Here is a 115,343-nt window from a genome sequence, read left to right as displayed (position 1 = left end):
CTACCAGCGGTAATGAGCAAACGCTTTGTTAGCTTCCGCCATTTTGTGCATATCTTCACGTTTCTTCACAGAAGCACCTGTGTTGTTAGAAGCGTCAAGAATTTCATTAGCTAAACGCTCTTCCATTGTTTTCTCCCCACGAAGACGAGAATAGTTCACTAAGTAGCGAAGACCTAATGTAGAACGACGTTCTGGACGAACTTCGATTGGCACCTGATAGTTAGAACCACCAACACGGCGAGCTTTAACTTCAAGTACTGGCATAATGTTTGCAAGAGCAGCTTCAAATACTTCTAAAGAATCTTTACCTGAACGTTCTTGAACAAGTTCAAAAGCTCCATAAAGAATTTTTTGAGAAGTACCTCTTTTACCATCCACCATTAATTTGTTGACTAAACGAGTTACTAATTTTGAATTGTATATTGGATCTGGTAACACGTCACGTTTGGAAACAGGACCTTTACGAGGCATGTGTTTTCCTCCTTTCGAAAAAATCTATGATTTTATTTTGTGTTAACTTTTATTAGCTTTTTTTAACTTTAGGGCGTTTAGTTCCGTATAATGAACGGCTTTGCATACGGCCAGTAACACCAGCTGTATCAAGAGCACCACGTACGATATGGTAACGTACACCCGCTAAATCTTTTACTCGTCCTCCACGGATTAGAACAACACTGTGTTCTTGAAGGTTATGACCTTCACCCGGGATGTACGCAGTAACCTCTAATAGGTTAGTTAAACGTACACGCGCGTATTTACGAAGCGCTGAGTTTGGCTTTCTTGGTGTCATTGTACCAACACGTGTACAAACCCCACGTTTTTGCGGTGAATTAACGTTTGTTAACGTTTTTTTAGAGCTGTTATACCCTTTATTCAAAGCAGGTGAGTTTGATTTTACAGTCTTGGATTTACGAGGCTTACGTACCAATTGGTTAATTGTAGGCATCGATTATTCCTCCCTTCTTCTGATCGTTGTAATACCACACATCCAGGTGGTTCATTTTTGGGTAAAAAACAAAGTCTTTGTGTTCATACACAAAAACTGTTACACAGTAATTGCAACAACTGCTGCACCTACTTGAAGTCCGCAGGCTTTACCAAGTTCTATTCTAGACTCAACATAGTCAATCTTCACACCGTTTTCTTGTGCTGTCTGAATAGCTGATTGGGTGATTCGACTGTCTGCATCTCGAGCCACTAAAATTTCTGTTACATGGCCACCATGGATTGCTTTTACTGTTTGCTTAGTACCGATGACGGTTTTCTTCGCCTGATTAACTTTTTCATAAGACATTTTGCATATCCTCCAAAGACCCAGACCTTCAACTATCAACCTTAAACATGGTATCATTCATAATTTTATCTGTCAACCAGTTTTTTGTTGAAAAGTAGTTAGACCGACTCCGACATTAGAACAATGAATGTTCGATCTGGTCTGTGAAGCTAGAAATAAATACCGGGGGGTTATGTATTAACCCCACCGGATTGTTATTAATTTATTCAGCGCTCACTGCTACTTCAGTTTCATTTTTATTTACATCAACTATCTTGATTTGACGGTAACGTTGCATACCAGTACCCGCTGGAACGAGTTTACCAATAATAACATTTTCTTTCAAGCCAAGTAATTCATCACGTTTCCCTTTAATTGCCGCGTCTGTTAATACACGCGTAGTTTCTTGGAATGACGCTGCTGATAAGAACGATTCTGTTTCAAGTGAAGCTTTTGTAATACCGAGAATAACTGGGCGACATGTTGCAGGAATTTTTCCGCTTAACACTGCATCTTTATTCGCTTCTGCAAATTGGTGAATGTCGAGTAATGAACCAGGTAATAGTTCAGTTTCACCAGCCTCGATTACACGCACTTTGCGGAGCATTTGGCGAACCATTACTTCGATATGTTTGTCACCAATTTCTACACCCTGCATACGGTATACTTTTTGAACTTCTTTTAGCAAGTAAACTTGTACTGTAGAAACATCTTTAACTTTTAACAATTCTTTTGGATCGATTGAACCTTCTGTTAATACTTCACCACGTTTAATTTGGTCATCTAATTGAACTTTCAAGCGACCATTATACGGAGAAAGATATTTACGTGTTTCAACGTCACCTTGAACTGTGATTTCTTTTTGACCTTCACGAATTTCTTCAATTGCAGAGATAACCCCTGTAATTTCAGAAATAACCGCTTGACCTTTAGGGTTACGAGATTCGAAAATCTCTTGGATACGTGGAAGACCTTGAGTAATATCGTCTCCAGCAACACCGCCCGTATGGAACGTACGCATTGTTAACTGAGTACCTGGTTCACCGATTGATTGGGCAGCAATAATACCAACTGCTTCACCAACTTCAACGTCTTCTCCAGTTGCTAAGTTAGTACCGTAACATTTTTTACATACGCCATGTTTCGTGTTACATGTAAATGCCGAACGGATTGTAAGTTCTTCAATTCCAGCATCTAAAATAACGCGAGCTACGTCTTCTGTAATTAAACCATCTTTATCCAAAATAACTTTTTTCGTTTCTGGATGGTAAATTGTTTTACGTGTATGACGACCAACAATACGCTCGTCAAAGCCTTCAATTACTTCTGTGCCATCCATTAATGCGCCAATCAATAAGCCACGGTCCGTTCCGCATTCATCTTCACGAACAATAACGTCTTGAGCAACGTCTACTAAACGACGTGTTAGGTAACCTGAATCGGCTGTTTTAAGTGCTGTATCCGCAAGACCTTTACGAGCACCATGCGTCGAGATGAAGTATTCAAGAACCGTTAAACCTTCACGGAATGATGATTTAATAGGTAGTTCGATAATACGACCGGCTGGATTGGCCATTAAACCACGCATACCTGCAAGTTGAGTAAAGTTGGATGCGTTACCACGCGCTCCAGAGTCACTCATCATGAAGATTGGGTTTAAATTGTCTAAAGATTTCATTAGTTTTTCTTGAATAACATCTTTAGCTGCACTCCAATAAGAAATAACACGATCATAACGTTCTTCTTCTGTAATCAAACCACGACGGAATTGCTTCAGAACTTTATCTACTTTATCTTGAGCTTCTTCTAATACTTCACCTTTGTCTGGTAGTACCACGATATCGGAAATACCGATTGTAATACCGGCTCTAGTCGAGTATTTGAAACCAAGGTTTTTCATACGGTCAAGCATTCTAGACGTTTCAGTAATATGGAAACGTTTAAATACTTCAGCAATGATGTTTCCAAGAATTTTCTTCTTGAACGGTGATACGAGTTCCTCTTCGGCGATATGCTTGCGAACATCTGTCGTTGTAGGAACAAAATATTTAGACGGCGTTTCAACTTGAAGGTTGAAGTCCGTAGGTTCATTAATGTACGGGAAAGTTTCAGGTAAAATTTCATTGAAAATCACTTTACCTACAGTTGTTAATAACAACATTTTGTTTTGTTCTTCAGAGAATGTTTGGTTTTTCAATGAACCTGCTGCAATTGCAATACGTGTATGCAAATGTGCATGTCCATTTTGGTATGCAAGCAATACTTCATTTGGTCCGTAGAATGTAGAACCTTCTCCTGTTGCACCTTTACGCTCAAGTGTTAAGTAATAGTTACCTAAAACCATATCTTGAGATGGTGTAACAACTGGTTTTCCATCTTTCGGATTCAAAATGTTTTGTGCAGCTAACATTAGCAAACGAGCTTCTGCTTGCGCTTCTGCTGATAAAGGAACGTGAACTGCCATTTGGTCACCATCGAAGTCAGCGTTGTAAGCTGTACATACCAGTGGGTGAAGACGAATCGCACGGCCTTCTACTAATGTAGGTTCGAAAGCTTGAATACCTAATCGGTGAAGAGTAGGTGCGCGGTTTAATAAAACCGGATGCTCCTTAATTACGTCTTCCAATACATCCCAAACTTCAGAATGCATACGTTCGATTTTACGTTTTGCACTCTTAATGTTGTGAGCTAAGCCACGTTCAACAAGTTCTTTCATAACAAATGGTTTGAATAATTCAATTGCCATTTCTTTTGGAAGTCCACATTGATACATTTTCAAGTTTGGACCTACAACGATAACCGAACGACCAGAGTAGTCAACACGTTTACCTAGTAAGTTTTGACGGAAACGACCTTGTTTCCCTTTTAACATATGTGAAAGTGATTTCAATGGACGGTTACCCGGTCCAGTAACTGGACGGCCACGACGACCATTATCAATCAATGCATCAACAGCTTCTTGTAACATACGTTTTTCGTTTTGAACAATGATACCTGGCGCGCCAAGATCAAGTAAACGTTTTAAACGGTTATTACGGTTGATAACACGACGATACAAATCATTTAAATCAGATGTAGCAAAACGACCGCCATCTAATTGCACCATTGGACGTATTTCTGGCGGTATTACTGGAAGGACATCTAAAATCATCCAATCAGGTTTGTTACCAGAGTTACGGAATGATTCAACAACTTCTAATCGTTTAATTGCACGCGTACGTCGTTGACCTGCTGCAGTTTTAAGTTCTTCTTTCAACATTTCAGTTTCTTTCTCAAGATCTAAATCTTGAAGAAGACGCTTAATTGCTTCAGCACCCATTGCAGCATAGAATTTCTTGCCATATTTTTCACGGTATGCACGATATTCTTTCTCAGACAATAGTTGCTTGCGTTCAAGCGGTGTATTTGCAGGATCTACAACTACATAAGAAGCAAAGTAAATTACTTCTTCTAATGAACGAGGAGACATATCAAGAATAAGTCCCATACGACTTGGAATTCCTTTGAAATACCAAATATGTGATACAGGAGCCGCTAATTCAATGTGACCCATGCGCTCACGACGTACTTTTGAACGTGTAACTTCAACGCCACAACGATCACATACAACGCCTTTATAACGAACACGCTTATACTTACCACAATGACATTCCCAGTCTTTTGTTGGACCGAAAATACGTTCACAGAACAAACCATCTTTTTCAGGTTTTAGTGTGCGGTAGTTAATCGTTTCAGGCTTCTTCACTTCACCATATGACCAAGAACGAATCTTGTCAGGAGATGCTAAACCAATCTTCATGTACTCAAAATTATTAACGTCTATCAAGGAGCCTACCTCCCTTAGTCTGGGTCTTTTAAAGACTTTATCCACTTAGCTCAGGCGGATAACTTTTATGAAAATGGAAATGCGGGCAGGTATGAAGGCCTGCCCTTATTTCTCAAAACGTTTTATATATAAACCGTATCAGTCAACCTTTATTCGGCTGAACCTACCGGCACTCCGTCCGTTGTTGGCATGATATTTAGTGCATCAGTTGGGTGAAGATCGTCTTCTTCATCCAAATCACGCAGTTCAATTTCTTCGTCGTCGATAGTTAACATCTTAACGTCCATACCTAAACTTTGAAGTTCTTTAATTAATACTTTAAATGATTCTGGTACACCTGGTTGTGGTACGCTCTCGCCTTTAACAATAGCTTCGTATGTTTTCACACGACCCACTACGTCATCGGATTTCACTGTCAAGATTTCTTGAAGTGTATAAGCAGCACCATATGCCTCAAGTGCCCAAACCTCCATCTCACCGAAACGTTGTCCACCGAATTGTGCTTTACCACCAAGCGGTTGTTGCGTAACAAGAGAGTAAGGTCCAGTTGAACGTGCATGCAATTTATCATCAACCATGTGGGCTAACTTAATCATATACATAACACCGACAGATACACGGTTATCAAATGGTTCACCAGAGCGTCCGTCATACAATGTTGTTTTACCATCACGGTTCATACCAGATTCTTCCATAGTGTCCCAAACATCTGCTTCATTGGCACCATCAAATACTGGTGAAGCCATATGAATACCAAGTTTACGAGAAGCCATACCTAAGTGTAGCTCTAATACTTGACCGATGTTCATACGAGATGGAACGCCTAGAGGGTTAAGCATGATATCTACTGGAGTACCATCCGGCATGAATGGCATATCTTCTTCTGGAAGAATACGCGAGATAACACCTTTGTTACCATGACGTCCAGCCATTTTATCTCCAACAGAAATTTTACGTTTTTGAACGATATATGCACGAACGAGTTGATTCACACCAGGTGGAAGCTCGTCGCCATCTTCACGATTGAACACTTTAACGTCCAAGATAATTCCGCCTGCACCATGAGGTACACGAAGAGATGTATCACGAACTTCACGTGCTTTTTCACCAAAGATTGCATGTAATAATCGTTCTTCAGCCGTTAACTCAGTAACCCCTTTAGGTGTTACTTTACCTACTAAGATATCGCCATCGCGAACTTCCGCACCAACTCGGATGATTCCACGGTCGTCTAAGTTACGAAGCGCTTCTTCTCCTACGTTTGGAATATCACGTGTGATTTCTTCAGGTCCGAGTTTCGTATCACGAGATTCCGACTCATATTCTTCAATATGCACAGAAGTGTACACATCGTCTTTTACAAGACGTTCACTCATGATTACAGCATCTTCATAGTTATAACCATCCCACGTCATAAACGCCACTAGTACATTACGTCCAAGTGCCATTTCTCCACGTTCCATCGATGGTCCATCCGCAAGAATATCAAGTGGATTTACACGATCGCCAACTTTTACGATTGGACGTTGGTTATAACTCGTCCCTTGATTAGAACGAATGAATTTTTGTAATTTATATTTTGTTAAATCGCCTTTAACTTCTTTGCCATCGATTTCTTCAATACGACGAACTCGAATTTCTCTCGCTTCTACATGCTCAACGATACCAGTGAATTTAGCAATTACGGCAGCTCCAGAATCACGCGCGTTCACATGTTCCATACCTGTCCCTACAAAAGGAGCTTCAGGGTTTAATAATGGAACTGCTTGACGTTGCATGTTCGCACCCATCAGGGCACGGTTGGAGTCATCGTTTTCTAAGAACGGGATACACGCTGTTGCTGCAGAAACTACTTGTTTCGGTGAAACGTCCATATAATCAATTGAACTACGTTTGAATACCGTGTTATCTCCACGGAAACGACCAACAACTTCTTCATCAGTAAATTGTCCATCGTCATTTAGACGTGCATTAGCTTGAGCTACTACATAGTTGTCTTCTTCATCAGCAGTTAAATAATCGATACGAGATGTTACTAAACCTGACTCAGGATCAACTCGACGATAAGGTGTTTCGATGAAACCGAATTTGTTCACTTTCGCAAAACTAGAAAGTGAGTTAATTAGTCCAATGTTCGGACCCTCAGGCGTTTCAATCGGACACATACGACCATAGTGAGAGTAATGAACGTCACGTACTTCAAACCCTGCACGTTCACGCGTTAAACCACCGGGCCCTAATGCCGATAGACGACGTTTGTGAGTCAATTCAGCAAGCGGATTCGTTTGATCCATGAATTGAGACAACTGAGAACTACCAAAGAACTCTTTAATTGAAGCAATAACCGGACGGATATTAATCAATTGTTGTGGCACGATTGATTGTGTGTCATTGATAGACATACGCTCACGTACAACACGTTCCATACGAGAAAGACCGATACGGAATTGATTTTGCAACAATTCTCCTACTGAACGTAAACGACGGTTACCTAGATGATCAATGTCATCCGTGTTTCCAACGTTGTAAAGCAGGCCGAAGAAATAACTAATAGAAGAAATAATGTCAGCTGGTGTGATGTTTTTAATCGCATCTTCAATATAAGCATTGCTGATTACATTGATTTCTTGTTGCGCTTCATTGTTTGGAGCATAAATTTTGATTGATTGTAACGTGATATCGCCTTCTAATACGCCACCGACTTGAGAAATTGTTTGGAATCCGATTCCATTCTCTAGATGTGGAATTAAACGGTCAAGTAAACGACGGTCAATCAATGCACCTTGTTCTGCTAAAATCTCACCAGTTTCTGGGTCAACAAGCGTTTCAGCCACTGTTTGATTAAACAAACGGTTTTTGATGTGCAGTTTTTTGTTCATTTTGTAACGACCTACATTCGCTAAGTCATAGCGTTTTGGGTCGAAGAAACGTGAATACAACAGACTTTTCGCACTTTCAACTGTTGGCGGTTCGCCTGGACGAAGACGCTCATAAATTTCAAGCAACGCTTTGTCTGTGCTTTCCGTATTATCTTTTTCTAGCGTATTACGAAGATATTCATTATCGCCAATAAGATCGATAATTTCTTGATCAGAACCGAAACCAAGGGCACGTAAAAGAACCGTTACTGGCAATTTACGTGTGCGGTCGATACGACAATAGACTACGTCTTTCGCATCAATTTCATATTCTAACCATGCTCCACGGTTCGGAATAACTGTTGCGCCAAAACCTTTTTTACCATTTTTATCTGTCTTGTCATGGAAGTAAACACTTGGTGAACGAACTAACTGAGATACGATTACGCGCTCAGCACCGTTAATAACGAATGTACCTGTTTCTGTCATCAATGGGAAATCACCCATGAAGACATCTTGCTCTTTTACTTCATCTGACTCTTTGTTATGCAGACGTACTTTTACGCGAAGTGGTGCCGCATAAGTTACATCCCGTTCTTTGGATTCATCGACTGGATACTTAGGCTCGCCTAATGCATAATCGATGAATTCAAGTGAAAGATTACCTGTGAAATCAGCTATTGGAGAAATGTCTCGGAACATTTCACGCAAACCTTCTTCCAGGAACCATTCATAAGATGCTGTTTGAATTTCTATTAAATTCGGAAGCTCTAGCACCTCTTTAATACGCGCAAAACTTCTACGCTCGCGGTGTTGTCCATACTGAACTAGTTGACCTGCCAACTCATTCACCCCTCAATAAAGCAATATTAGGACTTTTCGGAACACCATATTTAGTGTATGATGTCGAAAAGACAAAAAGAAAACGAGTTCTATAAGAGCTCATTTTCGGTTAAACACATTTATTCATGGTAAGTATACCCACTTACGAAATAACTTTATACAAAAGGGCATACGACCGCAAAATAATATTTTTGCATTTTATTATAATATCATAGCGATTTTGTCAAGTCAAATAATCATTTGACTTTCTCAGCCTTTATGATCCAGTAACCTCTTACTTTATCGACTACTTCAACTTGACCGAAAATCTCTTCTAATCGATCGAAAGTTGATGGAGCTCCTTGTTTCTTCTGAATGACAACCCACAACTCTCCACCCACACATAATTTCGTATAGGCATCTAAATAAAAACGAAAAATCGTTTGTTTTCCAGCACGAATAGGCGGGTTTGTTAAAATTGCAGCAAAGTCAGTTTCGGTAACTTCGGTTAATCCATCACTTTCATAGATTCGTACATTTTGTACCCCGTTACCTTCCGCATTTTTGCGTGAAAGTTGGACTGCACGTTCATTAATGTCAACCATGTGAATTGTACGATTTTCATCAATTTTGGCGATGGATAACCCAATAGGTCCATACCCACAACCCACATCTAATACTGGGCCTTCAGTTATTGGCATTACAAACGCATCAATTAACACACGGGAGCCAAAATCTACTTCGCTTTTACTAAAAACCCCTGTATCAGTTTCAAATTGAAACAATTCATCACGCAGCGTAAAACTCCATGACTTAGGCTTGCTGTCTGTTTGAGGTTTTTTCGAATAATAATGTTCAGCCATTCCGGGCACCCTCTAACCTGTTTATTAAATGAAGAAAAAGCCCGCCGATAACTGACGAGCTTTCCAAAAACTATTAATAGAAATTATTTTACTTCTACAGAAGCGCCAACTTCAGCAAGTTTAGTTTTGATTTCTTCTGCTTCTTCTTTAGTAACGCCTTCTTTAAGAGCTTTAGGAGCGTTGTCTACAACTTCTTTAGCTTCTTTAAGACCTAAACCAGTGATTTCACGAACTGCTTTGATTACTTTGATTTTTTGATCTCCTACAGCAGATAGGATTACATCAAATTCAGTTTTTTCTTCTTCAGCAGCAGCACCGCCACCAGCAGCCATAGCCATTGGTGCAGCAGCTGTAACGCCAAATTCTTCTTCGATTGCTTTTACTAAGTCGTTTAATTCAAGAACTGTCATACCTTTGATTGCTTCAAGGATTTGAGTGTTGTTCATTATATGTTCCTCCTAATAGGAATATTTTTTTGTTGGGGTATACCCCAGGTTTAAGAGTTAAGCCGTGTAACGAATTACGCGCCTTGCTCTTCTTTTTGTTCTGCAACAGCTTTTGTTACAAGTGCAAAGTTGCGCATTGGAGCTTGTAGAACGCTGAGTAGCATTGACAACAAACCTTCGCGAGAAGGAAGTTCTGCAAGTGCTTTAATGTCATCAGCAGATGCGATAGCACCTTCGATAACACCAGCTTTGATTTCAAGCTTGTCGTTCTTTTTAGCGAAATCGTTGATGATTTTCGCTGGCGCTACTACGTCTTCTGTTGAAAACGCAATTGCGTTTGGACCTGTAAGACTTTCATTCAAGCCTTCAAGACCAGCTACTTCAATCGCACGGCGAGTCATTGTGTTTTTATACACTTTGAATTCAACACCTGCTTCACGAAGTTGCTTACGAAGTTCAGTTACTTGACCTACAGTCAAGCCACGGTAATCAACTACTACTACAGTAGCTGCTGTTTTGAACTTTTCAGTAATTTCTTCAACTCGAACCTTTTTAGCTTCGATTGCTTTGCTCATCTGGACACCTCCTAATAGAATGAGTCATTTATACCGCCAAAAGAAAAGCCCCTGGTCTATAAATATAGACAGGGGCTGAAACGTCATCTTAAAAAGAATCTGAATGCATGTCCTCGGTAGGATCATTATGCGACAAGTCGCCCCTACTGTCTACGGTACAAATAATTAATTTACAACAAAAATCATCATAACAGATAGACTCTTTACTGTCAATATTATTTGCTAACTTTTACACTTGAAGAATCCACTTTTACAGATGGACCCATAGTTGTTGTGATGTTAACAGATTTCATGTATGTCCCTTTAGCTGCTGATGGCTTAGCTTTTAGAACAACATCAAATACTGCCAAGAAGTTTTCAACTAACTTATCATCTTCGAAAGAAACTTTACCGATTGGTGCATGAATGATACCAGCTTTGTCAGCACGGTACTCAACTTTACCAGCCTTGATTTCTTCGATTGCTTTAGTTACGTCGAATGTTACAGTTCCTGTTTTAGGGTTTGGCATTAAGCCTTTCGGTCCTAAAACACGACCTAATTTACCAACTTCACCCATCATGTCTGGAGTAGCTACGATTACATCGAAGTCAAACCATCCTTGTTGGATTTTGTTGATGAACTCTGTATCGCCAACATAGTCAGCGCCAGCAGCTTCTGCTTCTTTAATTTTTTCGCCTTTTGCGAAAACTAAAACACGTTGAGTTTTACCAGTTCCGTTTGGAAGTACTACTGCCCCACGGATTTGTTGGTCATTTTTACGTGTGTCGATACCTAATTTGAATGCCACTTCAACAGTTGCGTCAAAGTTTACTGTGCTAGTTTTTTTAGCAAGTTCGATCGCTTCAGTAGCAGCGTACACTTTTGTACGGTCTACTAATTTAGCTGCATCTTGTAATTTTTTACCTTTTTTAGCCATTTTGAAAATTCCTCCTTGATTGTGGTTTTAACGGGTTAAACCTCCCACGAATAAGGGTTGCGTGTCTTGAAGACAATCGCAACCCTCCAAAAACTAATGCAACATCAAGTGCAGGGATTAGTCTTCGATGACAATACCCATGCTACGCGCAGTACCTTCAACCATCAACATCGCTGCTTCAACTGATGCTGCGTTTAGGTCTGGCATTTTTTGTTCAGCGATTTCGCGAACTTTATCACGCTTCACCGTTGCAACTTTTTTGCGGTTTGGTTCACCAGAACCTGACTGAATTCCAGCCGCCACTTTAAGTAATACTGCTGCAGGTGGAGTTTTTGTAATAAATGTAAATGAACGGTCTTCAAATACAGAAATTTCAACAGGGATAATTAGTCCAGCTTGATCTGCCGTACGTGCGTTGAATTCTTTACAGAATCCCATAATATTAACACCTGCTTGACCCAATGCTGGACCAACCGGCGGTGCTGGATTTGCTTTACCAGCAGGAATTTGTAATTTTACGACTTTAACAACTTTTTTAGCCACGAGACACACCTCCTTAAGTCCGTGATGTGGTAATAGGGTTGCCCCTCCCACTCAATATCTGTCTGTCAGCTACTAGCTGAGCATAAGCTAAAATTTTTGCAGACTATATCATAATCAGTCTGACCTTTGAAATAATACCATTTTTCTACAACTTAAGCAAGTAGGTTTTGAAAAACTATATTTTGACGACTTGATCGAAGTCAAGTTCCATTTTCGTTTCGCGTCCAAACATGTCAACAGAAACCTTCAACTTGCCTTTCGCGTCATCGATTTCTTCCACTTTTCCTTGGAAGCTTGCAAACGGCCCTTCAAGCACTTCAACCATTTCACCAATTGTATATTGTGCTTCAAGTCTACGTTCCGTCATTCCCATTTGTTTCAAGATGAATACTACTTCTTCATCTAACAATGGTGTAGGTTTCGCACCGCCACCTGATGAACCAATAAATCCAGTGACACCCGGAGTGTTACGCACAACATACCAAGAGTCATCCGTCATCACAAGCTCCACTAAAACATACCCAGGGAATGTTTTACGCATGACCACTCGTTTTTTACCATCTTTAAAATCTGTTTCTTGTTCTTCCGGGATAATAACTCGGAAGATTAAATCTGACATACCCATTGTTTCGACACGCTTTTCAAGATTTGCTTTTACTTTGTTTTCGTATCCAGAATACGTGTGAACCACATACCAATTCTTTTCCATAAGTAGCAGGACTGTTCGTCCGTCCCTCCATTTCTTAGACAAATGAAAAAACCCGTTCTCTGTTTATAACGGGCTATTTTCACAAGTATAATCTGTTATCAAATTACAGTGCAAGGAACCAGCGTACTGCTTCTGAAATTCCAAAGTCTATTACCGCGAAAAATATAGCCATAACAACAACTGTTGAAAGAACGACGATTGTATAGCGAGTCAATTCTTTACGTTTTGGCCAACTAACTTTTCTCATTTCTGAGACGACATTACCAAAAAAACCGCTAATATTAGCCATTCTATTTAAACCCCCGAATTAAAAATATCTATGTTTATCCATACAGCGTTTGCTTATTGCGCTTTGCATTTTTAACCATTTTATTATCTTTTAGGTAGCATTTGTCTTTTTAAAGATTATCACCTACAGTTTAGACTGTCAACAACTGCTAAAACGATGACTTTAGTGAACTCCACCAATTTCAATATGACGTTCCAACTTCCGCTTCACTCTTTGCAAGGCGTTATCTATTGATTTAACATGGCGATTTAGTTCTTCAGAAATTTCGTGGTACGACTGTCCATCTAAATACAATGCTAGTACTTGTCGTTCCAATTCGCTCAAAATTTCGCCCATTTTTTCTTCCATATAATCAAAATCTTCACGATGTATCATTAACTCTTCTGGATCATCAATGACGGAACCAGAGATTACGTCCATCAAAGTCCGATCTGATTCTTCATCAAATATCGGCTTATCTAACGATACATAGGAATTCAATGGAATATGCTTTTGACGTGTAGCTGTTTTGATAGCAGTGATAATCTGACGCGTGATACAAAGCTCAGCAAATGCACGAAATGACGAAAGCTTGTCTCCTCTAAAATCACGAATCGATTTATAAAGTCCAATCATACCTTCTTGAATGATGTCTTCTTTATCGGCTCCAATCAAGAAATACGATCTTGCTTTCATTCGTACGAAAGAGCGGTACTTAGTGATTAAAAAATCTAATGCTTCTGTATCCCCGTTGTGGACCAGTGCCACAAGCTCGTCATCTAGTAAGTCTTCAAATTGGTGAAGCATTACGTGTACATGGTCACTTTTCATCAACAGTATCACCTCGGTCACTTCGCATAGTTTGACCCTAGTATACAGGAAGTAGAAATCGAGCGTCAACGGCTCATTTCATCCCTCTGCGCCATTTTTCAAAAATTTCTGCCACTTCATGTGGAAGTTGAATTTTTGAAACAGGTTTTTGCTCGTGAATTGCTTTAACTTTCTTAGTAATATTTTCTTGTACTAATTCCATCTCGATTTCAAGTTCACGAGCAGATATCCTTAGAGCCCCTTGAGCAAAGACGACCCATTGTTCAGTTAAATCTGACGTAGCCACATGTACTTGATCGCGTCGTGTCATTAACTGAATGGTTAGTTTTTCAATGCGTTCATCCGCCGTTTCATTTTCTCGGGTGAATATTACTTCAACATCATATTGTTTTTTCTTTTTTTCAATTCCAGGAACAAGATGTGCATCAAAGACTACAATAACTCTCCATCCTGAAAATGCTTTATATTCCGCCATCATTTCAATGAGACGGTCTCTTGCATCTATGAGCTTGTCCGCTTTTAAAGCACGCAACTCTTTCCATGCGCCGATCATGTTGTATCCATCGACGAGTAAAATGTCCATATCAGTTAACCGGCTGACGGTTCCGTAACACTTCATACATCAAGATAGCAGCTGCAACAGATGCATTTAATGATGTTACTTGACCAACCATTGGCATGTGGTAAAGGAAGTCACATTTTTCTTTTAGTAAACGGCTCATTCCCTTACCTTCACTACCAATGATAATCGCAATTGGTAACTTGGCATCCATTCTCCGATAGTCAGAAGATCCTTTTGCATCGGTTCCAGCAATCCATAAGCCACGTTTTTTCAAATCTTCAACGGTTTGTGCTAAATTCCCGACACGCGCTACCGGTATATGCTCAATAGCCCCTGTTGAAGTTTTTGCAACAACCCCCGTTAATCCCACTGCACGACGTCTAGGAATAATAACCCCGTGCACACCGGTAGCATCTGCTGTTCGCAATATTGATCCTAAGTTATGCGGATCTTCTAACTCATCTAATATCAAAAAGAATGGGTCTTCATTTCGTGAAGCTGCAAGTTCAAAGAGCTCATCAATTTCTGCGTAACGGTATGCAGCAACTGATGCAGCAATTCCTTGGTGATTGGCTCCGTCCGTTAATTGTTCTACCTTGTTTTTCGGTACAAACTGCACAATTATTCCCGCTTCTTTTGCCAGTTCCATTATTTCAGTAATTCCCGCTTTTTTAACACCTTCTGCAATCCATACCTTGTTCATCTCGCGACCAGCTCGAAGTGCTTCTAGTACAGGATTTTTCCCAGATAAAATTTCATTGTCTAGTTCTGTCATGATAGGGTCTCTCCTTTCGGTTCTTCTATAATAGTTATGGCTTTTTCGATAATTTCTTGCACTCGATTGAAGTTACCCAACAAGTATAAACTGCCAAGGACCGCTTCAAATGCCGTGCTGTATTTGTACGTTTGAATGTCTGTATTTTTTGGAGTGCTACCAGATTTGGCATTACGTCCTCTTCTCAGTACAGCTTCCTCTTCTTCTGTCAAAAACTTTTCAGCCAACAACACACGCACGACTAACGCTTGTGCTTTGGCTGATACATATTTAGTTGCTTCTTTATGCAAAGTGTTTGGTCTTACACGACCCGAACGAATTAAATGTTCACGCACAGCTTGCTCAAGAACAGCGTCGCCCATATATGCAAGGGCGAGGGAATTTAATTGCAATACGTCGATTGAACGAAGTGAATATTCCTTATTCATCCGCGTTTCCAACGTATGCCTTGTGCCGTGTCTTCTAAAATAATATTCATGTCTTTCAATTGATCACGAATGGCATCAGCACGAGCAAAGTCTTTGTCTTTACGTGCTTGGATTCTTGCTTCAATTAGAGCATCGATGTCTTCATCTAGTACTTCACCTTGTACCTCTACCTCAATACCTAAAACAAGTGCAAGTTCTTTTAATGTTTTCATGAACGCAGTAAGGACATTTGCTTCAGTATGTTTTTCAATCAAGTACAAATTTGCTAAACTCGCTAGCTCAAATAATGCAGCAATTCCATTGGCTGTATTAAAATCATCGTCCATCGCTGTTGTAAATTGGCTACGGACCTCTTCGATTTTGTTTAACCAAATATCTTTGTAGTCCCCAAGTTCAGGAGATGCTTCAAGTCGGTGTGCTAAGTTCGCATATGAAGTACGAATACGCGCTAAGCCGTTTTGTGCATTTTCAACAAGTTCTTGAGAGAAATTGATTGGATGACGGTAATGAACAGACAACATAAAGAAGCGCAACACTTGCGGGTCAATATGTTTACGAATGTCATTTACTAATACAAAGTTCCCTAAAGACTTCGACATTTTTTCATTATCAATATTGATATAGCCATTATGCATCCAATAACGAGCAAACTGCTTACCTGTATACGCTTCAGATTGTGCAATTTCGTTTTCATGATGCGGGAAGGTTAAATCTTGACCGCCAGCATGTATGTCTATGGTATCCCCTAATATTTCACGAGCCATAACTGAACACTCTATATGCCAGCCAGGTCGTCCTTTACCCCAAGGACTTTCCCACGAAATCTCACCTGGTTTAGCGTCTTTCCATAAAGCGAAATCTAGTGCATCTTCTTTCTTTTCACCCGTTTCGATTCTTGCGCCAATTTTTAAATCGTCCACTGATTGATGAGACAATTTACCATAACCTTCAAACTTTCGCGTTCTGTAATAGACGTCACCTTTCGACTCATAGGCATAACCTTTTTCGATTAGCACTTTTATGAAATCAACAATATCATCCATATGTTCAGTTACACGTGGATGTGCATCCGCTTTCTGGCAACCAAGCGCACTGACGTCTTCAAAGTAAGCCGCAATAAAACGTTCCGTTAATTCCGATACCTCTTCACCTAGTGCATTAGCCGTATTGATGATTTTGTCATCAACATCTGTAAAGTTTGAAACGAAATTGACATCATATCCTCTGTACGTTAAGTATCGACGGACAGTATCATAAACGATTACTGGACGTGAATTACCAATATGGATGTAGTTATAAACAGTCGGTCCACACACATACATCTTTACCTTGCCCTCTTCTAGTGGTACAAAGGGCTCTTTTTGACGCGTTAAAGTATTGTAAATATGAATGCTCATCTGACGTTTCTCTCCTTTTCAAGTTGTTCACTCACGTGCGCGACTTGCTCTCGCAAAATGGCGATTTTTTCTTCTAGCATATTACATTTATCTGCAACTGGATCCGGCAAATCTTGGTGATCCAAGTCCCGTTTCACTTTGATTCCATCTTGCACAACGACTGTTCCAGGAATACCTACAACCGTAGAATTTGGTGGAACATTTTTCAAGACAACTGATCCCGCACCGACTTTACTGTTTTCACCAATGGTAATTGACCCAAGCACTTTTGCACCCGTCGCAACTAAAACATTATCATGTAATGTGGGATGTCGTTTTCCTCGTTGTTTCCCGGTTCCACCAAGTGTAACTCCTTGGTAAATTGTTACATTATTACCGATTTCACAGGTTTCACCAATAACCACGCCCATTCCGTGGTCGATAAAGAAGCGACGGCCAATTCTCGCACCCGGATGAATTTCTATTCCAGTGAAAAAACGACTCACTTGTGACACTACTCTTGCAAGAAAAAAGAATTTTCTTTTAAAAAGTGCATGTGCGATGCGGTGTGACCATACTGCATGTAAACCTGAATATGTCAGCACAACTTCAAGCACCCGTCTTGCTGCGGGATCTTGCTCGAAAACGACTTCGATATCTTCTTTCATTCGACCGAACATCATCAGTCCTCCTATATTTGTTATCCAAAACTTAGCCAAAATAAAAAACGCCTCTGTCAGTGACTGACAGAGACGCTGTAATTGCGCGGTTCCACTCTGATTGGAAGGATAAGGTGCACTCCTTCCCGCTTGGCGTCTGTAACGTAGACGAAACGGCTCGCTTACTAAAAGTTTCAGCTGAGCGCTCAGAGGTGCATTTCCATAGTGCCTAAGCTCAGACCACTTTCAGCCGGTGGTGGTCCTCTCTAAAGAGCGTGCCTTATGTACTTCTCCTCTTCAAAGCTTTTACATAATATATGCTTAAAAGATAGCTTCATTCTCACACCATCGTGAGTGAAAGTCAATATTATTGTTTCGCGTATTTCTCTACGCGTGCAATGACTTTTGCTTTGCCAATCAACGCAATTGCATTTGGCAATTCCGGACCATGAATTTGACCAGTTGTTACAACACGAATTGGCATAAATAGGTTTTTGCCTTTATGCCCCGTTTCTTTTTGTACAGCTTTAATCGCCACTTTAATCGTGTCTGGTTCAAATGCTTCCAGTTGCTCCAATTGTGTTTTGAATGCAGCCATTACTTCAGGCACTTGTTCACCAGCTAAAACAGAAGATGCTTCTTCATCATATGTTAACTCTTCTTTAAAGAATAGGTCAGTTAGCTCAGTAATTTCTGAACCGAAACTCATTTGCTCATGATAAAGAGCGATGACGCCTGTAGCCCATTGCTTTTCTTCAGCTGTCAACGTTTCAGGTAAACGTCCCGCTTTTTGTAAATGAGGCAATGCAAGATCAACCACTTCTTCTAGAGACAGTTGTTTCACATATTGGTTATTCGTCCACGTTAATTTTTGTTTATCAAACATGGATGGTGATTTTGATAAACGATTTACGTCAAACAAACGAATAAGTTCTTCTTTCGAGAAAATCTCATCTTCCCCTTCAGGAGACCATCCAAGAAGTGCAAAGAAGTTGAACATTGCTTGAGGAACGTATCCCAAATCTTTATATTGGGCAACGAATTGAATAATCGATTCATCACGTTTTGATAATTTTTTACGGTCTTCGTTAATGATTAACGTCATATGTCCATAGTGAGGTACTTCCCAACCGAATGCTTGGAATACCATGATTTGTTTTGGTGTATTTGATAAATGTTCTTCTCCACGGAAAACGTGTGAGATCTTCATGAAATGGTCATCTAATACAACTGCGTAGTTATACGTTGGGATACCGTTTGTTTTAATAAGAACCCAATCGCCTACGTCTTTTGATTCAAATGTAACCGAACCACGAACTAAATCTTTAAATGTATACGTTACGTCAGATGGAACGCGCATACGAATTGTATACGGAATTCCTGCAGCTTCTTTCTCTGCCACTTCTTCTTTAGTTAAGTTACGGCATGTACCAACATACATTGGCGCAGCGATTCCTTTAGCTTTTTGCATTTCGCGTTCCTCATCTAACTTTTCAGTAGAACAGAAACATTTATACGCATGGCCATTTTCAAGCATTTCTTCAGCATGCTTTTTATAAATATCAAGACGCTCCATTTGACGGTACGGCGCATATGGGCCCCCGATATCAACAGACTCATCATAGTCAATTCCTAGCCATTTCAAATTCTCTAGTTGTGATAGTTCGCCACCTTCAATATTACGTTCAATGTCCGTATCTTCAATACGTACGATGAATTTGCCACCGTGGTGACGTGCAAATAAATAGTTAAATAATGCAGTGCGTGCTCCACCAATATGTAAATTTCCTGTTGGACTTGGTGCGTAGCGTACGCGAACTTCTTGTGTCATATGTGGTTCCTCCTCGAATACGTGCTAAACTTTGTTCAGTTTAACACAGGTCATACCTATTTTTGAATGAGTAATATCGTTGCTTGCGCCGCAATGCCTTCTCCACGGCCAGTAAAACCTAATTTTTCAGTGGTTGTCGCTTTGACATTCACTTGAGAAGGTTCAGCATTGAGTAGTTCTGCGATGCGGTCACGCATTTGTGTAATGTACGGCGCCATTTTTGGAGCTTGCGCAATAATCGTACAGTCAACATTGCCTAGTTTATAGCCTTTTTCTTCAACAATGTTCCAAATGTACGAAAGTAGTTTCGCCGAGTCCGCGTCTTTAAATTCAGGATCAGTATCCGGGAAATGGCGTCCAATATCCCCTTCTCCAATTGCACCTAGTGCTGCATCTGTGACTGTATGTAATAAAACATCGGCATCTGAATGACCGATTAAACCTTTTTCATATGGAATCGTTACGCCACCTAATATAAGTGGGCGATTTTCCGCAAATTCATGAACATCAAACCCTTGTCCAACTCGAAACATTTAGTTCTCCTCCTGCTGTCGTTTTTGTAAGATAGCTTCGCCAATAAGTAAATCCTCTTGTGTAGTCATTTTCACATTATCATACGTACTTTCCACTACATGAACGTCAATATTTAAGCGTTCCACCAGCATGGATTCATCCGTACCAAGAAAACCATCTTGGTCCGCTTGATGCTGTGCATTCGTCAAAATACTGGTATGGAAAGCTTGCGGTGTTTGGATTATCCATAATTGTTCACGGTCTACCGTTTCTTCAATTATGTGATTGTGCACTCGTTTCATGGTGTCTTTCGCTTTCACTCCAGCGATTGCAGCACCTGTTTCGTGTGCTTTTTGAGTCAATTGCTTAATAACGGTCGGTTCAATGAAAGGTCTCGCAGCATCGTGCACGAGAATTAATTCCGCTTCATTACTCGCTTCTTTTACGCATGCATACACACTATGTTGGCGTTCAGCGCCACCTGCAGGCATTCCTTTTACTTTCGTGACGTTATACTGCTTTAACATTTCTTGAATGATGACACGTTCTTCAGGCTTTACTGCAAGCCATATGCCAATGCAATCCAAATCTTGTTCAAAGACATCAAGTGTATGAATTAGAATTGGTTTCCCTCGCAGGGTAAGAAATAATTTATTGTGCCCTGCCTTCATTCTTTTCCCACTACCTGCTGCGGGTAATACAACGATATACTTCATTTCTTGTATTCGCCTCTTTCGTTATGGAAAAGGAGGCCGCCTCAGCTGTCATGTCGACAGAAAGGGCAGCCTCTCATCTTGACTTATTTTCTTTTTGCAAATATCATTCGCCCAGCTGATGTTTGTAGAACACTTGTGACTATGACATCAATTGCTTGACCAATATTTGATCGTCCATCTTCTACGACAATCATCGTGCCGTCATCTAAGTAAGCGATTCCTTGATTCTGTTCTTTACCATCTTTAATGACGACGATATGCATTTCTTCTCCTGGAATGACGATTGGCTTCACCGCATTTGCAAGATCGTTAATGTTAAGCACTGGTACTTTATGTAACTCACATACTTTATTTAAGTTAAAGTCATTCGTTACTACCATGCCGTCCATCTTTTTCGCGAGACGCATCAGTTTCGTATCCACTTCTTGAACATCGTCAAAATCTTCTTCTGTAATTAATAAAGCTGAAGCTCGCTCTGTTTGAAGTCGTTTCAAAATATCCAAACCACGACGTCCACGCGTACGTTTTAACGTATCGGAAGAATCTGCGATATGCTGAAGTTCCGTTAAGACAAATTGTGGAACGACAAGCACACCTTCCATGAATCCAGTTGTGGAAATGTCAGCAATACGTCCGTCAATAATTACACTCGTATCCAGTAGCTTATAAGACGCTTGTTGTAAGGCTTGAGGATTGTTTTCATCGAATTTCTTTTTTTGCCCTGTCGATCTGCTAGCAGTAAACATTTGCCCAATCTCATCACGTTTTTTGAAACCGACTTGAAAGCCAAGATAGCCTAAAGTGATGGTTAACAACACTGGTAACACTGAGTTTATGACTGGTAGTTCAATCGAATCAACTGCGAAGTTTAAAAGAAATGCCACAAAAAGTCCAATAATCAGACCTAGAGTTCCAGATAATAAATCTCCGATTGGCGCCTTTAGTAGTCGATCTTCCATCCACTTTAAGAACTCAATTAAGTAATCAGTTAACAGCAATGCCATGACATACAAAAGAATAGCACCAATTAAAACAGACACATAGGGATTGTTCAGCAACGGGTTCCGGGATAAATTAATAAGTTCGTATAATTGCGGTAATAATAGCAACCCGAGCGTTCCACCAATTAGGATAAATGTAATGCGAATAATCCACTTTAACACAAGCCCACCTCCTGTTTTTAATTATACACTTTTTCACTTGTGAACACCTTTTTGACGTAAGTGGAATGTAAAAAGTTGCATGAAATCGTTAGATGTCAAGCCCTCTTCCTGCTAATTTTATTTTCAAACTTCCTGTAATGCCCGTGTGTGGCACAAATGTTCTTTATTTGTGCCTTCCGCTGGCAACCTGGGGGAGTTCAGAGAATACGCTAGTCGATAGCAGAACACTTCCTTCGATGAAGACCCATAAAACGCCACTTTAATCAGACTCTTGCCATAGGAACTCGCGTCTTTCTCCGGAGGAATGGTGTCCTTCTCCAAGCGAATGGTTGGAAATGTTACGTGAATGGATGAAACGGTATAGTGAGTGGTCGGAAAACTAAGTTGAATGATCGAAAACTCACAATAAATGTTCGAAAACCCACAGTGAATGGATGTAGACCAATCTCAAAGTTCGAAGGTATTGCCCGAAAAAACTTTTACTTATATCTTGAGAAAAAGCTTTCCCCAAAACGCCTAAGCGTTTGGGAAAGCTTCTTTTAATGCATCGTTAATACTTTCAACGCCAATTACTTTAATCCCTTTAGGATAATCCCATCCCCCGAGATTAGAAGCTGGGATAATGGCACGTTTGAATCCTAGTTTAGCCGCCTCTTGTACGCGTTGTTCAACTCGTGACACACGACGTACTTCTCCAGTTAACCCTACTTCGCCAATGAAACAGTCGTGCGCACTAACCGCTAAATCACGATAGCTTGATACAATCGTTGTCAATACAGCTAAGTCAATGGCAGGTTCATCAAGCTTGACTCCCCCAGCCACTTTAATATAGGCATCTTGTGTTTGAAGTAGCATACCCATTCTTTTTTCTAAAACAGCCATTAATAGTTGGACCCGATTTTGATCAATTCCACTCGCCATGCGTTTAGGGTAGTTAAAGCTTGTCGGTGTCACTAATGCTTGAATCTCAACTAATATGGGGCGTGTGCCCTCCATCGAAGCAACAACAGTTGATCCTGCTGCACCTTGTGAACGTTCTTGTAAGAATAGCTCAGATGGATTTAGCACTTCTTTCAAGCCACCTTGCAACATTTCAAATATCGCAATCTCGTTGGTAGACCCGAATCTGTTTTTCTGAGATCGTAAAATCCGATACGTATGATGACGTTCTCCTTCAAAATACAGCACCGTATCTACCATATGTTCAAGCAATCGCGGACCGGCAATTTGACCTTCTTTAGTAACGTGACCAACTAGGAAAATTGCGATGTTTTTAGTTTTTGCAATCCGCATTAATTCCGCTGTACATTCTCGAACTTGTGACACACTGCCTGGAGCAGAGGTTACTTCCGGGTGATGGACAGTTTGAATGGAGTCTATAATGACAAATTTCGGTTGAACATTCTCAATCGCTTCATTGACTAATTCCAAATTCGTTTCAGAATAAATATAAAGTTCACCAGATGTTACACCTAACCGCTCTGCTCGCAGTTTTGTCTGACGAATCGATTCTTCACCTGACATATATAAAACACGATGTCCTTTGTTAGCAAGCAATGCAGATACTTGTAGTAATAAAGTGGATTTTCCTATACCTGGATCTCCACCAATTAACACTAATGAACCAGGCACAATTCCGCCACCAAGAACACGATTTAACTCATCTAAATCGGTATCAACACGAGGTTCGTCTGCAATTTCAATCGCTGTTATTGGGGTTGCTTTGTGCGAAGCACTGTCAGAGTGTTGGAAAGTACGCCGAGGTCCTTTAACAACCACTTCGATCTCTTCCACCATCGTATTCCATTCGCTACACCCCGGGCAACGTCCCATCCATTTTGCAGATTCATAACCACATGAGTTACACATAAATTTCGTTTTACGTTTAGCCATAGTTCCTCCTATGTAGAAAAGAGCATTCCGAACAACCTCGCCGGAATGCTCCAATTGTTTTATTTTGCGACTAAAGCTTCTGAACGAATCACAAATTCATCGTTTTCAACATCAAACACAATATTGTTTCCAGTTAAAACGGTGCCTCTTAATAGTTCTTCAGACAAACGATCTTCAATATGCTTTTGAAGTGCTCGACGGAGCGGACGAGCACCGTACTCTGGGTCGTAGCCTTCTTTGGCGATTTTCTCTTGTGCTGCTTCAGTTAACTCTAGTTCAATTTCTTGTTCTTTCAAACGTTTTGTTAACGTACCAGTCATCAATGTAACGATTTCTTTTAAGTGTTCTTTCTCTAATGAATGGAACACAATCATTTCATCCACACGGTTTAAGAACTCAGGACGGAATGCTTTCTTCAACTCTTCGAGCATTCTTCCTTTCATATCTTTATATTTTTGTTCGCCATCTTGTAAGTTGAATCCAACATATTTGTTTTTCTTAAGCGCCTCTGCCCCAACGTTCGAAGTCATGATAACAACCGTGTTGCGGAAGTCAACCGTACGCCCTTTAGAATCAGTTAAGCGCCCGTCTTCTAACACTTGCAATAAGATATTGAAGACATCAGGATGTGCTTTTTCGATTTCGTCTAACAGAATAACTGAGTAAGGTTTACGACGAACTTTTTCAGTCAATTGGCCGCCTTCTTCATGTCCTACGTATCCTGGAGGTGAACCAACTAAACGTGATGTTGAGTGTCTCTCCATGTACTCAGACATATCAACTCGAATCATTGCATCTTCATCACCGAACATGCTTTCAGCTAGTGCACGAGCAAGTTCTGTTTTACCTACACCCGTTGGACCTAAGAAAATGAATGAACCAATTGGACGTTTTGGATCTTTTAATCCAGCACGAGCTCTACGAACAGCACGAGAAATGGCAGTGACAGCTTCCGCTTGACCAATGACACGTTTATGCAAAGTATCTTCTAAACTCAATAATTTTTGAGACTCAGTTTGTGCCAGTTTAGATACTGGAATTCCAGTCCACATAGACACAACAGCAGCAATGTCCTCCACTGTAACTTCGGACTCAGCTTTGCCTTGTTCTTCTTTCCAAGACTTCTTCGTGCTATCTAGTTCTTCTTTCAGCTTTTGTTCCGTATCTCGGAAAGATGCTGCTTTCTCAAACTCTTGGCTTTGAACTGCCGCATTTTTCTCCGAACGAATTGCTTCTAAACGCAATTCTAATTCTTTTAAATTCGGAGGAGTTGTATATGAACGCAAACGAACTTTTGAACCCGCTTCGTCAATTAAGTCAATTGCTTTATCTGGTAGGAAACGATCGGAAATGTAGCGATCGGACATTTTTGCCGCTGCGATTATAGCTTCATCCGTAATTTTCACACGGTGATGCGCTTCATAACGATCACGAAGTCCTTTAATAATAAGAATAGATTCCTCAACAGTTGGCTCATCTACTTGAATCGGTTGGAATCGACGCTCTAACGCAGCATCTTTTTCAATGTATTTGCGGTACTCATCAAGTGTCGTTGCACCAATACATTGCAATTCACCACGAGCAAGTGATGGTTTTAAGATATTAGAAGCATCAATTGCACCTTCAGCGCCACCAGCACCAATTAATGTATGAAGTTCATCGATGAAAAGAATAACATTTCCAGCTTGGCGAATTTCATCCATTACTTTTTTCAAGCGGTCTTCAAACTCACCACGATATTTCGTCCCCGCTACCACGGTACCCATATCTAAGGTCATAACGCGTTTGTCACGCAAAATTTCCGGCACTTCATTGTTAACAATTTGTTGCGCTAATCCTTCAGCGATTGCCGTTTTACCAACACCTGGCTCCCCAATAAGAACTGGATTGTTTTTAGTACGTCGAGATAACACTTCAATAACACGTGTGATTTCTTTGCTACGTCCGATAACCGGATCCAAGCTACCTTCACGGGCGATTTGAGTTAGATCACGAGCTAAGCCATCAAGCGTTGGTGTACTTGCTGCAGGATTTGAGCTACCGTTTGCTTGAACGTGATCGTTGCTTCCTAAAAGTTGCAATACTTGTTGACGGGCTTTGTTTAAGCTTACGCCTGAATTATTAAGAACACGAGCAGCTACGCCTTCACCTTCGCGGATTAATGCTAATAATAAATGCTCGGTTCCGATGTATGAATGACCAAGTTTACGTGATTCGTCTACAGACAATTCGATAACCTTTTTCGCGCGTGGCGTATAATGCACGATAGGACCCACATCACCTGTTCCCATGCCAACTAATTCTTCAATTCCATCTTCAATTACTTGAGGACTCACTTCAATTGCTTCCATTGCCTTCGCAGCAATTCCGCCGCCTTCACGAATTAATCCTAATAATATATGTTCAGTTCCAATGGACTCGTGCTTCATACGAATAGCTTCTTCCTGAGCCAATTGGAGTACTTTTTGTGCGCGTTGTGTAAATCGATTAAACATCATGTGTTTCCTCTCCTTCGTTGTCTAAATTATTATCTACTTGCAATCTTTCCCTAAACAACTTTGCCCGAAACACATCTCGTTCTTCTGGTTTCAGAGACATACCGGCATACTTTTGTAAAAAACCTGGTTGCATAAAAATCATGCATTCATTCAAAATTGACACATCTACACCTTTAATCAACCCTAAATCAATACCAAGACGCACATTTGATAGACAACGTCCCGCTTCTTCTGTCGATAAAAGTCGTGCATACGTTAATACTCCTAATGAACGGTACAAACGATCTTCTAACACACTCGGTTTCGTATGTAGGAGAGCCGTTCTTGATTCCCGTTCTTTTTGAATAATTTGTTCAGTAATGCTTTGCAAATCAGACAAAATATCTTCTTCTGACTTTCCAAGTGTGGTTTGATTTGATACTTGGAACACATTGGCAAGCGCTTCACTGCCTTCTCCGTAAATGCCGCGGACGACCATTCCTAAACGTGTAATTGCAGTGACAATCCGATTCATTTGATTGGTCATCGTAAGTGCAGGTAAATGCATCATTACCGATGCCCGCAGGCCAGTTCCCGTATTTGTCGGGCAACTCGTTAAATAGCCAAACTGTTCATCAAATGCATACGGCAATTCTTTTTCAAGAACATCATCAATATGATTTGCTTGACTCCATGCTTCGTGCAATTGTAAACCTGGGAAAATACATTGTATGCGAATGTGATCTTCTTCATTGACCATTACGCTGATTGCTTCGTTGTCTGATAATAAAACGGAACCCGCAATTTGCGAATTAGCCAATTTCGGACTAATTAAATGCTTCTCAACTAAAACTTGTCGGTTGAGCGCAGAAAGCTCTTTTATATCTATATACGAAAAGGTCGAATCAAGTTCCGATTCTGCATCAAGTATTACAGATGAAACATCTTGATCTACTTGTAATGCCTCATTTTCCGTAAAAGATAGCGGAAAACGGTACCCGATTAAATTTCGAGCGAGCCGAACTCTTGTACTCATTACAATATCCGCATGCTCACCTTCACCAGCCATCCAACTTGTCACGGAGTTCTCTAGAAAACGTTCAATGTTCATTTGGGGTTATCACCTCCGCTTTGTAGCTGTTCCTCTATACCTCGAGCTTCATCACGAAGACGTGCTGCCTCTTCGAAATTTTCAACTTCTATCGCCTCTCGCATCGCTGTACGAATCGACTCAATTTGTTTTTTCAGTTGTAAGGTTTGACCAAATGAACCTGGGGCTTTCCCAATATGCTTAACGTTCCCATTATGCAATTTCTTAAAAACACCTGGTAGTTTCCTGTGAAAACTTTCGTAACAATTGGCACACCCAAATTTTCCTTGTTTTAAAAACTGTTGGAATGTCCACCCACATGAACTACAAGTGGTTAATTCCGGTTGCGGTTTCTCCTGAGGTTGTTTGGTTTCTGTGGCTCCGAACCAATTGGATAACAATTGATGAAGCGAAAGGGCATCTTGCTGAAATTCTAAATGGTATGGATGGAATTCCTGTGCACATACATCACAATAATGACGTTGCACCTGGGCTCCATTCTGCACTTGCGTCACGGTTACTTTTGCCGGTCGCTGCTTACAATTTTCACAAATCATATCGCTCTCGCCTCACTTTAACTGTTCATACTTGAATGTTAAGAGCATAGCCCTTAATATGCGCGAACGCAGGTCATCACGTTGGGGCAATGGGGTGTTAAGCGTTGTGCGATCAAGCGCAGCGAGCATCATCTTCGCCTCACGCTTCGTCAACACTTCCTCATCGATTAGACGGAACACAATATCTTCCATCATTGTTTGAGAGGCACCACGCTCTAAACTTACTAAGATTAATTCAATTAAATCTGCTTTGGTGTGAGACCGTACGCGAACAATACGAATATAGCCCCCGCCCCCTCGTTTACTTTCAACAAGGTACCCACGGTCCGCCGTAAAACGGGTATTAATCACATAATTAATTTGCGAGGGTACACATTGAAATTGCTCAGCAATCTCACTGCGCTTTATCTCAACATGCCCTTTATCATCTAATTCGATAACTTTCTTTAAATACCCTTCAATAATATCGGATATATTACGCATGCAATCACCTCCTAATAGATTAGATCTGAGTGCGAGTTAGGGATTATAGCTATAGCAACCAATAGTGAATGCCTGACTTTGACTAACTTTGACTTTATTATATAAGGGGGGATAGGGAGTGTGCAAATAATGTGATTTGAAGGCGCTAAATCAACTGTTTGAGAGCATCTTTAAGAATGCTTTGTTGCTGTTTGAAAGAAGATTGCGTTTCATTGGCTAGTCATCTTGGTTAATGAGACATCTTTTAAGCGTTTTTTTCGATTGTGAATATTTATCACTCATTTTGAGGTGTTTATCGCTCAATCTGAGGATTTATCGCTCATTTTGAAAATTTATCGCTCAATCTTGTCTCACAAACTAGTTAACTAATTGAAACCCTTCCCCCACAGAAAAGAGCCATGCAGCGAAATTAGCGGAATGGCTCCTATCTAAAGGGTTTTTGAATGCTTTTGTTTGCGCTGCGCTGCTGTTTGAAAGAAGTTGTTTGTTTCATGGCTAGTCATCTTGGCTAATGAGACAGCTTTGAAGGCTAACTTTCGATTGTGAAATATTTATCGCTCATTTTGAGGTGTTTATCGCTCAATCTGAAGATTTGTCGCTCATTTCAAGAATTTATCGCTCAAACTGGAGATTTATCGCTCAATCTTGTCTCATATCCTAGTTAACTTTTAGAGCTGAGTTTTACGAATTAGCCACTTTCTATTTTTATTTCCTCCTATTTTTTCTAAATTACTTTTGCAAAGCATTCTTCTCGTCGTGGCTACAGATTTCATCCCTGTGAAATCCATCCACTTATTGGTAGTTATTTCTTCACTAAAAAGAATTCGGTATTCTTGAAGTGTTGTTAAATGTGATGTTTCACCTTTATGTGTACAAATGGGACACCGCCAAAATTTACTTCTATAGGTAAGCTTGGTCATTACACAGTCAGGACACAAGACGCCAATTGTTAAATCAGAAAATATCTTTGTTGGAATATGGGTTGGTTTTTTTGGGGGAAGTGCAGGTTCGTTTTGAATAAAAAGTTGATGCACTTTGCGGATATCAAAATGGGGGTTGGATTGATCCGCATATAATTGATGCAAGTTTTCTAATGCTTGATAAAGTCCTGATACATGTATAGCAAGACTAGGGAATGGCTTTTCTAATATAGAAGCTGGATTTGAAAAAACAATCATGCCATGAACTGGCATCGTCATCTGGTGCTGGTCAATTATTCTCTTAACAAATCTCTTACTTCGTTGAAGTTGACCCTCAGGGTTTCCCATACCATCAATAGGGCCATTGTCTCTCTGACGAGTTAATTGATGGGATTCTTCATCGTATCTAAGTATTCCAGGTATATTTTTAACTTCAATAATCAGAATAAATTTCTGATAAATAATAAGTGAATCAATCTGACAATAGGATGCCTCATTACCTACTAATATACTTTTTAGCAATATATAGTCTTCGAAGAATCGTGTTTCACTCAATTCACGATCAACCCTTAATTCACCGGCATATCCTCCCCCTTCTTTTCTTAATATTTTTTGAACATCTGGCCAGTATGCATGGTTTTTCGGCAAGCGCCTTTCAAGCGCTTGATAGAATAAATATTTGTCCGACTTTTTTCTATCACTTATCAAGCTAAACCTCCATTGAATGACATATTTTCACTTTAATTAATTAAATGTATTTTCGCAAGAATATTCAGTTAAATAAGTTTAGTTTTTATAATACAAGGGAACCCTTACTTGTTTCATTGACTAGTCATCTTGGTTAATGAGACAGCTTTAGAACGTTATTTTCGATTCTGAAATATTTATCGCTCATTTTGAGGTGTTTATCGCTCAATCTGAAGATTAATCGCTCATTTCAAGAATTTATCGCTCAAACTGGAGATTTATCGCTCAATCTTGTCTCATTGCCTAGTCATCTTGTTGAAACCCCTTCGCCTACAGAAAAGAGCCATGTAGCGATTTAGCGTAATGGCTGGCTCCTATCTAACTGAATAGTTTTGTTTGCGCTGCGCTGCTGTTCGAAACCTTGACTAAATATCAAATCTAAAAAAGCCATCCTTTACTCAAGGATGGCTCGTCTTTTAAAATAGTAAGTAAGCAATTGGCGTGACAATTATTAACGTTAAAATGACACGTTGAACCCAAATAACGATTAACTTTGGAATAGAGATTGGAATTTCTGTCGCTACTATACATGGCACAACTGCCGAGAAAAAGATGATGGACGAGATAGAAACAACTGCAATTACGAATTTCACAATCATCCCCGATTTCACTACCAGTAATGCTGGTAAGAACATTTCAGCAATTCCTAGTGCACTTGCTTTAGCAACTAGCATCGGTTCCGGAAGTTGCAAAATGTAGGTAAACGGATAGAAAATGTAACCGATCCAGTCAAATATCGGCGTGAATTCCGCTAACACTAAACCAAGTAATCCAATTGATAAAATTGATGGTAAAATCGCCATAGCCATTAATAAACCGTCTCGCAAGTTCTCCCATACGTTCGCAAGTAAACTAGGTGCTTGTTTAACCGTTTCCTGCGCTTCATTCCAAGCGGCTGTCAAACGACTTCCTTCAGGTTTCAACTCTGGTTGAGGCACACTGCCTTCGTAATAATCGTCTTTAATACGATTCAGCGGCCAGATGTGAGCCGTAATTGCCGTTACGATGAACGTTACGATTAGTGTTACCCAAAAGTACAAATTCCACATGTCCATTAAGCCAAGTGTTTTCGCTACGATGACCATAAACGTAGCAGATACAGTTGAGAAGCCCGTTGCAATAATTGCCGCTTCTCGTGCTGTGTATTTCCCTTCTTTATAAACCCTATTCGTAATTAACAATCCTAGTGAATAAGAACCTACGAAAGAAGCTACTGCGTCAATTGCAGATCGACCTGGTGTTCGCCAAATTGGTCGCATAATCGGTTGCATGAGAACCCCAATAAATTCAAGTAATCCATAACTTACTAATAAAGCTAAAAATACGGCTCCGATTGGAACTAGTAAACCTACGGAAATCACTAATTTATCGAACAAGAATGGTCCCATATCAGGGGCAAATAACCACGCTGGGCCAAATCCGAAAACTATCATAACACCGACAACAAGGCCAATGATTTTAAAGAATGAAAACACCATGTCTACGGTTGATTTTTTCCAAGTCCCCGATATAAACGGGTATACTGCACCTGCTAAAATAATTATCAACGAGTAATATGGCAACACCCCTGTTGCATTTGCTTGGATCCATGACACGATGTGGTCAAGCATGATTGAATTTTTCCCACCAATTGTGACCGGAACGAAAAACATGAATGCTCCTATGAAGCTGTATACGAAAAACTTCCACATTCCCGTATTTGAACGTAAATTTGAACTTACTCCCACTTGTTGCATACTTATTTCCCCCTTTGTGCTAGTACTCTCCCTGTGATAAACTCCAGCCACGCATAGACTCCGGTTTTCACCGTGGCATTAGTTGCGACATCTCTTGATGGATCTAAGCAGACGAAATCGATATGGCGAACTGTGCCATGTTGGCCAATACGCATTAAACTCATGAACAGTTCTTCTGCGGTCATGCCCCCTGGTGTGGATGCTGGAACCCCTGGTGCGACTGCGATATCAAGCACATCCATATCGATGGTTACATAGACACGGTCTACTCGTTCCGCTAATTCTTCTAACTGTTGTTCGACGCACTGAGCCACCCCTAGCTCACGCGCTTTTCGTAAAGTTACCATGCGAATGCCGTGTTCTTTCGCATAAGCGACTAATGGTGCTGCATTGAAATAACCGTGCAGACCAATATTTACAACATCATCTCCGCGAACAATCCCACCGTCAATCAATTGACGAATAGGCGTTCCGTTCGCGGGTCCTAGTTCAACTGAATCTCGTACATCTAGATGAGTGTCAAGTTGCAAAATGCCGATTCGCTCGTTTGGAAATGCACGTTTTACACCTCTTACTGCACAAGCGGTGACCGAATGATCTCCACCGATTAAACACGTTGTCGCACTGTTAAATGTGCTAACCAGTTCAAGAGTCGTTTCCTCAATTCGTTTATGAGACAACAAAATGTCTGTTGTGTGCATAACTACATCTCCTGCATCACGCACAGCATACGATGATAAATCCAAGTCCTCGTCTAAGTTATATGTAGAGAACCCTTTCCACATTTTGCGGAATTCCATTGGATATAAGGAAGCCCCTGACACGCTAATCGACGACCGTGAAAGAGGCGCGCCATATAGCACCATATCCACAGAACCTTCACTTAGCGGTTTAACCCATTGATGTACAAAATCGCCGGAAGCTTCACGCCATGACCATTCTGGAGGTTGTAAATGTTCCATTTAACCCATCACCTGGACGCCTTTTTTCCAAACAATGTTGACGTGATTCACGCCGAATAAATATTGTAATTCTTGATAATTAGAAACGTTCCACATAACGACGTCTGCTTGCTTTCCTACTTCCAACGAACCAACTTTCTCTTCCATACCAATGGCGCATGCTGCATTCATCGTTGCGGCAACCAATGCTTCTGCTGGTGTTAAACGCATGGAAATACACGCTAAATTCATTACAAGCGGCATCGAAGTTGTTGGTGACGAACCTGGATTACAGTCGGTCGAAATCGCTACAGCAACTCCAGCATCAATCATTGCTCGACCTTTGGCTGCTTCTTCACGTAAGTACAAAGCTGTCGCAGGCAATAAACAAGCGATGACGCCCGATTCCGCCATTAAACGCACACCTTCGTCTGAAGCTTTCAATAAATGCTCCGCAGAAATTGCTCCAACTTTCGCTGCTAGTTCAGCACCACCATACGATTCAATTTCATCTGCATGGATTTTCGGAATCAATCCAAGTTTCTTGCCGGCTTCTAAAATTCGTTCTGATTGCTCTGGTGTAAATACTCCGACTTCACAAAATACGTCATTAAAAACAGCGAGTCCTTCTTCCGCTACTTTAGGCAACATGTCATTGACCAACAAATCGATATATTGCTCTTCGCTGCCTTTGTATTCTTGCGGAACCGCATGACCACCCATAAATGTTGGTACTAAATCGATCGGATGGGTTTCATTCAAGCGCTTCATGGCACGAAGTTGTTTCAATTCTGTTTCTAAATCTAAGCCGTAGCCACTTTTCCCTTCAACCGTTGTGACACCGTGTGCTAAAAATGAGTCAAGGCGGCGAGTTGTTTGCGCCACCAATTCATCTTCTGTTGCTTCACGAGTCATACGTGTCGTTGCATGAATTCCGCCACCTGCATTCATAATTTCCATGTAAGTTGAGCCTTCAAGGCGCATTTCAAATTCTTTTTCACGGCTACCGCCATAAGCTACATGCGTATGTGGATCAACTAGACCAGGCGTCACTAAACGACCAGAAGCATCAACCACATCCGCTTCATGAGCACGTTTGCCATACAAGACTTCAAGTTCTGAAGTTGTGCCGATTGCTAGTATTTCTCCGTTTTCCATCCAAACACTTCCGTCTTGAATAATGCTTAGTTCAGACATTTGTTCTTGACGTCGTGGTCCATTTTCACCGGCTATGGTAACGAGTTGTGCAGCATTCTTTATCCAAACTGGTCTCATTTTTCAGACCCCTTTAACATCGGGATATTAACGCCTTTTTCACGAGCAGTGTCAATCGCTAAATCGTAACCCGCATCAACGTGACGAACGATTCCCATACCTGGATCAGATGTTAAGACGCGTTCAATACGTGCTCCCGCTTCTTTTGTACCGTCAGCTAAAATGACCATTCCCGCATGAATGGAGTAGCCCATACCCACGCCACCACCGTGATGTAGAGAAACCCATGTTGCGCCACCTACTGCATTGATCATGGCATTCAAAATTGGCCAATCCGCTACCGCATCTGAACCATCTTTCATTGATTCTGTTTCACGATTAGGGGAAGCCACTGAGCCTGAATCTAAGTGGTCACGACCGATGACAATCGGTGCACTTAACTCACCGCTTGCAACCATATCGTTAATGATTTTTCCGAAACGTGCACGTTCGCCATACCCTAACCAACAAATACGTGATGGTAGGCCTTGGAACTGGATTTTATCTTGCGCCATTTTGATCCAGTTACATAAATGCGTGTTGTAACTGAACTCTCGTAAAATCACTTCGTCTGTTTTGCGAATATCTTCTGGATCACCAGACAATGCTACCCAGCGGAACGGTCCTTTACCTTCACAGAATTGTGGACGAATATACGCCGGTACAAATCCTGGGAAGTCGAATGCACGTTCAACCCCTTCGTCTTTTGCCACTTGGCGAATGTTATTACCGTAATCAAAAGTAACAGCGCCTTTGTCCATCATCTCGACCATTGCCGATACGTGTTTTGCCATAGATGCTTTTGATAACTTCACATATTCAACCGGATTTTCTTCACGCAGTTTTGCTGCATCTTGTAACGACATCCCTGAAGGAATATAGCCATTTAATGGATCATGTGCTGAAGTTTGGTCCGTTAATACGTCTGGAATAAATCCACGTGCAATCATTTCTGGTAAGACATCAGAGGCATTTCCAAGCAAGCCGATTGATAGGGCTTTGCCTGCCGCTTTTGCTTCTTCAGCTAAGCGAATCGCTTCGTCTAATGAATCAGTTTTAACATCTGTGTAACGCGTTTCAATACGTCGGTCAATACGTGTTTCATCAACTTCAATACCGATACATACACCGCCAACCATTGTTACCGCAAGTGGCTGAGCCCCGCCCATACCGCCAAGTCCGGCAGTTAACGTAATTGTGCCTTTTAAAGACTCTCCGAAATGTTGCTTCGCTAATTCTGCAAATGTTTCATATGTTCCTTGGACAATTCCTTGTGAACCAATATAAATCCAGCTTCCTGCCGTCATTTGTCCGTACATCATCAAACCTTTTTTATCTAACTCGTGGAACGTTTCCCAGTTTGCATATGCAGGAACGAGATTTGAATTAGCGATTAACACGCGTGGTGCATCCAAATGGGTTTTAAAAATCGCAACTGGTTTACCAGATTGAACGAGCAAGGTCTCATCATTTTCAAGTTCTTTTAATGAACGTACGATTGCGTCAAAACTTTCCCAGTTACGTGCGGCTTTGCCGATTCCACCATATACAACTAAATCCTCAGGGCGTTCTGCCACATCTGGATCCAAATTATTCATAAGCATGCGAAGCGCAGCCTCTTGCTGCCACCCTTTTGTATTTAACTCGGTACCTCTATATTGGAATACGCGACCTTCTGTATTTGATTTCATAATTAGATTTCCCCCTTTTTCAATAACTTTATTGTATCTTGAAAGTTCAGATAATTAATTATAATTTAGTGACTTTTTTATAAATAACAGTTAACAATACATTTTATTATTCTTGATTTACGATTTATTGCACGCATTCTATAAAAATTTAAAGATATTCATTTGAATATAAATTTCTCCCAGTACCTTGCATAGAATAATACTGCATGATATATTGTTATCAAAGGTACTGATTATTGAATAGTAGTGAAAGGAGGAATTGAACGATGAATATCCAATTTAAAAAAGGAGTCCTAAATCTGTGTGTGCTTGTTTTATTAGATAAACAAGATCGTTACGGTTATGAGCTTGTACAAAAGATATCGGATCAAATATCGATTTCCGAAGGATCTGTTTATCCCTTATTAAGGCGTTTAACTAAGGAAGGCTACTTCACGACTTATTTACAGGAGTCCACGGAGGGTCCACCTCGGAAATACTATAAACTGACTACTCTCGGAAGAACTTACTTACACGCACAGTTAGATGAATGGAATAGCTTTACAAACGGCGTCAATACATTAATTGAGGAGAGTGTAAAAAATGACTGAACAACAATTCTTGAATGAACTTGAAATGGCTCTAACTCGACTGCCTTCTGACGAAAGAAACGATATTCTTCAAGATATTAAAGAGTATTTTACAAGCGGACGTGAAGACGGGAAATCTGATGGCGAAATCGCGAGCTCACTTGGATCACCAAAAGAAATTGCTGAGGAACTTCTTACTAACTATGTACCTGAGAAAGCAGAAATAGATAATAAACTGATAAAAATTACGGATAAAAGCTTTACAAAAGTAGACATGAAAATTAAATATGGTTCTTTAAATGTTTATCCATCCGAGACTGAGGACACCACAATAGAGCTAATAAATGCACCTGAAAAGTTAGTATTAACAGCAGATGTTATTGGAGATACGTTAACAATTGAACTAAAAGCATCGAAATTTGGCTTCTTGAGCTTTCTTTTTATCTTTAAAGCAGTAAGAGTAAATGTCGCACTTCCTAAAAAATTGTATACAGCCATTTCGATGAAAACAGATAACGGAAGCATTTTAGCGGAAAAAGTTCTTGGGAAAACAGTGAAAGCAACTTCCGACAATGGCAGTATAAAACTAAAAGAAATCGCAGCAACTACTCTAGAGGTAGAAACAGATAATGGCAGTATTAACATCGATAAAGTACAAGTCGACAAACTATCTACTGAGACGGATAACGGCAGAATTGATTTGCGATATGTCGATGCAGATCAAGTTTATACAAAAACAGACAATGGACGAATTACGATGGAATTTGTGACCGGAAAAATTGTTGGAAAAACAGACAATGGACGAATATCACTTCTAACAACTAATCTCGACCGTATGATTGATTTAGAAACTGACAATGGAAGTATTTCGATTGAAACTGAAAATGATCCTACTGATGTAACCATCCGTGCAAAAGTGGACCATGGAAAAATTACTGTATTTGGGGAGAGGAATTCCCGCACGACTTTCGGAAGTGGAACCAACAAGATTCAGCTGTCTACAGACAACGGGAAAATAACTGTAGAAAAGAAGAGCGCTAGTGTGTTTAGTTAATAACGAAGAATATTTTTATCCTAACTCAATTAGATAAGAATGTAGTACAAAAGCCTAATTGTTAATTAAACATACAAAAAGAGTCCAAATTCGCAACTGAATTGGACTCTTTTAAATTTCGATATAGTGGCAACCACCACAATCTTCTTTTACAGTTAATGGGCGAGAATAAAGCACCTACTGAAGTCTCTGCTGATTTGAATAATAGGAAATCTATTAATCTTTTCTAATTCTTTACCACTTCGGTTCGTTCGTATTAGACAATTCAATCAAGTAAAGAATGGCAAACATAAAGGCTAGAATCATCGGAAGTAAACTAATTAAAACTACTCCAAAGTCTTGTTCGAATAGTATACCGACAAAAACTCCAAGCATTATTGCAACTAGAATTCGTCGCTATGAGGGCTTTTTTGCTTCATCAAAATTACTAAACGGTCTTTAATAAAATTCATTTTCAAGGATCGAGAACATATAATGGTCCTCCCATATTCCGTTGATTTTAAGATAGTCTCTTAGTAGCCCTTCTTTAACAAATCCTGATTTTTCTAATACTCGCGCTGACCCTATATTTCTAGGCATGACTCCCGCTTCAACTCTATGAAATCCTAATTCCTTAAACGCAATCTCAAGTATTAATCTGACTGCCTCAGTAGCATAACCTTTCCCATGATGCCCCTTATCTAATGAATATCCCAATACACATTTTTCGGATGCACCAAATTTATAAAGAGCAATCATGCCAATAAGCTTATTATTGCTGCTTTCAAATATACCAAAGTCATAACGACTCCCTAGTTTCTTTGCCTGCTTCCAGCCTTCGATTAATTTCAAATGGGCATCTAGTATATAAAACGAATCATCGTTTGATACAGGTGTAATCGCTTCGAATATTGTTCGATTTGCTAGATTTAATTCTAATAATGACTCGGCATCATCAGTTACGAATTCTCTTATGTATATGTTATTTTTTTGTCCCACTTGATAACTCCCCCATCTATTGTCTTTAGCGTACACTCGCAATTCTTCAGCGGTGTATATAAACATTTGTTCCTATTGGCACCAAGGATGAGAGTTCAGTCACGTCGTCGTTAAGCATTCTTATACATCCATGCGAAACCACTTTACCTATTGATGAAGGATTGTTTGTTCCATGAATTCCATAATGTGGCTTAGACAAACCCATCCATAAAACTCCAAAAGGTCCTCCCGGGTTATATTCTTTATTAATAATGATGTAATTACCAGTTGGCGTAGGTGTTAACATTTTACCGACTGCAATTGGATACGTTTTTAATAATACACTTGCATTATAAAGCTTAAGCTGCCGTTTACTAACTGAAACATCGATCCAAGTAGTCACCATATCATCTCCCGAAAAATGCCTTACCTTAGATATATGGAAAGATACTCGTACGTGACATTAATGACGTTCATGGTCAATCAAATCTATAAGTAGACGGAGTTTGACCTGTTGCAGCTTTAAACTTTGCGTTGAAATACGTTTGGTGTGTGTAGCCTGCTAATCTCGCTACTTCTTCAAGTGGTGCCTTCGTTTCTTTTAATAAACGCTTGGCTTCTCTTATTCGAATTTCTTGAAGCGTGTCTCGAAATTTATTTCCTGTACTTTGAGAAAACTTTCTGCTCAACGTACTTTTATTTATATGGAGTGCCTCTGCACACGTTGCTAAGTTCCAATTAGAATCCCAATAATTTGATTCCATCATCGCGCGCACTTTTTCAGAAAAATTGGCGTTTCCTTCTTCATGGAAACTTGTTTCATTCATTAACTTTGATGTGAAATCGCCCAGCTTTTGAATAATGTGATACATAACAGGCTCTTGAATGATGTCTTGAAATAAACGATGATAGTGTTTTTCGATTGGTCCATTGCTAATCGACTTTGCGGTCATATATCTTCTCATTTGTGCCAAGACACTGGTTAGACGGATACGTACCATTTCTGGGTCTGGATACGGTGCTTCAAGTGTCAGGAAGTCTTGCTCTAACCATTCACGAATCGGCTTTAAGTCTTGCTTTTCTAACATTTCAATCCATGTTCGTTGTTCCAAAGGGGACAAAAATGGATCAAGGTCTCTCCATGTTAAGTCGGACAACTCTACTGACAAAATATCGTATCCGTCATAAAAAATACGTTCTTGAAAACGACGCATTTTTTGGTATAAGTCACGCATACTCTTACCTTCTGTGGATTCGTACAGATAAATAGATAGTAACTCTTCAGACTGACTTTTCCATGAAGCAAAAAAGGAACGATAACCTTCTTGAAGTTCTTCATGTTCCACCAATCGATGGATAACGAGAACAAAATCCGAGAACGGAAAAACGTGAAATGTTGTAGGAAACGAAAACTCTTCTAGTGCCCTTACTAATTGCGATCCAACTTCTACATTTGAAGGTACAATCGCACTCATTAACACGGGAGTATTGGGGTATGTTTCAGCTAATAATAAATCCTCATAAGTCAGCATCGACTCTTGAGCGGATTTGAGCTGAGGAGACCCCTCCTTGTCATTGCGCAAACGAAAACGGGCTTGCTGTACATGCTTAATCAAGTGTTCTGGTTGAAAAGGTCGGAACAACAAGTCTTCTGCTTTATGTTTTAGTGCTCGATAGGCCGTTTGGAACGTTCGTTCAGAAGAAATACCAAGCCATTGCATCTGTAATGGCAAGAAAGACGAGTCTTGTGACGCCCACAAATCAAGATCCACAATTAAGAAATCAACTGCGCATTCTTTCACTTGTTTGGAGAATTGTTCCACGTCGTCCACAACATCCACTTTGATATCTCGAAGTTGTGAAGTAATAATCCACTTTAACCCATGTCCTTCAAGCGGGTCCTTTGTGAGAATCAGGATATTCATCAAATTCATTTGTCTGTCTCCTTCAACTCAAAGATTTCATCGATGGATACTTGAAAATATTTCACTAGCTTTAATGCTAATTCCAAACTTGGATTGTATTTGTTATTTTCAATAGCTGTAATAGTTTGACGTGTAATTTGCAAGTCCAATGCCATCTGAACTTGCGTAATGCCATGAGCTGTTCGTATGTCTTTTATTCGGTTTAACACCGGCAAATTTCACGCCTCCTTATGTAAAGTGTTCTTTACATAAATAATAAATAAAAACCCGATGAATGTAAAGAGTTCTTTACATTCATCAGGTTAAGCTGAACACAAAAAGCAACTTCATTTTCGAAGTTGCTTTCGGACTTATTATTCTGGAGCTACTCCACCATAAGACGCCCATTCTTCACGCGATGGACCGTATACGCCGATCAAAGTAAGGCCAGCTTGACGCATCAAAATGGTTAACTGACCACGATGATGAATTTGGTGTTTGACTAATACATTGAGAGTTGTAGCACTCGACCATGTTTCGCCATACATATCGTGTTCTTCGGAAAGATTAGCATCTGTCCATTGTGTACGAATTGCTTCCGTCAAAGCCTTACTCGTTTGGAGGTAGCTTTGAGCAATTTCATGTGCAGTCGCTGGTACTGCTGCATCGTATTGAGGAGCATTAAATTCGAGACCGACTCGTGACATCATTTCATGTACAGTGACGACGATATGCCATGCTAAGAAACCTAACGAGCGTTCTCCTTCTTTGACTCGTGTTGATAACGAATCATCGTTTAATAAGTCTAATATTTTTTGAGTTGAGTCACTTTCGTACGTCCATTCCGCTAAAAATTCATCAATTGTATGGTACATAAATTGCCTCCTCCAGATTCTACATTCTCCTCAATACCTTTCGAGAGAAGTTGGAGAATCCCTGCATTACTCTTCAATTAATTATTTTCTTTGATGTCAATTTCCTTTATTAACAACAAGATAAGAGTTAAAAAAAATATTTTTGGTAAATTAATGAAATGTTGGAACTTTCCGAAGGGTTAAACAGTCTAATCAATAAGTCAAGAATTCGGGAATGGATTGGGGTGAGTGGTGATATGAAAAAGTGGATGCTGCTAATTGTTATTATACTTATTGTTTCCATTACTGTTGCTCTTTCAACGAAATTCCATTACCCCGAACTTCCATTTGAAAATAAAACGAAGTACGAAGTGGCGAATCTAGGTTCAACTTCTAACTTACCCCTTTCGAAAGTAACGCAACAAGACGGCTATTTATGGTTTGTAACAGATGACTCGAAAGATCTGGCGGAACAATCCTTGAAAAAACGGATGACTCAAAACGGCTGGGAATTTGTTGACCAACAAGAATTAAATTATTTCTTCAAAAAAGATGACGAAAAAATAGTCATCAAATGTCAACAATGGACCAACAACTATCTGTTGTTTCAATTGCCAATGGGGTTGTAAACATTCTCACCTAAGCTTCTCTCTCTTACTTATACAAAACGAAAGCCCTTCGGCATGATATCCGAAGGGCTTTCTGTGTGATTATTTTTTCTTTTTCATTCCGAATGGCCACCATACACCACGGTCAAACGATACCGTGATTGCTGGAATTAGTAATGGCAAGACAATTAAGCCATAAAGCAGTAATCCTATGACTACGATGGAAGCAATTTGCATTAAACTCAATACGCCTGAAGGCATCATCGCTCCAAATGTTCCTGCTAAAATAATAGCAGCTGTGATGATGACGGTTCCCATTTTCGTCATCGATACACGCATCGCTTCTCGAACAGTTATGCCGCTTTCGGCTTCTTCACGGAAACGATCGAGCAAGAATATGGAATAATCGACACCGAGTGCGACTAACATAACAAAGCCGAAAAATGGTACTGCCCAGCTAATACCGTCAAATCCTAATATATTCTCGAAAATCAACTCTGCAATTGCGATTGACGTAAAGTACGTTAACAACAATGAGCCAATCATGAATAATGGCATAATCATCGAACGGAACATTATAGCTAACACCACAAACAAGCTGATCAACATGATGATGACAGTGTTTGAGAAATCGCTTGATGAGATGTCCGCTAAATCACTATTAATACTGGAAATTCCACCAAATGCGATATCGGTATCTTCAAATGGAGTACCTTTCACTTCAGATGCGACCGCTTCTTTCAATCGGTGCACAGTATCGATTGCTTCTGGTGAATAAGGGTCATCGGAAAGAACAACTTCCATTTTAATGCCCTTGCCTTCTGCGAATGTGTAGCGCTCTAAGACTGGAGCGAAATCTTCGTTTTCAAGCGTACCTGCGGGAATAAACATTCCTGTATCACGCACACTGTCACTCTTACTCATTGTATTCATCATGTCGCTGGCTTCAGCCAAGCCATCTGTAATTTGCGTAAGGCCTTCGTTTGATGCAGCAAGACCTTCCGTCAACTGAGACAATCCTTCTCCATCTCCACCCGCACTTTTAAGTCCTTGTTGGATTTGATCAAGTTGTTCGCTAATCGCTGTCAAAGCACCTATCGTTTGTTGGACGTTGCCAGTTTGTTGCAAACCTTGTGTCGCCTGCGTTAATTGTTGATTTAACTGACCGATACCTGCCGCGACTTCACCGAGTCCGCCACTTTCGTTTCCTCCAGCTAACCCGCTTTGAATTTGAGTAAGACCTTCACCGATTTCACTTAATCCTTCGCGAGCATCAGTTAATCCGTCTGCTAATAATCCAAGTTGTCGATCAACATACAAATCCTCAATAACTTCACCAGTTGGACGCGTAATGGTACGAATTTTTTCAACGCCTTCTATTTGTTCAAAACGCTGACTTAAACGCTCTACGTATGGAATCATTTCTTCGTTTGCAAGCTTTTCATCTGCCTTAATGATGACTTGGACAGGCAAGGAATCGCCTTTTCCAAAACCATTTTCAATCGCACGTAATCCTTTGACTGATTCATAGTCATCGCCGATTTCATCGACCGTGTTAAACGATAATGAATTGTCGTATGTCAGCAATAACGGAACCGTTAAAATGGCCACTACAAGTATAGAGACTACGGGGCGATTGATCGATAACTTGCTCATCCGTCCCCATAGTTTGCTGTCTTTATGCGATGCCGATTTTTTAGACGGCCAAAATAGTTTTTCTTTCAATACCAGCATCAACACTGGTACGACGGTAAATAAGACGAGTAATAAGACGGCAATTCCGACCGCTACTGCTACAGCAGATTTAAATATCGGGAAATCTGCAAAACCGATTGCAAAGAATCCAACGAAGACAGCGACTCCACTAATGAGCAAAGTCCGTCCCGCAGTTTTGTAGGTATTAAAAATCGCTTGTTTAACTTCATGTCCGGCTGATAATTCTTCTTTGTAACGACTCAACAGTAAAATACAGTAATCCGTTCCAATACCAAATAAAATAGCTACTAAGAAAATTTGTGTGTAGTTCGAAACTGGAAAGCCAAACCAATCTATGAAAAATGCCACTAACGATTGACTCAGCAGATAAGTAATCCCAACCGCCACTAATGGAACGAATGGTGTAACAATAGAGCGGAATACCGCAAGTAATAAACCGAAAATCAATACGACGGTAATGATTTCAGTACGTTTTAAGCCTTCTTGTGAACTTTTATTTACATCACTATTTATGATGGATAATCCTGTTACATAAGCCGTCATGTCTGACGGAATAACAGTTGCGCGTATATCTTCTGCAATTTGATTTACTTCTTCATCTGTACCATCGACTGTAATGGGAATGAGCACGGTCTTTTTATTTCCAGAAATGAGCTGACTTTCTAGCTCATCACTTTCTACGGGGTTCAATACACTTGTCACCGTGTCCCCAAGAGATACGATATCGTCCACCATTGTGCTCAATTGGTTTCGGACATCATCTGTTAATGCTTGATCCAGTTCCACCACGACGGAAATCGTCTGGTCACTCTCCCCTGCATCCTCAAGCATTTGGGCTGCTTGTTGTGAAGAAGCATCTTTAGACAATTGGAATGATCCCGCTTTTTCAGCTTGTTCCGTTAAATTCGGGGCGATTAGGAACAATACAATCGTAATTGCTAGTAAACCAATGGTAATCGGCCATTTCCATCGTAATATCGCAGTCATCTGTTAGACTCCATTCATTTTCAAAATTTTTCTTAACTTGCGAAACGTCACTAAAAACTGATCTATTTCCTGATCATTTACTTGATTAGACATTAATTTCCCAATATATTCGTGTAAAACTTCGTCTGAACGTTTGATTACCATTTCGCCCTGCTGAGTTAACACGAGAATTTTTTCACGTTTATCACCTGAAGGTTTAGTGTCTACTAACTCTTTTTCCTTTAGTTTCTTTAGACGGTTTGAAATGGCACTCTTATGTACGCCTTGCAAAATAGCGAGTCTACCTGATGTAATTTCGCCTTCTTTGTGAATCAGTTTCAACACTTGAATTTGTTCAGGTGAATATTCTTTCCAAAGTGGATCGTCGACACTTTTAATCACCCGTTCCGTTCCGTAAATTAAGACTTCTTCAAATAGTGAAACTGCTTCTTGTATTCTCTTATCCAAACTAGTTTACCCCCTAAACCGATATTTTTTAGTTTAGAGGGTAAACCACCCAAAGTCAAACGAGGGTGTGCAGATTAAAAAATCCCCTCAACAATGTTGAGGGGACTGATATTAGCTATGAATCATAACTCGTTGACCATCACTTACATTCACTCGGTTACGCCCGAGATCTTTTGCTTCTAGTAATAGTTGATCTGCGTAAATATACGCTCGCTCCATTGGCAATTCTTCCGACATTTTATCGAAATACAAGCCAAATGACGCTGTATATGGGATGACTGCTTCTGAGCCTTTGTATTCGACATGGACTGGATGAGCACTTACATGACTTCTGACAGATTCAACAATTTCCAGACACTCTTCGTAACTACGGCTTCGCAAGAACAACGTGAATTCTTCTCCACCACTTCGAAACACGCAATCTTCCTTACTAGTATGGGATTTTAAGACTCCAGCAAAATGTTGGATAACATGATCTCCGATTGCATGATTGTATGAATCATTGATATGTTTGAACTTATCAATATCTGCAACCACAATGGCAAGTACTTCATTCGTGCCATTAATTTCAACCATCTGTTTATCCATCATCGCCCGGTTAGATAACCCTGTCATGAAATCGGTATAAGCCATTTCACGGAAGCGGTCTCGCTCTATCTCATTTTGAATCGTTTCATGTTTAGAAAGGAAGGACTTGCTTACGATATAATTCATTATGAAGAAAACAATCAACATGTCCCAGTGGTTTTCCATGACGAAATAAAATAGAAGTCCATTTGTAATGGCAACTTTTCCAGTATCTAATATGCTCCTGTTTTTAAAAAACTGCACGACTTCTGACCAAGTACGGATATTTCCACTTAAATAAAAAGTGCAAACAAGAAGAGCATCGGATTGCCAACTAATAATCACTGAACACACAAAGAAGAGTAGAAAGAAGCCAAATGGAATTGTTTCTACATATGGATATAATGCAAAGAAGAAGAGGTACCCGACAGTGTGATATAACGTGAAAGAACCGATGTTATATAACGTATCCGTAAATTCATTCTCATCTGCAGTTTTTGCATATTTCCGTTGAAAAAAAATAATGAACCGATGTACTATTTCATAAAATAACAGCCCTAATGGACCAGCAAATAGAGACATAGATTGAGTATAGGAAACCCCATAGTCATAACTTCCAGTTCCATTGCCATGTTTGATTCTAAGATTGGAATAGATAACAGAAAAAACGAGGTAAATGGCACTCACGATTAGATATTTTGTCAAATCTACTTCTAAAGGTACAAATAATAAGCCCACAATTAAGCTGCTTACAAACAAACTGATATCAAAAATTTTATGTTTTTGCATTTCTTGCACCTTCTTAACTATTATATCCAAATTATAGCACATTATTATTTCAATGAATGCAAGATTCTGAATACTTTTTTACTTTTTATAAGTATAAAGACTCAAAAATTATACTCTTTAAGTTGAATTTCTATGTATTATGACCTTGAAATAACAATACCCCCCCTAATTCAACTGACATCCTCCTCGAATGAGACAATCAACAATCGTATTTTTTGCATCTTAATCAGTGGAGTTAATATAAGACTATTCACGCCATATTAGATGCTTTATATCATCTAAATTTCGAACTTCATTTGTGAACCAAACCATATTCCCTGCAAACCTCTTTGAACAAACAAATTCAATACGTATCATCCGCTTGCCTTGAATACATCTTATAATTCCATTAAACGTAGGGATATTATTCTCTTGATACCCATTAGTGTAAGGTACTAGCTCGTAACAGTAGTCGGTAGCTAACGAATCGAAGTGTTTTTTAGAAACCACTTCTTTAATTTGTATAAACGTAAATTGATCTAATTCCCAACGTATAAATGAAAGTCCATCTGGAAGTTGAATTTCTAGCTTTACATACCTTCCTTTTGCATCTTTTGAAACTTCTATTATTTTAAAGTTCGGGAAATTAATAATCATAGCACCGCCCTTAATGACGTTATTGATTTTAAAATCATTGTCTAGATTAAACAGTTTCGACTACCTTAGGACCGCACGATTTTCTTATAAAAAACAAGAGTTGTATCGTCATTTAATTGCTTTATTACACCCGTCTTTATGTATCCTAATTTTTCATATAGATAGCAATTACGTTCTTCTTCCATAATGGTCGCTAATTCCCAGGTTGTTGCGTGTGGAAAAAATTTTTCTATTAATGTAATGGCTTGCTGGGCTATTCCTTTTCCTTGATAGGCAGATAAAATAAACATCGGACTTATCCAGAACTGTGTCTGCTCTTTCCAAAATACATAGATAGCGCCAACAAGCACATTTTCAGCAATGATTTTATAAAAATCGCCAGTTGGGTTGTTAATTCTGGTGACAACTCTATTTATGGTTTCATTCGCAGGGTTCGTGTTAAAATCTTTATATTTTTCAAGTAGTGGCTTAAATGCAATAACTTGAATTTCAAAAATGGCGTTTGCGTCTGATTCGATTGCTTTTTCTAATTTAACAACCAACGATCTTCACTCCCATCCTCAAAATCCACAACTAATTCAAAAATATCAAGAAAATTGTCTAATCAGTTCAGCATGCCATTTACCTTATTTACTGAGCAATTCAATGAACTCATGTAACTTATCCAGCACTGGATTACATATATTACCTTACTTTGACGTCAAGACTCCAATTCCAACCTACTTCCAAGTTTCATTCAGTTTGTCTGAATAGAAATTGAGTGCTTTCTTATAATTCAAAATCTCATTATCTGAAGATGTATCGATTAAACATGTAAGTAGCAACTCCATCGCACGATCATGTTCTTTCAAATTATAAAGAGTCAAAGAATAAAACACTTGGATTGCTTTATTGTTTGGAAATAAGTCCATGCCTTTTAGTAATACTTGTTTAGATTTCTCATACTCACCCAATGTTCTATAAGTACTCCCCAATCCTACTATGGCTCCTTCAAGATCTTTACCAGATAGGCCTAAATTGATGGCATTTTCATAAAAGGGAACGGCTTCGGACTCGTCTCCTAAAATATCAAAACTCCATGCACATTGGTAGTTAATGAAGGCATCGCCAGGAAATTTTTCCACCAATTTCACAAGTAATTCATTTGACTCCTTTTTCCGACCTGCATTTCGTAAATTAATTGCTAAATCCACTTTTTTTTGCATCGTTTATACATCTCCTTCGGCAGTGTTTATTAAATACGAATCTTACTCACTATTTTGAAGTCAAATTTATTTGAATCATTTCTTCTACATAACTTAAAAGATTAGGATAAGAAGATTTACCTTTTAACAATTGAGCTACTTCAAACAATGGCAAAATGACGGTATCCTTCTTAATCGAATACAAGAGATTTTGTTTTTTCATACTACTATCGGAGTTATCAAGTTTTGAAGAATGAAGGTAAATCGTTTTAAATTCATACCAGTGAAAATCCCGTTTGATATGATTTTTTATAACTTCTTTACCTATTCGTTTCTTTTACACAAAACCCCTTTTTTGAAGGGCTCGACAAGTACAGACCACCCTCTCGCGATGGGGCTTTGGGAAATGAAAAACATTGATGCACAATTTTTAGCTGTGCTTATCATGGATCCAAATGAGCTATCAAAAGAACAAATCGAAAATATGGTAGATGAGATTTCTTACACCAAACTAGTATTGCATTACATGGATTGCTAACAAGGCACTAACAAGTCCTGAAAGGGGCTTTTTTTGATGGAAAAATTTTTAAAATACCCGTGTTTCAACTTTGTCTTAACTACCAACCAATTACTTATTTATAGATTGAAATCTAGTTTTGAGTTTTGTATGGAAACTATTTTTCACAACAAGCCCAAGATTATCTTTTCAAATCTCATACTCTATTAAAAAGGAGGTGAAAATAGATGTCTAATAAAAATAATTTCTCCCAACATTCATGCAGCAAATGTCCAGATAGACCTGAAAATGATCGCTCTAAAACATTGACTTTCGAAAATTGTGTCCCTTTCGCTGGTCAGTCTAACACAGATGCCAACATTATTTTTGATGTAGAACCAAATTCAATACCAGTTGTTTTAGCTGGTACCATTGAAAACTTTAGTGATGATGGAATCAACGTCATATTTGAAAGAAGCTCTGGAAACATTACGCGAACAATTTTAGCTCATTCTTCATTATCGTTTGTGTATGACGATGTAACACGCGTTTCAGTTTTTGGTTTTGGTCAAGTGTACACTGGATCTTTCAAGTTCCAAGCAACGTATACGTTTGAAATCGAATAATTTCTCTTGAAAAAAAGGCACGTCTTTGTAATTTTGCGTGCCTTTTTTTAATTCATTTATTCATAGTTAATCGTCCCATTCATATCTCTCATTCGATATATTAGAAAGCTTATTGGTAGCAGAATCAGTTTAATCAGGAGGATAGAAACTACTTCTAAATACCCTCTAATAGTAACCTCGCTATAGTAGAGATAATATTGTCATTGCCAAACATAATTACTTAAATATTTAATAACCGAATCACTATGTATTATTAGTAGAATCAAAGAAGAAGCAGCCATTTTCGCTAGCTGCTTTTTTGCGTTTATTTATTTTTTCGGTTCATGTCCCAATCGTCTCTTAATAATCCAGAACACAATAAATCCGATAGCGCCTAAAAGGAGGAGCACTGGCAAGTTACCTACGAAAAACACAATTAGTGCTGAGCCCGCTGATAGTAAAGAGTTGGTACTTGTAGCAAGTTGTTTTTTAGTTTTTTCCCATGTATTTAATTCTTTACTTTCTATCTCAGGAACTACTACCCGATTTTCATACATCGATAGTTCGATTGTAGAAAAAGAGGTTTGATTTTCAAGATACTTCATCTTGCCAACCATTACTTCAATTTCTTCTTGGACTTCGGATAGATCCGCAGAAATTTTCAACAAGTCCTCTGTTTTTTGTGCCTTGCTCATAAAATCCAGAAGACGTTCTTCTACCGCTCGTTTAGATTTCACTCGAGATTCCAAATCCACATATTGCTCGGTAACATCCTGACCAGTTACATTACGTTCAAGAACTTCAGCAGCTACTCCTTCAGCATCTAAAAGGAACTTCTCAAAATTCTTTTCTGGAATACGAACAATCATCCTGCCACTACTTGTTTGATCATCCTCTTGATAGACGTTCGATTCAACAATATACCCACCATATTGATCAACCTTTTTTTCAATATTGCTTTGTGCTTTGTCTAACTCTTTTACGTTAACACTTAAGCTCGCTTGGTGAATAATCATTCTGTCTGATGCCACTACTGGAGCTTCTGTTTTCGTTTCGCTTGACTCTTCTGTTGCCGCTTCACTTTCAACTTTACCGTCCATGTCCCCTGAGAAATCATTTGAGCTTTGTTTGCTTTCATCACTAGACATCTCCGCCTTATCGTCGCTACTGCTGCAAGCAGCCAATACTAATAATAAGGTGGTAATCAGAAAAATATAAATAGCCTTTCTCATCGTCAGTTGCCCCCTGTCTCTATAACTATTTATGACGAGTCAGATAGGAAAAATGTTACAATTCCAAATAATATTTTTTGTGAGTCAAAGGTAATTGCTTGTTTACAAATTGAAAAGCGTTCCCATTATTAAACAGAAAACAAAAATCCCTAAAAACACTTCAAGATAATACGTTTTAACAGCGTCTTGATTTACCTTCGTTCGCTTCCCTATAAGCCAGCTCCCTAGCAAAGCTACAACGGCTCCACCTACACCGTATTGAAGCACTGTAATGACGTATTCCATAACGGGTAAATACGTCGTTTCAGAAAGACCCTCCCCCAAATCGGTTGTCTCTTTATATTTCGTAAAAAGAATGGCATAACCGATTCCAACTAAGAATCCATAAAACGCGCTTTTTCTCAAAAGATTTTCCACTATATATAAGCTCCTTATAAAGATATTTGTTATTAATCATTCGACAAATTACAAAAATATCCTTTTTCATAACAACAAAACCCCCATGCGACGTTCACACGAGGGTTTATATTATTTATAGCTATTCATTTACAAGAACGTCATTCTCATCACCAGGAGCATTATACGTTACGTATGTTCCTGCAATGAGATCATGTAAAGAGCGTTTATCTTCTCTAATACCGACCATAAACGCACTGACAATCGCTGCAATACCAAGGGTTACGACATAAATTAAACCTGCTACTATGACACGCATTAACATAGCCCCAATACCTAATTTACTGCCATCCACTTTAACAATTCGCACATTCATAATTCGCTTGCCTACTGTATAACCGTACCACAAGATAGGTATCAATATAGAATATAATATGGATAAAGGAGTTGAAAAGTCTTCATTTTCCCAATTTCCTGTCGCGATGTAAGCTATTGTGCCGACCGGTATACCAATAACCAAACTGTCTATAATATTTGCCAACAGTCGTACCCAAAAGCCTGCTGGATTTGTCACGTTGTTCCCCTTTTCTAGTTTTAATAATTTACTATTCCATCCAACAAAACCTTCTTCACATTTCCTTCGGAGCTTTAATCCCCAATAGTCTTAAAGATTCTTCTAGGACAATTACAACACTTTGTACTAACGAAACGCGGTAGTTCATCAAATTAGATTGGGTAACAATTTGAACATTTCCATAAAACGAATTAAATGCCTGTGCTAGTTCCACTGCATACTTTGCCATTAAAGAAGGATCCAGCTCCGTAGCGGTCCGTTTTACGATAGCTGGGAATTGTTCTAGGCATTTGATTATTTCCCACTCATGGTCATTGACTTCTTCAATTGTAAACTCATCCACCGCTCCCGCTTTTCTCAAAATTGAGCACGCTCTGGCATAGCTATATTGCACATACGGGCCTGTTTCACCTTCTGTCTGCAACATTTTCTTCAAGTCGAATTCAATATCATGTTTCCGATGTTGCTTTAAATCACTGAAAATAATCGCACCCACACCAATTGCTTTCGCTACTTCTTTTTTATTCATTAAGTTCGGATTCTTTTCATCGATAGTGGCCTCAGCTAATTGAATGGCTTCATTCAACACTTCTTCCAATAAGACAATTTTCCCTTTACGCGTCGATAATTTCTTTCCATCTTTCAAAATTAACCCAAACGGAATATGTTGAAGAGTATCCGCCCATTCATAACCCATTTTGTTTAGCACCGTCTTCAGCTGAACAAAATGTAAACTCTGTTCATTTCCAACTACGTACAATGATTTCACAAACTGGTGAGTCTTATGTCGATCAATTGCAGCTGTAATATCCCTCGTTGCATACAACGTCGCGCCATCTGACTTTTTGATTAGGCAAGGGGGCAGATGTTCTCCTACATCTACAACAAGGGCGCCATCCGATTCAACTAACAAATTCTTTTGCTGTAACTCTTCAACAATCGCATCCATTTTGTCGTTGTAATAGGCTTCACCTTTATAGGAATCAAATGAAACCCCTAGCACGTCATAAATTTTTTGAAATTCTTTTAAGGATTCTGTACGGAACCATTTCCATAGTGCCAATGCCTCTGGATGTCCATCCTCCAATGATTTGAAGGCCGCTCTCCCTTGGTCATTTAACGATTCATTACGTTCTGCTTCCTCGTGAAAACGAATATAGAGTGCCAATAATGTCTTGATTGGTGATTCTTGCACTTGTTTTTCATTGCCCCACAATCGATAAGCCACTAATAACTTTCCGAATTGAGTCCCCCAGTCTCCCAGATAGTTAATCTTCACTGGGTGAAAACCACTTTTTTCAAGTAACAACGCAATGGAATTCCCAATCACCGTCGATCGCAAATGCCCCATAGAAAAAGGCTTCGCAATATTAGGAGAAGACATATCAATGGTCACTACGCCGCCTCCACCGACGTTTGAAGAACCATACTGATTTGCTTCATATAAAATTGTATTCATAACCGACTGCGCAAATCCCGATCTTTTCATAAAAATATTTACATAGCCATTAACCGCTTCTGCTCTTTCAACGTTCGCGTCTTGAATAAGTCCCGCTAGTTCTTCAGCAATCAACTTTGGTGACTTTCTCATCTTTTTCGCAAATGGGAAACAAGGGAGTGCATAGTCCCCTAAATGTGCATACGTAGGAACTTCAATCATCTGTTCTTCAATTACCTCTGTCGTGAAACGTTGAAGAATTTCTACTACCTTTTGTTTCATATGAACTCCTCCTAAGAAATTAACTGTAGTTGCACTAGCACGTAAAAATGAACATAAAAAAAGCCCTCGTCTCATCAAACATGAGACGAAAGCTTAACTTCCGCGGTACCACTCAAATTACCCCATATAGGGCCACTTTCTCATAACGGTGAGTCACCGGCCTTTTCTACTTCATTCAAAAAAGCATCTCCGAAGTGCGGTTCACAAATCTTCACAACCAGGCTCACACCATCCCCAGCTCGCTACATTATCCGATTTTGCTACTCTCTTCGTCTTGGATATTGTATTTGAATTTACCAAAGCGGAAAATGAAAGTCAATTTATTTTTAGAAATAAATGTAAATATCTCTAAAATTGATTAATGTAAGCAAGGAAAGATAAATACATACAAACACCCGCTAAACTAAAAAAGAGGATAGAATTCACACGATTCCTTCGCATTTTATATCCATAAGCACAAAAAAAGAATGCGGCAGCTACTTTGGAAAAGCCTTGGTAATTCGCATTAGCCGAAAAAAATGAACTACTAAAAACAAGCGAAGTCAGCAATGTCGTAGAGATTAGGATTTTAAACCACAAAGGCTCTATTAGAAATAGTTTAAACATGAACTTGATTCTTTGCATGACACGAGATAATCTCAATTTGATATCTTTCAAAAAGATCACTTCCCCTAGGGTTATCATCATTCAAGCAACTTCAGCGACGAGCAGTGAGTAACCGACGGAACTGAGCAATCTCTTTAAATAAGAATTGCTAGACTCGCAAATAACAACATACCAACGCCTAAACAACACCCATGTCAAAGTGTCTAACTCCATATATTTCTCCCTTAGACTCCTGATTGTTTCGCATAATTCCGTAGAACCATCCCATGTGAACGATGCATCCCGAGCTTCTCATAATATCCCTGCAATTCCTCATCACACATTAAGTCAATCATGTACATATCACTCAGCAATTCCACCATTTTTTTCAACAGCTGTTGACCAATTCCTTGGCCTTGAAAAGGTGGAAGCACCTCCAAGAACGGAATATACGCCGACAATACCCCATCACTAATAGCCGTGATGAAACCTACCACTTGCTTTGATTCATCATCAACCGCTAAATCGACATGAGAGCTTTTTTCTAATAACCTAAGGTGAACTTCAGGCGAAGGCGGATTAGGCCACCCAACGAAGAAACCGTTTAATTGCTCGCTCGTTATATCTTCTATTAATGTTGTGTACATCATTTTCAGAACCCCTCCATCATTTGTTTTGAATGAGAGTCGTTCTGTAATGATCAATTGTAAAGCAACATGTTAAGCACCTCGGAATTATTGTATGTAATTAGTTCGAACTCATCATTTGGAAATATTACTTCAAATAAGCTTCAAAACATATCATAAATAACTTTACTCTACTAGTTAAAGAACTATATATCATACATTTCCAATAAATCTTTTTCGCTCAATTCCACACCTATTTTCAATAGATCGAATTTCCTTTTTATATAAAGTTCCTTTAATAATAATTCTTTTTCACTATTAATACTTAAATGAATTTTTTTATGACAATTAGGACATAACGCTACCAAATTTGGTACTCGATCGATATCGTACTGAAACTTCCATTGAAAAGAAATCGGAATTACATGATGGGCTTCCACATAATTTTTACCAGTCTTCTTTGAAATAAAGGAACAATGATTATCACTTACTTCACATTGAAACTGAGCATTTATTAATGCTTTAGTGGCCTCGTATATACTTCGCGGATATGAATAACTCCCTTCAGCATTTTCCGCTTTTTGTTTTGGAGGGTGTGGTAAATACTCTTCTACGTAATCCGTCAAATATTCGACGCTTACTTCGGAAATTTTTTGATCAATTTTTTCTTGAAACTGATTTTCTTTAATTTCATAAACAAATTCGTCATTGTGTTCATTATTCATATCAATTTCTAGAGTGACCAATAAATTCGAATATACTACTGATTTACCTTCTGCATATTCCTTAGCCTGTTCAATACTGAAATCTTTGAACATGTTTTTATGAGTATTTAATAGTCCAATGTGATGTAGAATGCCCATAGATTGATAACCTTTAGATATATCTGGGTTTTTCATTAATATCATTTCATCTATCCATCTGTGAGACTTTCCTTTAAAAAGATACATGAATATTACTCTAGCCCTTAATTTCTTAGAATACATATTATATTCTCTATCTCTTTTTTTCGGTAATAAATCCGGAAGTTCCATAGAATAGCCCCCATGTTTAACTTGTTTTTAGAAAATAATACCAAATTATTTGAACTTAATATACTAAATATTCTAATTAATTTTAAACTACACATTTATTTACTTATTTATTTCTAATAAGAGTTAAAAAAATATGATATACTGTGACATTTCGATCTTGATCTTTTCAAAGATATGTTGTATAATAAAGAAAAACACGAAAGGGTGTTCGTATATGCAAAATTCTAAAATTAATGTTATTGAATTATTTGCTGGTGTCGGTGGCTTCCGTTTGGGTCTCGAGAAAGCGAACCCTAATTTATTTGATGTTGTTTGGGGTAACCAATGGGAACCTTCTCGAAAAGCTCAAGATGCTTTCGATTGTTATGTAAGCAACTTTAAAACTGGAATACATTCGAATGAAGATATAACTATCGTATCTGATGATACGTTTATAGATTTAGAACCAAATCTTGTGGTGGGTGGTTTTCCATGCCAGGACTACTCAGTTGCACGTAGTCTTTCTGGAGAGAAAGGTCTCCAAGGGAAAAAAGGCGTCTTATTCTGGGAAATTAAGCGTGTAATAGAAAAAACAAACCCCAAGTATGTTCTCTTGGAAAATGTAGACCGACTTTTAAAATCTCCTGCTTCTCAACGAGGACGAGATTTTGCTGTTATGTTAGCTACTTTTAGAGATTTAAATTATACAGTCGAGTGGCGTGTCATTAATGCTGCTGATTACGGTTTTGCTCAGAGAAGAAGGCGTGTATTCATTTTTGCCTATAAAAATGGAATCGCTTTTGAAAAAGCACAAAGTAAGATTTCTGAAGATCAGATTGTTTTTAATGAAGGATTCTTCGCTAAACCTTTTCCGGTTGAATTTGAACCTTATAAGGATAGGATAACGTCAGTTACCTTACCCAGTGACATTGTATCTATCTCAGATGATTTTTCTTTTGGTTTTCATACAGCTGGTTATATGAAAGCAGGTGAAGTTTTCACAACACACGTTATTCCAAAAGAAGAAAAATCAATTACGTTGCGCGATATTCTTATTGACGAAAGCGAAGTCGATGAAAAGTTTTATTTATCGGAAACTGCTAGCGAGAAATTTGCCTACCTTCGCGGTCCTAAAAAAATTGAACGTACGACTGCTGATGGACATGTCTATCATTTCTCTGAAGGCGGAATGTCTCCTACAGATGATTTGGACAAGCCTGGTAGAACAATGCTTACAAGTGAAGGTTCCACAAATCGAAGCACACATATCATTGAGGTAAATGGACGGAAGCGTTTCCTAACTCCTTTAGAATGTGAACGACTCAATGGCTTTGATGATAATTGGACAAATACCATGTCTGACCGCATGCGTTATTTCTGTATGGGAAATGCACTGGTCGTAGGATTGATTAAACGCATGGGAACAAGAATTGAAGAAATTGAAAAAACAAATATACTTACTGACATTCAATTAGAATTGTCATTACGAAGCTGATACTCCATGTATCAGCTTTTTTCTTTATATGGTAAAATTTTGATAATGAATACCAGAATGCTTTGATATAGGGGGAATATTAATGATTTATGAAACGGAAGAAGCACTACTTTACAAGGCTAAAGAAGCGGAAGGTAAAACCTTCGGTGATATTGATCAAACAGGTCGGATTGAAAATGAAAGAGCAAAAGGCCATCTTGGGCAAATCATTGAAGAGAGTTTATTCGGCTATGAAATTAACTCGAAATCAGAAGCAGACTTTTCTAACCTTGAAATAGAGCTAAAGGTAACACCTATAAAACGAATTAAAAATGGAAGTCTCTCAGCAAAGGAAAGACTAGTATTGAATATTATTAATTATCAAGAAGAGAGTTTGAAAACTTTTGAGTCGTCTAGCTTTTGGTCTAAAAACAAGAATCTTTTAATAATGTTTTATGAATGGATGCCAGAACTAAAGCGTGCGGATTACCAAGTTATAAAAAGTTTTATACACAAGTTTGATGAAGAAGATTTAGAAATAATAAAACAAGATTGGAACTATATTGTTGGTGAAATAAAAAAAGGATTAGCACATGAACTTTCTGAAGCTGACACTATATATCTAGGAGCCTGTACAAAAGGAGTAAATCGTGATTCTCTTAGGTCACAGCCCTATAGCACAATTCCAGCTATGCAAAGAGCCTATTCATTAAAACAAAGTTATATGACTTCTTTAGTTAGACAGAAAATTACTAATGAGCATTTAGTTTCAATAGCTTCTAAACAAGAATTAAGAAAGACTTCTCTTGAAGAATTGTTACATAATCGATTTTCTCCCTATATCGGTATGACTTTAGAGAAAATTGCTTTGAAATTTAATATCGAAGTGAATTATAAATCAAAATCGTTTCTACAAGAATTTGTTAGTTCTATGCTAGGTATAAAAAGCACCTCTCTTAGTAATATCGAAGAATTTTCAAAGGCAAATATTCATTTTAAAACAATTCGTTTGGAAAAAAACGGTATACCAAAGGAGCATATGTCTTTTAAAAAGATTAACTTTCATGAATGGAAAGAAAGTACCTGGGAGGAAAGTTGGCCATCGAATTATTTTGAAGAAACTAAATTTCTTTTGGTTGTGTTTGAATACAAAGAGACTGAAAGACAAAATTCAAACCGACAGCTTTTCTTCAAAGGAATTAAACTTTGGAATATGCCAGTAAAAACAATTGAAGGTCCACTAAAAGCATTTTGGATAGATGTTCAACAATTACTTAATGAAGGCGTCACATTAGTGGAAAAACAAAGAGGTACTTCTACTGTAGTAGCGAACAACCTACCCGCCCCACGTTCAAATGGTATTTGCCATATTAGACCCAAAGCTAAAGATGGTAAAGATAAAGTTCAACTCCCTGATGGACAGTGGATTACTAAGCAAGCATTTTGGTTGGATCGAGAGTATATTGCAAAAGTTCTTAGTGATTTAGACTGATTGATCACTTTATCACCACAAAATAAATAGCTAATCGCGATGGACTTTACCCCACTCGAGATTAGCTTTATTTTATTACTCTGATTTAATTTCTGGTACCTGTACAATATGATGTTCAGGATTGGACATGGTTCCATTTGATTTCATGAACTGGCCTAATACCATGCATTGGCCTTTTCTCAGACTACGTAAGTCCTCGATGTCTGCATTTCCAATACGATTTGCGATTACTTTTAGTTCGCTTTCTGCTGGATTAAAGTAGACTTTTGTTCCCGCATTATCTAGAATGGCAAGTTCATTTTTTTCAAAATTGCTAAATGTTTGAGTCGCAAACATAGCGGACCAACCAAATTTTCGTCCTTCTCTTAATACTTTGGCCGTTGGTGAACCATCAGAGAAATCAAGATTTTGTGCTTCATCCAATACAACAGGAATTGGCTTATCTTTAGTGCCCCGTTGTGTGTAATACCATAAATCCCAAAGGATAAATTCTGTCATGATGCGTTTTATCTCATCTTGATCATAGCCCGCCAACTGAATAATCGTGATTTGCCCTGGGGTATTAAAGTAATTATCCCATTGAGCTTCACCATTATAATCAAAAGGATCAATATCTACGAATTGAACAAGACGACTTGAAACGGATTGTAGCACTGAGCTTGAGTACGTTTCCAGCGCCTCTATCCGTTCAAGAAGGTGTTCCATCCTCATTTTGTCTCCATACATGTCTATGCCAGCTTTAGTTGCTTCATAAATCGCATTCTTTTGTTGAGGACCAAATGATTTATAAACAGCTGCGAAAACGTCTTGGACTCTTCTGGCTACTTCGGAAGTTTTCTCCAATGACACTCTTCCCGCTACTTCTTTTTCACGTCTTATAAAAGGATTAATCGGAAACTTGTCATGATAAACGATTCTTTCATGTAATTTGTCTCCCACACTTGCCAAAAAGGCCTGATCTAGTTGGGTAGTTGTAAAACTACTGGAGTAATCAATCACCAAAGCTGGTTGACCTGATTTAGAAAAGTTTTGAAGAAGAGACTGAATAAAGTACGTTTTACCTTGACCAGACCGCCCCCCGATCAATAGATGTCTATTCGAAAGTTGGGAATGATTAAACTCCCAGTGGATAGATTCATTTCTTTCAATACCCATCAACGGTCTTATTTGAGGAGTAACTTCATATTCCTCTTCTGGATCGACAATCTTAATAGGTGGTTGAACGACAGGAATCTTAGAATAAGATTCTTCTTGTTCCGCTGCGTCTTTTTCCTTTGGTTTTTCTTCAAGTATTCTAGGTTTCACTGGTGGATATATAGGAACAGGTTCCACGAAAATTTCCTCATCAATAATTTCGGGCAATTCCACAATCTCTATTTCACTGAAGTCATTCATTTTCAGTTTTTCCATGGAAACGGCTAAAGTTGCATATCCTTCTTGCTCAGGAATCTCATAGACGATAACGCCATTTTTTCTTTCTTGTCTACTCTCGGTTATACCTTTTTTGAATGACATCACCATTCCTTGGCCAAAGTCTGCTCTAAGTGAACTTGTGATTTCAAAGTCATCATTTAGCAGTTTGTCAATCATGCTAGATGTAATGGTGTAATCTTTTTCAGGCCATATATTATTTAATTTCATTTTGTTGGCATTATTAATCAACACTCGAGCAAAGAAGTTTCTCAGGAACTTGGAGTCGAAATTATTTTCTTTTAATAACTGCTCTTCTAGTCTTTCTTTCAGTGCGATTACTTGAGAGATTCCTTTTTCGATTACAGACGATTGATTGTTCCCGATTTTAACCTCAACCGGGTACATATGAACCAATACTTTTTCATCTTCTGTTAGCTCTAGCCCCATCATTAACAAATCATCGCTGCAATTTCCTTTTTTACCGATAGTTTTCCCAGAGAAGATTCCTTCTTTTTTACTCAATTTAATATTGCCTGTTACTCTCACGATTTCTTCCATCGAAATCGGAACCCATACTATATTTTCCGTTTCAAAGAATAGCAGTGAGCGTTTAATGGCAGAAACGATGCTCATTTTTTCTCGTTTGTCATGTGACTTGCCTTGAACTGCTCTTAGCAACCATTCACCATTAAACGTATTGAAGGCTTTGATAACCTCTTCAATTCTCTCGTCTTCTACAGCTATTTGTTGCGACGACAGGAATTCTTTAATCACTTTAAAATACTGATTGGACTTGTCCGTAACGGTAATCGCATCGAAATGGCTAGTTGAAGATAATTGATCGCTATAGTGAACAATGACAAGATTGCTTGAAGATTCCTGGAAATACTTCAAATCAACTGCAGGGTCAATGAACGTTAACCAATGGCTATTTTTATATAGCTCTGCAAGGTACTTTTCGTCCTCATTATTAATGTGGAGTGCGAAGGCTATGTTTTTCATATAAGGGTCGTGCCCGCCATTTGTTCTGTTTGCACTTAGTTCATTAATCTTTGTCGCGTATTTTGTTAGTAAAGTTTGATTTTGTTTAGCATCCCCTATGCCAAACCCAACTCTGTATCCCCCATCTTCCGTTCTATGTGAAGATACCGTCGTATAAATACCACCTAAGTTAATACTGCTAGGCGCTTGATCGACTTTTTGTTTTGCTATATGTTCTTTGCTCTTCATTTTGTAGAAAGTCACATGACTATATTCCAGTTGTTCACTAATGTCTCTTTTTGCATATTGTAAGGACGATTGAATGGCTCTTAATACATCCTCGGAATAAAAGTCTTTGATATTAATATCTATTCCCAGCTCATCTTTCAACACTGATGGTTCCTCAATTTCATTCATCAAATCAAAAGCACTTTTAATATTCGAGCTAATATTATAAGAAGTCACCACAATGTCTCTTAAATTACTCAGTGAATTATTTTTCGTGATTTCTATTTTAAACCAATTAATAATCCCCTTGAGTATTTCTCTGTCATTATTAATATTCACGATATTTAAAAGCAATGCGGATTTACTGTCGATTTCAAACAAGTAATCATAATGATCCATGAACTGATTGATTTTTTCCTGTACAACCTGTGCCAAATAGTTATTGGTTTCGCCGATTGACACTTCTTCTCTCGGTTTGAAGAGTTGCCACTCAGGGATGCGATTTGTAGAATCCGGTTTAAATAAGCGACCATCTGCTCCAATTAAGAACGGGATGGTATAAGCAGCCTTTAGTCTCTTCAATATATTACTGTCTATGCTTTCCCCAGCAGTTTCCTTGGTCAATTGAAGCTGGTACGCCACATTCAACGGAGAAAAAGGAGTCATATAGATTTCATTCTCGTGAAAAAGTGCACCCAGATATAGAAAATCTCTTTCATCGTTCTTCATTAACTCGCCGTCACTGATGTTGTCTATAGCATCGACATACTCTTCAATATATTTCTCTGCATATTCAGCAAGTTCATCTGAATAATAGGTAAAGGACGGAATAGTGTTTGTTTCTTTCAATAAGTTCAGGAAATTGTTATAAGCCTCTTCCAACTTAGCAGGCATGAATAATGGCTCTTCCACCATTTCATTTATCGTCAGCTTCGCTCTTTTAGGCATCATGCTTAACCATTGTTTTTCGAACATATAAAATTTCCGATCTTGTTCATGTGTCACAAATGGCAATTGGTCTATTTCCACTCGGGAGAAATCATCATTACCAAAGTAAGTGTTTTGGCTATTTATTTTTTTCTCCCAAATTCGCATCGGTTCAATCGGGACAACCCTTAATACTATATCTTTGATCTCGATTGAAATGACAAAATCATTCGAATTCAACATGAACTTGAAGCTCGTTTCCATTTCATCCAACAGACCAAGTTCGAAGTGTATTTCAACACCATCATTAAAAGTTACTGCCGATTCTACTGATTGAACTAAAGCAGTTTCCCCACCTGAACCAATTAATAGTTTTTGGTCGTTAAGCTCCAATTGAAGAGCTGAATTACTTTTGGAGCCAGCATTCACATAATACGAAGACTTATGGGTTTGCAATAAGTCTTCTTTGCTCTTAATCACTAGAATATTGAAGCTATAGCTACTAGATGTGCTGTCTTCATGTTTATAAACCATACGTTTAAACGTACGCCCTAGTTCTTCTAGTTTAATGCTTACGATTAATGAATGACCTTTGCTTTTTGTGAACTTCAAGCTAGTGGCATTCAAAAACTTATCCGAGGTATTTCGATCAAACGGGAATCTTATTTCTATGGTTTCACCCTGAATGTAATCTGGGTGAAAAACAATTAAACTCCAGTTTCTTCTACCAGCTGCAGTATCAGATTTCGGTCTTAACCAAGTTGTTAAGCCCAGATTCATTTGTTCCCCTACTAAATGGGATTTTACTTTATCGTTATCAAAAGAAATTTCTTTTCTCTCATTAACTTTGACCATCCATTCCTTCAATTCCTGAAAATCAGTTGAGGCCCAATCTTCTTTTCGCAGTTTCATTGCACCTTTATCAAACTGGTCTTCAAGCTTTTCTTTTTCATTTCCCAATAATCTTGTACGTTCTACATCTTCAAATAATGATGTGTTTTCTTCCAATCTTGACGCAATATTTTTATCTTCCTTTTTCCACTTGTGATTTTCGTATTCATATGAATCCCGAATTTCCACAAGTTTCTCTAGGTTAGAGTCAGGGAAATAATTTAATGCCGCAAAGTCACCTTGATCTAACCGTGCTTTTTTCAAAAGTGAAAGAACATCTTCAAAGTCCAGGAAAGAAGAATTTTCTATTCTGTGTTCAGCTTCTCTTTTATTTAAATAATGTCTTAATACCACTTTTTCACTGTCAATTAGTTCACACTTGAATAAAAGCTCTTCCAAGTTTCCAACAATCTGGCTGACATGAAGGGGCAGGCCTTCCGACGTCAAATCCCTGCTACCGCCTTTAATTGAATCGTTTAACGTATTACAAATCATAATTAATGCAGTATTTTTCCATTGTCCTTTTTGCTCGCTCATTTCATTTCGTAAAGTGACAAGAAAATCAATACTGGTATTATCATTTGTGGAAGCAATGACAAACTTCGTTTGGTTGAACACCAATGAGAATGTCTCATATTTTGATAAGCTCGATTCATGTTGATATACAAATTTTTCAGCATGGCTATCCGTTTTTAAAACCTGAATCAGTTCGTCTACTAGATTTTCTTCAGGCAGATATAAGTAATAGCGGTCTATTCGATTCTCATCGGATTCTTTTCTAAAGAAGTTAACTAATTGACCACCTATATAATCATAAAATGGATTTAACATATTGAGCATCCCCACTATCACTTTTCTTATCTAGATAATTCAATTTGTCCAAGGTGTTTACCACCTCTTCTTTTGAATGATGATCTAGCCATACTCCTCGTTTTTCGAGTTCATCCCATAATTGTTTCAATTCAATCCGATTAGAAGAGTTTCCGACTGAAACGGCAACTAGCATTAGCAATTGATCTTGTTTCAATGAAAGGATTGTCCCTAGTGATCCACCGTTTTTACGATAGAATTTCGAAATAAATGCTTCAAATGCTTTTTGGTAACGCGAATTAATCTCTTTTGAAATTCCTTTTTTTATGACAGACAGTAAGTCCTTAAAGGCATCGTCCAGAGTTAATTTGTCCACGTACTGAGGTAAACCATCGTCAATGCCATTTCGAACTTTGTAAAAGCCGTTCATCCAATCATAAATGGATTTAATAAACATTTTTTCTTCATTTGGACCATGGCCTTGAAGTTCTTGATGAATGTCATGATAATACTGGTTAGGTTTATCTGAAAAGGTATTCAACCCCACAATATTCAATGCATGTTCGTGCGCAAAAAAGCCATCAAATTGCTCCAACAACATTTTATAGCCTGTTTTATATCCATTTCTCCATTTCGAAGCCTTTTCCCAATTCAATAAAAAGTAAATCGGAGACAACTCTGACTCATCAAAACTCGTTAACTTGTTTGTTTGAATAATCAACTGAGCCATAGCTATAAAGGCATAATGAACAAAAAGTGATGAGATGTTTTCAATTAGAAAATTCGGATTTGTAGACAAGGTTTTGATATCCGCCAGAAACTGTTGTTGTAGTTCCGGAAAATTGTTTTTATATTTAACGGCTTGTTTTTTTGATTTCTTTTCTTTAATCGACAAATCCAATATTGTAGAAATCAAATCTTGTTCCGATAAGCTTTTGAATAAGGTTTGAAGTTCTTCTTTATTATTTGCAATGTAGAAGTCGTAGAAAAAAGTAAAGAAGTCTTCCTCACCTTTTCTTTCTTTCTCGTTTTCAGTAAATGGAATATATTCTAATTGGTTGAATTTCGTAACATTTGAATTTTCAATTTCACTGATTTGATTTTCAACAAAGTATTTGAAAATCTCTTCTGATTCCTCATCATTAAATTTGCCCATATTCATAATGTTTTCAATATTTTTTTGATTAGCGTCCTTAGGAATGTTTTTATCATTGATTGCCCTAAGAACCGCACCAGTGATAGTTGAAAAGCCTTTATCAAACTTTGCTCTTTCTGGTTCACGTGTCGGAAGTGGTAACAAATATGTTTGCTCTCTGCGTTTATACGTATATTTACCACCTTTTAGTGTGAACTTTTCAATTTTCTCTAAATCTAATTTACATTCCACAACGTTACACCTTCTTCATTTCAAATTTCGCATTTGAAAACCTAGGTTTTGAAACTTCATACATTGCGTTCGTTTTCTTATGAAGTAATAAAATTTTATTGTTTTTCTCAGCAGATTTTATAATTTTTTCATGCAGCTCATTGAATTGGAGTGCATTTTGAATGTCTTGTTTATTCGGTCTGTAACCTTTTCTTATCTTTTTAAGAAGCGAGAACAGGGCAAAGTCCAGCTCAAAGAAATAACGTTTATCCTGGTTGAATCCTACTTTTAAATATGGGTTAAACCGCTCAATGCTCTCTTTACCATTCATGGAACCAAAAATCGTTTCATCGACATCTTCTACTAAATGAACAGGGACAGCGATATTGAACTCTTTATTTGTGGAACCCGTGAAAATATAGCCTTCCATCGGTGAACCATTCCAAGAAAAGACCACATCTTTCAACAAATCAAATAGGACGCTGATTTTGTCGCCATCTCCTGTGTAATAAGCAAATAAGTAACTAATGAATTCTCTATAGCTTTCATTACTTTCATAGTCAGATAGAAGGGATGTTTGTCTAATAAGCAACTTTGTAACTTCTAGATAGTTTTCCTTACTAATTCCTTCAATGTTGGGAATTCCAGAATTTTGATTTTCTATCGCTTTAAACTTGTCATTGATGAAACTTTGTTTGTTTTGGCTTAGAAGGAATTCTGTAATCATTTCATCCTTTTGACTAGATCTATTTTTCAAAGGATCCAGTTCACTCAAAGCTTTTAATAATTGTGATCGATCAGGATGTGCAAACAATAAATTCGGCAAACTATTTTTGATTAAATCAAAATTACTTTGAGTTTGGGTGATTTCATTGACTGGCACAATAATTTCATATATAAAATTGTAAAAGGATCTAGTCGATATAAATATTTTTTCTTTCACCATCGCTTCAATCAATATTTGCACAATGGAATGCTTTATCTTTGGATTACATAGAAGGCTGTAATTTTGATGTATCACAGTGGATATCCCATTTTCTTTATCTTTCATCCATGCATTATAGAATGGATTAAGAGGGTGATTATCTGTGATTTTGTTAATAATATTTAAGAAAAACTCTGAGTTTGGTCCGTTTGATTCAAGTGTGAAAGGTTGTAATTCTGCAAAATTCAGTAATTTGAATTGAGAATCTTCTTGAAATGCGTTTCCACTTTGATGAAAGACCTCACTACGATCAATAAAATTACATAATTCTCCAAATTTCCCATTACTTCTTTGTTGGTTATAGAAGTTATGGAGTACTCCTAAGTTTATTGCGATTAATGAACTTTTGGAGGGAGTTATGTTGTCATCAAATTCACTTAAGACTCTTTCAAGTGTTTCCAATGATGTCTTTTTTGGATCATAAGATTCTGTCGAATCATTATGTACGCTGAAATTCGATAGTAGTTCCGGCCGATTTTCCTTGATGTATGCCAATAAGTGGCTTTTTCCGTCCCCCACACTTCCACACAACATTATTAAACTTGGTGCATTTTTCTTTTGAGCACTCTCTAAGACACTAAGAATTTCGGTCTCTATCGATCGTTCAACATGCATGTAACTTCTGAATTGACCAAAAGAATCCGCATTTACCACTGATTCTTTTGAAGATGACTGCAATACTGTCAATGCCTTCATAAAGTTTTTATTTTCATCAATTAGTTTTTCATAAACCTCATTACTTGTACTCTCTTCATTATCTACAATTGAAGCTGCCACCTCTGAATTAGAAACTCCATTACTTAAAGTATTAATTTCTTTCCATTCAAAACTTTGCTTTGCGATGAAAATTAATATGCTCATTGCTATTTCAGCTTCTCTAACTGAAATTTCTCTCTTGAATTTTCGTTCTGCCAAACTAATAAAATTCAACACTTTTTTATATTCAATATCAGAGAGTTGATAATTTATTCTCATTTCTTCCCAGACATAGCGCATCTTGTTTAAGTCAAAAAACCTTATTGACAGTGATTCTTTTTTTAATGAAAATGAAATTTGTTTCATTCTTTCGAAAGAAAGATTTTTAAAAATTAATTCCATCTTTGCAACTGCTGCAGAAGGACTGGTTTCTATTTGTTGTATCATTTTATTGTAGCCATAGTTCTCTTTATCATAATTATTGTCTGTGACTATTTGATTCCAAATATCTATATCGTACATACTTTGTTCCTCCTAAATACTAACTACCATAATATTAGCATACAATAAAATCATGCTACTTAATATTCTGAGTAATATAAGTAACGCATAAGTAAAGTTTTACAATAGTGACTTTTGGACTCTATCAAACATTAAGGAGATTCTTGTTTTCATATGTGAAAACAAGTAAAAAACGACCGAAATCTTCGGTCGTTCCCTCTATGGAATATAGGTTGGAAATCCTTTAGTCACCAACAGGAAATGATTTCACAAGAAGATGAGAAAACTGCATCAGTGGAAGAGACAATATAGGCTTAAAAACAGAGTTTCTACTTCCCTTCAGGAAGCCAATAGTAATAGGATGCCAGTGCGCTCAAAGCGTACCGTATCCTATTTTCATGTACTTTGAACTGGCAAAATGTGTACCTATTAAATGTCTGAAGTGTCCCTGGAACTTGGCGAAACTTTCTGCTTTTTCATCATGTATAATGGTTAATATTCAGGAAATATTAATTGTGTTTTCTGTAATATGATTTTTTCTTAGAATCAGGAGTTTGATCGTCAGCTCGTGACTTATGTGTTAGAAGAAGTAATTGAAAGAGAAGAAGTGACCTCTTCAGTAATTGGCTAAAGAGGTTTTTATGAAAGTTACGCAATAACAAAGACGCCGACGAGTTCGTCGAGTGGAAGTTGGTGGATGCCGTATGGGTCTTCGTAGCGAAGGTATTGGTTGTTGGCTTGTTTGATAATGCCGCGATGATAGTGGAGCTTGCCGTTTTTCCATGAGGTCAGGCGTGTTTCCATTTCGCTAATGAGTGCGCGTTCGATTTCTTCTTGCATCGTATCGTAATCGAATTCGTCGAGTTCCGGTTTTTTTACCTTGTCGTAATCTTCTTGCCATTGACGAAGTTCAGCCACATGCTCTGGCAACATCATGGCCGTCCACTTAATCTTGCCGCGATCTTTAAGATCACCATCCACTTTTAGACCACGATTGATTTTCATGAAATTACGTCCTCCCTTTCTCTTCGAATAACTGGAACGGCTGCTAGGACATGGTCAAAGTAAAAAGTGCGCTTGGCCTGTTTGGTAAAACAGTACGCTTGAAACGTGTCTTGGTAGGCTTTAATAACTTTCACACGACGTTTGGTGATGTTCCCGTCCTTTGCAAGATAGACAATTTCCAGAATATCTTGCCGCTTCATATACTTCACAATGGTGCCTTTCATACAAGCAGCCTCCTTTTTTATATTATATGCGAACATTTGTTCTTTTATCAATTTTTTTTTGTTGGCAATTGGTGGGAGACGATATTCATCCTCTTTTCTTTTTGTAAGCACAAAAAAACAGCTTCAAAGGAATGAGCTGTTTTACGTGTTATTGAGTAGAACAATACTTTGAAATTCGCGTCCTTGTGATTACTGTTCGATTTTGATTTATTTGAAACTAAGATGACCGTGACAACGATGACTGCTGCTAACACCATAAAAAAAGCAATACCCGCTAATAAAAATAGACTATTCATGATAAACTCCTACTTTTCTTATTTTTTGACTCTGTTAATTTTTGTTTATCGTACATTCGGGACTCAAATATACTCTTTTGTTTGTAATGAATTATCGATGCATTGCAAATAAAAGCCAAAATAAAAGAAGCAAGAAGAGGCCGAAATTGCATCTTCGGCCGAACATCTATTTAAAATTGCCTTCTTTTCTGTAGTTAACGAAACCAAAATTACTGAGTACTTTCAGGTTGCAAGGGAGCGAAGGATGCACACCTGCCGTAGGATGATCTACAAAAAGAGGGTTTGGCGAAGTGACGCAGTCACAAGCCCATCCTCTTTATTCCCTAGATTATTGTGCAGCAGGTAAAGCGTCCGAAGTGGACTGGAAACCTGTCACACTCAATATTCATCTTCAAACTTTTCCAATTTTTTTAAATTTCATGATGAAAACAACTTTGAATTTATAATGCAAAAATACCCCGACACTTGAAACTGCCGGGGGTTATTTTTCTTTTATCGTTAAATTAGCTTTCTGTATTAAAAAATTGAATTAGTTGATTCTTGCTTGGATTTTGAATTGGGTACCTTAGGTCACTATCCCCCATGTTTATAATGTATGGGTTTGTCGCTTCGATTACTTTGAACTTCCAATGTGGAGGAAGCCTAGATGAAGTGGGCTTTGTATCTGATATCATCATTTTCTTTTCGAATGATTTTAGTTTGGCCATTAAAAATTCTTCTTTAAAGCGGATCAGTAAATAGCCTTCTTGGTCTTCTGTTTCGAATAACTCCATAATGCTTTCTCCAACTTCAAACAAATGATTCTTATTTTGCACAGACGGTGAGATAATAAAAAATTTTCCTTTTCGAAAAACTTTTGTATTCCTCTCTTGATGCAAACCAAGGTCATGAACTAAAAAATCTAAATTCACTTTTGATGATTCACGAGCAGTAGCCATAAAAATTCACTCCTTAAATTTTTCATCCGATACTTTAATTATATCTCAACTAATTTGTTACATCTGAATTTGTTATAATTATCTCACAAATTACACAATTAATGAATGCTAGATAAAAGAAAGTAAAAAACGACCGAAATTGTATCTTCGGTCGTTTCGTTTATGGAATAGAAGGTGTCGATTCTTTCCTTTCCCAAAAGTGTTCTAGCGCTTTTTTACTCTCCTACATAGAACAACTTAAATAAAATCTCTCTTTGAGGTACTTGCAAGCGTTCGAACTTCTCCAAAAACGCAGCTTTATCGTATGTAACTTGATGTATAGTAACTTGCGATTCTGCTTCAGTTAAATCGATGATGCCATATGGGGCAGTGTCCCCTTTTGATACGCCGAGTGCACCCGGGTTAAGGTAGGTCTTACCATTTGCCTGGAATAGATGTTCAGGATGATGGTGGCCAAAACAGATAATATCCGCTTGATAATTGCCAAACATAATTTCCATGTTTTCTATGGTTGGTTCTAAAATCGTATAAAAAGGCTCATCTTGAATGTGGGCTTGTCGTTTGGTTTCTTCTATATGATAGTGAATACCGAGAATTCGGGTGCCGTTTAGTTCTTTCTCCAGAATTCGAGGCAATGTTTTAAGCTTAGCAACATGCTCTGGATTTAGACGACTGGCTATCCATTCGTGGTGCTCACGAGTGTGTTTGTAGCTATCGGGATGCCCTTCTCCTGCTATCAGTGACAGGATGGCTTCGTCGTGATTGCCGGTAATCATCTGTACATCTTCACGCGCAAACAGGATGTCGAGTACTTCATTTGAATCGGGGCCCATAGCAATCATGTCTCCAAGGCACCAGATTTGTTCTATATCCGCTTGATGATCGATTTCCTGTAAGACCGCTTTTAGAGCAGCTGCGTTGCCGTGGATGTCGGTGATGATGGCTAGTTTCATGTATGTCAGTCCTTTGATTGGTTTTATACGGTTATCTTCCCCCTATTTAAGCGTGACGTTGAGTATATTGTGCTTTTTTCTGCACAGTTTTTTTTATATTTTTCGTGTACAATTGGGGCAGTTAATAGAGGACGGTACCGTCGATTCACATATTCAAAATTTGCGTGACAAATAAAAACTGCTAGGTTTCAAGCGTCCGAGTATATCGTGACAGTTTGGGCATCGGCTATAAATGGAAGTGAGGAAGAACATGAAGACATGGATAATTATTATGGGTCTGCTTAGTTTAACGCTTGCAGCCTGTTCATCAAATGACACCACAGAAGATAAAGAAAAGACAGTAGATGAAGCCACTCAAGACGCTCCTGTTGCGCCTTCAGACGATTTTTACCAGGAAACAACTGACACCAAGGTGGACCATATTCATGGACTCGGCTACCCAGGTTCCGGTGATGCATTAATGCTTGCCTCCCATCACGGCCCCCTTCTCTATGAAGAAGGAACGTGGAAAGAAACAACGGGCGAAAAGCATGATTATATGGGCTTTCAAGCAGTAGATGATGGATTTGTTTCAAGCGGTCATCCAGAACCTGGATCAGATTATGAGAACCCGCTTGGACTACTAAAAAGTACAGATGCCGGAGAAACATTTAAACAATATGCGTTTGCAGGCGAAATCGACTTTCATTATTTAGCGGCTAGCTACCATACAAATCGTATCTATGTTTTTAACGAAATGCCTACTGACAAGTTAGAGAACGGCTTCTTTTATACAGACGATTACGGACAGAAGTGGACAACGATGGACCTGAATGGCTTTGAAGCCGAAATGATATCTAATATGGCGGCTCATCCAGACACACCTGAAACTGTTGCGATTGGCACAGACCGAGGATTATATCTATCAACGGATGCAGGTCAAAGCTTTTCACTATTCAAGGATGACATGTACATCACTTATGTGACGTTAAGTAAAAGTCATGCGTACGTAGCGGAGTTAGTAGGTGACAAGGTGCAGTTGGTTCAGATTGACCTTACTTCAAAAGAAGCAAAGACTCTTTCAGGACCACAACTGGCTAAAGAAAATGCCGTCACATATATTGCTACGCACCCAACGAATGACAAAGAGATTTCTATTGCAACCCTACAAAATAATGTCTACCAAACGACTGATGGCGGGGTTACATGGAAGAGCTTAGTAAAACTCGGTGACTTGACAAAAGAATAGGCACTCTCGTGTTTTGGGTGTTGCTTCATTCTTCTATCATTAAAAAATAGCAGAAAGCTAAACATGATGAGTCCTCATCTTGTTTGGCTTTTTATTATGCAGTTTGCCAACGTCATTGTTGAGTCAAATCGTGCTACTATAAATGCATCTTAGTTTTGATAAAGGAGATATCTATGGCAATAATCGAATCTTATATGTCCATGGTTCCCTTCCCTATAGCTGTATTGATAAGTATGCTAGTGAATATCGTGATTAGTATCGTAGGAGTTATTCCGAGTGCATTTCTGACTGCCATAAATGTCACGGTATTTGGCTTTTGGGGTGGGTTTTCAGTTTCTCTTATTGGAGAGATTGCCGGGAGTTTGGTTGCCTTTTGGTTGTATCGAAAAGGGTTTAGAAAGTTTGTTAACAATCGGTCTAAACATACACCACGGATGAAAAAGTTGCTCGATGCTTCTACTCGAGAGGCAATCTGGTTAGTAATTGGCTTACGATTAATGCCATTCATCCCTTCTGGATTAGTGACGCTATATGCTGCCGTCAGTAAGATGCGTTTCGGGTCATTTGTAGCGGCCAGCAGTATAGGCAAAGTTCCAGCTTTACTACTTGAAGTTTCAGCAACGTATGCTGTTGTGAAATGGATAGGTATTGGGCAAATTATTGTTTTCGGGTTGGCAGTTGGTGTACTATGTATGGTTTGGATAAAGATGAAACAACCTAAGAAATGATTCAGCACACTAAGAGTATCGAACCGTGAAAAACAGGGCATTCTGTCTAGCAAAAAACCACTTTACCGCCCGTGTACGAGCTGTTGAAAAGTACTCGTCCTAAACGATTTTAATTTTTTAAGCAATTTAATATTTTTTATACCTATTTATAATATAATCCCATGACGTTGCCCCATATGTCGGATATTGTTTTGCGTATAATACAACATTCCCACAAAGAAAGGCGGTGTTATCTATGGGTGGACATCACGACGGCGGATCTTCTTTTGCTTTGCTGGTGGTTCTTTTCATTTTATTAATTATTGTTGGAGCTGCTTTTCTTTGCTAATTAAAATAATCATAAGGAAGAGAAAGCCACTCCCTACGCACAGCGAGAGCGCGAATAAGCGCTCTCATTTATTTCAAAAATCTACGGGTTGGTTCGAATAGGACAAGTAGGTTGATGAAAGTTTACATAATCCTCAGGAGGGAATTTAAAAAGTAGAGGTGACTTGATGCCAACATTTACGAGTAATGGAATGATTCTAACATATGAAGAACACGGGGCTGGTGAGCCATTTGTTTTGTTGCATGGATTGACTGGTAATCGCCACATGTTTGAAAATGAAGTGAAAATCTTAAAGAAGTATTTCCGCATAATTGTCTTGGATGCTCGCGGACATGGAGATTCTGAAAAACCGTCTACGTATACATTAGATGACCATATTGGCGACGTGCTTCGGTTACTGGACCACTTAGAAATCGAAGAAACTTATCTACTCGGCGTCTCGATGGGTAGTTATATTGCACAAGGTGTAGCCATCGCTTCACCAGAGCGTGTGAAGAAGTTGATGTTAGTGGCAACGAAATCACAAGGCAAAACGTCTTCTATGGAAGCCTTATTTGAGAAACACGCAGATGATCTTGAAGGATTAGACTTTTCGGAGAAAGTCGTGAAAGTATCTCCTTACATTTTTCATGATTTGAAAGCTGTCGGCAAGTGGAGTCACAAAGCCGGACAGCAGAGCCCTTCCTTAACAGCAAAAGAGATTTCCGCTGCTAATGAAGCATTAGAAGGCTTTGATTTTCGTGGAGATTTGCATCGAATCACTGCTGAAACGCTTGTTATTAGTGGAGATCACGACGGTCTAAACCCACCAGAAGTAGGTCGTGAAACGGCGAGACTGATTCCGAATGCCACGTTCGTTGAATTTAATCAATCCGGACATGCTCCAAACGTAGAGCAACCACTGCTATTTTTGGATTTCATCTTAGAGTTTGTTGACCAAAAATAAAGGATTCGTTCATTTAATAAAATAACCCCAGCTCGCTTTTGGCGAACTAGGGTTATTTTAGTTTCATTTAGGTTGTTTACGTTTTTTGCGAACAAGTTTAAATAAGTAGTACGCTAAAATGGCACCGATTAAGCCCCCCCAAATTAGAGCTTCATCTAATTCTTCCGACAAAAGTCCTGCAGGAATTAATGCAAGAGCAAAAAAGAAAAGGAAATTTCCAATAGTGGTTGCGAGGATAAACGGCCAAATCCGTACCGTACTGAGTCCTCCCAATATATTGACCAAACTAGTTGGAACTAAAGGGAATACCCTGGCTTGAAAGACATACGAAAAACCATTTGCATCAATTTTCTTAAGAAGTTCGGGTTTGAATTTTTCAATTAAGCGCTCTTGAAATAAATATCGCACGCTATAAAATACAGCAATTGCCGCAATTATACTCGAGATCCAACTCCATAAAAAACCATTAATAAAACCAAACAACGTAATATTAATACTAATTACCAATAGTAAAGGAAACACCGTAAATGAATTTTGAAGGATCATGATCACTAACATAAACACAACCGCATGCAGCATATTATCATCTAAAAAATCTTGAGTTGCTTCGATATCTTGATTCACTAGAAGCGTAATGATTTGGCGATTCATGATTAGAAAAACGAGCAACAGTAAGAAGCCGCCCCAAATTAACCAGTTTTTATTTGTGAATTTGTTTAAGGCCTCTTTCATTTGTCACCTGCTCGCTTTTTAATCAAATTATCAACACTAGAAATGGGATTTCTCACGTTCTTAAATTAGTTTTATCATATCACGATTCATTAATACCAGCCCTTTTTTAATCTTCACAAGGAGCACCCTAATTATGTTATGATGAAAAAAATCCTTAAAATGGGGTGTTATGATGAAAGCTTACCAATTTCTTGTCACACTAAATCACGTAGAACCAAAGGTATGGCGTCGGTTTGTCATGCCTGTTGAACTTGATTTTTATGATTTGCATTCCGTAATTCAAACCTCTATGGGGTGGACAGACAGTCACTTGTTTAATTTCCTCGTTGAAGACTCCATTAACAACAAAACGATTGAGCTGGTTGCAAATGAAGAAACCGTTACAGAAAATTTCGCAATGGCACAACATTACATGAAAAACCCTCCTGAAGAAGGGACCTATGAATATAAAATGTATCAACGAATCATTCGCAAGCAATTATTGCTAGCAAGAGACGTAGATTTAAATCAATATGTACATGAATCTCCAGACTTTCGCTACCTGTATGACTTTGGCGACGGCTGGGATCATGAAGTGATATTTGAAAAAGTAGTGGATGATTTCGAGTATGATTATCCTCAAGTTCTAGAAGGCAAAGGTACTTGTCCTCCCGAAGACGTTGGAGGCCCACCAGGTTATGATGAATTCCAGCGTGTCATAAAAGATAAAGAAGATCCTGACCACGCATCTATGAAAAAATGGGCCAAAAGCCAAGGTTATAAAAAATTTAATTTGGCGAAGGTCAATTCAAATTTAAAAGATGAGTGGGACATTATTTGCGAATAATTCTTCTTTCTGATTCCTGCTCTGTTCCCGTATCTGCCTTATAAAAGTGCATATGTTAAAACATCCTTCCTAAAAAGGTGGTGTTAAACATGGGTGGTAACGAATGTTGCAACAATAACGATTCTACATTCATTTTGATCGTTGTTCTCTTCATCTTATTAATTATTGTCGGTGCAAGTTTCATATGCTAAGTAATTTTGATTAATCCTCAATTTTCACTATGACGCGGACCTTTTCTTCCCCATAAGCGTGCGCCATAGCATCAGAAAAACCTGACTCCCACTGCGGATGTCAGGTTTTTTCGTTGCGTTGTTGTGTCTGTATACGTCTGGAGAGGATAAAATGTCCGTACCCAGGTGAATGGTCGGAACGATTTCTCTTCACTTATGCAACCGTTTCTTTCTCATAAATTGGAACCCAGCCTTCTGTTGTAACAAAGATTCGCACCGCTACGACTTTACGGTCTTCCATTAACGTAAAGTAATGACGCACGTTTTCAGGAACAGAGATTAAGTCACCAGGTTGGAGTTCGACGTCGAAAAATTCACCATCATTCGATTGAATGACGAAAATGCCATGTCCACTCACAATGAAACGCACTTCGTCGTCCTCGTGATGGTGTTCTTGTTGGAAATTTTTCAGCAGCTGTTCTAAATTCGGAGTTGATTCTGAAAGTGAAATCACATCCGCTTGTTGGTAGTTGCGACGCTCAGAAATATCGGCAATATCAATGCCAAATGCCGATAAAATTTGTTGTTTTTCTTCATCAGTTAAGTTGAATTTTTCACGAAGTTCCGTCGGGAGTTTTTCAATATCCCATTTTTCATAAATGACTTCGTTGCTATATAAAAAATCGATTACTGCTTGTTCTTCTTCAATGCGTTCGTTTGATGCGTGTTTTCGAATGAATGCCATGATTAAAAACTCCCCACTACATGTTTTATGGATGCTACTTTGACTTGATAAGAGAATAAAAATTCCCATGCTTCCAAGATTTTTTTTGCTTCAAAGGCATCTTTTCCCCACACTGTAATTCCATGATTTTGAATAAGAATTGCCCCACTGTCTCCATTAACATAGCGATCAAATTGTTCAGCTAAAGTTGGGATGTGCGCGATATTCGCGATGATAGGGATGCTGACTTTGGCGTCTTGCTCCCATGAACCTAGAGCTTTAATAATTTCATTTCCAGTGAATTCAATATGTGTTTCATTTTTGTACAGTTCTGTAATCACATTGTTATCGATGGTATGCACATGAAGGACGCAGCCCGCGTTGGTTTTATTATAAATTTTGGCGTGCAACAATGTTTCAGCTGAAGGCTTTGACGTTGTGTCCTCTAACTTTTCACCATTTGAATCGACCAATAAAAAGTCGTGATTCGTGAATTTGCGTTTATCTTTCCCTGATGCCGTGACTAGAAATGAAACGGGTTCATTCGAAACTTTAATAGACAAATTACCACTTGTTCCATAAAACCAATCGCGATCGGCTAATTCTTTTTTGATAGCTGCCAAATCGCTCCAACGTGAAAAGTAATTGCTCATGTGTGTACCTCCAATTGCTCTAAAATGTGAATTACATCTCTAAATGTTTCAAATGGCTCAAACGCAATATTGAGTTCTTCGCACTTTTTACTGAGGAAATCTCTCGCAATGACTTTGTCTGCTAGTTTTGCAGCTTGTAGATCGGTAATAGAATCTCCGATGACGATTTTATAAGTGTTGTCTTCACTAAGTTTGCGAATGATGGAAGGCTTACAGCAACCACAGCCATTTGAACAAAATTCATCACAAGTGTGTGGCCATTCAATCGAAATCGTATCACCTGAGAAATCTGCGACATTGCAATAAATATGGTCTTCAGTAATATAATCTTTCAGCAAAGGTTTGACGAAGAAATCAATGCCACCTGATACGATAAAGAGCGGAATACGTTGTGATCTCGTATACGCAACAAAGTCTTCAAAACCTTCGCGAATTTGTGCTTGGTCGAGGACAAATTGCGTAATTCCATCTTTTTGATTGGTTGAAAGCAAGTTGAAAAGTTGCGTAACACCTTGTTGAATGGAAATTTCTTGTCCGAGAATTCGGTCTTTTATCGGCTCCCATTCAGGTGGTGCGAACTTTTTCATGATGGCCATGATGTTGTCTTTGGTGGTGATGGTGCCATCAAAATCACAAAAAATAACTGGTTGGCTCATCGTACTTTGTCACCCCACAATTCAAGTGCTTGTCGAAGTTCTTCGTTTGTTTGTGAGGCGACTGATAAGGTTTTCTTTAAAAGCGTTGCATCGACCGCTTGCCTGAATGCCTTACCTCCTGCTGCAGATCCTTCTGGATGACCGTGTACTCCACCCCCTGCATTAATTACCGAATCAACTCCAAAATCTTCGATAAGTTGTGGCACCATTCCTGGATGAATTCCCGCTGAAGGCACAGGAAGTGTTGGTTTCACGTAATCTGGTTTCGTTAGCGATTCCACAATCTTAAGAGTCTCAGTTTTTTCAAGAGCCACACTTCCATACGGCGAAGGAAATAAGGAGAAATCCGCTCCTGCAAAACGCAGTAATTTGCCTAGTGCAAGTTGGTTTGACAGCCCGTAATATGGTGATGGCGTGAATGCTCCTGATACAGCAGGGTGCGCCATGATTGGTACCGCAATTTCACTATCCTCGGCTAAACTTTGAAGCGTATCGAGTCCGTATGCATAAACATTAAACAACAACATGTCTGCCCCAAGCTCTGTTGCACGTTTTGCTTTGTCTCTTAAGTCAAATGTGCGTCCCGTTAAATTCACAGCGTATCGTGTGCGATGTCCAGTTTCTGAATATACTTTTTCGAGAACTTCACGACCTTTCGTGATTCGTTCTTCAAAAGGCGTTAACTCGTTGTCGAACAAGATCTCATCGTCTTTCACAAAATCCACGCCACCACGTGCCTGTTGTTCGAGTTGGTGCAGTAAAAAAGATAAGTCTTTGCCAAGGATTCCTTTGAAAATACTCATAACAAAAGGGCGATCTTGCACACCCGTCCAATTGCGAATCCCCTCAATCCCAAACTTAGGTCCTTTGAAGTGAGTAGCTAGCTCCGCACTGAACTCCAAATCAATTAATTTGATTTCCCCATCAAGCGATAATTTGCCAAAGGCCGTCGTCAAAATTGCTGGCAAGTCTGGACTAAAATTCGCAGCAGGATAAGCAATTCGAATAATTCCTTTCGTCCGATTTGCATTTGGCTCCTCACCTAATGATTGGACAGATACAACGCGGCCTTTATGTTTCTTTAATTGTTGTTGTTCGAGTTGAGGCAAGTCAGTCCAAGAACCAACAGTCAGACCAAGTGCAATGCCTTCAGCTTTTTTCTCCAAGTTTCCTGCGTTATGGACCAAATAACTCGCAATTACTTCACTCAAATTCGTCACCTCTTTAATCCACATAAAAAACCTCTTCACAAAAAAGAAGAGGTTAGTAAAAACTAACATCCTCTTATCTGTCAGCTACTGCTGCAAGAATTAGCACCGTGCCTACTCGCGTAAGTCGGTTGCCGGGTTTCATAGGGCTAGTTCCCTCCACCTGCTCTTGATAAGAAAAATGTAGATATGTATTTTTTAAAAATATAAATCGAATTATTGCATCTATTTTTAGTATTGTCAACACAATTTTTACACAAATCTGAATTAAACAACAGTTATTCGGTTGAGTCGGGTGAACTTGATAATTTACTGAGCGCGAAATGGACAAGCAGCATAGTAAACATTATAACAAGAGACCCGTCTCGCAGAAAAAGCGAAGCAGGTCTCTAGTAATTTTGAGCTTGAGAATTAGGAGGAAATTGGATAGTTGTGACAATAACATGAAAAGTTGAGACAATAATTCAAGAAGTTGCGATAATAACGATGAAAGTTACGACAATAACTAATAAAGTTGCGACTATAGATACCTAAAAAATCTTGCATCATAACATTATGAAATGAACTTCAATCCGACAGCTGCGCCTAACACCATTGCGATAAACAGCATGCGCAACCAGGTTTTCGGTTCCCCATATAAAATCATGCCTAAAATCGCACCACCAGAGGCGCCAATACCTGTCCATACTGCATAAGCCGTTCCCATCGGAAGACTTTCCATCGCGAATGCAAGAAATAAAAAACTTGCGCCAAAACTGATGAACAATCCAGTGATTGATTTCCAATTACGCTTTTTGTGCACTTGGTTGATCATCACAACGCCTGTCATTTCAAATAGTCCTGCAATGATTAAAAATAGCCAAGCCATTAGGATGCCACCTCTTCCTGTTCTTTTGTCACTAGTTTAAGCCCAACAACACCAATCAACAGAAGCGCAATCAACCCAATTTTCGCGATGTTAAAATCTTGTCCAAAAAATAGGATATCTGCGATTACTGTGCCTGCTGTCCCGAGTCCAACGAACACCGCGTACACTGTACCTACCGGTAATGTTTTCCCTGCCATGATCATTAAATAAAAACTCACAGCAATGGCCACTGCCGTCCCAATCCATGTCCATACATCATCCGCGTGTTTTAAGCCAATGACCCAAAACACTTCAAAAAAAGCGGCAATGAATACTTTCATCCATTCTTTATTCATCCTGTTCATCCTCCTCCAATAAAAATAAGCCTGAGAAATTAACGTAAAATACGCTATCTCCCAGGCTTTTATCCTTCCGTGTATCTTTGCAAACAAGCAAAGCGTTTTCTCTCGGACCAGACCAAACCAGTTGTTTGCGGAACCCTAGAAAACTTAATCACCATAAATGGCGCTTTATGAAATTAATCAGTGCATGGCTAGAATAATACATCTTATGCGGCTAGTCAAATGAAGAGCTCATTTCATTACTCATTATGTAAAATCCACACTTGTATTTTTCCAACGAATGGCATTACGGAAATTACAGAGTGAACATATTTTTTCTGGTTTTTGATCCGATATATAAAAGATTGACCCAGAAAGGAAAGGGTCAATCTAGTTGATTACTATTATTTTCTTGGGTCAACATAGTCAGGATAATCCGTAATAATACCATCCACTTTCATCTTCAAAAGAAAGTCAGCAGATTCATGACTACGTACAGTCCATGATTGTATTTTCATCCCTTGTGAGTGCACTTGATTGACTAGATCTTCAGTGATTAATCCGTAACTTGGATTAAAATAATCAGCGTAAGCACTAAACTCTTTTAATGCTTGCGGTGTTGTATGTGCCTTTGACCCTGTCAGCACACCAATTGGAACTTTCGGTAGAAGGGTGTTCATTTTTTTCATAGATTCAAAGTTAAAAGATTGAATAATCATTTTTTCATTTTGCGGCTTATCAAGATTGCGATCTTTTAACTCCTGAGCAATACTTTCTTCAATGCCAGGATAGAGTTCTGGAGCCTTTAATTCAAGTAAAATACCAATCTTTCCATGATATTTATCGAGAATTTCGTCAAACGTAGGGATTTTTTCTCCTGCAAATTCATCGCCCTTCCAGCTTCCTGCATCCAGATTTTTCAGTTGGTTAAAAGTTAAATCTTTTATATACCCAGTGCCATCTGTTGTTCGGTCAACAGAAGTATCATGCATTATGACTAATTCACCATCTTTACTTCTTTGAATATCCATCTCGATATAGTCTGCTTTCATTTCTATTGCTTTGTCAAAAGCAGCAATAGTATTTTCAGGTGCATATCCTGATGCTCCACGATGCGCTACATTATCCACTTTCCTTACTTCTCCTGTTGTCTCTTGTGCAAAAGCCTGTGTGAACGGACTAAATAACAAGATTAAAGAAAATCCTGTACCCAATAACATTTTTTTATTCACTGTTAACATCTCCTATTCTATTATGTTTGTATTGTTACTAATGTTTAATTTAACAAAGCTTTTCCAATGAAAAGGAAGAGTTTTGAGAAAACCTACTTTCACCTTGCCTTAATAGGTATCCCTTGGCGCTTCTGAAATGGTAACCTCACTATGGTTCCAGCAACTCCACCGATTGCTAAAAATGAAAGGATAGCGATAGGAAGAGCTTTATTTTTCAACCGTGTTTGATCCATGTCGGGCCTCCTCATATTTGAACTTGCACTGTTAGTGTAGTTGTTGAATATGAAGCGGATATGAATAGTATGTTAAGACATTATTTAGAATAATTTTCCTGTGTTTACAATTCATAGTTTGGATTCGATTGTTCTATCGGTGACGGTCGATTCTGTTTTCTACATAAGCCTTGGCTCAAACACAAGCTCTTCGTAAAATCGTGGTAAACTACTACTAGTATTTATCGTTTGAAACGAGGGTTTTGTATGATTCGAACATTTGGTGTTACGGCTGATAGCCAATTAGAAGTGGATTTTCCATTAGAAGATCTTAATAAAAAATCATTTGACTGGTATTGGGTCGATTTTGATAAGCCATCTGCCGAAGAATGGGCGCTGCTAGATTCATTCTTTCACTTCCATCCACTTGCGATAGAAGATTGTTTGCATCGTTTGCAAAGACCAAAAGTAGATTATTACGATGGTTATCAGTTTTTCGTCGTACATACCATGAATGAAGAAACGCTTGAGGCAGAGGAATTAGATTTATTCATTGGGAAAAATTTTGTCGTTACATTTCACAATACTTCCGTTCATGAGTTGGATATAGTCCGTGAAAAACTACAACGGGATGCTAAGTTTTGGGAGCGCGGAGCGATTTACGCGATGTATCAAATTCTCGATAAAGTGGTCGATTCTTACTTTCCACTTGTCTACAAGATTGAAGATCATTTAAATGAAATTGAAGATCAGATGACATTTGATATGAAACACTTTTCTATGGATACTGTATTTGAAATGCGTAGCGATTTGTTGTGGTTACGTCGGACGATCTTACCGATGCGTGATTTAATGTATCGTGTATTGAACTCGAGTCGTTTTGACCTTCAACAGCATGAGTATACTTACTTTGCCGATATTTCCGATCATCTTGTTAAGCTTACGGAAATTGTTGAGTCAAACCGTGAACTGACGGCGGATATTCGCGACAGCTATATGGCAATGAACTCGAACCGTATGAATCGAATTATGATGATTTTAACGATTGTGTCTTCGATTTTCATTCCACTTACATTCATTGCGGGTGTATACGGGATGAATTTTGAAAACATGCCAGAACTCGAGATGAAATATGGCTACTTTATTGCACTTGGTGCCATGATACTAATTGGATTGTCTATGTTGGCTTGGTTCAAACACAAAGGTTGGATGAGTTTATTTAAACAATAAAGAACAGTACGAGCTAGACAAAAAAAGACCACTATCTGCATTGGCAGATAGTGGTCTTTCGCTTTATATTTCACTCCATTGCTTTCGTCATTGTTGCAAGTTTCATAGTGGTTTTCCAATTACGGATTGTTGCTGAAACCCCTAACTTTTGAAGTTGGAGTGGCAGCTTAGAATCTCGAAAGCTTCTACGCAAAAATAGGTAAATCTCTTTTCCCTGAACATGGTATTGATCTACATCACTTTGGAACTTCTGTAGTTTGTTAAGCGCTTCTTGTGAGGGTATTTCTGACAATAAAGTTAGATGGACACTTTCCCCTTCCAATAGTGTTTCTACTGGGTAAGGACAATTATCGATAATCTGATCCCATTCCTTAGACGTTCTCAAGATAACAGGAACCGGAAAACCGAACTTGGTATTGATTTGTTGCTCGATTTGTTGGCATAGTTTATCTGCTTCCTCGTTTGATTCAAATACGACATTACCACTTTGAATATAAGTTTTTACTTTGCTTAAGCCCATAGTTTCTAACAGCTGTTTCAAGTCTGCCATTTTGATTATTTTGTGTCCTCCTACATTAATTCCTCTTAACAATGCTATATAGATAGTCATTTTTTCCCTCAAATCATGTTTTTTTTCTTTCAAATAAATACTTACGTAAGACATGGTTAAACTAAATTAAGTTTCCGGATCACAAGAATAATGATTTACAAAATGTTTGGATGTGAAAATTTATGGATTTTTTTCATAGTCAAGAATCACTTACTTCTTTACAGTGGATTTTGAGAGCAATTATTGCCTTTTTCTTTCTCATAATTGTAGCTAAAATAATGGGCCATCGATCCATATCTCAGTTAGGGTTGCTCGATTTTATTATGGTTATTTCAATTGGTAATATTATTGCCCATCCTTTGTCAGATGAAAGTCTAGGATTACGTGGATCTTTAATAACAATGACTTCACTAGTCATTTTATATCTAATTGGTATCTTTCTAACCTTAAAATCAGTTAAGCTAAGAAATTTACTGGATCCCACGCCCATTCCTCTTATTAAAAATGGACAAATCATCTATAAGAGTTTAGCTAAAGCACGGATTTCTATTGATGTTCTATTATCAGAAATGAGAAAAGGGCAAATTGAAGAAGTGCAAAAAGTGGCACTTGCATTATGGGAGACAAATGGTACTATTTCATTTTTTCTTGACCCACAATATCAACCTTTAACTCCGGCAGATATGCAATTAGTGACATCACCATTTGATTTACCTAAAACCATTATTAAAGAGGGCAAAATTGATGTCAAAGAACTTTCTACCCTCGGTAAAGACAAAAAGTGGGTTACAGGAAAAATTAAAACGACCTTTAATTTGGATGTAAATGAAATTTTGTTAGCCACTATCGACAAGAATGAAAGTATCAAAATAATTTTGTACAAATAAATGACTCTCTTTTTCATCTTATCCTCCTGTTAAGAAAGGTTCGTACATGGTAATGGCATGGTTTTCAGTAATAAACTCATCATCGATACACTCATTACTCCTATTATAGATTTCTCTGTGAAGGGTATTGTGTCGAACATATCCTCCCCATTGCTCAAGGGTAAACTGATGTTCTTTTTCATACACTTTATACGTGTTAGTCGGTATGTTTAATGATCTCCATTCACCTACCAAGGATACATCTGTTAAATAAATAACGAGCTGATAAGGTTCCTTGGTTTCATTTTTTATTTGAAGGTCTAAGTAGTTATAGGCACAAGTTGCACCGCTGCCAAAAGGTTGACTTCGTTTAGAATCTGGAAAGACATCGTAGCTATGACGGTATCTTTCCGTTACCGTAAGAGGCGTATGTAGGGTCATCCAGTAAATTAAGTTTGATAATTGGCATAGCCCTCCTCCAACTCCGGTTCGGACTTTTCCATAATGCAAAATCATTCCGTCTACATAGCCTTTTCTTTTAGTTGTCGCACCAATGGTCTTCCAATATGAAAAGGTTTCACCTGGTTGAATTACGATACGGTTAATCTTTTTGACAGCAATTTTCAAATTCGTTACTTTGTTGTATTGCATCTGCATGTCGACATCTTTTAATTGACGCAGTAATGGAGTTTTATGCTTAAAGATAACATGTTCTAACTTTACTTCCCCTTTATTTTTCGCATATTTTTTCTCATCGAATACCCATTCAGTATAACGTTTCAGTCGGTAGGCTTTCTTTCCTAAAAAGATTCGGAAACTACTTCTTTTAATTGGTTTTAATGAATTCACATGAATACTCCTTTGAAAATGATAATAGGTAACACCTTCGATATATTTATTCCTAAATATGGTATTCGAGATATTTTTGATTATACCTTCTCTTTAATTTGCAGAAAATTGATGCGTGAACATTATGTGTGCATTCCAAAGGATTTCTGTCCGTTCCCCTGGAGACGAACATTTCATCCTCTCCAGAAACACAAAAAAACTCACTCTCAATAGAGAGCGAGTTTTTCTAAAAGAAATAGCATAAAGGTTCTGTCAACGTTATCTGTCTAGCTCCAAGCGCCAGCACGCGGGCCCCATTATGGGTCAGAAAGGCGAAATCTTCGCCTTTCATCATTCCAGCGCCGGTGTAGAGCTAACAAGGCGCTTTACGCTTTTCTTTCTAAAATTCGATTGTTTCAGGTGGTTGACCACTTTTATTCATCAGTCGTACAGATGAGGGTTTGACTACCAGAATCACTAAGTTTGGATCGTTTGGTCCTTCAAACCAATTCTTCATATGGTCATTCCAAATTTTTTCTTTTAAGCTTTCGTCTGTGCTTTCACTGACTTGGCCTTCAATTTCTATGAATGCATCGCCAAATCCTTCACCTTCATAGCCAATTAAAATATGGGTGTATGGGTTTGCTTCAATGTCTTCTACTTTATGCGTGTTTTTATTAGTTGGCGTGTAAAGTGTGAAATTTTCATTATAGAACGTCATATATCGTGAATGCGGTTTGTTGCTCTTAACTGTTGCCATTGTGCCGGTGCGACTTTCGTTTAATATGTTTAATGCTTGTTCTTTACTCATTCGAAATCAGCTCCTTTGTGAAAGTATTCCTTTCACTCCCGTCACTTAAACATGCGAATGTGCTGTTATTTATCTACATATTGGTAAAGTTTATCGTCATTCTCTCCAGCAGTTCCTCGGCCGTCAAGATTATTTGAGACGAAGTATAGTTCTTCACCATTTGAAAATACATCTCGTATTCGACCGAAGCCTGTAATCTTATCCTCTAGTTCGCCAGTCTCAGAATTAACGACTAATATGCCTTCGCCACGAAGTGTGGCAACATATAACTTGCCTTTATGAAACGTCATACCAGAAGGGGCCCACGTATCATTCGCTCCTGAATGAAGCAACGGTGTTACAAACCCTTCCCGTTCTTCATTTCCTTCTATTAATGGCCACCCATAATTTTGGCCTTCTACGATTTTATTGATTTCATCTTTGGCGGAATGTCCATGTTCCGAAGCAAAAAATATTCCGTCTTCCCTCCATGCGAGGCCTTGTGGATTGCGATGACCAAGACTGACCATTTCCCATTGATTGTTGGCATTTAAACGAATGATTTTACCGTTTTTAGATTGTGGACCTTGCGCTAAATTCGGATTCGATGCATCTCCAATAGTTGCATACAGCAAACCATCCGGACCAATTTCGAGGCGCCCACCGTGATGCACATTGCCAGTCGAGATGCCGTCTAATAGGATGTCGATTTCTTTCCAGACGTTGCCTTCTAACTTCAACGTTACGATGCGGTTGAATGGACCTTTTCCGTCGTCATAATTGTAGTAGGCAAATGCCGTTTTGGTTTCCTCGAATGTCGGTGATAAGACAAAGCCCAGTAAACCAGCTTCTGCAACCTCTGCTAAAGGAGATGAAAGCTCCACTTTTTGATGTTCAACCTTGCCGTCTGTTTTTACGAAAGCAATAGTACCGACACGTTCTGATATGTAAAATTCATCACCCACTTGATTAATAGACCATGGAATTTGCAGATTAGTCGCGACTTCTTTAAAAGATTCTGGCTCAGCAGTTGCCTCTTTTTCAAGGAATCCACACCCAGCTGCTAGAAACAAGCACATTACGAGAACAAAGAATTTTTTCATGTCTGCCACCTCTCCTGCTCTTTCTTTTTATCATACAAAATATTCAAATAACTTATCTATAAATTAGAAACAACAATTTGAATGATTAATGCGATGGTGACGATTCGCAGTAAAGGCTTTACATATTCACATGACCAACGATAATGGACTTTCAGACAAATTAAAAGCAGGCGTAAACAAAGCAAAAGGTGAAGTGAAAGATCAAGTTGGAAATGCAACAGATGACAAATCCCTTCAAGCTGAAGGCAAATACGATAAAGCTAAGGGTGCTGTAGAAGAAAAAATTGGTGAAGCCAAAGATCGTCACTGACTATCAGAATAAAAAAACAGTTGCTCTCTTTACTTGAGAGCAACTGTTTTTTGTTGAAATTTAATTATCCTCACTTGGTACATATAAATGAAGAGCATACTGCTGACCTTTTGGCCCCATATAACGACGTCCTTCATCTGTAAAACCGGCTTTCAAATAAACGTGTCTAGCTGTTTCATTGAGCTCGTTTACACCCAGCACCACTTCATCGAATTGAGGAAAGTGTTGGAGAATAAAAGAAGGTAGCTCAAGGATTGCCTCTGCCGCAACACCTTGTCCTTGGAAATCCGGATGAATGGAAAAGCCTCTCAAGAGAACAGAATTTGGATTTTCACTATACGAGTAACGATCATCACTGACGTCTAGTACAAAGAAACCTGCGATTGAATTGCGAGATAAAATTGTGACCGGCGTTCTCGAATGACCATCATGTTTCAGCAATTCTAATGGATGTTCAGTGTACTCAAGTTGTTCTGGTGTTAATGGATAAAATTGCAATGCTTGCTGATGATCAGGTTGGTATGGACTTAATGTAACTGAGTTTGACAATGAGTTCTCTCCTTTGAGTTGTTGATTCATATGTTATTTAATCGGTTATCCTGTAAGTGTTTTGAAAATCTTGAATTTGGTTTTATAAATAGTTATTCGTCCCTAATAATTATATTTCAGTCCGTAGTTTATGGATTTCTAATAGCTCTCTCTTGTTTAGTTTGATTTCAACGTGACCACGACAATTTCTGGCAAGTTGAATAAACGTATTGGAATGATACTGTTCCCAAGACCGCGACTAACCACAAGTTTCTTTTGATCCTGTTCATGAATGCCAGCTGTGTATTTCGGAAAATAACCTTGGCCAGGAGCAACAAGTCCACCCATTCCTGGTATACGAAACTGTCCACCATGGGCATGGCCTGAAAACGTCACATCTATCCCTGCATCTACATAGGCTTGAAAGTCTTCTGGTCGATGAGCAAGAAGAACGGTAAATGCGTCGCTTGGCACACGTGAATCGGCAATCATTTGAGAAGCAACTTCTCCCATTAATGGATCTTCGATACCTGTTAAAGAAATGGCTTCTCCAGAACGCTCAAGTTTTAATGTTTCATTAGATAGAACTCGAACTCCACGATCGGTTAATTCTTCTTTAATTCGATCAACATCATTTGTAGCTACTTCATGATTCCCCGTAACATAATAAACATCAGCGATTTTCACAATTTGATCAATGAGATCCAAACTGTTTTGTAAATTGTATCGATTGCTATCTATGATATCTCCTGTGATTACGATTGTATCCGGCTTCGTTTGCTGAATTTTTTTAACCAAACGGTGTTGGTTTGCACCAAATGTGGCATCATGTAAATCCGACACTTGAACAATTCGATATCCATCAAAAGATGTTGGAATTTCGGATGATTGAATGGTGTGGTTAGAGACTGTAAGCCAGTTATTATTGACGTAAAAAAAGACTACTAAACAAGCAATAATCAATACGTATTTCACTAATTTCCTGAACATATGTGACTCCTTTTAATATGCAATCCCTACTCGTGATGCAACAAACTGCGGATTTAGCAATTCTTTATAAGCAAAAAATGCTGTATCACCTACTGATATTTCTGCGCCATCTTGAGGTAAAAAGTTGCGCTCTGTTCGCCATTCCCCTGTCGCATCGCCATCTGGCAAGTAAGTTGGACACACAATCGTCCACTCTAAATTTGTAGCAGCAAGCAGTTCAAAAACCTTAGCATGTTCTTCAGCAGCAAACGTTAAGCGACGTTTCGATTCTGTTGATTGAAAACGATATAGTTCCGAATTAGTACGACTTTGCAAAATTCCTGCCGTACCGATTGTAACAATGCGTTTAACTTCTCCCTTACTCATAGCTTCTATAATTAGTGGAATCGCTTCAGTTAATGTTGTTGTTTTATCAGTACCGATTGCACTAAATACAGCATCCGCACCCTCAATTGCTTTATTTACAAGTGAAAAATCGCGAATGTCACCTTCTAGAATCGTTAAGTTTTCATGGGGTGTTAATTTTGATGGTGTACGCACAAGTGCCGTCACGTGAAGTCCATCTTTAAGTGCACGTTTTAAAACATCATTTCCTACTCGCCCTGTTGCACCGAAAATCGTTATGTTCATGGAGATTCCCCCTAGTTTATTTATTAAGCATAAAGTAAATTCTTCTAGCTGGCTAACAGTAACCATGATAGTAAAGTTTTCTTCCTTCGCTCCTTTAGCGATACGGATTGCAAAAAAGTTTTACGTATCAGTTGTAACGCCAGCCAAAGTTATTAGCCAAATTCTTTTTGATGTTTCTTTCTTCGTGTCAAATAGTCTTCATCTTCACGAATTTGGTCCCATTTCTTTTTGAAGATGGTGGCCGATTTCGCTTTCACAGGATCTATGTCGCGTTCCTTAGTTGACCCGACTTCGTTGTATTTTCGACCACCCTTATAATTGGTGTATCGACGGGCACGTGTATAGCCCATTTGAATAAATTTTCGTACCATATCCATTCCCACGAACTCGTCTTTTGTCCGATAATCCTCGACCTACTCGATACAATTCAGGTTGTTTCCGAAAGTCCAGGTTGTCAAAATTCAAATCATAATCAAATGGCATTGCCCTCAGCCCTTTTACTACCCATACCCGTTATTCAGGTGCCACAATCTCCAATTTGATACGATCTGGATCTTCAAAAAACACCGCATATGTCTGATTTCCACCAGCATACGGATGGCGATCTTTATATAATATCGTGGTTCCTCGACTAATTAATTTTTCCGTTAAATCGTCTATTTGTTTACGGGACTCACCATGAAACGCTAAGTGATTCAAGCCTGTATGTCCTCGATGATACGCAGTTTCGGCATGCTTTTCTTCAGTTTGAACAAACACTAGATAGGTGGCATCGTATTTATAACTAAATCCTTTTCCCCATTCTTGATAAAGGGTATAGCCCAATTTCGGTAATAAAAAATCATAAAAGTCTCTTGATTCCTTTAAATCTGAAACGTTCATTTCAACGTGATGTAACATACGTATCCCCCTTTTTTTACTAGGATACCATAGCAGGAGTTCCAAACTTTTTGTCGAAAGAAGAATAGTGAGAAATTGGAGGGTATATTAATGAAGAATTTAGCAATTGAGTCAATTGGGCAAATTGCGGTGAATGTAAAAGATGTAACTCGAGCAGTGGCTTTTTACAAAGATGTAATCGGTTTGCCTTTACTGTTTGAATCAAATGGATTAGCCTTTTTTCAATGCGGAGAAACACGATTACTTTTAAGTCTGCCAGAAAATGAAGAGTTCAATCATTCAAGCTCAGTTCTATATTTCAAAACAGACAACCTTTCTTCCACTGTAATGTCTATGCAAGAAGCAGGAGCAGAATTTATTGATGAACCACATATGGTTGGAAAAATGGGCGACATAGAAATCTGGATGGCCTTTTTCAAAGATGGCGAAGGCAATACTCACGCCGTTATGAGTGAAGTATAGTGCATACGGAAAACCTTCTGAGGAAAAGGAAGGTTTTTTTCTTTTAACGAGAAGGCGCAGTCCTTCTCCAAATTAGGTTTATTTGATATGGTGTTTTCGACCTCTCATGGGTGGTTTTTCTACCACCCGTTAGCTGTTTCCATCCACTCATTGGGTTTTTCCATCCACTCATTGTTACTTTTTATCCATTCGGCAATTTTCACTCTCGAAATACCATTTTATATATTGTGCCTTTCTCCAGATAAGGTTTCATTTACTCATTATTGGTTTCCATCCACTCGTTGGGTTTTTCCATCCACTCATTGTTACTTTTTATCCATTCAGCAATTTTCACTCTCGAAATACCATTTTATATTTTGTCTTTTTCCCTGTTCCCTCTACTCTCAGATTCATTTCTTTTAAAACTCTATAAACCAACTGATAACTCTGTACGTCTAAGAACTCCCGACATTTCTTATTCGTGATCTCTCCTCCAATCAACATAAACCATTCCTTAATTGCCTGAATGTGAGCATACGGGTCTCTGTGAAAGCACGCTTCACATACCCACGTACGAAAACGACGCTTCATCATGCATGCACTACATTTCGTACAAAATACACCCTTCTTCAAAAATGCAGTGTCGACATTCCATCTGTTGCAGATAGGAAAGGGATTGAACGGTTGATGTTCCTCGACTAAGATTTCTGCAATTTTTTTTGCTTGATTCGACTCAATTACTGTGTGGTTTTTAATTTGTCGTTTAATAAATGTAGGGATTTCCCCTAGGAATAGCACCGGATACTGATTAGGCTGCACGTTCACTTTTTGTGTTGAATTGGACAATACGGCAGCTCCCAAAATAGGCATGTGTATGTCCTTTAAACGAAACAAATCAAAGAGCAAGTCACTATTGCGATCAATTTGAACCATAGGACTCTCAAAATGGTCTATTTGTCCATTTTCCAAAACCCTTGATATTTGACCAGTCCCGGCTAAGAAAGACATCTCACCTGCTATGTTTTTCACCTCTAAAATCAGGGCAAAATTCGGTGTTATAATGAGGCAATCAATTTGCGCAAGTCCTGTTGAGTAAAAGGTAAATCATGTAGAATGTAGATTTCATCTAAGAATGTGTAATTTTCAAATACCTTGACCAATTTCGATTCTCCTCGAATGCCAGCGGTCTTCATCCCTATTTTTTTATCTATCAATTCCCTCTGTGGATGACTCTCCGGCAATCGTTTGTATAGTGCTTGTAATCCTTCTAAATGATGGTCTATTCCTCGTTTTTTCATAATCATCTCATCACCTCATTTGCATGTTAACACACGAAAATTCAGGCTTTTTTTCATATAGTTTAATTGTCCTATAATAACAGCAGAAAATGAAATTATCAGAGGCACATAAGTGGCCAAAATAAAATTTTGAGCTATTTTAAGTTTTTCTTTCCATATGAATGAAAGGCAAAGGTACTAGTCTTATTCTTGCAAAGTTTAATAAAAAAAAGAGGCATCTCGATTTGAGATTCCCCTTTTAAATGCGGCCAGTTCGATTCACAAGAATTTTCATGCTTCAATTTTAATCAAATCCAGTGGAGTAACAATGCCAACCAAGCCTTTATCATCCGTAATCAGTAATGCCTCTAAGCGTCTTCCTTTTGATATTGCTTCTTTAAATAATTCTTCAGCTTCAAAAATAGACATTTCACGTGGTACGAATAGATGATTTTCTTTCTTTTTTTCATGTTGAAGAGTTGATTCGACAGTCATTTCCCAGGAAATATCTTCTTTTTCATGATTTGCTAACCAAAACATTATGCCTACTGCTGTTAAAAGTCCTACGAAAACATTGCCATCATATACGGGGATTTGAGTGAATTGTTTCTCTCGAATCAACTTTAATGCATCCCTTAACGTGTCCTTCGCTTGAAGAATACTGACATTACGCTCAAACATTTGACCAACAGTTATAGGTTTAGCTAAAGCTTCATCAATTGTTTCCAGCGCTAAGACAATTTCATCATGTGGTTCTGCAATTGCATACTCTGTAGACGTTTTATGATGCACAATAGCGTTTCGTAAAGTCGCATATTCTCGCAAATCTTCTTCATATTTCCGAAGGATTGCATTCTTACGTTTCGATAACTCAACTAATTTAAAAAATGATAAATGATCGTTTGTACCAATAATGTCTTTCATCGATTGTTCAATACGGTGAAAAGCCGTTAGAAAGCGTTCAGAGTTTCGAACCGCTTGCTCAACCTGTTGCTGTTTTTCCATTTTGCATTCCTCCCGTTCATCACTCATTCTACATAGCTTGCTTCATAACCTTCCAATTGTATACAATTAAAAGAAAAAGAGGTGATCCATTGGAAAAAGTAACATGTTCTTTTTGCGAACCACAACAAGATTCTGATCAACGCATTGTCTTCGAAAATGAATATTGTCTGTATTTACAACATCCGAGTCACCAAACTATTTTAGAAGGCAGTGGACTTATCGTCCCAAAAATTCATCGCCCAACAGTTTTTGATTTAACTCCCGAAGAGTGGGCATCTACATACGAATTAATGCAACAAGTGAAAGCATATGCCGACGAAAATTATGCACCTGACGACTATACACTTGGCTGGAATGTCGGTGAAGCATCGAATCAATCAATCCAACATGCCCATTTTCACATCCTCCCTCGTTTTGCAGATGAACCTTATGCAGGAAAAGGAATCCGCGCGTGGTTCAAATCAGAAGAAAACCGTAGACCTGGAAGATGAATTTTTGATGAACCATCTTACTGAATGGATGGAAAACCTTTACGAATGGATGAAAACGGACTTTAAGTGGATGGAAATTTCTCTTGAATGGTCGAAATCCTCATTCGAGTGGATGGAAACTCCTTGTGAATGGATGGAATCTAAATTTTTGCCTACTATCTGCTTCAATTCAGTAGACCTGGAAGATAAATTTGATGAAATCTTACCGAATGGATGGAAATCCTTTACGAATGGATGGAAACTTCTCTTGAATGGTCAAAATCCTCATTCGAATCGATGGAAACTCCTTGTGAATGGATGAAAACGGACTTTAAATGGTTGAAAACTTCTCTTAAATGGATGAAAACACCATCCGAATGGTCGAAATCCTCACTACATCATTTAAAGAGATGAGAAAACGAAATATTTAAACCAGGTTTCATCTTAAAATACATATTTCACTGCTGCATGTGCAACCTAATCGTGAAGACAAATTTGGTTGTTACAGGAGGTAAAATATTTTGTATATGAAATCTTTATTATTCGTCATTTTGACTATATTTATGCTCGCAGGGTGTGGCAATAATAATAATGGCGAATCCATTGGAACTCAACAAGATCAAAGTGGTCAAGAAGAAGAATTCCTTCCTGAAGGTGTTGATGATGCGGTTCCGTCAGATGGAAATGATTCGGATATGGGAACTGAATCAAAAGATACAAATGCGCCTGATACTGAAAATAAAGACTCCCAGTAATTAATGGTTTTCAAAAGAAAATCCCCCTCCGATTGGAGAGGGATTTACTTCTATTTAAATTTTAGTTTTCGAAGCATTTCGTTTTGACATCCACACTCCAAAAACTACTAGCCCCACTATAGCAATTAGCGTAACCACGATACTCCACCAAAAATTAGTTGCATCTGGAGAGCCAGTCAACCACTGTGTTGCATATATGGCTAACTTCCATGGTGAAATTGTCCAATACGCTCCTAGCAATGAGTCAACAATTTGTACAAGTAACACTAATAACAGCGATACTGTAGCTGCTGCACCAGTAGGCAACCAAGCACTCATGGCCACTACGATTGTTACGACGAATAAAATCCACACACTGTAAGTCCCAGCAAACGCGAAGAAATCCGCGGTATCTACTTTTCCAAATAACAACTCTGTGTAATACCAAGTCGTCAACAACCCAAGCCATACACTAACTAATGCAATTGTTCCGATGACTTTCCACTTGCTTAAAAAGTAGCTGAGATAAGAAATTGGTCGAACGTAAATGAGCGTTCCTGTTCCATTTTTTCGTTCACGAGAAATGGTGCCCGCAAATCCTAATACCAAGACCAACATCCCGAAAAATTGATATTGACCCATTGTAGCCATGATTACTTGAGCGGCTGTAAACTCCGGTAATGAGAACACAGCATCTTCCGGAAGATTGCCTACTGCTTCTAAAATTTGGGGTAAGTAATAACTAGTAAGTGGCTCAGACAATCCGAAGAATATAAAGACAAGCGGGATCCACAGGATTTTAAAGTTGCGTGTATTTTCTCGCCACTCTTTTTGGAACAATACGATTAGATTCTTCATTCTTGTCTCGCCACCTTCATAAATATTTCTTCCAAGCTCGAGGTTTGGCGCTCTACTTTTCGAATACCGAGGCCACTATTGGCTAGATAACCTAACACTGCATTCATTTCTGGCAGCTCATTGTCCAAATCAATAAAAGCAAATATTTCTTCATAACTAACTTTCCATGGAGACCTCGCCGCAAAAGTGAGCGCATCTTGTGCACTAGCAAACTCCACACGATAACGAGGAGAATCATATTTTGTTTTTACATCACTTAGGGATCCTTGTTCTACCAATTCACCTTTTCGTAAAAACAATAATTGATTCGTCATTTCTTCAGCATCGTTTAAGATATGAGTCGAGTATAAAATCGTCATGTTTTGTTGCAAGCTTTTTAATAAATTCATGATTTCACGTCTTCCGACTGGATCGAGTGCTGATACTGGTTCATCTAACAATAAAATTTTTGGCTTGTGAACTATAGCCTGTGCTAAGCCAAGTCGCTGCTTCATCCCGCCTGAAAAAGCACCTGTTTTTTTCCGTAAAGCTTCCCCAAGTCCAACGAACTCAAGGGTTTTTTGTGCTTCTATCTTTGTGTGACGACTATCCATTCCACTTAATCGAGCAGCCATTTCGGTAAACTCCAAAGCCGTCATCCAAGAGAAAAACTGAGGATATTGTGGTAGAAATCCAATATGTTTTCTTATATCCGCATGTTTTTCACCATTAAACGAGATCATCCCATCAGTCGGTTGCAGTAATCCTGCTAACATGGATAATGTGGTTGTTTTGCCTGAACCATTTGGGCCGATTAAAGCAGTTGATGTCCCTTCAATCAGTGAAAAACTAACTTTATTTACTGCTTGTTCTGAACCGTATATTTTCGTTAAATTGGTCGTTTCTAAAATTGCCGTCATCCTTGTTTCCTCCCGATGATGAAATACGTTATGGGCCCGAAAATACTAAAGAAAATAATGACTAATGCCCATACCCACTTAGGTCCGTTTGTATCAGATATTTTTGATAAATCAATAAGGGCAATAATTAGTAATAAAAGTTGAATAATAAATATCGGTGCGATAATACCCCATGGAATCCCTTCTAGAAAATCCATTTTTAACACTCCTTTTTAAAGTAATGTTGATATCAAAAAAATACTGACAAATAACAAGACAAGGAAAATCCAACTACCTTTATGCCCCATATTTACGGTCCAACCAATACCAAATCGCTTTTCAACGAGAATGCTGGGATCGTTTTTATTTACATAAAATAAACCGAACTTCCAGTATTGATCATCGTCCATATCGATGACATTTTCAGGATTCATGTCTTGTTCTGAAACAGTAATTCTTGTACCGCTTTGCCCTACTTTTACAGTGTAGTACATAACCGATCCAAGAATGACAACTAGAAAGCCTAGTGTAAATCCTAATGTAAGACTGGTAGACATGATTTCAGGGTAGATGATTGTCAGTTGTAAGTACCCCATCAGCAACGTTACGGTAATTGTCACGACAAATAATAACCAACTTGAATATTTTCGAAACGCGAGTTGTTGCTCACGCGAACGTTTCTTGTGGCGAACTTGAATCTTCGCTCCTGATTTTTTCATCGCTCCATTGAAAAACAGCAGCATCCCTTGGAGTACGAGTGTCATGATAGGTAAAGCACTCACCGAAACCCAACTTTTTTCTGCGAATGCATCTGCTTCTCCACTTGGTCCCCAATGTGTTGGAATCTGGTTGGGTAACGTATCGTATTGGCTTAACCCTAAAATCCCTAAACCAAGAGTTATAATCATTGGAATTATAAAGTAGATACTCGGTAACAACTTAAGCTGTTCACGAAATTGTAAGTCGACTACTTTTCGCTCACTTTGCCCAGCAGTCCACTTTTCAGTTTTCTTCCAATTAGCTAAGGCAATATGGTTTTTTGCATAAAGTCCCATTGAGAAGATTAGTGCCACTATTTGAGCGACCATTCCAACATAGACAATTTGCTCCTCACTGGGACGAAACGTCCATAGCCATCCGATAAAAACCGCGAGGATAACAATCCCACTCGCTAATATGGCTTTTGTATAACTATTTTTCATGTGTTCTATTCGTTTGTCTTTGACATGAGTATCCGGGATGTAGATACCAAATGCCTCACTTTCTTTTAAAAACTTTGGTAAGAACGCTTGAATGGCAATAATAAAAATTAAAATGATAATAAAAATAATTGCGGCCATCACATTTCCTCCTTCAAATCTAAACTTATTTCTTGTATTAACAACTCAATTTCTGCTTGGGACAATTGTAGACAAAGTGCCTCTGCAATAATTGGACGTAATTCTTTTTTCAAACGAAGTCGATCTAGTTCAGATGCTTTCCGAACCCCGTTTTCATGAATGAATACGCCTTTCTTCTGTACAATTTGTATAAATTCCTTCTCTTCTAAATAATGATACGCTTTATTTACGGTATGCATGTTCATTCCAAGGTCTGCAGCAAATGCACGGACTGACGGTAAAGAATCGCCCGGTTTCAAGCTACCTTTTGCAACACTTTCAATAATTTGCTGGGCCAGTTGCAAATAAATCGGCACGGCAGAATTTGCTTCAATTTCAATAAACATATGCGACCCCTTCTTGTTCTATTAATAATAGAACAGCTTTGTTATATATAATATAGAACAGATTTTATATTGTGACAAGTATAATTTTTTTACTTGGTTTACAATGTGTTTTTCGTGCGTTACAATGAAGCCGTTCTTTAACATTTAAAAAACTGCATACGACTACTGCACTAGGGGTGCTATATTTTGGCTGAGATGAGAGCATTAGCTCCGATCCCTTAACACTCGATCCAGATAATACTGGCGTGAGGAAGTGCGGCGACTTTTGCCAATTTCTATTGAGCAAAACAGCTGCATTCCACGTCGAATGCGGCTATTTTTATGTTCAAAAACGGTGACTAAGCAGAGTGGTTGATTTTAATGATTCTATATTTTCCGGTGATAGACACTTTCATTTTAGAGAGACGTTTTTTTGTCTCAACTTTATCGAAGTAACGCGCACCACTTATGACGTCGTTAACTTACTCTCTAGACACCAATTAGAAGGAGGAGATGGGAATGGAACAAGGGTTTAGTTGTGGGACAAGTCCAATTGTGGGGTTAAGATTTTCGCTTCACCCAATGGCAGACAATTTTATTGAAATTATTAAAGGGGCATTGCGCGAAGCGGATACATCAAATGTGTGGATGCATACTGATGACGTCAGTACAGTCATGCGTGGCAAGCAAATTCACGTCTTTGATACAGCGAGAGCCATTGTTTTATATGCAGCGAAGACAGGAGCACATGTAGCATTTAACGGGACATTTTCGATTGGTTGTCCTGGGGATTCTGCGGGAGATGTGTATTTAGAGAAAGATGACATCTTGTTAAACGAACCTCAAATTCGGGAGATCAAACAATACGTTTCATCTCAGTTTGCGCTTTATCCTATGAATAACCCCGACTATATGTCGGTCATTTATACAGAAGTAGCTCGTGCAAAAGAACATGGTGTGTTCAATGAGTCGATGCACTATGCAAGTGGGCTCCATGGCGATATACACGAGGTATTTACGTTCCTAGAAGAAGCATTCACTCATGCCCGTTCGGAACAACATAGACACTTAGTGATGACTGTTAACATGAGCATCAACAGCCCTTCACATAAAGGAGATGCGTAATATGTTGAAATCATGGAAACTAAAAGAAGTCGTCTTAATGTCCGTATTTGCAGTTGTTTTTGCAGTCGTGTATTTACTATTTGTCCAAGTCGGAAACATTTGGGCGGGTGTGATTGGTCCGATTGCGTATGAATGGATATTTGGAATTTGGTTTATTGTCTCGATTATCTGCGCCTACATCATCCGCAAACCAGGTGCCGCTTTGTTGTCTGAAACGATGGCCGCAATGATTGAAGTGATGATTGGTAATGCAGTAGGTCCTCGATTGATTTTAACAGGACTTGTTCAGGGACTAGGAGCTGAGGCAGCATTTGCTGCGACTGGTTACAAACGTTATGACTGGTGGGTGCTTTGTTTAGCAGGTGTCGGTTCCGCAGTCTTTAGTTTTGCTTATGGCTTCTTGGTGTCTGGTTACGCAGCACTTGATCCTTCCTTGTTAGTCTTAATGTTTACGCTTCGTGTCATAAGTGGTGCTGTCATTGCTGGCTTAGGTGGCAAATATTTATCGGATGGTTTACTCGCTACTGGGGCTCTTCGTGGCTACTCCATTTCCCGTGATACAGGTAAAAATCACAAGATAAAAGGTGAGGTTATTGGTTAATACCCTCAGTAAAAAATCTCAAGTTGAAATAGTAGCTACGCCGGTAATCATTGATTTTAAAGATTTCACTTTTCAATTTCCAGAAGATGAATCGCCAGTATTTAGAAATATTTCTTTCTCCATACAAGCTGGGGAACGTGTAGCTTTATATGGTCCTAGTGGTTGCGGGAAAAGCACTTTATTGTATTTAATGAATCGCTTGTATCCTGACAATTGCGATGGTGACCTTGAAGGTTCAATAACACTTTGGCAACGCGATGCTGCATGTTTTGCTCCTGGTGAAATCAACCACCGCGTCGCTACTGTGTTTCAAGATCCAGATACACAGTTCTGTATGCCAACAGTTGAACAGGAAATGGCTTTTACATTAGAAAACTTGCATGTAACTCGACCTGAAATGGAGCATCGCATCACGGAGACACTTGAAATGACTGGTCTTACACAATTCCGAAAAACGACCATACAAACTCTTTCTGGGGGAATGAAACAACGAGTGGCAACAGCATGTGCAATTCTTATGCAACCAGAAGTGTTATTGCTAGATGAACCGCTTGCCCACCTAGATCCGTTAACTGCAAAACACTATGTAGAGTGGCTCGATACCTTGAAATGGTCATACCCATTAACAATTGTCGCGGTCGAGCACCAACTCGATTTATGGGGAACTTTTTTTGATCGTGCTATTCACGTTCGTGCATCAGGAGACCTCCCTATAGAATTGAATCCAACAAAACCATGCATTACCTTTCCAAAACGCGTTTCGGCTATTCAACCAGAAGTGGCTTTAGAAGCAAAAAACGTACATGTACACGTGAAAGGTAAACAGTTATTGAAGGACGTTTCATTCCAATTACAACGCGGAGAAATTGCCGTACTTGCAGGTCCAAATGGCAGTGGCAAGTCCTCTCTTTTAAAAACCATATGTGGCATTTTGAAAAAATCGGATGGCACTATAAAAAGTGGCACCATGCTTCCGGGTTACGTTCCACAATCACCTGAACAGTTATTTGTCACGCAACGCGTAAAAGACGAAATCCGATTTTCAAATAACACAAAAGAAGAAGAGATTACAGACATTATGACTCGTTTACGCTTGAACGAAATTGAGCAAGCTCACCCTTTCTCGGTCAGCCATGGGCAAAAACGCCGCGTTGCGATTGGGACGATGCTTTCAGATAAAAGACCTGTACTCTTACTAGATGAACCTACATCTGGACAAGATGAAGCAGCGCTGAAAGAATTGTTTCATTTAATCAATGCTCGTGCAAAAGAAGGATTTGCTATCTTAATCGTGACACATGATATGACCTTTGCAGCAGCCATTGCAGATACCATTTTCTTAATGAACCACGGGCAATTGACTGGGCGTTTTGACAATGATGTGATGTGGCTGCAAGAAAAGTTATTAGAAAAACATCAACTAGTGGCACCGATTGGAGTGTGTTTACATGACTAGTCGCACATGGTTACACGATATGAATCCAAGTCTAAAATTTATTATAGTTCTAGTTTCCATGTTGACTCTGGCGTGGTTTTTCAATCCATGGACCCCTTTGCTATTCTTCCTGGGGGTTATCCTGCTTCAACTGTTATTCAGTAGAGTGAATTGGAAAGTCTGGTCACTGTTCATGATTCCCATCGCCTTTACCGCTATCGGTTATTTGTGGACTACCTTACTTTTTGCGGCTGATACAAGTGGACATGTCATCTGGACTTGGGGAAAGTTTGAAGTGACAAATACTCAGTGGAATACGGCGTTATCATTATCGTTTCGTGTCTTCGCTTTCTCATCAATGTCTTTGTTATTTGCTTTGACAACAGACCCAGTCAAATTTGTGATGAGTCTTATGCAACAGTTGCGTCTGTCTCCAAAACTTGCTTATGGAGTAATGGTTGGATACCAATTTTTACCCGTTGTGAAGGATGAGTTCATTCTTATTCGTCATGCGCACCGATTACGGGGAGTTGGAGAAGAAAAGCATGTCTGGCAACGATTACTAGGTATGCGTAGATTGTTAATTCCATTACTCGCGGGAGCTGTTCGCCGTGCGGAAAGGTCTGCTTTTGCTATGGAAGCACGGGGCTTTACCGGCGAGCGACGTTCGGCGTATTACGAACCGATTTCCATAAACGCCCGTGATTGGCTACTCGCCACAATCATAATGGTGTTGTTAATAGGCAGTGGTGTAGCAGGATTTTTGTTACACTAATCCATAAAAAATCGCTCGCTGACAGAACAGTCAACGGGCGATTTTTATGTTATCTTCAATTCACTCAGTCTTGGCAAAGCCGTTAATGCACCCGCTTTTGTGGCAGCAAGTGCTCCTAGATGATTTGCAAATTCCGTACAACTAACTAATGACTCCATAGTTGTCGGCAAACCATTTATATGCACATACCGCAAAACGCCTGCCATAAAAGCATCGCCCGCTCCTGATGTATCCACAGCAACGACGGGTTCAACTGGAACATGTTGAACTTGTCTATTTAAAACTGCATAAGTACCGGCTGCTCCCGCAGTAATTAAGATAACAGGGATGTCCAGATGGGCAATCTTTGCAAGGCCTTCTTCAACTGAATTCGTTTCAGTTAAAAACGTCAGTTCGTCTTCTGTGAACTTCAACAAATCTGCATCCTTGAAAAATGATAAAATCGTTTCCCGACATTCAGCTTCACTTTTCCAACGTAAGGGACGAATATTTGTATCGAAGGAAAACAATACATCATTCTTCTTCGCGTATTCTACTGCTTTTCGAGAAGTTTCCAGCGCTGTCGGTTGAAACATCGTTCCTGAACACAAATTTAGAATGGATGCCTTTTGGAATGCTTCTTCCTTTAAGTCGTGCACAGCTACTTGGATATCTGGTGCCTCATCAATATAGCGATGGAAAATACGATCATGGTCTTCTGTTAAATGAACATATACTCCACTCACACGCTTTTCAGGCTCAAGTATTGCATAATCCATAATGACATCCTCAGCTTCAAGTTCACCTCGAATAAAGTCAGAAGTTGCATCGTCTCCTGTAATGGTAATAAACGCGGAAGGCACCCCTAATCGGGCAACACCTACGGCTACATTGACTGTCGCCCCGCCTAAAAACATTGAAAATGATGAATTTGTTGTATCGTCTGCAATGTAGTCGACAAATGCATCCCCGTAAGTGAGGACGTGGGTTTTATTCGATTGAACCATGACCATCATCCTCCTCTATTTTAATAGTTCTAGATTACCATGAACCCCGCTATAGATGGAACTTCAATATTTTTGGTATAGTGTCAACAAGGAGTTGATTGACATGAACATAAATATACGAAAAGCAAGACCTGCAGATGCAGAAGGTGCCGTCCCGCTCATCATCGATGCGATTGGTAGCATCGCTGAACAAATGACTGGAGAAACTGATTCTACTGCCGTACAGCAAGAGCTCATTCAGTTATTTAGACGTGAAGACAATCGTCATTCGTATTTAAAGACGATCATTGCAGAAAAAGCCGATGAGATTATGGGCGTGATGGTGCTCTATTCTGGATTAGACGCCATTGAGTTAGATTCTAAATTAGTTAATTGGTTGCGGCTGAAAACGGGCGACAACATCGTCATTCCACCAGAAGCACGTATAGACGAATACTATATCGATACAGTCTGCGTTAACCCTGAATTCCGAGGACTAGGCATCGGTAGTTTATTGCTAACTGAAGCTGAAGAAATTGCTCGTGATTTTGGCTTTTCTAAAGTAGCTCTCAACGTAGAACTTGAAAAAGAAGCTGCCATCCGCTTATATGAGCGTATTGGCTACCACAAAGCAGAACCTTGGGAAATCTATGGTGGTAACTTTCATCACATGTTAAAACCCCTATAGTTTTCATTGGCTAAACAACTACAAATACACCTGTGTGTCTTTTTTATGACATTCTTTTCCATGCAATCACACGTTTCGAGTTTTGTCACAGCTGTTTCCGTGATTATTTGATACAATGGCTTCAAACAACGAAAACGAGGAGCATGACAGATGAAACGATTTTTAGCGATAGGGTCCATTCTTACAGCCCTTGTACTTGGTGCATGTGGAACAAATGAAGAACATAAAGATCACAGTGCAACTTCGTCAGATGAAGTGCCTGAAATATTAGAAGTTGATTTAACAGTTCCTGAAACAGCGGCTGCCGGCGAAGCAGTTACCTTTACTGCTGCTGTTACACAAGGTAAGGAAATCGTTGAAGATGCAGATGAAGTAAAGTTTGAAGTACTGAACATAAGTTCTGGCGAAAAAGAGATGATTGAGGCTTCATTAAACGAAGATAAGCTCTATACCATTGACTATACATTTAAAGCTAATGGTACCTATGATATCACGTCCCATGTAACAGCTCGCTCTATGCATACCATGCCAACGAAACAACTATCAATAACAGGTGGCGAAGAAGCGGCTAGTACAGTAACAGAAGAACAGGCAGCACATGGTGAAGTCGCAGATCATCATCACGGGAGCGTTGCAACCATTGACTTTAAAGAAGGAACGACTACCGTTGGTGAAGCAGTCATGTTAGAAACTAATGTTACATTAACAGAAGAACCACTTGAAGGCGCACGCGTAAAATACGATATTGTTCGTAGCGATACGGAACAGCATACGTGGTTGGAAGCACCAGAACAAAAAGCGGGTGTTTATCAAACAGAATTCACCTTTACAGAAGCAGGCACTTACGAGATTGAAGTGCATGTGACAAAAGGTAACGACATACACGAACACGTGAAAAAGAAATATACCGTGAAATGAATTTTAAAGGGTTATCCAGTAGTGCTTGTCTCTAGTGGATAATCCTTTTTTGATACACAAAATGAGGAGCCCTGTTGCGAGCCCCTCATTATTTATTTATACTTCACGATTCCAGTGACGGTGTGCCGTAACGGTAGAAAAGTGTCTTCCAGTGCTTTGTTCGCAATGACTGAGCCCGCAGTTGCAGGAAGACCTCCATTTTCGGAAGGCGATGTCACTTCTTTGCAGATGGTGCCAATATCGTTAAAACACTCATAATAATGAGCCAAACTCCAAGGACGATAGCAGCTGATTTTTCTCTTTCCACATGGTTTTCATCAGCTACTCTTTCTTCGCTGGTTGAATGCAGAAAGTTACCGCTACAAACAAGGCAAAGCTAATAAGTAATGTTGTTCCGCCGACGATATAAAATACAAGTGAAAATGCTTCAGGTAATCCCAGAGGTTGCATATTTTGGAACCACATGCCTACCGTTAACCCAATTGCGCCTAAAATCGCTGACCAAGCATGAATGTTAACCAACTTCGGATATTTTACTTCAAATAATTTATAGAATATGCCCCAACTAAAAACTGATAACCAACCTACAACTAAAATATGTGCATGAATCGGACGGAACGCGTATGCTCCTGTCCCCGCCATATGTGAACCTAAATAAGCACCTATAATACCAAAAACCGCGGCAATTCGAATTAGACGAATACTCCATCTTTCTTGCATGTGTATGTCCACCTTTCCTTCCTCAAGATGGCTTCATCTTACCACGCGAAGATGAACCCAATATGAACGAGGTATTACAGTTTCGGGAGCGTGATATGAATGAGTGTTCCTAATCCAAGGTCACTTTCAATTTTCACTCTACCTCGGTGGCGCTTCACGATCTCACTGACAATGGCTAGTCCTAGCCCAGTACCTTCTTTTTCTCGAGTGCGAGAAAGATCTGCTCGGTAAAACCGGTCAAAAGCTTTTTCAGATTGTTCTTGTGTCATCCCGATTCCAGAATCTTTTATAGTTATGTGAAGTTCATCTTCCAGCTCATATCCATTGATATGAATAAAACCATTTGGCTGATTATATTTCACTGCATTTGTTATGAGGTTTTCCCATACTTGCATCAACATATCTGGATTGCCTTGCGTTATTAGTTCAGGCATGTCCATTCGTACATCCAGTTGAAGATCTTCAAAACGCCATTCATTCTGACGTATGGTCCGTTCGATCTGCTCTTTGACCGAGACACGTATAATCGTTGGTTGATACGATTGGTGGTCTAGTGAGGTTAAGTACAGCAGTTGTTTCGTCAATGCTGACAACCTCTTACTCTCTAGCTCCACAATTCCGGCATAATTCGCTCTGTCATACTGAGTGACAGACTCATCGGCTAGTAGTTGAGCATAGCCTTGAATATTCTGCAATGGCGATTGAAAATCGTGCGATACATGACTCATAAAATCTTTTCTGACTTGATCATTCTCTTTCAAGCGATCAGCCATGATTTGAAAACTTTTTGCCAGTTGGCCAATTTCATCGTTACTCGAAATGGCGATGGACCCATCAAAACGTTCGTTTGCCATCTTCCTTGTTGCTTCCGTTAAAACAGTAATTGGTTGAATCATTCTTCTTGCGACAATTAACATAGCAAGCAAACTTAAAATGAGCATGGCTGCTGCCAAACCGCCTAGTAAAATATGCACTTCTGTAAATAACATCTTAATGTTTGGTCGAATAAACAATGCGTATCTTTCATCTTTGTACGTAACAGGGACACCCACTGTATTCGTCAATTCGTTAGAGAAAAAACCTGTCACAAATGTTTCTTTTGGAAAATCACGCATGCCGTGATAGATTTCTCCATTAAGCACCGCTTCTTTTATACTTATCGGTAAATAGGATTCTCGAAAAGGACCACCATAAAAATTGTTATCCCCTGATTCATCGGCCATAAATAATTGATAACCAGAGCTTCCAAATACCTCAAGCGATTCCCCTAACGGTACGGTTGGATTTTTTTCTATAAAAGTAGCCATCTCTTGTGCAATTCCTACATTTTTTAAGTCATTTTGTTCTTTTAATTGTTGGTGGTAATATGTATTGACCAATAAAAAACCAATCGTCGCGCTACCTACCATAATGGCTAATGTCATAACAATAAACTTACTGTATAAAGATTTCATGACCGAGCCTCCAGCTTATAACCAATCCCTCGAACCGTCACAATTTGTACGTCTGAAACAAATCCGTTCAAGCGTTCTCGTAAGCGTTTTATATGAACACTTAAAGTCTGTTCATCACCCGGATAATCGTATCCCCACACTTGTTCCATCAATCCACTACGTAGAAATACATTGCCTGGACTTGAGGCAAGCAGTGCGAGCAATTCAAATTCTTTTAAAGGCAACCATTTAGTTTCGGTACCATTTGAAATATCAAACTTCTTCCGATCAATTATGAGAGACCCAACCTGCCTACGTATTTCATTAGGATGTGCACTTCGTCTAAGCACAGCGCCAATTCGAAAAAGTAGTTCCTGCGGTTCAAACGGCTTAACAACGTAGTCATCTGAACCTGCGAGAAAGCCTTTTTCTTTATCTTCCAACTGACTTTTAGCTGTAACCAGAATCACGGGTAGGTCAAAGTCGTCTCGAATCTTTTTGGTCAATGAGAACCCATCCATACCTGGCATCATCACGTCAACAACGACTACATGCGGCCACACAAAAGGAATCAATTTAAGTGCACTTTCGGCATCTCGTGCTTTTTCAACACGGTATCCTGCTTTGGTTAAATGAATACTCATAAGTGTTAATATATTCGGATCATCATCTACTAGTAAAATTGTGCGCATCTGCTCACCTCTTTCTTTTGACCTTCAGCGTGCGAGCGTTCCTAACTTCTGCAATGAGTAAACCAGACAATAAAATGACCACAGCGGTTAAGTAGAACCATAAAACAAGTACAATGATTCCGGCAAGTTGACCATACAATCTCGTGTAATTCACAGTTGAAACGTAGTCTGCAAAAAGTAACGAAACAACTTGCCAACCTATCGCTGACAACAAGGCACCAGGCCATACATCACGGAAAGTAAGCCTTTCATTTGGTACGATTTTATAGAACAGAAGAAAGAATAGAAACAAAAATATGGAACCTAATCCCCACTTCACAGTTGGCCAAATATAGATCCACCCTTGCCAGTCATCAACCGTACCTGCTGACGATACCACCCAGTGCAAACCACTTTCTATGAACGGTAAAAATAACGATAGCGGTACAAGTGTCATAAACAAAAGTGTTACGCCAAGATCTCGCAGTAGTCCTTTCCAATAAGGAAGTGTGCTTTTCATGCCATTTGCTTCATTTAATGCACGTGCAAGAGCCTGTACAGCCATGGATGAAACCCAAAATGCAGCAATTAAACTAAGTGACAAGACGCGCCCTTTATCCGCTGTTAATATATTCGTTACATTGTCTTCTATGAGTGCGAATGAATCCCCTGGAGCAAAAGGTCTCAAGAAATCTAAGATTTGCTGTGCATCTACTGGAAAAAAGCTTATAAGTGACAAAATAAATAGTAAGAATGGAAATACCGATAAAAGAAGAAAATAAGCTGTTTGTGCGGCTTCATCGAAAAACCGCTCAGTGAAAAACCTCACGAAAATACGTGTAACGATCTTCATTACTGTTCCTCCAAGTTTGTTCTTAAAGTCATTGTGACGGAAACATATGCCATTGGGCAAGAAAAAACCCCATACAAAGTGTACCAGGCTGAAATGTGCCATGACTTACCTAAAGATATTTTTTCCAATAACCATCTGATAAACTACGAATAATTGGATAAGTAATATGACTCTCCATATGAACATCCTATGATTTAAGAATGTTCTTGATGTGGAATTTCTATGCCTCACCTTGACATGAAACCATTTGGTTGTATATATTAATATATACAACCAAATGGTTTCATATTGTTGAAAGAAGGCGAATTCATGGAGACAAACAATCAGAATGTACTACCAGATATTAAGCAAACAGTCATTTTTAATGCACCCATTCAAAAAGTATGGGATACCGTATCAACTGCAGAAGGAATCGCATCATGGTTTATGCCAAATGATTTTCAAGCGAAAGTCGGACATGAATTTCATGTCCAATCGCCATTCGGTCCATCACCATGTAAAGTCGTTGAATTAGATGCTCCTAATCGACTTACTTTTACTTGGGACACAGAAGGATGGATTGTTACTTTTATATTAATAGAGGTCAGTGGTAAAACTGAGTTTACCCTTATTCATAGTGGTTGGAAACAACCAGATGCTATCCTTCCAAAAGCAAATGACAAAAGCTCAGTTATCCGCGACAGAATGAATTATGGTTGGATGGGGATTGTTAATGAACGACTTAAAAAAGTTGTTGAGGAATAGTGGCTAATTCAGCAGAAAAATATGATGTATTCCAAGCTATTGCTGATCCAACCCGTAGAGAGGTACTTCGCATACTTACTGGAAAAGAGTTACCCATCTCAAAAATAACATCTCATTTCACTATGAGTCGTACAGCCATTGCAAAACATCTTCATATCCTTTCAGAAGCAAAGTTAGTCAGTGGACGAAAGGTAGGGAGAGAAAAACTCTATCAGTTACAACCAGAACCTTTAGAAGAATTAAAACAGTGGCTTTCTTTTTACGAACAATTTTGGAACAACAAATTATCAATACTTAAACATGTTGTTGAAAGTGATGGAGGAAGTAGAATACACGTCATTAAAACCGAAGTTGAGAAATAGTAATAACAAAGTTGACATAGAGAAAGACCGACAAAGTTTTTATGTCGGTCTTTTTTAAATAATCGAATTCATGGTTTTACAAGTAACCTTGACTCTAAATGTCGCATGGCTTGTGCCACTTCAGTAGCTGTTATTTTTTCACTACGCATGTGATGAATGGACTCTTCATTTCTTGTGGATTGTTGTGCAATAACATCAATCCATCTACTCGGAATATTTAAATCATAAAGCGAAGTCGGCAAACCCAGTTTCTGATAAAACGGACATAGTCGCTCAACTTCACTTTCCTTCTGTTCGAGAAGCAATTGAACCAAAATGCCATAAGCCACTTTATTTCCATGTAATGCTTTATGTGACTCTGGCGCAATGGTCATGCCGTTATGTATGGAGTGCGCACCTGCGACTCGACCATAGCGATCACCAAATCCGCCTACCATTCCTCCAAGCATAATTATCGATTCAATTACTTTGACAAATGCATTTGATACTTTTGCTTCTTTCGCATCATCAATGGCTTCTTCTGCATGTTCAAACATTTCTTCTGCACATAACCGCGCAGTATGATGAGCGACCTTTAGCGCAACCGATGGATTGCTTAACTTGCTAATTTGAACGTCTGCTTCATACCACTTAGCTAATGTATCTCCAATGCCTGCGACGAGAAGTGGAATGGGGGCTTCCACTAAAATTCGTGGCTCCACAAGAAGGATGTCAACACTCATTGGATACACATCATAATGTGTCATCATACCTTCATCAGAATAGATAACACTAAGTGGTGTCCACGGTGCACAGTTCGAAGCGAGCGTTGGAATTAAGATCGCCTTGGTTTCACTCGTGTAAGCTGCCGCTTTTACGACATCCAACACTTTTCCGCCTCCCACACCAATAATTGCATCTACGGAATGGCTCTGTGCTAGCGCAGCCACTCTGGAGATTTCAGTTACTGTACACTGACCTTTATAAAAAACTTGCGATACATGAATGCTTTTTAGGCTGGGAAAATAGTAGCGTGCCGCATACCATGACTTCACACCTGAAACAATGAGTACACGTTTGATATTTCTAGACACTAACTTGTCTTCAAGTTCATCTAGCGCCCCACTCTTACAAACATATTCAGTCGGTGCTCCGCGAATAATGATGTCTTCCATAAGACTCCTTCTCTCTTAACGGTTTTTCATCCACTCAGGTTTACCAAAACCTTCAAATTCTGAGTCGATAATTCCTTCAAATTCAGGTGCTTCTACGATTTCCACTAAGTCTTTCGCAAGTTGCGAGTCTTTGTTTGCAGTCGTAACAGCCACGAGGTTACGGTAGAGATCAGGCATGTTCTCTAAAATTAACGCATCTCGTAATTTCATATCTGCTGCTAAAGCGAAGTTTCCTGGAACTGCTGCTAAATCTGCACCATCTACTGAACGAGGCAGTTGACCTGCTTCAATTGGTTGGAACACTAAATTTTTCGCATTGGTCTTAATATCTTTCTCTGACACTGTCAAAGGCTCTGCATTTGGATCTAATTCTATTAATTTATGATCTTGTAAGATTAGGAAAGTACGGGCCGCATTGACTGGGTCATTTGGAATCGCTATTGTTGCACCATCTTTCACTTCTTCTATGGATTTATATTTATTAGAGTAAATACCCATTGGTGCTGTTGGCACTGTGATTAGTCCAGTTAATTCCATATCATTTTCTTTCGAGAAGTTCTTAATATAAATGGAGTGTTGGAAAAGGTTCGCGTCAATATCTCCATTGTCTAGCGCAATGTTAGGTTGAATGTAATCGCTGAATTCAACGATTTCTACTTTGTAGCCTTTTTCTTCAAGAGCTGGTTTAATAGCCTTTTTCAACATGTCGCTGTAAGGACCTGCTGATCCACCTAATTTTACTGAATTATCGTTATCCACATTGCCTTTAGTTTCTTCGTCACTTCCTCCACATGCTGCAAGAGCCACTACTAGTACCAGTAACATAATCGAAAATATAATTTTTTTCATCTCTGTCTCTCTCCCTTTTATCGTTTATCTAATGCTTTAGACGTCCAGTCACCCAGCTGTTGAATGATTTGAACGAGAACAATTAAAATTACTACCGTGACAACCATGATTGTATTGTCATAACGGTAATATCCGAACCGTATTGCCAAGTCTCCAATTCCGCCGCCGCCTACTACCCCAGCCATTGCGGAGTAAGCAACTAGGCTAATGATGGTCATCGTCACTCCTTGCACAATGCTCGACTTCGATTCTGGCAATAACACATCTTTGATAATCATCCAAGGGGTTGCTCCTACTGCAACTGCAGCTTCAATAACGCCTTTATCAATCTCTCGGAGTGATGTTTCAACAATTCGCGCGAAAAATGGAGTGGCCGCAACCGATAAAGAAACACTAGCTGCTGCTGGTCCAATCGTAGAATCAACAAGCAATTTGGTTAATGGTATAAGTGCAACTAACAAAATAATAAACGGAATCGAACGTACCATATTTACAATAAAACCGAGTATTCCTTTTATAATTCGATTTTCTAAAAACAATCCTCGATCGGTAATGAAAAGTACAATACCAAGGGGTAATCCAATCACAATCGCAACCGTCAGTGAAATCCCAATCATATACATCGTTTCCCCAAATGCTTTGAGTATGTCTGGCCTTAATTCAATCACGTGTTGGATATCAATGCCCATTTTGAATCACCTCCACTTGCGCTCCGCGTCCTTCCATATACGTAATAGCTCTTTTAATATTGTCTGGATGTCCTTGAATTTCCATTAAAAACAAACCTAGCGGCACTTCTTGTATGTATTCAATCGAGCCGTGCAAGAAATTCCCACGTACTTCAAAATGCTGAACCATATCTGAAATAACACCTTCACCCGCCACATCACCTTTAAACATTACTTTTACAATACTTCCAGTAACTTTATCCAAAATGGTTTGTGGCACTTCAAATGACAGCACGCTACTAATAAATTCTTTAGTCAGCTCAGCTTTTGGATTTGAGAAAATTTCGTATACTGACCCTTCCTCCACTACTCGCCCATCTTGCATGACTGCCATACGGTCACAAATCTCTTTCACTACATTCATTTCATGCGTGATTAACACAATCGTGATGTTTAATTCGCGGTTTATCTTTTTTAGCAATCGTAGAATTGATAATGTTGTGTTTGGATCAAGCGCAGAGGTTGCTTCGTCACACAATAACAAGGAAGGGTTATTTGCAAGTGCACGTGCTATTCCAACACGTTGTTTTTGCCCACCACTCAGTTGTGCTGGAAACACATCTTTTTTATCAGTTAAACCAACCATCTCAAGAAGCTCCACTACACGAGACGTCATTTTTTCTCTTGGTGTGCTTGCCGCTCTTAATGCGAATGCAATATTTTCAGCTACTGTCTTTTGACTAATCAAGTGAAAGTGTTGAAAAATCATGCCGATTTTCAAGCGCGCCTTGCGTAATTCTTCTCCCTTTAATTTTGTTAGATCAAGTCCATTTACTTCAATCTGGCCACTGGTTGGTCTTTCGAGTAAGTTGATACAACGGAGTAAAGAACTCTTGCCAGCTCCGGAATACCCCACAATTCCGAAAACTTCCCCTTCAGAAATGGTGAGATTAACTCGATCCACACCCATTACCAGGCCATTTTTCGTTTTGTATTCTTTAGATAAATCATTTATTCGTATCATAACAACAAGCTCCTTTTTACCTTCTAGAAAACACAATCCGTAGACTTTAACAAAATAAAAAATGCCCCTTTCATTATGAAAGAGGCACCGAAAAATGGATTTTGGGTTATCTTTCAGAATGAAATCATTCTGTAGGAATTGGCACCTTCCCAGCTATTGCTGGGGGTTGCCGGACGTCATAGGGCCTATCCCTCGGTCTCTCTTGATAAGTTTCCATATGTAGTTGTATTTGTTGCTCGAACTAAATCTTACGATGTTTATTAACGAGTGTCAAACCTTTTTTCACTTTTCAAACAATGGTAGATAAAGTGACGGTCTTCGATCTTCATACACAGGGATACGTGCGCGCACTTCTTCAACTTCGGAAAAATCAACATCAATTACCGCGTATTCTTCATGTTCGGTACCGGTCCACAACACTTTCCCCCACGGCGCAATAATCATGGATTGGCCATTAAACTGATTGTTTGGATCAGAACCAATACGATTCACTGCAATTACGAAACATTGATTTTCTATTGCACGCGCTTGAAGTAAGATCTTCCAATGATCAATGCGTGTCGACGGCCACTGTGCTGGAATGAATAACACCTTTGCTCCTGCTAATGCATGTGCCCGTAACCATTCAGGAAACCTTAAGTCATAACATATGACGCCACCAGCTTGGATAGAACCTAAAGAAAACATATTTTCCTTATTTCCTGCTTGTAGGTATAGATGTTCATCCATCAAACGGAACAAATGCGCTTTATCGTATTCACCAACAAGCTCTCCATCGTTCGAATATACATACATCGTGTTGTAGAAGTTGACTCCTTTTTTCGTTGAAACCGAACCACCTACGATATGAATGTGATGTGTTCGCGCTAAATCAGAAAGAAATTTTTTCGTACGCTCTCCTTCAATATCGGCAAGGTTTTCTAATGCTGTTAATGCATAAGCAGTATTCCACATTTCAGGTAAAACAACGAGCTCTGCACCTTCACCAACTACTTTTTCAATTAATCTTTGAACATTGCAAAAATTTTTTTCAGGTTCAGCAAACGCTACGTCGAGCTGAATGCAAGCGATTTTCATGGATACACCACCTATAGACAAGTTACTCAAAAGGTTATAAGATTTGGCTGACGATTGCAACTAATTTAGAAAATGAGGAAACGCCATGGAACTCTCGAAAAGACTACAACAATTACCTCCACAATTTTTTGCTTCTCTTGTACAAAAAGTAGGAGCTGCAGTGGCACAAGGTCGCGATGTAATTAATTTAGGTCAAGGTAACCCTGACCAACCAACACCTCCACATATCGTAAAAGCACTACAAATAGCTGCTGAAAATCCTGTTACTCATAAATATTCGCCCTTCCGCGGAATAAGCGAATTGAAAGAAGCAGCAGCTGCCTTTTATAAACGTGAATATAACGTTGACATCGATCCACTAACAGAAGTCGCTGTATTATTTGGAACAAAAATCGGGCTTGTTGAATTGCCTATGGCCGTATTAAATCCGGGAGATTGGATGCTACTACCAGACCCTGGATACCCAGACTATATGTCAGGAGTAATGATGGCCGACGTCAACTATGAAACGTTACCACTTATTGCAGAAAATAATTTTTTACCTGATTTCAATATGCTTTCTGAAGAAAGTAAAGAACGCGCGAAACTTATGTATCTTAACTACCCAAACAACCCAACAGGAGCTACGGCAGACCTCGAATTCTTCAACGAAACTGTAGCATTTGCTAAGGAAAATGGAATTGCTGTATCACATGATTTTGCCTATGGAGCCATTGGATTCGAAGGAATAAAACCGGTAAGTTTCTTACAAGCAGACGGTGCAAAAGACATCGGAATTGAAATGTACACCTTATCCAAAACATACAACATGGCAGGATGGCGCGTAGGATTTGCTGTAGGAAATGCACAAATAATTGAAGCCCTTAACTTGATACAAGATCACATGTTTGTAAGCCTATTCCCAGCTGTCCAGCACGCAGCCGTTGCTGCTTTAAATGACAATCAAACATGTGTGCAGGAATTAGTTGATAGCTATGAAAAGCGTCGAAATGTATTCATCGATGCATGCAACCGTATAGGATGGCAAGTAGAAGCCCCCCAAGGCTCATTCTTTGCGTGGTTGCCCGTTCCAGCGGGATACACAAGCCAAAGCTTCGCAGATAGGCTGTTAAATGAAGCAGATGTAGCCGTAGCCCCTGGAAATGGCTTTGGTGAATTTGGCGAAGGCTATATTCGTGTTGGCCTATTAGTAGACGAGGACCGTTTAGAAGAAGCCGTTCAGCGCATTAGTAAACTAGATATTTTCTAACTTGGCTAGCTAGTTAGGTTAGACCAGACATATGAACACAAAAAAACCGATACCCTTTAACAGGTATCGGTTTCTAAATTGCCTAGCGACGTCCTACTCTTGCAGGAGGAAACCCTAAAGCTACCATCGGCGCACGAGCTTAACTTCCGTGTTCGGGTTGCGAAAGACGATGAACGGCAGATTTCTTCGTCACCTGCGGGCTTCTCGTTTCTCGCGTATGGAATACGCTCCGAGACTCGCCCCCTTGGTTCCTCGAACTCTTTGTTCCTCCTCTTTCTCACACACCTTCGAATCTATAGAAAATTGAATACAATAAAATCAGTACCTCTCGGTACCAGTTTCTCTTTGAAAAGTCCTAGTCCCTTATAAATAAACACAAAAAAGCCGATACCCTTTACAGGTATCGGCTTTCTAATTGCCTAGCGACGTCCTACTCTTGCAGGAGGAAACCCTAAAGCTACCATCGGCGCACGAGCTTAACTTCCGTGTTCGGGTTGCGAAAGACGATGAACGGCAGATTTCTTCGTCACCTGCGGGCTTCTCGTTTCTCGCGTATGGAATACGCTCCGAGACTCGCCCCCTTGGTTCCTCGAACTCTTTGTTCCTCCTCTTTCTCACACACCTTCGAATCTATAGAAAATTGAATACAATAAAATCAGTACCTCT

The 115,343-nt window shown here is 38.9% G+C and carries 122 protein-coding genes, 1 pseudogene, 4 riboswitches and 3 other annotated features; of the genes and pseudogenes, 29 read left to right on the top strand and 94 right to left on the bottom strand.

Annotated elements, in window-relative coordinates; all coding sequences use genetic code 11:
• The 32 genes from rpsG to hutU all read right to left on the bottom strand — a co-directional run bounded on the left by rpsG (window position 1) and on the right by hutU (window position 35,743).
• Entirely contained in the window at window positions 1–471 is a 471-nt protein-coding gene (gene rpsG / locus C8K15_RS08510) for a 30S ribosomal protein S7 (RefSeq protein WP_108585996.1), read from the bottom strand.
• 52 nt (window positions 472–523) lie between these two features.
• A complete protein-coding gene (gene rpsL / locus C8K15_RS08505; RefSeq protein WP_024536499.1) occupies window positions 524–946 on the bottom strand; it encodes a 30S ribosomal protein S12 in 423 nt (140 codons plus the stop codon).
• 99 nt (window positions 947–1,045) lie between these two features.
• The gene (locus C8K15_RS08500; RefSeq protein ID WP_108585995.1) at window positions 1,046–1,294 is read right to left on the bottom strand and encodes a ribosomal L7Ae/L30e/S12e/Gadd45 family protein; all 249 of its coding nucleotides are present in this window, start codon (window positions 1,292–1,294) and stop codon (window positions 1,046–1,048) included.
• A 202-nt stretch (window positions 1,295–1,496) separates the two neighbouring features.
• A complete protein-coding gene (gene rpoC, locus C8K15_RS08495; protein ID WP_108585994.1) occupies window positions 1,497–5,099 on the bottom strand; it encodes a DNA-directed RNA polymerase subunit beta' in 3,603 nt (1,200 codons plus the stop codon).
• Window positions 5,100–5,248: 149 nt separating this feature from the next.
• Window positions 5,249–8,800, bottom strand: coding sequence for a DNA-directed RNA polymerase subunit beta (rpoB, locus tag C8K15_RS08490; RefSeq protein WP_108585993.1), 3,552 nt, complete (start codon window positions 8,798–8,800; stop codon window positions 5,249–5,251).
• A gap of 236 nt (window positions 8,801–9,036) precedes the next feature.
• The gene (locus tag C8K15_RS08485; protein WP_108585992.1) at window positions 9,037–9,642 is read right to left on the bottom strand and encodes a class I SAM-dependent methyltransferase; all 606 of its coding nucleotides are present in this window, start codon (window positions 9,640–9,642) and stop codon (window positions 9,037–9,039) included.
• A gap of 83 nt (window positions 9,643–9,725) precedes the next feature.
• Entirely contained in the window at window positions 9,726–10,088 is a 363-nt protein-coding gene (gene rplL, locus C8K15_RS08480; protein WP_108585991.1) for a 50S ribosomal protein L7/L12, read from the bottom strand.
• A 74-nt stretch (window positions 10,089–10,162) separates the two neighbouring features.
• Window positions 10,163–10,663 (bottom strand): 50S ribosomal protein L10, encoded by a 501-nt coding sequence (gene rplJ / locus C8K15_RS08475; RefSeq protein WP_108585990.1) that lies wholly within the window; start codon window positions 10,661–10,663, stop codon window positions 10,163–10,165.
• Window positions 10,664–10,696: 33 nt separating this feature from the next.
• Window positions 10,697–10,837 (bottom strand) — a sequence feature (ribosomal protein L10 leader region).
• A 41-nt stretch (window positions 10,838–10,878) separates the two neighbouring features.
• A complete protein-coding gene (rplA, locus tag C8K15_RS08470) occupies window positions 10,879–11,580 on the bottom strand; it encodes a 50S ribosomal protein L1 (RefSeq protein WP_108585989.1) in 702 nt (233 codons plus the stop codon).
• Between the two features lie 117 nt (window positions 11,581–11,697).
• On the bottom strand, window positions 11,698–12,123 hold the full coding sequence (gene rplK / locus C8K15_RS08465; protein ID WP_016429869.1) for a 50S ribosomal protein L11: 426 nt from the start codon (window positions 12,121–12,123) through the stop codon (window positions 11,698–11,700).
• 175 nt (window positions 12,124–12,298) lie between these two features.
• Window positions 12,299–12,832, bottom strand: coding sequence for a transcription termination/antitermination protein NusG (gene nusG, locus C8K15_RS08460; protein ID WP_108585987.1), 534 nt, complete (start codon window positions 12,830–12,832; stop codon window positions 12,299–12,301).
• Between the two features lie 103 nt (window positions 12,833–12,935).
• A complete protein-coding gene (secE, locus tag C8K15_RS08455; RefSeq protein ID WP_108585986.1) occupies window positions 12,936–13,121 on the bottom strand; it encodes a preprotein translocase subunit SecE in 186 nt (61 codons plus the stop codon).
• 162 nt (window positions 13,122–13,283) lie between these two features.
• Window positions 13,284–13,931, bottom strand: a complete 648-nt coding sequence (gene sigH, locus C8K15_RS08450) for an RNA polymerase sporulation sigma factor SigH (protein WP_108585985.1) — start codon at window positions 13,929–13,931, stop codon at window positions 13,284–13,286.
• 73 nt (window positions 13,932–14,004) lie between these two features.
• The gene (locus tag C8K15_RS08445; RefSeq protein ID WP_108585984.1) at window positions 14,005–14,514 is read right to left on the bottom strand and encodes an NYN domain-containing protein; all 510 of its coding nucleotides are present in this window, start codon (window positions 14,512–14,514) and stop codon (window positions 14,005–14,007) included.
• Between the two features lies 1 nt (window position 14,515).
• Window positions 14,516–15,268: a 23S rRNA (guanosine(2251)-2'-O)-methyltransferase RlmB gene (gene rlmB / locus C8K15_RS08440; RefSeq protein WP_108585983.1), complete on the bottom strand. Its 753-nt coding sequence runs from the start codon at window positions 15,266–15,268 to the stop codon at window positions 14,516–14,518.
• Window positions 15,265–15,696 (bottom strand): Mini-ribonuclease 3, encoded by a 432-nt coding sequence (locus tag C8K15_RS08435; protein WP_108585982.1) that lies wholly within the window; start codon window positions 15,694–15,696, stop codon window positions 15,265–15,267. Before C8K15_RS08435 ends, rlmB begins: the two co-directional genes overlap by 4 nt.
• On the bottom strand, window positions 15,693–17,093 hold the full coding sequence (cysS, locus tag C8K15_RS08430) for a cysteine--tRNA ligase (RefSeq protein WP_108585981.1): 1,401 nt from the start codon (window positions 17,091–17,093) through the stop codon (window positions 15,693–15,695). The genes C8K15_RS08435 and cysS overlap by 4 nt, the downstream gene beginning before the upstream one ends.
• Window positions 17,090–17,752 carry a serine O-acetyltransferase gene (gene cysE, locus C8K15_RS08425; RefSeq protein ID WP_108585980.1) on the bottom strand — a complete coding sequence of 221 codons (663 nt, stop codon included), beginning with the start codon at window positions 17,750–17,752 and terminating at the stop codon, window positions 17,090–17,092. Before cysE ends, cysS begins: the two co-directional genes overlap by 4 nt.
• A gap of 65 nt (window positions 17,753–17,817) precedes the next feature.
• Window positions 17,818–18,041, bottom strand: a binding site (T-box leader).
• A gap of 57 nt (window positions 18,042–18,098) precedes the next feature.
• On the bottom strand, window positions 18,099–19,562 hold the full coding sequence (gene gltX, locus C8K15_RS08420) for a glutamate--tRNA ligase (RefSeq protein ID WP_108585979.1): 1,464 nt from the start codon (window positions 19,560–19,562) through the stop codon (window positions 18,099–18,101).
• 56 nt (window positions 19,563–19,618) lie between these two features.
• On the bottom strand, window positions 19,619–20,095 hold the full coding sequence (gene ispF, locus C8K15_RS08415; protein WP_108585978.1) for a 2-C-methyl-D-erythritol 2,4-cyclodiphosphate synthase: 477 nt from the start codon (window positions 20,093–20,095) through the stop codon (window positions 19,619–19,621).
• The gene (gene ispD, locus C8K15_RS08410) at window positions 20,096–20,791 is read right to left on the bottom strand and encodes a 2-C-methyl-D-erythritol 4-phosphate cytidylyltransferase (RefSeq protein ID WP_108585977.1); all 696 of its coding nucleotides are present in this window, start codon (window positions 20,789–20,791) and stop codon (window positions 20,096–20,098) included.
• A gap of 83 nt (window positions 20,792–20,874) precedes the next feature.
• Entirely contained in the window at window positions 20,875–21,954 is a 1,080-nt protein-coding gene (locus tag C8K15_RS08405; RefSeq protein ID WP_108585976.1) for a PIN/TRAM domain-containing protein, read from the bottom strand.
• A gap of 516 nt (window positions 21,955–22,470) precedes the next feature.
• Window positions 22,471–23,847, bottom strand: a complete 1,377-nt coding sequence (gene radA, locus C8K15_RS08400; RefSeq protein ID WP_108585975.1) for a DNA repair protein RadA — start codon at window positions 23,845–23,847, stop codon at window positions 22,471–22,473.
• A 59-nt stretch (window positions 23,848–23,906) separates the two neighbouring features.
• Entirely contained in the window at window positions 23,907–26,345 is a 2,439-nt protein-coding gene (locus C8K15_RS08395; RefSeq protein ID WP_108585974.1) for an ATP-dependent Clp protease ATP-binding subunit, read from the bottom strand.
• Window positions 26,335–27,435 (bottom strand): protein-arginine kinase McsB, encoded by a 1,101-nt coding sequence (mcsB, locus tag C8K15_RS08390; protein WP_108585973.1) that lies wholly within the window; start codon window positions 27,433–27,435, stop codon window positions 26,335–26,337. The genes C8K15_RS08395 and mcsB overlap by 11 nt, the downstream gene beginning before the upstream one ends.
• Window positions 27,432–27,971, bottom strand: coding sequence for a UvrB/UvrC motif-containing protein (locus tag C8K15_RS08385; RefSeq protein ID WP_108585972.1), 540 nt, complete (start codon window positions 27,969–27,971; stop codon window positions 27,432–27,434). The genes mcsB and C8K15_RS08385 overlap by 4 nt, the downstream gene beginning before the upstream one ends.
• A 12-nt stretch (window positions 27,972–27,983) precedes the next feature.
• Complete coding sequence (locus tag C8K15_RS08380) at window positions 27,984–28,454, bottom strand: CtsR family transcriptional regulator (protein WP_108585971.1); 471 nt, start codon at window positions 28,452–28,454, stop codon at window positions 27,984–27,986.
• Between the two features lie 668 nt (window positions 28,455–29,122).
• Window positions 29,123–30,082: a nuclease-related domain-containing protein gene (locus C8K15_RS08375; protein WP_158268278.1), complete on the bottom strand. Its 960-nt coding sequence runs from the start codon at window positions 30,080–30,082 to the stop codon at window positions 29,123–29,125.
• A gap of 455 nt (window positions 30,083–30,537) precedes the next feature.
• Window positions 30,538–31,857, bottom strand: a complete 1,320-nt coding sequence (locus C8K15_RS08370) for a YjiH family protein (protein WP_108585969.1) — start codon at window positions 31,855–31,857, stop codon at window positions 30,538–30,540.
• Window positions 31,858–31,859: 2 nt separating this feature from the next.
• A complete protein-coding gene (locus C8K15_RS08365; protein ID WP_108585968.1) occupies window positions 31,860–32,819 on the bottom strand; it encodes an agmatinase family protein in 960 nt (319 codons plus the stop codon).
• Window positions 32,820–34,073 carry an imidazolonepropionase gene (gene hutI / locus C8K15_RS08360; protein ID WP_108585967.1) on the bottom strand — a complete coding sequence of 418 codons (1,254 nt, stop codon included), beginning with the start codon at window positions 34,071–34,073 and terminating at the stop codon, window positions 32,820–32,822.
• Window positions 34,070–35,743, bottom strand: coding sequence for a urocanate hydratase (gene hutU, locus C8K15_RS08355; RefSeq protein WP_108585966.1), 1,674 nt, complete (start codon window positions 35,741–35,743; stop codon window positions 34,070–34,072). Before hutU ends, hutI begins: the two co-directional genes overlap by 4 nt.
• A gap of 266 nt (window positions 35,744–36,009) precedes the next feature.
• Here hutU and C8K15_RS08350 point away from each other — a divergent pair, with 266 nt between their 5' ends.
• Together C8K15_RS08350 and C8K15_RS08345 are read left to right on the top strand one after the other, a co-directional pair.
• The gene (locus C8K15_RS08350) at window positions 36,010–36,333 is read left to right on the top strand and encodes a PadR family transcriptional regulator (protein ID WP_108585965.1); all 324 of its coding nucleotides are present in this window, start codon (window positions 36,010–36,012) and stop codon (window positions 36,331–36,333) included.
• A complete protein-coding gene (locus tag C8K15_RS08345; protein ID WP_108585964.1) occupies window positions 36,326–37,366 on the top strand; it encodes a DUF4097 family beta strand repeat-containing protein in 1,041 nt (346 codons plus the stop codon). The genes C8K15_RS08350 and C8K15_RS08345 overlap by 8 nt, the downstream gene beginning before the upstream one ends.
• A 438-nt stretch (window positions 37,367–37,804) precedes the next feature.
• Here C8K15_RS08345 and C8K15_RS08340 read toward each other — a convergent pair whose 3' ends face one another.
• From C8K15_RS08340 to C8K15_RS08320, 5 genes are all read right to left on the bottom strand, one after another.
• A complete protein-coding gene (locus C8K15_RS08340) occupies window positions 37,805–38,344 on the bottom strand; it encodes a GNAT family N-acetyltransferase (protein ID WP_233260418.1) in 540 nt (179 codons plus the stop codon).
• A 46-nt stretch (window positions 38,345–38,390) separates the two neighbouring features.
• Window positions 38,391–38,726: a L,D-transpeptidase gene (locus C8K15_RS08335; RefSeq protein WP_108585962.1), complete on the bottom strand. Its 336-nt coding sequence runs from the start codon at window positions 38,724–38,726 to the stop codon at window positions 38,391–38,393.
• 76 nt (window positions 38,727–38,802) lie between these two features.
• Window positions 38,803–40,257 (bottom strand): helix-turn-helix transcriptional regulator, encoded by a 1,455-nt coding sequence (locus C8K15_RS08330; protein ID WP_233260417.1) that lies wholly within the window; start codon window positions 40,255–40,257, stop codon window positions 38,803–38,805.
• Window positions 40,254–40,463, bottom strand: a complete 210-nt coding sequence (locus C8K15_RS08325; protein WP_108585961.1) for a helix-turn-helix transcriptional regulator — start codon at window positions 40,461–40,463, stop codon at window positions 40,254–40,256. The genes C8K15_RS08330 and C8K15_RS08325 overlap by 4 nt, the downstream gene beginning before the upstream one ends.
• Before the next feature lie 138 nt (window positions 40,464–40,601).
• Window positions 40,602–41,102: a DinB family protein gene (locus tag C8K15_RS08320; RefSeq protein ID WP_108585960.1), complete on the bottom strand. Its 501-nt coding sequence runs from the start codon at window positions 41,100–41,102 to the stop codon at window positions 40,602–40,604.
• A 236-nt stretch (window positions 41,103–41,338) separates the two neighbouring features.
• On the opposite strand from C8K15_RS08320, the gene C8K15_RS08315 reads away from it, so the two are divergent.
• On the top strand, window positions 41,339–41,710 hold the full coding sequence (locus tag C8K15_RS08315) for a hypothetical protein (RefSeq protein WP_108586035.1): 372 nt from the start codon (window positions 41,339–41,341) through the stop codon (window positions 41,708–41,710).
• A gap of 81 nt (window positions 41,711–41,791) precedes the next feature.
• Here the strand turns inward: C8K15_RS08315 and C8K15_RS08310 are convergent, their stop codons facing one another.
• From C8K15_RS08310 to C8K15_RS08285, 6 genes are all read right to left on the bottom strand, one after another.
• A complete protein-coding gene (locus C8K15_RS08310; RefSeq protein WP_108585959.1) occupies window positions 41,792–44,392 on the bottom strand; it encodes an MMPL family transporter in 2,601 nt (866 codons plus the stop codon).
• Window positions 44,393–44,395: 3 nt separating this feature from the next.
• Window positions 44,396–44,839, bottom strand: coding sequence for a MarR family winged helix-turn-helix transcriptional regulator (locus tag C8K15_RS08305; protein WP_108585958.1), 444 nt, complete (start codon window positions 44,837–44,839; stop codon window positions 44,396–44,398).
• A gap of 111 nt (window positions 44,840–44,950) precedes the next feature.
• Window positions 44,951–46,195 carry a GGDEF domain-containing protein gene (locus C8K15_RS08300; protein ID WP_108585957.1) on the bottom strand — a complete coding sequence of 415 codons (1,245 nt, stop codon included), beginning with the start codon at window positions 46,193–46,195 and terminating at the stop codon, window positions 44,951–44,953.
• 246 nt (window positions 46,196–46,441) lie between these two features.
• A complete protein-coding gene (locus C8K15_RS08295) occupies window positions 46,442–46,831 on the bottom strand; it encodes a hypothetical protein (protein ID WP_233260416.1) in 390 nt (129 codons plus the stop codon).
• A gap of 65 nt (window positions 46,832–46,896) precedes the next feature.
• A complete protein-coding gene (locus tag C8K15_RS08290; protein WP_108585956.1) occupies window positions 46,897–47,373 on the bottom strand; it encodes a GNAT family N-acetyltransferase in 477 nt (158 codons plus the stop codon).
• Between the two features lie 177 nt (window positions 47,374–47,550).
• Window positions 47,551–48,036, bottom strand: coding sequence for a tetratricopeptide repeat protein (locus C8K15_RS08285; RefSeq protein ID WP_108585955.1), 486 nt, complete (start codon window positions 48,034–48,036; stop codon window positions 47,551–47,553).
• A 370-nt stretch (window positions 48,037–48,406) separates the two neighbouring features.
• Between C8K15_RS08285 and C8K15_RS20755 the strand changes: the two genes are divergently transcribed.
• Window positions 48,407–48,553: a hypothetical protein gene (locus tag C8K15_RS20755; RefSeq protein ID WP_233260415.1), complete on the top strand. Its 147-nt coding sequence runs from the start codon at window positions 48,407–48,409 to the stop codon at window positions 48,551–48,553.
• A gap of 206 nt (window positions 48,554–48,759) precedes the next feature.
• Window positions 48,760–49,137 (top strand): hypothetical protein, encoded by a 378-nt coding sequence (locus C8K15_RS08280; RefSeq protein WP_108585954.1) that lies wholly within the window; start codon window positions 48,760–48,762, stop codon window positions 49,135–49,137.
• A 308-nt stretch (window positions 49,138–49,445) separates the two neighbouring features.
• On the opposite strand, the gene C8K15_RS08275 is transcribed toward C8K15_RS08280, so the two are convergent.
• The 6 genes from C8K15_RS08275 to C8K15_RS08245 all read right to left on the bottom strand — a co-directional run bounded on the left by C8K15_RS08275 (window position 49,446) and on the right by C8K15_RS08245 (window position 55,283).
• Entirely contained in the window at window positions 49,446–50,348 is a 903-nt protein-coding gene (locus C8K15_RS08275) for a DUF4349 domain-containing protein (protein ID WP_108585953.1), read from the bottom strand.
• Window positions 50,349–50,450: 102 nt separating this feature from the next.
• Window positions 50,451–50,765 carry a hypothetical protein gene (locus tag C8K15_RS08270; protein ID WP_108585952.1) on the bottom strand — a complete coding sequence of 105 codons (315 nt, stop codon included), beginning with the start codon at window positions 50,763–50,765 and terminating at the stop codon, window positions 50,451–50,453.
• 121 nt (window positions 50,766–50,886) lie between these two features.
• Complete coding sequence (locus tag C8K15_RS08265; RefSeq protein ID WP_108585951.1) at window positions 50,887–51,318, bottom strand: RDD family protein; 432 nt, start codon at window positions 51,316–51,318, stop codon at window positions 50,887–50,889.
• 55 nt (window positions 51,319–51,373) lie between these two features.
• Complete coding sequence (gene argS, locus C8K15_RS08260) at window positions 51,374–53,038, bottom strand: arginine--tRNA ligase (RefSeq protein ID WP_108585950.1); 1,665 nt, start codon at window positions 53,036–53,038, stop codon at window positions 51,374–51,376.
• Window positions 53,039–53,116: 78 nt separating this feature from the next.
• Window positions 53,117–53,323, bottom strand: a binding site (T-box leader).
• Between the two features lie 545 nt (window positions 53,324–53,868).
• A complete protein-coding gene (locus tag C8K15_RS08250; protein WP_108585948.1) occupies window positions 53,869–54,273 on the bottom strand; it encodes a GNAT family N-acetyltransferase in 405 nt (134 codons plus the stop codon).
• Between the two features lie 182 nt (window positions 54,274–54,455).
• On the bottom strand, window positions 54,456–55,283 hold the full coding sequence (locus C8K15_RS08245) for an HNH endonuclease (RefSeq protein ID WP_108585947.1): 828 nt from the start codon (window positions 55,281–55,283) through the stop codon (window positions 54,456–54,458).
• A 214-nt stretch (window positions 55,284–55,497) separates the two neighbouring features.
• Here C8K15_RS08245 and dcm point away from each other — a divergent pair, with 214 nt between their 5' ends.
• The gene (dcm, locus tag C8K15_RS08240) at window positions 55,498–56,757 is read left to right on the top strand and encodes a DNA (cytosine-5-)-methyltransferase (protein ID WP_108585946.1); all 1,260 of its coding nucleotides are present in this window, start codon (window positions 55,498–55,500) and stop codon (window positions 56,755–56,757) included.
• Window positions 56,758–56,839: 82 nt separating this feature from the next.
• Window positions 56,840–58,228: a Sau3AI family type II restriction endonuclease gene (locus C8K15_RS08235; protein WP_108585945.1), complete on the top strand. Its 1,389-nt coding sequence runs from the start codon at window positions 56,840–56,842 to the stop codon at window positions 58,226–58,228.
• A gap of 75 nt (window positions 58,229–58,303) precedes the next feature.
• Here C8K15_RS08235 and dptH read toward each other — a convergent pair whose 3' ends face one another.
• The 8 genes from dptH to C8K15_RS08195 form a co-directional block, all read right to left on the bottom strand.
• Window positions 58,304–63,499, bottom strand: a complete 5,196-nt coding sequence (dptH, locus tag C8K15_RS08230; RefSeq protein WP_158268277.1) for a DNA phosphorothioation-dependent restriction protein DptH — start codon at window positions 63,497–63,499, stop codon at window positions 58,304–58,306.
• A complete protein-coding gene (gene dptG, locus C8K15_RS08225; protein WP_108585943.1) occupies window positions 63,480–64,865 on the bottom strand; it encodes a DNA phosphorothioation-dependent restriction protein DptG in 1,386 nt (461 codons plus the stop codon). The genes dptH and dptG overlap by 20 nt, the downstream gene beginning before the upstream one ends.
• Window positions 64,866–64,869: 4 nt before the next feature.
• Window positions 64,870–67,047: a DNA phosphorothioation-dependent restriction protein DptF gene (gene dptF, locus C8K15_RS08220; RefSeq protein WP_108585942.1), complete on the bottom strand. Its 2,178-nt coding sequence runs from the start codon at window positions 67,045–67,047 to the stop codon at window positions 64,870–64,872.
• Window positions 67,048–67,674: 627 nt separating this feature from the next.
• The gene (locus C8K15_RS08215; protein ID WP_108585941.1) at window positions 67,675–68,031 is read right to left on the bottom strand and encodes a YolD-like family protein; all 357 of its coding nucleotides are present in this window, start codon (window positions 68,029–68,031) and stop codon (window positions 67,675–67,677) included.
• Window positions 68,028–68,255 carry a transcriptional regulator gene (locus C8K15_RS08210; protein WP_108585940.1) on the bottom strand — a complete coding sequence of 76 codons (228 nt, stop codon included), beginning with the start codon at window positions 68,253–68,255 and terminating at the stop codon, window positions 68,028–68,030. The genes C8K15_RS08215 and C8K15_RS08210 overlap by 4 nt, the downstream gene beginning before the upstream one ends.
• A gap of 47 nt (window positions 68,256–68,302) precedes the next feature.
• Window positions 68,303–68,551, bottom strand: coding sequence for a hypothetical protein (locus C8K15_RS08205; protein ID WP_108585939.1), 249 nt, complete (start codon window positions 68,549–68,551; stop codon window positions 68,303–68,305).
• 503 nt (window positions 68,552–69,054) lie between these two features.
• The gene (locus tag C8K15_RS08200) at window positions 69,055–69,489 is read right to left on the bottom strand and encodes a hypothetical protein (RefSeq protein WP_108585938.1); all 435 of its coding nucleotides are present in this window, start codon (window positions 69,487–69,489) and stop codon (window positions 69,055–69,057) included.
• A gap of 215 nt (window positions 69,490–69,704) precedes the next feature.
• Window positions 69,705–70,442 (bottom strand): metallophosphoesterase family protein, encoded by a 738-nt coding sequence (locus C8K15_RS08195; protein ID WP_108585937.1) that lies wholly within the window; start codon window positions 70,440–70,442, stop codon window positions 69,705–69,707.
• A gap of 250 nt (window positions 70,443–70,692) precedes the next feature.
• On the opposite strand from C8K15_RS08195, the gene C8K15_RS08190 reads away from it, so the two are divergent.
• From C8K15_RS08190 to C8K15_RS08175, 4 genes are all read left to right on the top strand, one after another.
• Window positions 70,693–71,670 (top strand): F510_1955 family glycosylhydrolase, encoded by a 978-nt coding sequence (locus C8K15_RS08190; protein WP_158268276.1) that lies wholly within the window; start codon window positions 70,693–70,695, stop codon window positions 71,668–71,670.
• Between the two features lie 173 nt (window positions 71,671–71,843).
• Window positions 71,844–72,398, top strand: a complete 555-nt coding sequence (locus C8K15_RS08185; protein ID WP_108585935.1) for a TVP38/TMEM64 family protein — start codon at window positions 71,844–71,846, stop codon at window positions 72,396–72,398.
• A gap of 235 nt (window positions 72,399–72,633) precedes the next feature.
• Window positions 72,634–72,726 (top strand): YjcZ family sporulation protein, encoded by a 93-nt coding sequence (locus C8K15_RS08180; RefSeq protein WP_108585934.1) that lies wholly within the window; start codon window positions 72,634–72,636, stop codon window positions 72,724–72,726.
• Window positions 72,727–72,892: 166 nt separating this feature from the next.
• Entirely contained in the window at window positions 72,893–73,672 is a 780-nt protein-coding gene (locus C8K15_RS08175; RefSeq protein ID WP_108585933.1) for an alpha/beta fold hydrolase, read from the top strand.
• A 63-nt stretch (window positions 73,673–73,735) separates the two neighbouring features.
• Here the strand turns inward: C8K15_RS08175 and C8K15_RS08170 are convergent, their stop codons facing one another.
• Window positions 73,736–74,404, bottom strand: coding sequence for a TVP38/TMEM64 family protein (locus tag C8K15_RS08170; RefSeq protein ID WP_108585932.1), 669 nt, complete (start codon window positions 74,402–74,404; stop codon window positions 73,736–73,738).
• Window positions 74,405–74,576: 172 nt separating this feature from the next.
• Here C8K15_RS08170 and C8K15_RS08165 point away from each other — a divergent pair, with 172 nt between their 5' ends.
• Together C8K15_RS08165 and C8K15_RS08160 are read left to right on the top strand one after the other, a co-directional pair.
• Window positions 74,577–75,230 carry a plasmid pRiA4b ORF-3 family protein gene (locus C8K15_RS08165; RefSeq protein ID WP_108585931.1) on the top strand — a complete coding sequence of 218 codons (654 nt, stop codon included), beginning with the start codon at window positions 74,577–74,579 and terminating at the stop codon, window positions 75,228–75,230.
• Window positions 75,231–75,319: 89 nt separating this feature from the next.
• On the top strand, window positions 75,320–75,421 hold the full coding sequence (locus tag C8K15_RS08160; protein WP_108585930.1) for a YjcZ family sporulation protein: 102 nt from the start codon (window positions 75,320–75,322) through the stop codon (window positions 75,419–75,421).
• A gap of 193 nt (window positions 75,422–75,614) precedes the next feature.
• Here C8K15_RS08160 and C8K15_RS08155 read toward each other — a convergent pair whose 3' ends face one another.
• From C8K15_RS08155 to C8K15_RS21150, 8 genes are all read right to left on the bottom strand, one after another.
• On the bottom strand, window positions 75,615–76,145 hold the full coding sequence (locus tag C8K15_RS08155; protein WP_108585929.1) for a cupin domain-containing protein: 531 nt from the start codon (window positions 76,143–76,145) through the stop codon (window positions 75,615–75,617).
• Window positions 76,146–76,147: 2 nt separating this feature from the next.
• Window positions 76,148–76,777, bottom strand: a complete 630-nt coding sequence (locus tag C8K15_RS08150) for a methylthioribulose 1-phosphate dehydratase (RefSeq protein WP_108585928.1) — start codon at window positions 76,775–76,777, stop codon at window positions 76,148–76,150.
• Window positions 76,774–77,433, bottom strand: a complete 660-nt coding sequence (locus tag C8K15_RS08145; protein ID WP_108585927.1) for a 2-hydroxy-3-keto-5-methylthiopentenyl-1-phosphate phosphatase — start codon at window positions 77,431–77,433, stop codon at window positions 76,774–76,776. Before C8K15_RS08145 ends, C8K15_RS08150 begins: the two co-directional genes overlap by 4 nt.
• A complete protein-coding gene (locus C8K15_RS08140) occupies window positions 77,430–78,644 on the bottom strand; it encodes a 2,3-diketo-5-methylthiopentyl-1-phosphate enolase (protein WP_108586033.1) in 1,215 nt (404 codons plus the stop codon). Before C8K15_RS08140 ends, C8K15_RS08145 begins: the two co-directional genes overlap by 4 nt.
• A 70-nt stretch (window positions 78,645–78,714) precedes the next feature.
• Window positions 78,715–78,820: riboswitch (SAM riboswitch) on the bottom strand.
• Between the two features lie 374 nt (window positions 78,821–79,194).
• Window positions 79,195–79,509: a DMT family transporter gene (locus tag C8K15_RS08135; RefSeq protein WP_108585926.1), complete on the bottom strand. Its 315-nt coding sequence runs from the start codon at window positions 79,507–79,509 to the stop codon at window positions 79,195–79,197.
• Window positions 79,509–79,844: a DMT family transporter gene (locus tag C8K15_RS08130; protein ID WP_108585925.1), complete on the bottom strand. Its 336-nt coding sequence runs from the start codon at window positions 79,842–79,844 to the stop codon at window positions 79,509–79,511. The genes C8K15_RS08135 and C8K15_RS08130 overlap by 1 nt, the downstream gene beginning before the upstream one ends.
• A 55-nt stretch (window positions 79,845–79,899) precedes the next feature.
• A riboswitch (guanidine-I (ykkC/yxkD leader) is annotated at window positions 79,900–80,003 on the bottom strand.
• 230 nt (window positions 80,004–80,233) lie between these two features.
• Complete coding sequence (locus C8K15_RS08125; protein ID WP_108585924.1) at window positions 80,234–81,061, bottom strand: glycerophosphodiester phosphodiesterase; 828 nt, start codon at window positions 81,059–81,061, stop codon at window positions 80,234–80,236.
• A gap of 98 nt (window positions 81,062–81,159) precedes the next feature.
• A complete protein-coding gene (locus C8K15_RS21150) occupies window positions 81,160–81,294 on the bottom strand; it encodes a hypothetical protein (RefSeq protein ID WP_255421065.1) in 135 nt (44 codons plus the stop codon).
• A 246-nt stretch (window positions 81,295–81,540) separates the two neighbouring features.
• Here C8K15_RS21150 and corA point away from each other — a divergent pair, with 246 nt between their 5' ends.
• Window positions 81,541–82,503 (top strand): magnesium/cobalt transporter CorA, encoded by a 963-nt coding sequence (corA, locus tag C8K15_RS08120; RefSeq protein WP_108585923.1) that lies wholly within the window; start codon window positions 81,541–81,543, stop codon window positions 82,501–82,503.
• A gap of 70 nt (window positions 82,504–82,573) precedes the next feature.
• On the opposite strand, the gene C8K15_RS08115 is transcribed toward corA, so the two are convergent.
• On the bottom strand, window positions 82,574–83,113 hold the full coding sequence (locus tag C8K15_RS08115; protein ID WP_108585922.1) for a DUF1697 domain-containing protein: 540 nt from the start codon (window positions 83,111–83,113) through the stop codon (window positions 82,574–82,576).
• 122 nt (window positions 83,114–83,235) lie between these two features.
• Here C8K15_RS08115 and C8K15_RS08110 point away from each other — a divergent pair, with 122 nt between their 5' ends.
• On the top strand, window positions 83,236–83,940 hold the full coding sequence (locus C8K15_RS08110; protein ID WP_108585921.1) for a DUF421 domain-containing protein: 705 nt from the start codon (window positions 83,236–83,238) through the stop codon (window positions 83,938–83,940).
• Between the two features lie 18 nt (window positions 83,941–83,958).
• Here C8K15_RS08110 and C8K15_RS08105 read toward each other — a convergent pair whose 3' ends face one another.
• The 3 genes from C8K15_RS08105 to C8K15_RS08095 form a co-directional block, all read right to left on the bottom strand.
• A complete protein-coding gene (locus C8K15_RS08105; protein ID WP_146173643.1) occupies window positions 83,959–84,774 on the bottom strand; it encodes a VanW family protein in 816 nt (271 codons plus the stop codon).
• A gap of 373 nt (window positions 84,775–85,147) precedes the next feature.
• Complete coding sequence (locus tag C8K15_RS08100; protein WP_108585919.1) at window positions 85,148–85,558, bottom strand: pyridoxamine 5'-phosphate oxidase family protein; 411 nt, start codon at window positions 85,556–85,558, stop codon at window positions 85,148–85,150.
• A gap of 65 nt (window positions 85,559–85,623) precedes the next feature.
• Window positions 85,624–86,640, bottom strand: a complete 1,017-nt coding sequence (locus tag C8K15_RS08095; protein ID WP_108585918.1) for a PQQ-dependent sugar dehydrogenase — start codon at window positions 86,638–86,640, stop codon at window positions 85,624–85,626.
• Between the two features lie 130 nt (window positions 86,641–86,770).
• On the opposite strand from C8K15_RS08095, the gene C8K15_RS08090 reads away from it, so the two are divergent.
• Window positions 86,771–86,950: a CsbD family protein gene (locus C8K15_RS08090; RefSeq protein ID WP_108585917.1), complete on the top strand. Its 180-nt coding sequence runs from the start codon at window positions 86,771–86,773 to the stop codon at window positions 86,948–86,950.
• 60 nt (window positions 86,951–87,010) lie between these two features.
• On the opposite strand, the gene C8K15_RS08085 is transcribed toward C8K15_RS08090, so the two are convergent.
• The 5 genes and pseudogenes from C8K15_RS08085 to C8K15_RS08065 form a co-directional block, all read right to left on the bottom strand.
• Complete coding sequence (locus tag C8K15_RS08085; RefSeq protein ID WP_108585916.1) at window positions 87,011–87,499, bottom strand: GNAT family N-acetyltransferase; 489 nt, start codon at window positions 87,497–87,499, stop codon at window positions 87,011–87,013.
• A 156-nt stretch (window positions 87,500–87,655) separates the two neighbouring features.
• A complete protein-coding gene (locus C8K15_RS08080) occupies window positions 87,656–88,468 on the bottom strand; it encodes a metallophosphoesterase (RefSeq protein WP_108585915.1) in 813 nt (270 codons plus the stop codon).
• Between the two features lie 12 nt (window positions 88,469–88,480).
• Complete coding sequence (locus tag C8K15_RS08075) at window positions 88,481–89,098, bottom strand: NAD(P)-dependent oxidoreductase (RefSeq protein ID WP_108585914.1); 618 nt, start codon at window positions 89,096–89,098, stop codon at window positions 88,481–88,483.
• Between the two features lie 152 nt (window positions 89,099–89,250).
• Window positions 89,251–89,581, bottom strand: a pseudogene (locus C8K15_RS08070) (DUF4385 family protein).
• Window positions 89,582–89,611: 30 nt separating this feature from the next.
• Window positions 89,612–89,998 carry a VOC family protein gene (locus C8K15_RS08065; protein ID WP_108585913.1) on the bottom strand — a complete coding sequence of 129 codons (387 nt, stop codon included), beginning with the start codon at window positions 89,996–89,998 and terminating at the stop codon, window positions 89,612–89,614.
• Window positions 89,999–90,088: 90 nt separating this feature from the next.
• Between C8K15_RS08065 and C8K15_RS08060 the strand changes: the two genes are divergently transcribed.
• A complete protein-coding gene (locus C8K15_RS08060; protein WP_108585912.1) occupies window positions 90,089–90,460 on the top strand; it encodes a VOC family protein in 372 nt (123 codons plus the stop codon).
• A gap of 330 nt (window positions 90,461–90,790) precedes the next feature.
• Here the strand turns inward: C8K15_RS08060 and C8K15_RS08055 are convergent, their stop codons facing one another.
• From C8K15_RS08055 to C8K15_RS08045, 3 genes are all read right to left on the bottom strand, one after another.
• The gene (locus C8K15_RS08055) at window positions 90,791–91,468 is read right to left on the bottom strand and encodes a hypothetical protein (protein WP_233260414.1); all 678 of its coding nucleotides are present in this window, start codon (window positions 91,466–91,468) and stop codon (window positions 90,791–90,793) included.
• Between the two features lie 26 nt (window positions 91,469–91,494).
• Window positions 91,495–91,743, bottom strand: a complete 249-nt coding sequence (locus tag C8K15_RS08050; protein ID WP_108585910.1) for a hypothetical protein — start codon at window positions 91,741–91,743, stop codon at window positions 91,495–91,497.
• A 264-nt stretch (window positions 91,744–92,007) separates the two neighbouring features.
• Window positions 92,008–92,721 carry a CBS domain-containing protein gene (locus C8K15_RS08045; protein WP_108585909.1) on the bottom strand — a complete coding sequence of 238 codons (714 nt, stop codon included), beginning with the start codon at window positions 92,719–92,721 and terminating at the stop codon, window positions 92,008–92,010.
• A gap of 89 nt (window positions 92,722–92,810) precedes the next feature.
• Between C8K15_RS08045 and C8K15_RS08040 the strand changes: the two genes are divergently transcribed.
• The 3 genes from C8K15_RS08040 (at window position 92,811) to C8K15_RS08030 (ending at window position 93,946) form a co-directional block, all read left to right on the top strand.
• Window positions 92,811–93,212, top strand: coding sequence for an HIT family protein (locus C8K15_RS08040; RefSeq protein ID WP_108585908.1), 402 nt, complete (start codon window positions 92,811–92,813; stop codon window positions 93,210–93,212).
• A 7-nt stretch (window positions 93,213–93,219) separates the two neighbouring features.
• Window positions 93,220–93,513 carry a hypothetical protein gene (locus C8K15_RS08035; RefSeq protein ID WP_146173642.1) on the top strand — a complete coding sequence of 98 codons (294 nt, stop codon included), beginning with the start codon at window positions 93,220–93,222 and terminating at the stop codon, window positions 93,511–93,513.
• A gap of 199 nt (window positions 93,514–93,712) precedes the next feature.
• Window positions 93,713–93,946 carry a putative periplasmic lipoprotein gene (locus tag C8K15_RS08030; RefSeq protein ID WP_108585906.1) on the top strand — a complete coding sequence of 78 codons (234 nt, stop codon included), beginning with the start codon at window positions 93,713–93,715 and terminating at the stop codon, window positions 93,944–93,946.
• A gap of 54 nt (window positions 93,947–94,000) precedes the next feature.
• Here C8K15_RS08030 and C8K15_RS08025 read toward each other — a convergent pair whose 3' ends face one another.
• The 5 genes from C8K15_RS08025 to C8K15_RS08005 are packed head-to-tail and all read right to left on the bottom strand — an operon-like array spanning window position 94,001 to window position 97,387.
• Window positions 94,001–94,783, bottom strand: a complete 783-nt coding sequence (locus C8K15_RS08025) for an ABC transporter permease subunit (RefSeq protein ID WP_108585905.1) — start codon at window positions 94,781–94,783, stop codon at window positions 94,001–94,003.
• Window positions 94,780–95,682: an ABC transporter ATP-binding protein gene (locus C8K15_RS08020; protein ID WP_108585904.1), complete on the bottom strand. Its 903-nt coding sequence runs from the start codon at window positions 95,680–95,682 to the stop codon at window positions 94,780–94,782. The genes C8K15_RS08025 and C8K15_RS08020 overlap by 4 nt, the downstream gene beginning before the upstream one ends.
• On the bottom strand, window positions 95,679–95,879 hold the full coding sequence (locus C8K15_RS08015) for a PLD nuclease N-terminal domain-containing protein (protein ID WP_108585903.1): 201 nt from the start codon (window positions 95,877–95,879) through the stop codon (window positions 95,679–95,681). Before C8K15_RS08015 ends, C8K15_RS08020 begins: the two co-directional genes overlap by 4 nt.
• Before the next feature lie 15 nt (window positions 95,880–95,894).
• Window positions 95,895–97,001, bottom strand: a complete 1,107-nt coding sequence (locus C8K15_RS08010; RefSeq protein ID WP_108585902.1) for a DUF1648 domain-containing protein — start codon at window positions 96,999–97,001, stop codon at window positions 95,895–95,897.
• Complete coding sequence (locus C8K15_RS08005) at window positions 97,001–97,387, bottom strand: GntR family transcriptional regulator (protein ID WP_108585901.1); 387 nt, start codon at window positions 97,385–97,387, stop codon at window positions 97,001–97,003. Before C8K15_RS08005 ends, C8K15_RS08010 begins: the two co-directional genes overlap by 1 nt.
• A 162-nt stretch (window positions 97,388–97,549) precedes the next feature.
• Window positions 97,550–97,656: riboswitch (TPP riboswitch) on the top strand.
• 229 nt (window positions 97,657–97,885) lie between these two features.
• Between C8K15_RS08005 and C8K15_RS08000 the strand changes: the two genes are divergently transcribed.
• The 4 genes from C8K15_RS08000 to C8K15_RS07985 are packed head-to-tail and all read left to right on the top strand — an operon-like array spanning window position 97,886 to window position 101,302.
• Window positions 97,886–98,491, top strand: coding sequence for a YkoF family thiamine/hydroxymethylpyrimidine-binding protein (locus tag C8K15_RS08000; protein WP_108585900.1), 606 nt, complete (start codon window positions 97,886–97,888; stop codon window positions 98,489–98,491).
• Between the two features lies 1 nt (window position 98,492).
• The gene (locus C8K15_RS07995; RefSeq protein WP_108585899.1) at window positions 98,493–99,092 is read left to right on the top strand and encodes an ECF transporter S component; all 600 of its coding nucleotides are present in this window, start codon (window positions 98,493–98,495) and stop codon (window positions 99,090–99,092) included.
• Window positions 99,085–100,548 (top strand): ABC transporter ATP-binding protein, encoded by a 1,464-nt coding sequence (locus tag C8K15_RS07990; protein ID WP_108585898.1) that lies wholly within the window; start codon window positions 99,085–99,087, stop codon window positions 100,546–100,548. Before C8K15_RS07995 ends, C8K15_RS07990 begins: the two co-directional genes overlap by 8 nt.
• Window positions 100,541–101,302, top strand: coding sequence for an energy-coupling factor transporter transmembrane component T family protein (locus tag C8K15_RS07985; RefSeq protein WP_108585897.1), 762 nt, complete (start codon window positions 100,541–100,543; stop codon window positions 101,300–101,302). Before C8K15_RS07990 ends, C8K15_RS07985 begins: the two co-directional genes overlap by 8 nt.
• Before the next feature lie 44 nt (window positions 101,303–101,346).
• Here the strand turns inward: C8K15_RS07985 and C8K15_RS07980 are convergent, their stop codons facing one another.
• A complete protein-coding gene (locus tag C8K15_RS07980; RefSeq protein ID WP_108585896.1) occupies window positions 101,347–102,288 on the bottom strand; it encodes a PfkB family carbohydrate kinase in 942 nt (313 codons plus the stop codon).
• Between the two features lie 103 nt (window positions 102,289–102,391).
• Between C8K15_RS07980 and C8K15_RS07975 the strand changes: the two genes are divergently transcribed.
• Window positions 102,392–102,955, top strand: coding sequence for a GNAT family N-acetyltransferase (locus tag C8K15_RS07975; RefSeq protein ID WP_108585895.1), 564 nt, complete (start codon window positions 102,392–102,394; stop codon window positions 102,953–102,955).
• A 150-nt stretch (window positions 102,956–103,105) separates the two neighbouring features.
• Window positions 103,106–103,873: a FixH family protein gene (locus tag C8K15_RS07970; RefSeq protein ID WP_108585894.1), complete on the top strand. Its 768-nt coding sequence runs from the start codon at window positions 103,106–103,108 to the stop codon at window positions 103,871–103,873.
• Between the two features lie 92 nt (window positions 103,874–103,965).
• Here C8K15_RS07970 and C8K15_RS20260 read toward each other — a convergent pair whose 3' ends face one another.
• The 5 genes from C8K15_RS20260 to C8K15_RS07950 form a co-directional block, all read right to left on the bottom strand.
• On the bottom strand, window positions 103,966–104,142 hold the full coding sequence (locus C8K15_RS20260) for a hypothetical protein (RefSeq protein WP_158268275.1): 177 nt from the start codon (window positions 104,140–104,142) through the stop codon (window positions 103,966–103,968).
• Window positions 104,143–104,194: 52 nt separating this feature from the next.
• Window positions 104,195–104,593 (bottom strand): hypothetical protein, encoded by a 399-nt coding sequence (locus C8K15_RS07965; protein ID WP_108585893.1) that lies wholly within the window; start codon window positions 104,591–104,593, stop codon window positions 104,195–104,197.
• Window positions 104,594–104,667: 74 nt separating this feature from the next.
• On the bottom strand, window positions 104,668–106,047 hold the full coding sequence (locus C8K15_RS07960) for a sensor histidine kinase (protein ID WP_108585892.1): 1,380 nt from the start codon (window positions 106,045–106,047) through the stop codon (window positions 104,668–104,670).
• Window positions 106,044–106,718, bottom strand: a complete 675-nt coding sequence (locus tag C8K15_RS07955; RefSeq protein WP_108585891.1) for a response regulator transcription factor — start codon at window positions 106,716–106,718, stop codon at window positions 106,044–106,046. The genes C8K15_RS07960 and C8K15_RS07955 overlap by 4 nt, the downstream gene beginning before the upstream one ends.
• Before the next feature lie 4 nt (window positions 106,719–106,722).
• Entirely contained in the window at window positions 106,723–107,550 is an 828-nt protein-coding gene (locus C8K15_RS07950) for a YihY/virulence factor BrkB family protein (RefSeq protein WP_108585890.1), read from the bottom strand.
• Window positions 107,551–107,859: 309 nt separating this feature from the next.
• On the opposite strand from C8K15_RS07950, the gene C8K15_RS07945 reads away from it, so the two are divergent.
• Both C8K15_RS07945 and C8K15_RS07940 read left to right on the top strand, forming a co-directional pair.
• Window positions 107,860–108,294, top strand: a complete 435-nt coding sequence (locus C8K15_RS07945; RefSeq protein ID WP_108585889.1) for an SRPBCC family protein — start codon at window positions 107,860–107,862, stop codon at window positions 108,292–108,294.
• Window positions 108,294–108,656, top strand: coding sequence for an ArsR/SmtB family transcription factor (locus C8K15_RS07940; RefSeq protein WP_108585888.1), 363 nt, complete (start codon window positions 108,294–108,296; stop codon window positions 108,654–108,656). Before C8K15_RS07945 ends, C8K15_RS07940 begins: the two co-directional genes overlap by 1 nt.
• A gap of 68 nt (window positions 108,657–108,724) precedes the next feature.
• On the opposite strand, the gene C8K15_RS07935 is transcribed toward C8K15_RS07940, so the two are convergent.
• The 5 genes from C8K15_RS07935 to C8K15_RS07915 form a co-directional block, all read right to left on the bottom strand.
• A complete protein-coding gene (locus C8K15_RS07935) occupies window positions 108,725–109,810 on the bottom strand; it encodes an iron-containing alcohol dehydrogenase family protein (RefSeq protein ID WP_108585887.1) in 1,086 nt (361 codons plus the stop codon).
• 15 nt (window positions 109,811–109,825) lie between these two features.
• Window positions 109,826–110,659 (bottom strand): MetQ/NlpA family ABC transporter substrate-binding protein, encoded by an 834-nt coding sequence (locus tag C8K15_RS07930; protein WP_108585886.1) that lies wholly within the window; start codon window positions 110,657–110,659, stop codon window positions 109,826–109,828.
• Window positions 110,660–110,676: 17 nt separating this feature from the next.
• Window positions 110,677–111,348 carry a methionine ABC transporter permease gene (locus C8K15_RS07925; protein WP_108585885.1) on the bottom strand — a complete coding sequence of 224 codons (672 nt, stop codon included), beginning with the start codon at window positions 111,346–111,348 and terminating at the stop codon, window positions 110,677–110,679.
• On the bottom strand, window positions 111,338–112,351 hold the full coding sequence (locus tag C8K15_RS07920) for a methionine ABC transporter ATP-binding protein (RefSeq protein WP_108585884.1): 1,014 nt from the start codon (window positions 112,349–112,351) through the stop codon (window positions 111,338–111,340). The genes C8K15_RS07925 and C8K15_RS07920 overlap by 11 nt, the downstream gene beginning before the upstream one ends.
• Before the next feature lie 103 nt (window positions 112,352–112,454).
• Window positions 112,455–112,563, bottom strand: a riboswitch (SAM riboswitch).
• A 70-nt stretch (window positions 112,564–112,633) separates the two neighbouring features.
• The gene (locus C8K15_RS07915) at window positions 112,634–113,428 is read right to left on the bottom strand and encodes a carbon-nitrogen family hydrolase (protein ID WP_108585883.1); all 795 of its coding nucleotides are present in this window, start codon (window positions 113,426–113,428) and stop codon (window positions 112,634–112,636) included.
• A gap of 85 nt (window positions 113,429–113,513) precedes the next feature.
• On the opposite strand from C8K15_RS07915, the gene C8K15_RS07910 reads away from it, so the two are divergent.
• A complete protein-coding gene (locus C8K15_RS07910; protein WP_108585882.1) occupies window positions 113,514–114,677 on the top strand; it encodes a pyridoxal phosphate-dependent aminotransferase in 1,164 nt (387 codons plus the stop codon).
• Window positions 114,678–115,343 lie beyond the last annotated feature (666 nt).

Origin of the sequence: Paenisporosarcina sp. OV554 (genome assembly GCF_003058165.1) — a bacterium.
Taxonomy (GTDB): domain Bacteria; phylum Bacillota; class Bacilli; order Bacillales_A; family Planococcaceae; genus Paenisporosarcina.
The sequence above is the reverse complement of the archived record's forward strand: the minus strand, read 5'-3'. Positions and strand labels throughout refer to the sequence as shown.

What these genes read in the sequence shown, in the direction of transcription:
- C8K15_RS21150 (WP_255421065.1), bottom strand. Translation starts at nt 81,294, where the DNA reads ATGGATCAAACACGGTTGAAAAATAAAGCTCTTCCTATCGCTATCCTT.
- C8K15_RS08300 (WP_108585957.1), bottom strand. Translation starts at nt 46,195, where the DNA reads ATGCAAAAACATAAAATTTTTGATATCAGTTTGTTTGTAAGCAGCTTA.
- corA (WP_108585923.1), top strand. Translation starts at nt 81,541, where the DNA reads ATGATTCGAACATTTGGTGTTACGGCTGATAGCCAATTAGAAGTGGAT.
- rplL (WP_108585991.1), bottom strand. Translation starts at nt 10,088, where the DNA reads ATGAACAACACTCAAATCCTTGAAGCAATCAAAGGTATGACAGTTCTT.
- C8K15_RS08350 (WP_108585965.1), top strand. Translation starts at nt 36,010, where the DNA reads ATGAATATCCAATTTAAAAAAGGAGTCCTAAATCTGTGTGTGCTTGTT.
- C8K15_RS08130 (WP_108585925.1), bottom strand. Translation starts at nt 79,844, where the DNA reads ATGAATAAAGAATGGATGAAAGTATTCATTGCCGCTTTTTTTGAAGTG.
- C8K15_RS08320 (WP_108585960.1), bottom strand. Translation starts at nt 41,102, where the DNA reads ATGTACCATACAATTGATGAATTTTTAGCGGAATGGACGTACGAAAGT.
- C8K15_RS08005 (WP_108585901.1), bottom strand. Translation starts at nt 97,387, where the DNA reads ATGTTTATTGAAATTGAAGCAAATTCTGCCGTGCCGATTTATTTGCAA.
- C8K15_RS08035 (WP_146173642.1), top strand. Translation starts at nt 93,220, where the DNA reads ATGAACCATCTTACTGAATGGATGGAAAACCTTTACGAATGGATGAAA.
- C8K15_RS08275 (WP_108585953.1), bottom strand. Translation starts at nt 50,348, where the DNA reads ATGAGAAAGGCTATTTATATTTTTCTGATTACCACCTTATTATTAGTA.
- C8K15_RS07915 (WP_108585883.1), bottom strand. Translation starts at nt 113,428, where the DNA reads ATGAAAATCGCTTGCATTCAGCTCGACGTAGCGTTTGCTGAACCTGAA.
- C8K15_RS08250 (WP_108585948.1), bottom strand. Translation starts at nt 54,273, where the DNA reads ATGATGTACACAACATTAATAGAAGATATAACGAGCGAGCAATTAAAC.
- secE (WP_108585986.1), bottom strand. Translation starts at nt 13,121, where the DNA reads ATGGCTAATATTAGCGGTTTTTTTGGTAATGTCGTCTCAGAAATGAGA.
- C8K15_RS08330 (WP_233260417.1), bottom strand. Translation starts at nt 40,257, where the DNA reads ATGAATTTGATGAATATCCTGATTCTCACAAAGGACCCGCTTGAAGGA.
- dcm (WP_108585946.1), top strand. Translation starts at nt 55,498, where the DNA reads ATGCAAAATTCTAAAATTAATGTTATTGAATTATTTGCTGGTGTCGGT.
- C8K15_RS07980 (WP_108585896.1), bottom strand. Translation starts at nt 102,288, where the DNA reads ATGGTTCAATCGAATAAAACCCACGTCCTCACTTACGGGGATGCATTT.
- C8K15_RS08280 (WP_108585954.1), top strand. Translation starts at nt 48,760, where the DNA reads ATGTCTAATAAAAATAATTTCTCCCAACATTCATGCAGCAAATGTCCA.
- C8K15_RS08155 (WP_108585929.1), bottom strand. Translation starts at nt 76,145, where the DNA reads ATGGCATTCATTCGAAAACACGCATCAAACGAACGCATTGAAGAAGAA.
- nusG (WP_108585987.1), bottom strand. Translation starts at nt 12,832, where the DNA reads ATGGAAAAGAATTGGTATGTGGTTCACACGTATTCTGGATACGAAAAC.
- C8K15_RS08245 (WP_108585947.1), bottom strand. Translation starts at nt 55,283, where the DNA reads ATGGAACTTCCGGATTTATTACCGAAAAAAAGAGATAGAGAATATAAT.
- C8K15_RS08285 (WP_108585955.1), bottom strand. Translation starts at nt 48,036, where the DNA reads ATGCAAAAAAAAGTGGATTTAGCAATTAATTTACGAAATGCAGGTCGG.
- C8K15_RS07995 (WP_108585899.1), top strand. Translation starts at nt 98,493, where the DNA reads ATGTTGAAATCATGGAAACTAAAAGAAGTCGTCTTAATGTCCGTATTT.
- C8K15_RS08090 (WP_108585917.1), top strand. Translation starts at nt 86,771, where the DNA reads ATGACCAACGATAATGGACTTTCAGACAAATTAAAAGCAGGCGTAAAC.
- C8K15_RS08065 (WP_108585913.1), bottom strand. Translation starts at nt 89,998, where the DNA reads ATGTTACATCACGTTGAAATGAACGTTTCAGATTTAAAGGAATCAAGA.
- hutU (WP_108585966.1), bottom strand. Translation starts at nt 35,743, where the DNA reads ATGAAATCAAATACAGAAGGTCGCGTATTCCAATATAGAGGTACCGAG.
- C8K15_RS08160 (WP_108585930.1), top strand. Translation starts at nt 75,320, where the DNA reads ATGGGTGGTAACGAATGTTGCAACAATAACGATTCTACATTCATTTTG.
- C8K15_RS08200 (WP_108585938.1), bottom strand. Translation starts at nt 69,489, where the DNA reads ATGGCTACTGCTCGTGAATCATCAAAAGTGAATTTAGATTTTTTAGTT.
- C8K15_RS07910 (WP_108585882.1), top strand. Translation starts at nt 113,514, where the DNA reads ATGGAACTCTCGAAAAGACTACAACAATTACCTCCACAATTTTTTGCT.
- C8K15_RS08485 (WP_108585992.1), bottom strand. Translation starts at nt 9,642, where the DNA reads ATGGCTGAACATTATTATTCGAAAAAACCTCAAACAGACAGCAAGCCT.
- C8K15_RS08010 (WP_108585902.1), bottom strand. Translation starts at nt 97,001, where the DNA reads ATGGCCGCAATTATTTTTATTATCATTTTAATTTTTATTATTGCCATT.
- C8K15_RS08295 (WP_233260416.1), bottom strand. Translation starts at nt 46,831, where the DNA reads ATGATTATTAATTTCCCGAACTTTAAAATAATAGAAGTTTCAAAAGAT.
- C8K15_RS08210 (WP_108585940.1), bottom strand. Translation starts at nt 68,255, where the DNA reads ATGAAAGGCACCATTGTGAAGTATATGAAGCGGCAAGATATTCTGGAA.
- C8K15_RS07985 (WP_108585897.1), top strand. Translation starts at nt 100,541, where the DNA reads ATGACTAGTCGCACATGGTTACACGATATGAATCCAAGTCTAAAATTT.
- C8K15_RS08060 (WP_108585912.1), top strand. Translation starts at nt 90,089, where the DNA reads ATGAAGAATTTAGCAATTGAGTCAATTGGGCAAATTGCGGTGAATGTA.
- rplA (WP_108585989.1), bottom strand. Translation starts at nt 11,580, where the DNA reads ATGGCTAAAAAAGGTAAAAAATTACAAGATGCAGCTAAATTAGTAGAC.
- cysE (WP_108585980.1), bottom strand. Translation starts at nt 17,752, where the DNA reads ATGTTCGGTCGAATGAAAGAAGATATCGAAGTCGTTTTCGAGCAAGAT.
- C8K15_RS08365 (WP_108585968.1), bottom strand. Translation starts at nt 32,819, where the DNA reads ATGGAACATTTACAACCTCCAGAATGGTCATGGCGTGAAGCTTCCGGC.
- C8K15_RS08015 (WP_108585903.1), bottom strand. Translation starts at nt 95,879, where the DNA reads ATGGATTTTCTAGAAGGGATTCCATGGGGTATTATCGCACCGATATTT.
- C8K15_RS08310 (WP_108585959.1), bottom strand. Translation starts at nt 44,392, where the DNA reads ATGACTGCGATATTACGATGGAAATGGCCGATTACCATTGGTTTACTA.
- radA (WP_108585975.1), bottom strand. Translation starts at nt 23,847, where the DNA reads ATGGCTAAACGTAAAACGAAATTTATGTGTAACTCATGTGGTTATGAA.
- C8K15_RS08045 (WP_108585909.1), bottom strand. Translation starts at nt 92,721, where the DNA reads ATGGAAAAACAGCAACAGGTTGAGCAAGCGGTTCGAAACTCTGAACGC.
- C8K15_RS07925 (WP_108585885.1), bottom strand. Translation starts at nt 111,348, where the DNA reads ATGGGCATTGATATCCAACACGTGATTGAATTAAGGCCAGACATACTC.
- C8K15_RS08135 (WP_108585926.1), bottom strand. Translation starts at nt 79,509, where the DNA reads ATGGCTTGGCTATTTTTAATCATTGCAGGACTATTTGAAATGACAGGC.
- C8K15_RS08020 (WP_108585904.1), bottom strand. Translation starts at nt 95,682, where the DNA reads ATGACGGCAATTTTAGAAACGACCAATTTAACGAAAATATACGGTTCA.
- C8K15_RS08100 (WP_108585919.1), bottom strand. Translation starts at nt 85,558, where the DNA reads ATGAGTAAAGAACAAGCATTAAACATATTAAACGAAAGTCGCACCGGC.
- C8K15_RS07930 (WP_108585886.1), bottom strand. Translation starts at nt 110,659, where the DNA reads ATGAAAAAAATTATATTTTCGATTATGTTACTGGTACTAGTAGTGGCT.
- C8K15_RS08370 (WP_108585969.1), bottom strand. Translation starts at nt 31,857, where the DNA reads ATGCAACAAGTGGGAGTAAGTTCAAATTTACGTTCAAATACGGGAATG.
- argS (WP_108585950.1), bottom strand. Translation starts at nt 53,038, where the DNA reads ATGAAACAAAAGGTAGTAGAAATTCTTCAACGTTTCACGACAGAGGTA.
- C8K15_RS08345 (WP_108585964.1), top strand. Translation starts at nt 36,326, where the DNA reads ATGACTGAACAACAATTCTTGAATGAACTTGAAATGGCTCTAACTCGA.
- C8K15_RS08435 (WP_108585982.1), bottom strand. Translation starts at nt 15,696, where the DNA reads ATGAATAAGGAATATTCACTTCGTTCAATCGACGTATTGCAATTAAAT.
- mcsB (WP_108585973.1), bottom strand. Translation starts at nt 27,435, where the DNA reads ATGAACATTGAACGTTTTCTAGAGAACTCCGTGACAAGTTGGATGGCT.
- C8K15_RS08180 (WP_108585934.1), top strand. Translation starts at nt 72,634, where the DNA reads ATGGGTGGACATCACGACGGCGGATCTTCTTTTGCTTTGCTGGTGGTT.
- C8K15_RS07955 (WP_108585891.1), bottom strand. Translation starts at nt 106,718, where the DNA reads ATGCGCACAATTTTACTAGTAGATGATGATCCGAATATATTAACACTT.
- C8K15_RS07935 (WP_108585887.1), bottom strand. Translation starts at nt 109,810, where the DNA reads ATGGAAGACATCATTATTCGCGGAGCACCGACTGAATATGTTTGTAAG.
- C8K15_RS08075 (WP_108585914.1), bottom strand. Translation starts at nt 89,098, where the DNA reads ATGAACATAACGATTTTCGGTGCAACAGGGCGAGTAGGAAATGATGTT.
- C8K15_RS08025 (WP_108585905.1), bottom strand. Translation starts at nt 94,783, where the DNA reads ATGAAGAATCTAATCGTATTGTTCCAAAAAGAGTGGCGAGAAAATACA.
- C8K15_RS08185 (WP_108585935.1), top strand. Translation starts at nt 71,844, where the DNA reads ATGGCAATAATCGAATCTTATATGTCCATGGTTCCCTTCCCTATAGCT.
- C8K15_RS08195 (WP_108585937.1), bottom strand. Translation starts at nt 70,442, where the DNA reads ATGAAACTAGCCATCATCACCGACATCCACGGCAACGCAGCTGCTCTA.
- C8K15_RS08315 (WP_108586035.1), top strand. Translation starts at nt 41,339, where the DNA reads ATGAAAAAGTGGATGCTGCTAATTGTTATTATACTTATTGTTTCCATT.
- C8K15_RS08080 (WP_108585915.1), bottom strand. Translation starts at nt 88,468, where the DNA reads ATGTTCAGGAAATTAGTGAAATACGTATTGATTATTGCTTGTTTAGTA.
- C8K15_RS08115 (WP_108585922.1), bottom strand. Translation starts at nt 83,113, where the DNA reads ATGACTATCTATATAGCATTGTTAAGAGGAATTAATGTAGGAGGACAC.
- dptF (WP_108585942.1), bottom strand. Translation starts at nt 67,047, where the DNA reads ATGTACGATATAGATATTTGGAATCAAATAGTCACAGACAATAATTAT.
- C8K15_RS20755 (WP_233260415.1), top strand. Translation starts at nt 48,407, where the DNA reads ATGGGGCTTTGGGAAATGAAAAACATTGATGCACAATTTTTAGCTGTG.
- rpsL (WP_024536499.1), bottom strand. Translation starts at nt 946, where the DNA reads ATGCCTACAATTAACCAATTGGTACGTAAGCCTCGTAAATCCAAGACT.
- C8K15_RS08395 (WP_108585974.1), bottom strand. Translation starts at nt 26,345, where the DNA reads ATGATGTTTAATCGATTTACACAACGCGCACAAAAAGTACTCCAATTG.
- rlmB (WP_108585983.1), bottom strand. Translation starts at nt 15,268, where the DNA reads ATGACAGAACTAGACAATGAAATTTTATCTGGGAAAAATCCTGTACTA.
- gltX (WP_108585979.1), bottom strand. Translation starts at nt 19,562, where the DNA reads ATGACACAAGAAGTTCGCGTACGCTACGCACCAAGTCCAACAGGAAAT.
- C8K15_RS08170 (WP_108585932.1), bottom strand. Translation starts at nt 74,404, where the DNA reads ATGAAAGAGGCCTTAAACAAATTCACAAATAAAAACTGGTTAATTTGG.
- C8K15_RS07960 (WP_108585892.1), bottom strand. Translation starts at nt 106,047, where the DNA reads ATGAAATCTTTATACAGTAAGTTTATTGTTATGACATTAGCCATTATG.
- rpsG (WP_108585996.1), bottom strand. Translation starts at nt 471, where the DNA reads ATGCCTCGTAAAGGTCCTGTTTCCAAACGTGACGTGTTACCAGATCCA.
- C8K15_RS08235 (WP_108585945.1), top strand. Translation starts at nt 56,840, where the DNA reads ATGATTTATGAAACGGAAGAAGCACTACTTTACAAGGCTAAAGAAGCG.
- C8K15_RS07945 (WP_108585889.1), top strand. Translation starts at nt 107,860, where the DNA reads ATGGAGACAAACAATCAGAATGTACTACCAGATATTAAGCAAACAGTC.
- C8K15_RS08445 (WP_108585984.1), bottom strand. Translation starts at nt 14,514, where the DNA reads ATGGACATTTTACTCGTCGATGGATACAACATGATCGGCGCATGGAAA.
- dptH (WP_158268277.1), bottom strand. Translation starts at nt 63,499, where the DNA reads ATGTTAAATCCATTTTATGATTATATAGGTGGTCAATTAGTTAACTTC.
- ispF (WP_108585978.1), bottom strand. Translation starts at nt 20,095, where the DNA reads ATGTTTCGAGTTGGACAAGGGTTTGATGTTCATGAATTTGCGGAAAAT.
- C8K15_RS08145 (WP_108585927.1), bottom strand. Translation starts at nt 77,433, where the DNA reads ATGAGCCAACCAGTTATTTTTTGTGATTTTGATGGCACCATCACCACC.
- C8K15_RS08190 (WP_158268276.1), top strand. Translation starts at nt 70,693, where the DNA reads ATGAAGACATGGATAATTATTATGGGTCTGCTTAGTTTAACGCTTGCA.
- C8K15_RS08165 (WP_108585931.1), top strand. Translation starts at nt 74,577, where the DNA reads ATGAAAGCTTACCAATTTCTTGTCACACTAAATCACGTAGAACCAAAG.
- C8K15_RS07920 (WP_108585884.1), bottom strand. Translation starts at nt 112,351, where the DNA reads ATGATACGAATAAATGATTTATCTAAAGAATACAAAACGAAAAATGGC.
- C8K15_RS08380 (WP_108585971.1), bottom strand. Translation starts at nt 28,454, where the DNA reads ATGCGTAATATATCCGATATTATTGAAGGGTATTTAAAGAAAGTTATC.
- C8K15_RS08385 (WP_108585972.1), bottom strand. Translation starts at nt 27,971, where the DNA reads ATGATTTGTGAAAATTGTAAGCAGCGACCGGCAAAAGTAACCGTGACG.
- C8K15_RS07970 (WP_108585894.1), top strand. Translation starts at nt 103,106, where the DNA reads ATGAAACGATTTTTAGCGATAGGGTCCATTCTTACAGCCCTTGTACTT.
- C8K15_RS08110 (WP_108585921.1), top strand. Translation starts at nt 83,236, where the DNA reads ATGGATTTTTTTCATAGTCAAGAATCACTTACTTCTTTACAGTGGATT.
- C8K15_RS08500 (WP_108585995.1), bottom strand. Translation starts at nt 1,294, where the DNA reads ATGTCTTATGAAAAAGTTAATCAGGCGAAGAAAACCGTCATCGGTACT.
- C8K15_RS08000 (WP_108585900.1), top strand. Translation starts at nt 97,886, where the DNA reads ATGGAACAAGGGTTTAGTTGTGGGACAAGTCCAATTGTGGGGTTAAGA.
- C8K15_RS08095 (WP_108585918.1), bottom strand. Translation starts at nt 86,640, where the DNA reads ATGAAAAAATTCTTTGTTCTCGTAATGTGCTTGTTTCTAGCAGCTGGG.
- cysS (WP_108585981.1), bottom strand. Translation starts at nt 17,093, where the DNA reads ATGAGCATTCATATTTACAATACTTTAACGCGTCAAAAAGAGCCCTTT.
- C8K15_RS08215 (WP_108585941.1), bottom strand. Translation starts at nt 68,031, where the DNA reads ATGAAAATCAATCGTGGTCTAAAAGTGGATGGTGATCTTAAAGATCGC.
- ispD (WP_108585977.1), bottom strand. Translation starts at nt 20,791, where the DNA reads ATGAAGTATATCGTTGTATTACCCGCAGCAGGTAGTGGGAAAAGAATG.
- C8K15_RS07975 (WP_108585895.1), top strand. Translation starts at nt 102,392, where the DNA reads ATGAACATAAATATACGAAAAGCAAGACCTGCAGATGCAGAAGGTGCC.
- rplJ (WP_108585990.1), bottom strand. Translation starts at nt 10,663, where the DNA reads ATGAGCAAAGCAATCGAAGCTAAAAAGGTTCGAGTTGAAGAAATTACT.
- hutI (WP_108585967.1), bottom strand. Translation starts at nt 34,073, where the DNA reads ATGAGACCAGTTTGGATAAAGAATGCTGCACAACTCGTTACCATAGCC.
- C8K15_RS08050 (WP_108585910.1), bottom strand. Translation starts at nt 91,743, where the DNA reads ATGATTATGAAAAAACGAGGAATAGACCATCATTTAGAAGGATTACAA.
- C8K15_RS08150 (WP_108585928.1), bottom strand. Translation starts at nt 76,777, where the DNA reads ATGAGCAATTACTTTTCACGTTGGAGCGATTTGGCAGCTATCAAAAAA.
- C8K15_RS07965 (WP_108585893.1), bottom strand. Translation starts at nt 104,593, where the DNA reads ATGCAAGAAAGATGGAGTATTCGTCTAATTCGAATTGCCGCGGTTTTT.
- C8K15_RS08205 (WP_108585939.1), bottom strand. Translation starts at nt 68,551, where the DNA reads ATGAATAGTCTATTTTTATTAGCGGGTATTGCTTTTTTTATGGTGTTA.
- sigH (WP_108585985.1), bottom strand. Translation starts at nt 13,931, where the DNA reads ATGAAAAGTGACCATGTACACGTAATGCTTCACCAATTTGAAGACTTA.
- C8K15_RS07950 (WP_108585890.1), bottom strand. Translation starts at nt 107,550, where the DNA reads ATGAAGATCGTTACACGTATTTTCGTGAGGTTTTTCACTGAGCGGTTT.
- C8K15_RS08175 (WP_108585933.1), top strand. Translation starts at nt 72,893, where the DNA reads ATGCCAACATTTACGAGTAATGGAATGATTCTAACATATGAAGAACAC.